This is a genomic window from Bifidobacterium choloepi (assembly GCF_010667615.1).
Classification (GTDB): Bacteria; Actinomycetota; Actinomycetes; order Actinomycetales; family Bifidobacteriaceae; genus Bifidobacterium; species Bifidobacterium choloepi.
In genome coordinates this window covers 1-114204 of sequence record NZ_VYSG01000001.1, presented here as the reverse complement: position 1 = coordinate 114204, position 114204 = coordinate 1, and the positions used below count along the sequence as shown (strand labels likewise).

The 114204-nt window shown below is 65.1% G+C and carries 102 protein-coding genes, 10 tRNA genes and 1 pseudogene (1 of these 113 only partly in view); 27 read left to right on the top strand and 86 right to left on the bottom strand.

Features of this window, described 5'->3' with window-relative positions:
* The 5 genes and pseudogenes from whiA to F6S87_RS00540 form a co-directional block, all read left to right on the top strand.
* Window positions 1-896: pseudogene (gene whiA / locus F6S87_RS00560) on the top strand (DNA-binding protein WhiA) (its annotated part extends 37 nt beyond the left edge of the window); the annotation flags it as partial.
* Between the two features lie 377 nt (window positions 897-1273).
* On the top strand, window positions 1274-2479 hold the full coding sequence (locus tag F6S87_RS00555) for a phosphoglycerate kinase (protein ID WP_163226744.1): 1206 nt from the start codon (window positions 1274-1276) through the stop codon (window positions 2477-2479).
* Window positions 2480-2632: 153 nt separating this feature from the next.
* Entirely contained in the window at window positions 2633-3448 is an 816-nt protein-coding gene (gene tpiA / locus F6S87_RS00550) for a triose-phosphate isomerase (RefSeq protein WP_163226743.1), read from the top strand.
* Between the two features lie 119 nt (window positions 3449-3567).
* Window positions 3568-3816: a preprotein translocase subunit SecG gene (gene secG, locus F6S87_RS00545; protein ID WP_163227505.1), complete on the top strand. Its 249-nt coding sequence runs from the start codon at window positions 3568-3570 to the stop codon at window positions 3814-3816.
* Between the two features lie 274 nt (window positions 3817-4090).
* Complete coding sequence (locus tag F6S87_RS00540) at window positions 4091-4747, top strand: hypothetical protein (RefSeq protein WP_163226742.1); 657 nt, start codon at window positions 4091-4093, stop codon at window positions 4745-4747.
* A 23-nt stretch (window positions 4748-4770) separates the two neighbouring features.
* Here F6S87_RS00540 and F6S87_RS00535 read toward each other — a convergent pair whose 3' ends face one another.
* Complete coding sequence (locus F6S87_RS00535; RefSeq protein ID WP_163226741.1) at window positions 4771-4974, bottom strand: hypothetical protein; 204 nt, start codon at window positions 4972-4974, stop codon at window positions 4771-4773.
* 217 nt (window positions 4975-5191) lie between these two features.
* Here F6S87_RS00535 and F6S87_RS00530 point away from each other — a divergent pair, with 217 nt between their 5' ends.
* Window positions 5192-5335, top strand: coding sequence for a hypothetical protein (locus tag F6S87_RS00530; protein ID WP_163226740.1), 144 nt, complete (start codon window positions 5192-5194; stop codon window positions 5333-5335).
* A gap of 37 nt (window positions 5336-5372) precedes the next feature.
* Here the strand turns inward: F6S87_RS00530 and F6S87_RS00525 are convergent, their stop codons facing one another.
* Entirely contained in the window at window positions 5373-6686 is a 1314-nt protein-coding gene (locus tag F6S87_RS00525) for a hypothetical protein (RefSeq protein WP_163226739.1), read from the bottom strand.
* 263 nt (window positions 6687-6949) lie between these two features.
* Here F6S87_RS00525 and F6S87_RS00520 point away from each other — a divergent pair, with 263 nt between their 5' ends.
* The 3 genes from F6S87_RS00520 to F6S87_RS00510 all read left to right on the top strand — a co-directional run bounded on the left by F6S87_RS00520 (window position 6950) and on the right by F6S87_RS00510 (window position 10388).
* Window positions 6950-7798 carry an HAD family hydrolase gene (locus tag F6S87_RS00520; protein WP_163226738.1) on the top strand — a complete coding sequence of 283 codons (849 nt, stop codon included), beginning with the start codon at window positions 6950-6952 and terminating at the stop codon, window positions 7796-7798.
* A gap of 317 nt (window positions 7799-8115) precedes the next feature.
* Complete coding sequence (locus F6S87_RS00515) at window positions 8116-9813, top strand: aminotransferase class I/II-fold pyridoxal phosphate-dependent enzyme (protein ID WP_163226737.1); 1698 nt, start codon at window positions 8116-8118, stop codon at window positions 9811-9813.
* Window positions 9814-9983: 170 nt separating this feature from the next.
* A complete protein-coding gene (locus F6S87_RS00510) occupies window positions 9984-10388 on the top strand; it encodes a fluoride efflux transporter FluC (protein WP_163226736.1) in 405 nt (134 codons plus the stop codon).
* A 17-nt stretch (window positions 10389-10405) separates the two neighbouring features.
* Here F6S87_RS00510 and F6S87_RS00505 read toward each other — a convergent pair whose 3' ends face one another.
* Window positions 10406-10573 carry a hypothetical protein gene (locus F6S87_RS00505; protein ID WP_163226735.1) on the bottom strand — a complete coding sequence of 56 codons (168 nt, stop codon included), beginning with the start codon at window positions 10571-10573 and terminating at the stop codon, window positions 10406-10408.
* A gap of 268 nt (window positions 10574-10841) precedes the next feature.
* Between F6S87_RS00505 and F6S87_RS00500 the strand changes: the two genes are divergently transcribed.
* Window positions 10842-11702 carry an aldo/keto reductase gene (locus tag F6S87_RS00500; RefSeq protein WP_163226734.1) on the top strand — a complete coding sequence of 287 codons (861 nt, stop codon included), beginning with the start codon at window positions 10842-10844 and terminating at the stop codon, window positions 11700-11702.
* 659 nt (window positions 11703-12361) lie between these two features.
* On the opposite strand, the gene F6S87_RS00495 is transcribed toward F6S87_RS00500, so the two are convergent.
* The 6 genes from F6S87_RS00495 to F6S87_RS00470 all read right to left on the bottom strand — a co-directional run bounded on the left by F6S87_RS00495 (window position 12362) and on the right by F6S87_RS00470 (window position 20510).
* Window positions 12362-13078, bottom strand: a complete 717-nt coding sequence (locus F6S87_RS00495) for an HAD hydrolase-like protein (RefSeq protein WP_163226733.1) — start codon at window positions 13076-13078, stop codon at window positions 12362-12364.
* 203 nt (window positions 13079-13281) lie between these two features.
* A complete protein-coding gene (locus F6S87_RS00490) occupies window positions 13282-13629 on the bottom strand; it encodes an RNA polymerase-binding protein RbpA (protein ID WP_163226732.1) in 348 nt (115 codons plus the stop codon).
* A 109-nt stretch (window positions 13630-13738) separates the two neighbouring features.
* Complete coding sequence (locus F6S87_RS00485) at window positions 13739-16378, bottom strand: DEAD/DEAH box helicase (protein WP_163226731.1); 2640 nt, start codon at window positions 16376-16378, stop codon at window positions 13739-13741.
* Window positions 16379-16470: 92 nt separating this feature from the next.
* Window positions 16471-16791 carry a hypothetical protein gene (locus F6S87_RS00480; RefSeq protein WP_163226730.1) on the bottom strand — a complete coding sequence of 107 codons (321 nt, stop codon included), beginning with the start codon at window positions 16789-16791 and terminating at the stop codon, window positions 16471-16473.
* Between the two features lie 24 nt (window positions 16792-16815).
* The gene (locus F6S87_RS00475) at window positions 16816-18753 is read right to left on the bottom strand and encodes a helix-turn-helix transcriptional regulator (RefSeq protein ID WP_163226729.1); all 1938 of its coding nucleotides are present in this window, start codon (window positions 18751-18753) and stop codon (window positions 16816-16818) included.
* A gap of 308 nt (window positions 18754-19061) precedes the next feature.
* On the bottom strand, window positions 19062-20510 hold the full coding sequence (locus F6S87_RS00470) for a UTP--glucose-1-phosphate uridylyltransferase (RefSeq protein ID WP_163226728.1): 1449 nt from the start codon (window positions 20508-20510) through the stop codon (window positions 19062-19064).
* Window positions 20511-20790: 280 nt separating this feature from the next.
* Between F6S87_RS00470 and F6S87_RS00465 the strand changes: the two genes are divergently transcribed.
* Together F6S87_RS00465 and F6S87_RS00460 are read left to right on the top strand one after the other, a co-directional pair.
* Window positions 20791-20976, top strand: a complete 186-nt coding sequence (locus tag F6S87_RS00465; protein ID WP_163226727.1) for a hypothetical protein — start codon at window positions 20791-20793, stop codon at window positions 20974-20976.
* A gap of 109 nt (window positions 20977-21085) precedes the next feature.
* Window positions 21086-22039: a hypothetical protein gene (locus F6S87_RS00460; RefSeq protein ID WP_163226726.1), complete on the top strand. Its 954-nt coding sequence runs from the start codon at window positions 21086-21088 to the stop codon at window positions 22037-22039.
* 16 nt (window positions 22040-22055) lie between these two features.
* Here F6S87_RS00460 and F6S87_RS00455 read toward each other — a convergent pair whose 3' ends face one another.
* A complete protein-coding gene (locus F6S87_RS00455; RefSeq protein WP_163226725.1) occupies window positions 22056-23225 on the bottom strand; it encodes a hypothetical protein in 1170 nt (389 codons plus the stop codon).
* 380 nt (window positions 23226-23605) lie between these two features.
* Between F6S87_RS00455 and F6S87_RS00450 the strand changes: the two genes are divergently transcribed.
* Window positions 23606-23682: transfer RNA gene (locus F6S87_RS00450), tRNA-Pro, on the top strand.
* Window positions 23683-23790: 108 nt separating this feature from the next.
* Here the strand turns inward: F6S87_RS00450 and F6S87_RS00445 are convergent.
* The 3 genes from F6S87_RS00445 to F6S87_RS00435 form a co-directional block, all read right to left on the bottom strand.
* Window positions 23791-24564: a class I SAM-dependent methyltransferase gene (locus F6S87_RS00445; protein WP_163226724.1), complete on the bottom strand. Its 774-nt coding sequence runs from the start codon at window positions 24562-24564 to the stop codon at window positions 23791-23793.
* A 189-nt stretch (window positions 24565-24753) separates the two neighbouring features.
* Complete coding sequence (gene der / locus F6S87_RS00440) at window positions 24754-26886, bottom strand: bifunctional cytidylate kinase/GTPase Der (protein WP_163226723.1); 2133 nt, start codon at window positions 26884-26886, stop codon at window positions 24754-24756.
* On the bottom strand, window positions 26883-27659 hold the full coding sequence (locus F6S87_RS00435; protein WP_163226722.1) for a pseudouridine synthase: 777 nt from the start codon (window positions 27657-27659) through the stop codon (window positions 26883-26885). Before F6S87_RS00435 ends, der begins: the two co-directional genes overlap by 4 nt.
* Window positions 27660-27909: 250 nt before the next feature.
* Here F6S87_RS00435 and F6S87_RS00430 point away from each other — a divergent pair, with 250 nt between their 5' ends.
* Entirely contained in the window at window positions 27910-28893 is a 984-nt protein-coding gene (locus F6S87_RS00430) for an MIP/aquaporin family protein (protein WP_163226721.1), read from the top strand.
* Here F6S87_RS00430 and F6S87_RS00425 read toward each other — a convergent pair.
* The 21 genes from F6S87_RS00425 to F6S87_RS00325 form a co-directional block, all read right to left on the bottom strand.
* Window positions 28858-29145 (bottom strand): DUF3017 domain-containing protein, encoded by a 288-nt coding sequence (locus tag F6S87_RS00425; protein ID WP_163226720.1) that lies wholly within the window; start codon window positions 29143-29145, stop codon window positions 28858-28860. The genes F6S87_RS00430 and F6S87_RS00425 overlap by 36 nt on opposite strands.
* A gap of 131 nt (window positions 29146-29276) precedes the next feature.
* Window positions 29277-30926: a bifunctional phosphoribosylaminoimidazolecarboxamide formyltransferase/IMP cyclohydrolase gene (gene purH / locus F6S87_RS00420; RefSeq protein ID WP_163226719.1), complete on the bottom strand. Its 1650-nt coding sequence runs from the start codon at window positions 30924-30926 to the stop codon at window positions 29277-29279.
* Window positions 30877-32514, bottom strand: coding sequence for a cell division protein PerM (locus tag F6S87_RS00415; RefSeq protein ID WP_163226718.1), 1638 nt, complete (start codon window positions 32512-32514; stop codon window positions 30877-30879). Before F6S87_RS00415 ends, purH begins: the two co-directional genes overlap by 50 nt.
* A 48-nt stretch (window positions 32515-32562) precedes the next feature.
* On the bottom strand, window positions 32563-33477 hold the full coding sequence (sucD, locus tag F6S87_RS00410) for a succinate--CoA ligase subunit alpha (protein WP_163226717.1): 915 nt from the start codon (window positions 33475-33477) through the stop codon (window positions 32563-32565).
* A complete protein-coding gene (gene sucC, locus F6S87_RS00405) occupies window positions 33474-34703 on the bottom strand; it encodes an ADP-forming succinate--CoA ligase subunit beta (RefSeq protein ID WP_163226716.1) in 1230 nt (409 codons plus the stop codon). The genes sucD and sucC overlap by 4 nt, the downstream gene beginning before the upstream one ends.
* A gap of 102 nt (window positions 34704-34805) precedes the next feature.
* Complete coding sequence (locus tag F6S87_RS00400) at window positions 34806-35387, bottom strand: adenine phosphoribosyltransferase (RefSeq protein WP_163226715.1); 582 nt, start codon at window positions 35385-35387, stop codon at window positions 34806-34808.
* A gap of 331 nt (window positions 35388-35718) precedes the next feature.
* The gene (yajC, locus tag F6S87_RS00395) at window positions 35719-36228 is read right to left on the bottom strand and encodes a preprotein translocase subunit YajC (protein WP_163226714.1); all 510 of its coding nucleotides are present in this window, start codon (window positions 36226-36228) and stop codon (window positions 35719-35721) included.
* A gap of 202 nt (window positions 36229-36430) precedes the next feature.
* On the bottom strand, window positions 36431-37492 hold the full coding sequence (ruvB, locus tag F6S87_RS00390; protein WP_163226713.1) for a Holliday junction branch migration DNA helicase RuvB: 1062 nt from the start codon (window positions 37490-37492) through the stop codon (window positions 36431-36433).
* Window positions 37493-37580: 88 nt separating this feature from the next.
* Window positions 37581-38216, bottom strand: a complete 636-nt coding sequence (gene ruvA / locus F6S87_RS00385) for a Holliday junction branch migration protein RuvA (RefSeq protein WP_163226712.1) — start codon at window positions 38214-38216, stop codon at window positions 37581-37583.
* A gap of 89 nt (window positions 38217-38305) precedes the next feature.
* On the bottom strand, window positions 38306-38887 hold the full coding sequence (ruvC, locus tag F6S87_RS00380) for a crossover junction endodeoxyribonuclease RuvC (RefSeq protein ID WP_163226711.1): 582 nt from the start codon (window positions 38885-38887) through the stop codon (window positions 38306-38308).
* A 41-nt stretch (window positions 38888-38928) separates the two neighbouring features.
* Window positions 38929-39684, bottom strand: coding sequence for a YebC/PmpR family DNA-binding transcriptional regulator (locus F6S87_RS00375; protein WP_163226710.1), 756 nt, complete (start codon window positions 39682-39684; stop codon window positions 38929-38931).
* A gap of 113 nt (window positions 39685-39797) precedes the next feature.
* Entirely contained in the window at window positions 39798-40916 is a 1119-nt protein-coding gene (locus F6S87_RS00370) for a glycosyltransferase family 4 protein (RefSeq protein ID WP_331270755.1), read from the bottom strand.
* A gap of 164 nt (window positions 40917-41080) precedes the next feature.
* Window positions 41081-42133 (bottom strand): phosphatidylinositol mannoside acyltransferase, encoded by a 1053-nt coding sequence (locus tag F6S87_RS00365; protein WP_163226709.1) that lies wholly within the window; start codon window positions 42131-42133, stop codon window positions 41081-41083.
* Window positions 42133-42810, bottom strand: a complete 678-nt coding sequence (gene pgsA, locus F6S87_RS00360) for a phosphatidylinositol phosphate synthase (RefSeq protein WP_163226708.1) — start codon at window positions 42808-42810, stop codon at window positions 42133-42135. The genes F6S87_RS00365 and pgsA overlap by 1 nt, the downstream gene beginning before the upstream one ends.
* Before the next feature lie 135 nt (window positions 42811-42945).
* The gene (locus F6S87_RS00355; RefSeq protein WP_163226707.1) at window positions 42946-43557 is read right to left on the bottom strand and encodes an HIT family protein; all 612 of its coding nucleotides are present in this window, start codon (window positions 43555-43557) and stop codon (window positions 42946-42948) included.
* Window positions 43558-43688: 131 nt separating this feature from the next.
* Window positions 43689-45761 (bottom strand): threonine--tRNA ligase, encoded by a 2073-nt coding sequence (gene thrS, locus F6S87_RS00350; protein ID WP_163226706.1) that lies wholly within the window; start codon window positions 45759-45761, stop codon window positions 43689-43691.
* Between the two features lie 225 nt (window positions 45762-45986).
* Window positions 45987-46059, bottom strand: a tRNA-Gly gene (locus F6S87_RS00345).
* A 31-nt stretch (window positions 46060-46090) separates the two neighbouring features.
* Window positions 46091-46163: transfer RNA gene (locus tag F6S87_RS00340), tRNA-Val, on the bottom strand.
* 39 nt (window positions 46164-46202) lie between these two features.
* A tRNA-Val gene (locus tag F6S87_RS00335) sits at window positions 46203-46274 on the bottom strand.
* Window positions 46275-46320: 46 nt separating this feature from the next.
* Window positions 46321-46391: transfer RNA gene (locus F6S87_RS00330), tRNA-Cys, on the bottom strand.
* 31 nt (window positions 46392-46422) lie between these two features.
* Window positions 46423-46495: transfer RNA gene (locus F6S87_RS00325), tRNA-Gly, on the bottom strand.
* A 341-nt stretch (window positions 46496-46836) separates the two neighbouring features.
* On the opposite strand from F6S87_RS00325, the gene F6S87_RS00320 reads away from it, so the two are divergent.
* On the top strand, window positions 46837-47676 hold the full coding sequence (locus F6S87_RS00320) for a PAC2 family protein (protein WP_163226705.1): 840 nt from the start codon (window positions 46837-46839) through the stop codon (window positions 47674-47676).
* 113 nt (window positions 47677-47789) lie between these two features.
* Here the strand turns inward: F6S87_RS00320 and F6S87_RS00315 are convergent, their stop codons facing one another.
* Window positions 47790-48677: an undecaprenyl-diphosphate phosphatase gene (locus F6S87_RS00315; protein WP_163226704.1), complete on the bottom strand. Its 888-nt coding sequence runs from the start codon at window positions 48675-48677 to the stop codon at window positions 47790-47792.
* 206 nt (window positions 48678-48883) lie between these two features.
* Between F6S87_RS00315 and F6S87_RS00310 the strand changes: the two genes are divergently transcribed.
* On the top strand, window positions 48884-49681 hold the full coding sequence (locus F6S87_RS00310) for a fructosamine kinase family protein (RefSeq protein ID WP_163226703.1): 798 nt from the start codon (window positions 48884-48886) through the stop codon (window positions 49679-49681).
* On the opposite strand, the gene dnaJ is transcribed toward F6S87_RS00310, so the two are convergent.
* Together dnaJ and hrcA are read right to left on the bottom strand one after the other, a co-directional pair.
* The gene (gene dnaJ / locus F6S87_RS00305; protein WP_163226702.1) at window positions 49674-50819 is read right to left on the bottom strand and encodes a molecular chaperone DnaJ; all 1146 of its coding nucleotides are present in this window, start codon (window positions 50817-50819) and stop codon (window positions 49674-49676) included. The genes F6S87_RS00310 and dnaJ overlap by 8 nt on opposite strands.
* Before the next feature lie 84 nt (window positions 50820-50903).
* Window positions 50904-52049, bottom strand: a complete 1146-nt coding sequence (gene hrcA / locus F6S87_RS00300) for a heat-inducible transcriptional repressor HrcA (RefSeq protein WP_163226701.1) — start codon at window positions 52047-52049, stop codon at window positions 50904-50906.
* Window positions 52050-52315: 266 nt separating this feature from the next.
* Here hrcA and tkt point away from each other — a divergent pair, with 266 nt between their 5' ends.
* Window positions 52316-54412: a transketolase gene (gene tkt / locus F6S87_RS00295; RefSeq protein WP_163226700.1), complete on the top strand. Its 2097-nt coding sequence runs from the start codon at window positions 52316-52318 to the stop codon at window positions 54410-54412.
* Window positions 54413-54663: 251 nt separating this feature from the next.
* The gene (tal, locus tag F6S87_RS00290; RefSeq protein WP_163226699.1) at window positions 54664-55770 is read left to right on the top strand and encodes a transaldolase; all 1107 of its coding nucleotides are present in this window, start codon (window positions 54664-54666) and stop codon (window positions 55768-55770) included.
* Between the two features lie 136 nt (window positions 55771-55906).
* On the opposite strand, the gene F6S87_RS00285 is transcribed toward tal, so the two are convergent.
* From F6S87_RS00285 to F6S87_RS08905, 14 genes are all read right to left on the bottom strand, one after another.
* The gene (locus tag F6S87_RS00285) at window positions 55907-56278 is read right to left on the bottom strand and encodes a hypothetical protein (RefSeq protein ID WP_163226698.1); all 372 of its coding nucleotides are present in this window, start codon (window positions 56276-56278) and stop codon (window positions 55907-55909) included.
* A gap of 23 nt (window positions 56279-56301) precedes the next feature.
* Window positions 56302-56940 (bottom strand): MerR family transcriptional regulator, encoded by a 639-nt coding sequence (locus F6S87_RS00280; RefSeq protein ID WP_163226697.1) that lies wholly within the window; start codon window positions 56938-56940, stop codon window positions 56302-56304.
* Between the two features lie 31 nt (window positions 56941-56971).
* The gene (locus F6S87_RS00275) at window positions 56972-57409 is read right to left on the bottom strand and encodes an FHA domain-containing protein (protein ID WP_163226696.1); all 438 of its coding nucleotides are present in this window, start codon (window positions 57407-57409) and stop codon (window positions 56972-56974) included.
* A 5-nt stretch (window positions 57410-57414) separates the two neighbouring features.
* The gene (locus F6S87_RS00270; protein ID WP_231129348.1) at window positions 57415-58293 is read right to left on the bottom strand and encodes a DUF881 domain-containing protein; all 879 of its coding nucleotides are present in this window, start codon (window positions 58291-58293) and stop codon (window positions 57415-57417) included.
* A gap of 302 nt (window positions 58294-58595) precedes the next feature.
* Window positions 58596-58928 carry a small basic family protein gene (locus F6S87_RS00265; protein ID WP_163226694.1) on the bottom strand — a complete coding sequence of 111 codons (333 nt, stop codon included), beginning with the start codon at window positions 58926-58928 and terminating at the stop codon, window positions 58596-58598.
* Complete coding sequence (locus tag F6S87_RS00260; RefSeq protein ID WP_331270738.1) at window positions 58928-59866, bottom strand: DUF881 domain-containing protein; 939 nt, start codon at window positions 59864-59866, stop codon at window positions 58928-58930. The genes F6S87_RS00265 and F6S87_RS00260 overlap by 1 nt, the downstream gene beginning before the upstream one ends.
* Window positions 59867-59911: 45 nt before the next feature.
* The gene (locus tag F6S87_RS00255) at window positions 59912-60541 is read right to left on the bottom strand and encodes a CDP-alcohol phosphatidyltransferase family protein (protein ID WP_163226693.1); all 630 of its coding nucleotides are present in this window, start codon (window positions 60539-60541) and stop codon (window positions 59912-59914) included.
* Between the two features lie 103 nt (window positions 60542-60644).
* Window positions 60645-61496 (bottom strand): ATP phosphoribosyltransferase, encoded by an 852-nt coding sequence (hisG, locus tag F6S87_RS00250; RefSeq protein ID WP_163226692.1) that lies wholly within the window; start codon window positions 61494-61496, stop codon window positions 60645-60647.
* Window positions 61497-61587: 91 nt separating this feature from the next.
* Entirely contained in the window at window positions 61588-61851 is a 264-nt protein-coding gene (locus tag F6S87_RS00245; protein ID WP_163226691.1) for a phosphoribosyl-ATP diphosphatase, read from the bottom strand.
* A 59-nt stretch (window positions 61852-61910) separates the two neighbouring features.
* The gene (gene rpe / locus F6S87_RS00240; RefSeq protein ID WP_163226690.1) at window positions 61911-62576 is read right to left on the bottom strand and encodes a ribulose-phosphate 3-epimerase; all 666 of its coding nucleotides are present in this window, start codon (window positions 62574-62576) and stop codon (window positions 61911-61913) included.
* A 34-nt stretch (window positions 62577-62610) separates the two neighbouring features.
* Window positions 62611-63612, bottom strand: a complete 1002-nt coding sequence (gene lgt, locus F6S87_RS00235) for a prolipoprotein diacylglyceryl transferase (RefSeq protein ID WP_163226689.1) — start codon at window positions 63610-63612, stop codon at window positions 62611-62613.
* 62 nt (window positions 63613-63674) lie between these two features.
* On the bottom strand, window positions 63675-65030 hold the full coding sequence (locus tag F6S87_RS00230) for an ABC transporter substrate-binding protein (protein WP_163226688.1): 1356 nt from the start codon (window positions 65028-65030) through the stop codon (window positions 63675-63677).
* Window positions 65031-65143: 113 nt separating this feature from the next.
* Complete coding sequence (locus tag F6S87_RS08910) at window positions 65144-66271, bottom strand: alpha-amylase family glycosyl hydrolase (protein ID WP_407925096.1); 1128 nt, start codon at window positions 66269-66271, stop codon at window positions 65144-65146.
* Window positions 66213-66980: an alpha-amylase family glycosyl hydrolase gene (locus F6S87_RS08905; protein ID WP_407925095.1), complete on the bottom strand. Its 768-nt coding sequence runs from the start codon at window positions 66978-66980 to the stop codon at window positions 66213-66215. Before F6S87_RS08905 ends, F6S87_RS08910 begins: the two co-directional genes overlap by 59 nt.
* A gap of 219 nt (window positions 66981-67199) precedes the next feature.
* Here F6S87_RS08905 and F6S87_RS08845 point away from each other — a divergent pair, with 219 nt between their 5' ends.
* Window positions 67200-68276: a LacI family DNA-binding transcriptional regulator gene (locus F6S87_RS08845; protein ID WP_163226687.1), complete on the top strand. Its 1077-nt coding sequence runs from the start codon at window positions 67200-67202 to the stop codon at window positions 68274-68276.
* A 169-nt stretch (window positions 68277-68445) separates the two neighbouring features.
* On the opposite strand, the gene trpA is transcribed toward F6S87_RS08845, so the two are convergent.
* Both trpA and F6S87_RS00210 read right to left on the bottom strand, forming a co-directional pair.
* A complete protein-coding gene (gene trpA, locus F6S87_RS00215) occupies window positions 68446-69318 on the bottom strand; it encodes a tryptophan synthase subunit alpha (RefSeq protein WP_163226686.1) in 873 nt (290 codons plus the stop codon).
* 45 nt (window positions 69319-69363) lie between these two features.
* Complete coding sequence (locus tag F6S87_RS00210; RefSeq protein WP_163226685.1) at window positions 69364-71451, bottom strand: bifunctional indole-3-glycerol phosphate synthase/tryptophan synthase subunit beta; 2088 nt, start codon at window positions 71449-71451, stop codon at window positions 69364-69366.
* A 283-nt stretch (window positions 71452-71734) separates the two neighbouring features.
* On the opposite strand from F6S87_RS00210, the gene F6S87_RS00205 reads away from it, so the two are divergent.
* From F6S87_RS00205 to F6S87_RS00195, 3 genes are read left to right on the top strand one after another with little or no spacing between them, the layout of a single operon-like run.
* Window positions 71735-72121, top strand: a complete 387-nt coding sequence (locus F6S87_RS00205) for a GntR family transcriptional regulator (protein WP_163226684.1) — start codon at window positions 71735-71737, stop codon at window positions 72119-72121.
* Complete coding sequence (locus tag F6S87_RS00200) at window positions 72121-72993, top strand: ABC transporter ATP-binding protein (RefSeq protein WP_163226683.1); 873 nt, start codon at window positions 72121-72123, stop codon at window positions 72991-72993. The genes F6S87_RS00205 and F6S87_RS00200 overlap by 1 nt, the downstream gene beginning before the upstream one ends.
* Window positions 72994-73677, top strand: a complete 684-nt coding sequence (locus F6S87_RS00195; RefSeq protein ID WP_163226682.1) for an ABC-2 transporter permease — start codon at window positions 72994-72996, stop codon at window positions 73675-73677.
* A gap of 160 nt (window positions 73678-73837) precedes the next feature.
* On the opposite strand, the gene F6S87_RS00190 is transcribed toward F6S87_RS00195, so the two are convergent.
* The 16 genes from F6S87_RS00190 to F6S87_RS00115 form a co-directional block, all read right to left on the bottom strand.
* A complete protein-coding gene (locus tag F6S87_RS00190; RefSeq protein WP_163226681.1) occupies window positions 73838-74863 on the bottom strand; it encodes an adenosine deaminase in 1026 nt (341 codons plus the stop codon).
* A gap of 222 nt (window positions 74864-75085) precedes the next feature.
* On the bottom strand, window positions 75086-75385 hold the full coding sequence (locus F6S87_RS00185) for a hypothetical protein (protein WP_163226651.1): 300 nt from the start codon (window positions 75383-75385) through the stop codon (window positions 75086-75088).
* 108 nt (window positions 75386-75493) lie between these two features.
* The gene (locus F6S87_RS08555; RefSeq protein WP_196779050.1) at window positions 75494-75856 is read right to left on the bottom strand and encodes a hypothetical protein; all 363 of its coding nucleotides are present in this window, start codon (window positions 75854-75856) and stop codon (window positions 75494-75496) included.
* Between the two features lie 148 nt (window positions 75857-76004).
* The gene (gene trpE, locus F6S87_RS00175) at window positions 76005-77561 is read right to left on the bottom strand and encodes an anthranilate synthase component I (RefSeq protein WP_163227502.1); all 1557 of its coding nucleotides are present in this window, start codon (window positions 77559-77561) and stop codon (window positions 76005-76007) included.
* Window positions 77562-77599: 38 nt separating this feature from the next.
* Window positions 77600-78022 carry a phosphoribosyl-AMP cyclohydrolase gene (gene hisI / locus F6S87_RS00170; protein WP_163226680.1) on the bottom strand — a complete coding sequence of 141 codons (423 nt, stop codon included), beginning with the start codon at window positions 78020-78022 and terminating at the stop codon, window positions 77600-77602.
* Between the two features lie 63 nt (window positions 78023-78085).
* A complete protein-coding gene (gene hisF, locus F6S87_RS00165) occupies window positions 78086-78856 on the bottom strand; it encodes an imidazole glycerol phosphate synthase subunit HisF (RefSeq protein ID WP_163226679.1) in 771 nt (256 codons plus the stop codon).
* A gap of 107 nt (window positions 78857-78963) precedes the next feature.
* Window positions 78964-80121, bottom strand: coding sequence for a 23S rRNA (adenine(2503)-C(2))-methyltransferase RlmN (rlmN, locus tag F6S87_RS00160; protein WP_163226678.1), 1158 nt, complete (start codon window positions 80119-80121; stop codon window positions 78964-78966).
* 101 nt (window positions 80122-80222) lie between these two features.
* Window positions 80223-81194 carry a phosphatidate cytidylyltransferase gene (locus F6S87_RS00155; protein WP_163226677.1) on the bottom strand — a complete coding sequence of 324 codons (972 nt, stop codon included), beginning with the start codon at window positions 81192-81194 and terminating at the stop codon, window positions 80223-80225.
* 136 nt (window positions 81195-81330) lie between these two features.
* Window positions 81331-81885, bottom strand: a complete 555-nt coding sequence (frr, locus tag F6S87_RS00150) for a ribosome recycling factor (protein WP_163226676.1) — start codon at window positions 81883-81885, stop codon at window positions 81331-81333.
* An 83-nt stretch (window positions 81886-81968) separates the two neighbouring features.
* Entirely contained in the window at window positions 81969-82715 is a 747-nt protein-coding gene (pyrH, locus tag F6S87_RS00145) for a UMP kinase (RefSeq protein ID WP_163226675.1), read from the bottom strand.
* Between the two features lie 229 nt (window positions 82716-82944).
* On the bottom strand, window positions 82945-83799 hold the full coding sequence (gene tsf / locus F6S87_RS00140) for a translation elongation factor Ts (RefSeq protein ID WP_163226674.1): 855 nt from the start codon (window positions 83797-83799) through the stop codon (window positions 82945-82947).
* Window positions 83800-84016: 217 nt separating this feature from the next.
* A complete protein-coding gene (gene rpsB / locus F6S87_RS00135; protein WP_163226673.1) occupies window positions 84017-84859 on the bottom strand; it encodes a 30S ribosomal protein S2 in 843 nt (280 codons plus the stop codon).
* A 256-nt stretch (window positions 84860-85115) separates the two neighbouring features.
* On the bottom strand, window positions 85116-85601 hold the full coding sequence (gene def, locus F6S87_RS00130; protein WP_163226672.1) for a peptide deformylase: 486 nt from the start codon (window positions 85599-85601) through the stop codon (window positions 85116-85118).
* Between the two features lie 101 nt (window positions 85602-85702).
* Window positions 85703-87838 carry an AMP-dependent synthetase/ligase gene (locus F6S87_RS00125; RefSeq protein WP_163226671.1) on the bottom strand — a complete coding sequence of 712 codons (2136 nt, stop codon included), beginning with the start codon at window positions 87836-87838 and terminating at the stop codon, window positions 85703-85705.
* A 67-nt stretch (window positions 87839-87905) separates the two neighbouring features.
* Entirely contained in the window at window positions 87906-88424 is a 519-nt protein-coding gene (locus F6S87_RS00120; RefSeq protein WP_163226670.1) for a hypothetical protein, read from the bottom strand.
* 171 nt (window positions 88425-88595) lie between these two features.
* A complete protein-coding gene (locus tag F6S87_RS00115) occupies window positions 88596-89723 on the bottom strand; it encodes a GuaB3 family IMP dehydrogenase-related protein (protein WP_163226669.1) in 1128 nt (375 codons plus the stop codon).
* Between the two features lie 223 nt (window positions 89724-89946).
* Between F6S87_RS00115 and F6S87_RS00110 the strand changes: the two genes are divergently transcribed.
* Both F6S87_RS00110 and F6S87_RS00105 read left to right on the top strand, forming a co-directional pair.
* A complete protein-coding gene (locus F6S87_RS00110; RefSeq protein WP_163226668.1) occupies window positions 89947-91164 on the top strand; it encodes an NADP-dependent isocitrate dehydrogenase in 1218 nt (405 codons plus the stop codon).
* Window positions 91165-91338: 174 nt separating this feature from the next.
* A complete protein-coding gene (locus F6S87_RS00105) occupies window positions 91339-93027 on the top strand; it encodes a substrate-binding domain-containing protein (protein WP_163226667.1) in 1689 nt (562 codons plus the stop codon).
* 69 nt (window positions 93028-93096) lie between these two features.
* On the opposite strand, the gene F6S87_RS00100 is transcribed toward F6S87_RS00105, so the two are convergent.
* From F6S87_RS00100 to F6S87_RS00080, 5 genes are all read right to left on the bottom strand, one after another.
* Window positions 93097-93666: a M23 family metallopeptidase gene (locus tag F6S87_RS00100; protein WP_163226666.1), complete on the bottom strand. Its 570-nt coding sequence runs from the start codon at window positions 93664-93666 to the stop codon at window positions 93097-93099.
* Window positions 93667-93706: 40 nt separating this feature from the next.
* Window positions 93707-94084, bottom strand: coding sequence for a transcriptional regulator (locus F6S87_RS00095; protein ID WP_163226665.1), 378 nt, complete (start codon window positions 94082-94084; stop codon window positions 93707-93709).
* On the bottom strand, window positions 94081-98904 hold the full coding sequence (locus F6S87_RS00090; RefSeq protein WP_163226664.1) for a VaFE repeat-containing surface-anchored protein: 4824 nt from the start codon (window positions 98902-98904) through the stop codon (window positions 94081-94083). The genes F6S87_RS00095 and F6S87_RS00090 overlap by 4 nt, the downstream gene beginning before the upstream one ends.
* Before the next feature lie 259 nt (window positions 98905-99163).
* Window positions 99164-99511, bottom strand: coding sequence for a helix-turn-helix domain-containing protein (locus F6S87_RS00085; RefSeq protein WP_163226663.1), 348 nt, complete (start codon window positions 99509-99511; stop codon window positions 99164-99166).
* A 213-nt stretch (window positions 99512-99724) separates the two neighbouring features.
* Window positions 99725-99797, bottom strand: a tRNA-Asn gene (locus F6S87_RS00080).
* A 249-nt stretch (window positions 99798-100046) separates the two neighbouring features.
* On the opposite strand from F6S87_RS00080, the gene F6S87_RS00075 reads away from it, so the two are divergent.
* Complete coding sequence (locus F6S87_RS00075) at window positions 100047-100961, top strand: Fic family protein (RefSeq protein WP_163226662.1); 915 nt, start codon at window positions 100047-100049, stop codon at window positions 100959-100961.
* 131 nt (window positions 100962-101092) lie between these two features.
* Here F6S87_RS00075 and F6S87_RS00070 read toward each other — a convergent pair.
* The 6 genes from F6S87_RS00070 to holA all read right to left on the bottom strand — a co-directional run bounded on the left by F6S87_RS00070 (window position 101093) and on the right by holA (window position 105480).
* Window positions 101093-101165, bottom strand: a tRNA-Asn gene (locus tag F6S87_RS00070).
* A 113-nt stretch (window positions 101166-101278) separates the two neighbouring features.
* Window positions 101279-102325, bottom strand: coding sequence for a tRNA (adenosine(37)-N6)-threonylcarbamoyltransferase complex transferase subunit TsaD (gene tsaD, locus F6S87_RS00065; protein ID WP_163226661.1), 1047 nt, complete (start codon window positions 102323-102325; stop codon window positions 101279-101281).
* Window positions 102326-102388: 63 nt separating this feature from the next.
* Window positions 102389-102931 carry a ribosomal protein S18-alanine N-acetyltransferase gene (gene rimI / locus F6S87_RS00060; protein ID WP_331270737.1) on the bottom strand — a complete coding sequence of 181 codons (543 nt, stop codon included), beginning with the start codon at window positions 102929-102931 and terminating at the stop codon, window positions 102389-102391.
* On the bottom strand, window positions 102928-103767 hold the full coding sequence (tsaB, locus tag F6S87_RS00055) for a tRNA (adenosine(37)-N6)-threonylcarbamoyltransferase complex dimerization subunit type 1 TsaB (RefSeq protein WP_163226660.1): 840 nt from the start codon (window positions 103765-103767) through the stop codon (window positions 102928-102930). The genes rimI and tsaB overlap by 4 nt, the downstream gene beginning before the upstream one ends.
* Before the next feature lie 99 nt (window positions 103768-103866).
* Window positions 103867-104439: a tRNA (adenosine(37)-N6)-threonylcarbamoyltransferase complex ATPase subunit type 1 TsaE gene (gene tsaE, locus F6S87_RS00050; RefSeq protein WP_163226659.1), complete on the bottom strand. Its 573-nt coding sequence runs from the start codon at window positions 104437-104439 to the stop codon at window positions 103867-103869.
* A 69-nt stretch (window positions 104440-104508) separates the two neighbouring features.
* Entirely contained in the window at window positions 104509-105480 is a 972-nt protein-coding gene (holA, locus tag F6S87_RS00045; protein WP_163226658.1) for a DNA polymerase III subunit delta, read from the bottom strand.
* 167 nt (window positions 105481-105647) lie between these two features.
* On the opposite strand from holA, the gene F6S87_RS00040 reads away from it, so the two are divergent.
* A complete protein-coding gene (locus F6S87_RS00040) occupies window positions 105648-106358 on the top strand; it encodes a ComEA family DNA-binding protein (RefSeq protein ID WP_163226657.1) in 711 nt (236 codons plus the stop codon).
* A gap of 361 nt (window positions 106359-106719) precedes the next feature.
* Entirely contained in the window at window positions 106720-108108 is a 1389-nt protein-coding gene (locus tag F6S87_RS08810) for a ComEC/Rec2 family competence protein (RefSeq protein ID WP_163226656.1), read from the top strand.
* An 81-nt stretch (window positions 108109-108189) separates the two neighbouring features.
* Here F6S87_RS08810 and leuS read toward each other — a convergent pair whose 3' ends face one another.
* The 6 genes from leuS to F6S87_RS00005 form a co-directional block, all read right to left on the bottom strand.
* Window positions 108190-111165 (bottom strand): leucine--tRNA ligase, encoded by a 2976-nt coding sequence (gene leuS / locus F6S87_RS00030; RefSeq protein ID WP_163226655.1) that lies wholly within the window; start codon window positions 111163-111165, stop codon window positions 108190-108192.
* Between the two features lie 133 nt (window positions 111166-111298).
* Entirely contained in the window at window positions 111299-112192 is an 894-nt protein-coding gene (locus F6S87_RS00025) for a transporter substrate-binding domain-containing protein (protein ID WP_163226654.1), read from the bottom strand.
* Window positions 112193-112235: 43 nt separating this feature from the next.
* Window positions 112236-113186, bottom strand: a complete 951-nt coding sequence (locus tag F6S87_RS00020; RefSeq protein ID WP_163226653.1) for a magnesium transporter CorA family protein — start codon at window positions 113184-113186, stop codon at window positions 112236-112238.
* 232 nt (window positions 113187-113418) lie between these two features.
* Window positions 113419-113817: a pyridoxamine 5'-phosphate oxidase family protein gene (locus F6S87_RS00015; protein WP_163226652.1), complete on the bottom strand. Its 399-nt coding sequence runs from the start codon at window positions 113815-113817 to the stop codon at window positions 113419-113421.
* Window positions 113818-113993: 176 nt separating this feature from the next.
* Window positions 113994-114066: transfer RNA gene (locus tag F6S87_RS00010), tRNA-Ala, on the bottom strand.
* Between the two features lie 62 nt (window positions 114067-114128).
* Window positions 114129-114201: transfer RNA gene (locus F6S87_RS00005), tRNA-Ala, on the bottom strand.
* Window positions 114202-114204 lie beyond the last annotated feature (3 nt).

Here is a 114204-nt window from a genome sequence, read left to right as displayed (position 1 = left end):
GAATCACCGGGGAGATGCCGGCTGCCAGGCAGGCACAGGCGACGGCGATGATCCGCTTTGGCGGTGGGCTGAAACTCATTCAGCGACAGATCGTCGTCCAGGCGGTATTCGATTCCTACGAGGCGGCCCAGTGGCTCCAGTCCGCCATCAAGACGCTGTATGGCCACGACGCGGCCATGAACGAGATCGAGCGTCCGACGCCGTCCGGCGGCGTCATCAAGCGCTACGTCGTGCATGTGGAGCGCGGCGGCGCCGCGCTGGCGCTGCAGACTGGCCTGCTCGACCGGCGCAAGCACGTCGTCCTCGGCCTGCCGCAGGACATCGTCAGCGGCAACATCGCCCAGGTCAAGGCCGCATGGCGCGGCGCGTTCCTGGCGCACGGCAGCCTGTCCGACCCGGGCAAGGCCAGCTACTTGGAAATCGTCTGTCCGACGCGCGAGGCCGCCGTCTCGCTGACGCAGGCCGCCCGCCGACTCGGCATCAGCGCCAAGCCGCGCCAGCTGCGCAGCTCCGAGCGCGTGACGCTCAAGGATCCGGACGCCATCGAACGCATGCTGCTGCTGATGGGCGCCCCGAACGCGGCCCGCGAATGGACCGGCAAGCGTTCCGACGGCGAGGCCCGCGGCAAGGCCAACCGTCTCGCGAACTTCGACGACGCGAACATGCGCCGCTCCGCCAAGGCCGCCGCCGAGGCCGGCAAGAAGGTGCGCCACGCCTTCGAGGTGCTCGGCGACGAGATTCCGGAGAACCTGCGCGCCGCCGGCCAGCTGCGCCTCGACCATCCGGACGCCAGCCTCGAGCAGCTCGGCCGCCTCGCCGACCCGCCGATCACGAAGGACGCCGTCGCCGGCCGCATCCGCCGCCTGCTGCAGCTCGCCGACAAGACCGAGCGCGCCAACGGCGCCCACGCCGCCACGTCACCGGCCACCGAGGCGCCGACCGAACCGGTCTCCGAAGCCGACATTCCCGACATCCTGCCGGAAAAGCCGCTGCCGCAGCTGGACAACATGGACCGCGCCGACGGCGAAACGCCGGCCCTGCGCTAGGACCTCGCGCCGGGCACGCCGCAATCTGTTACGGAACACCGCTTCGTTCTCGGGCGAATGCGGTGTTCCGTGCTTTTCGGGCTGTATAGTCCAGTGCTGTAAGGTAGGTACTGTGTGCCGTGCATTGCATGGCAATTGCGCTGCACAGCCGAAATTTCCACACACCGCCCCGCCACGGCGCATGTCCGGCATGGACCGCGGCCCGGGCTTTGGAAAGGAACAACTACATGAAGACACTCAAGGATCTGGGAGATCTCAAGGGCAAGCGCGTGCTTGTCCGCGCCGATTTCAACGTCCCGCTGGACGGCACCGTCATCACGGACGATGGCCGCATCAAGGCCGCCCTGCCGACGATCGAGGAGCTGCGCAAGGACGGCGCCAAGGTCATCCTGATGGCCCACCTCGGCCGTCCGAAGGGCAAGGTCGTCCCGGAGCTGTCGCTCGCGCCGGTCGCCAAGCGCCTGTCCGAGCTGCTCGGCACCGACGTCGTGCTCGCCGAGGACACCTACGGTCCGGACGCCCAGGCCAAGGTCGCCGCGATGAACGACGGCGACGTGGTCCTGCTGCAGAACGTCCGCTTCAACCCGGAAGAGACCAGCAAGGACGAGGCCGAGCGTGCCGAGTACGCGAAGAAGATCGCCGCCCTCGGCGACGTCTTCGTCTCCGACGGCTTCGGCGTCGTGCACCGCGCCCAGGGCTCCAACTACGACGTGGCCAAGGACCTGCCGGCCGCAGCCGGCCTGCTCGTCGAGAAGGAAGTCACCGCGCTGTCGAAGGCGACCGAGAACCCGGAGCGCCCGCTGACCGTCGTGCTCGGCGGCTCGAAGGTCTCCGACAAGCTCGGCGTCATCGAGAACCTGCTGACCAAGGCCGACCGCCTCGTCATCGGCGGCGGCATGGTCTTCACGTTCCTGAAGGCCCAGGGCTACGAGGTCGGCACGTCGCTGCTCGAGGAAGACCAGATCGACAAGGTCAAGGGCTACATCGAGACGGCCAAGGCCAACAACGTCGAGCTCGTGCTGCCGGTCGACATCGTCGTCAACAAGGGCTTCCCGGCGGGCGACACTCCGATCGATCCGCAGGTCGTGCCGGCGGACCAGATTCCGTCCGACATGATGGGCCTTGACATCGGTCCGAAGTCCTGCGACCTGTTCCACGACAAGATCGTCGATTCGAAGACGGTTGTCTGGAACGGCCCGATGGGCGTGTTCGAGATTCCGCAGTTCGCCGAGGGCACCCGCGCGGTCGCCCAGGCGCTCGTCGACGCGACGAAGGCCGGCGCCTTCACGATCGTCGGCGGCGGCGATTCGGCCTCCGCTGTCCGCAACCTCGGTTTCCCGGAGGACGGCTTCTCGCACATCTCCACCGGTGGCGGCGCCTCGCTCGAGTTCCTCGAGGGCAAGGCCCTGCCGGGCCTGACGGTGCTCGAGTAAGCAGCCGTCGGCTAGCCGGCGTTCGTGCCGGCAGCGGCTTGACGTGAACGATTCTTCCCGACGGAGGAATCGTTCACGATCCTGCCGAAATCATTGCCGGCGACGTGCCCCGAGGCATGTCGCCGGCGCATTCGTTGAAGGGGAGTGGCATCCATGGCGCAGCCAAACCGGCGGATTCCGATGGTCGCGGGCAACTGGAAGATGAATTTCGACCATATCGAGGCAACGGCGTTCGTGCAGAAGTTCGCCTGGAATCTCAAGGACTGCCACTTCGACTACAGGAAGTGCGAAGTCGCGCTGTTTCCATCCTTTACGTCGCTGCGTAGCGTGCAGGTGCTCGTCCAGGCCGACCGGCTCAAGATCAACTACGGCGCGCAGAGCGTGTCCGTGACGTCGCAGGGCGCGTTCACCGGCGACGTCTCCGCCGACATGATCGCCGCGCTGGGCTGCAAGTATGTCATCGTCGGCCACTCCGAACGCCGCAAGTACCATCCGGAAGACGACGCCAACATTGTCGACCAGGTCCGCGCCGTGCTGGCGGACGGCATGCAGCCGATCCTGTGCGTCGGCGAAAGCTACGAGGAGCGCCGCCAGGGCATCGAGCTCGACTTCGCCGTCGGTCAGGTCCATGACGTCACGAGGGACTTGTCCGACGAGGAGGCGGCGAGGATGATCGTCGCCTACGAACCGGTCTGGGCGATCGGCACCGGCATGGTCGCCACGCCGCAGTCCGCCCAGGACGCCGCCCATGCCATCCGCGACGACCTGACCGCGACATTCGGTCCCGAGGTGGGGGAGAAGGTGCGTATCCTCTACGGCGGCTCGGTCACGTCGAAGAACGCCGTCGAGCTCATCGGCGAACCGGACGTCGACGGCTTCCTGATCGGCGGTGCCGCCCTCGACGTCAACGAGCTCACCCGCATCTGCCGCGAGACCCTGGCGACCACCGCGCAGATGGCGAGAGCATGAAAATACCGTTGATCTGAACAGATTTTTGTCGCTTCTTTACAAGAATGGCCGGAATTTCTACCAACCATGCGCTATTGTTGGAGCAGACATTTCAAACTGGAGGTTCCCCTGTGAGCGCTATTGGTGTAGTTAAACTCATTCTCGAGATCGTGCTCGTCGTCCTCAGCCTGCTGCTCACGCTGCTGATCCTGATGCACAAGGGCAAGGGCGGTGGCCTGTCCGACATGTTCGGCGGCGGCCTGACCCAGAACGCGGGCTCCTCGGGCGTGGCCGAGAAGAACCTGAACCGCTGGACGGTGATCATCGCCCTCATCTGGGTCGCCATCATCATCACCCTCGGCCTGTTCGCCAAGTTCAATCTCTCCTGAGCACACAACCAACGCCGACAAAGAACCCGGGATCATGGAAGATCCCGGGTTCTTGCGTTTCATCGCGCCCATTTTCCGGTGTCACGGGGTCCGTGCTCCTTGACTCGGGCTTGTGACATCGGCAGTTTGACGCCGGTTCGCGAGTCGATGCCGATGTTGACACCGTCGACGATGGTCGTGGACAATGGAACGCATAGGTGACCGAACCGGTGAGACATGATGGTTTCGGTCCGGGTTACCGTCAACGACGACGGCATGACAAAGCGGGGGAGCCATGGGCCAGACTGCCATCGATTATGCGCTGCCGACTGCGGGCAGCCCAGGCCGGACCATCGCGATCGCGATCGAGACGACCGGCGACGATCCCTTCACGAACACGATCCGCCGGCTCGGCGTCGTCAACGGCGCCGCCCGGACCATCGTCGGGTCGCTGGCGATGCCGACCACCGAGGATCTCGGCACGCTGCGCTCCGCCGTCGAGCATGCCGGAGAGATCATCGTGTTCGACGCCGCCTTCGTGTTGCCGTTCCTTGGCCGCGTTGGCATTGCCGTGCCGCGCGACCGTGTCCGGGACGTCATGACCGAATACGTCGACGCGAATAGTTCCGTGGAATATGCGGACCTGTCCGCCATCGCGCGGGACCACCATCTGACGTTCAATCCGGCAGACGCGCTCCAGTGCGCGGCAGCCGCGTTGATTCTCCATCTGATGCACGCCGGCGACGTCGTCATGCCCGACGGTTGCACAATGCGCATCGACGACATGATTGTCGACGGCAATCCCGCGTCGGGCAAGGTGATCGGCACCATTCCGGGTTCTCCGGAGACAATCGTTGAAGTGCCGCGGGAATCGTGGGCCGACCGGCACAGTTTCATGCTCACGCTGCTCGGCTGGCTCGGCATCTGGCGTCTCTGGCAGGGAGGTCGCTAACTTCCGGGGAGAACAGGGAGTAGTCAGTCCAGATCGTCACGCATGCGGGCGGCTTCGCCGGAGAGACCATGCAGCATGGAGGAGAAATCATGCTTGACATCGTCCACCGACGTGTGATCCAGCTTGTCCTCGACGGCATCGAGAACAGCTTCGGGGGCGCCGGATTCCGGTTCGTCGTCGTCATCGTTGACGTGGCCGCGACTGGTTGATGCGGAAGAATCGTTCATGATGGTGCTCCTTGCCGTTGACGTCATTCTAGACAGTGGGCGTCATTCCCGGCGAGCGGAATTCTCCGACAGTTCAACGGACCGGGAGGAGAGCATGGAACCTGCTTGCTCCGGCGCAGACGTCGGACGTCGTGAAAGTCCGGTCATCATCTGCCAGTTTTCACCCCTCCGGGGGTACTCTGTCCAGTGAGAGAAACTCGCATCTGAGGAGACTGTCTTGGGAATGTTGATTGCCGTCGTTTTCGGCACTGTTGTCGCTCCTGTCGCGCTGTACGGCGTCATCCGGTTTGCGCTGAAATTCCTGGCCGGCGAGTGGGAGCCGCGTTCGAGGCGCACCGGGGCAGAGGACGTCGCCGACTAGTCTGCATGTCATTCCTCCCGCCCCCCCCCGGCGAAGATTACCGGACAGACTTGTCGCTCTTCGTCGTGTAGTTCGGGATGTGCGTGCCAATGTTGCCGATGATCAGCCGCCGGCGCTCGTAGTCCCAGGCGTAGTTGATCCTCAGGGACGACTCGTCGTTCTTCGTGCCGGTCTTCAAGTGCGGGGTAATGTCGAACTCGCGTCCGTCGACACGGATGCGACGCTTGCGGACGAGTTCCGGATCGCGGTTGGTCAGTCGGCCCTCACAGAGCGTCACTTCGAATCCGGACTTCCTACCGGGATGGTCGAGGAACAACTGTTCGATGTTGCCGACCGGTTCGCCTGCCGTCGTCGACATGTAGATTTCGTGGAGCGGCTCGCACATCATCAACAGGCCGCGCCACAGTGTCTTCGGATTGGTACGGCAGTCGCGGATGCTGTCCCAGCCACGGTCGGCAATGAACATCCGGTCGCGGTACACCTCGCCGAAGAACTCGACGATCTGCCGATCGACTTCGCCATAGCCGCCATTCTTCTTCGCGATGAGGAAGTCGGGCAGCTTGCCGCAGGCAAACTCGCGCAGCACAGCACGCCTGGCTTCGTCCATACACCCCATGTCACGCTGGCCGAGCGCCCGACGCAGCCGCTTGTTTTCGTCGCGCAGCGACATCACGCATTCGTTCAGTTCCCGGTTGCGTTCCTGCAGCACCGTTTGCTGCGCGTCATGTTCATCGTTGAGCTGCTGACTCGCCTGGAAATCGGCGGTCATCTGGGCGAGGTGCTCGGCGAGCTGTCCCATCGTCTCGAGCATCGACTCGCGTTCCAGCCGTCGCGCGTCTCGTTCGTCGCCACTCGCCGCGGAGACCGAATCGTTCGAATGACTTATCCTCCGGAAAGCAGATGAATCGTTCGACGGCCGACGGTGACGTCCATGACCGGCTACCGGAACAGTTTCCTGCGACAATTCGGATAATTCGAACGATTCAACCGATTCAGACAATGCTGACTGTTCGACCGCCTCGACGATGAGTTCAATGATCGGATCGGTAATGCCGCAATGGCGTCCGTAATACCCGACGTCCTGGCGCAACCGGCGCACTTCCGCCGGCGTGAACATGGCGAACGGCACCTCGAGATTCCAAACGGCGACGGTGCCGTCCGGCGGTGGCGGCCCATCGAACATGGCGCGTCGCACGCGGCGGTCCTCGGCGGCCGACGACGGCGCAATGATGTCGAGGCGATCCCGGACACGATGCTTGAGATCGACAATGTTGACGACAGGACGGGCACGGCGAACATCCCAGCCGACATAGAACGTCGGACGGACACCAATATGGTCGATGGAATCCAAAGACCTCCTCCTTTCCCCGAACCGTTCCCAACGGTCCTGCGACTGGCAGGCCACATGCTGCCGACGACGAAGACGGAAAAAATGAATCAACTTCGCTGTTGAGGTTCCAAGTCTACTGGAGAACAGGAGGGGAGAGGTGAATATCTCGGAGAAGCTGCTTCGTCCGACGATAATCTAGGCTTTTTCCTACGATGACAGGTATGGCCGGTTGCCGCCGGCTGGTGTTCCATTCATCGTTGCCGATTCGTCCGGAGGATACCGTCATGACCGTTGTTCCCGATTCGCCGCTGGTCTTCGCCGATCTCGACGGGACATTGCTCCATGACGCCGAAGTGTTCGAGGACAGGTTCCTGTCGAACAAGTCCATCGAGGCCGTGGACCGGCTGCACGACAAGAAGGTGCCGTTTGTCGTCGCGACGGCGCGACCGGTCAGCACCGGTCTCGAGTTCGCGCGCAAGCTGCGCGCCGACGCCGTCATCTACCTGAACGGCGCGTTGATCGACTGGGATCCAGCCCATTCGACGTTCGAGACGCTGACCGGACAGAAGAAGCCGACTAGCGACCTGGGGGAGCGGGCGATGACGGTCATCGGTTTCTCGTCGAAGCGAGCATGCGAGCTGTGTCTCGACCTGCTGTCCGCCGTTCCGGACCTCCATCTGGCCATCGTCATGAGCGACGTGCGCTACGCCAACTTCAACATCGGCAAGATCTGGGCGACGCAGACGTGGACGCCGACCGACTTCCGCGACGTGCCCGCCGGAACCGCCGACAAGGTCATCGCTTTCCCGACGCCGGAGCAGGCCAGGCAGCTCGCCGGCCTGATTCCGTCGGACTTCGACGTCCATATTTCCGAGGGCTGGATGTGGATGATCATGAATCCGCTGGCGAACAAGGAACATGCCACCGAGCTCATCGCCGACCGCTGGAACGTCGACATCGCCAACGCCGTCTCGTTTGGCGACGATCTCATCGATATCAACATGATGAAGCTGACCGGCACCGGTGTGGCCGTCGCTAACGCCAATCCGGAAGTCCTGAAGATCGCCGACGACATCTGCCCGGCCAACGACGAGGACGGTGTCGCCACGTGGCTGAGCGAGAACATGCTCTGACGCTGATTCCGCGCAACGACTTGGCCGGGAGAATCGTTCCCTGCCAACTTGTTTCTAGCGTAAAATAGTTCAATTTAACACTGTAAAATAGTTCATTTTTTAATCCTGAACAATGCAGAGTGCAGAACTGATCGCTTTTTATTGTTTACACGGTGAATCATTATTCATTTACGGTATAAATTATCTCTCAGGCGCAGCATTGAACTTGCTGATTGAACACATGCGCGGCTTGTGTTAGGGTGAGGAAAGTTCAATTCTTCCGACGAACTGAACTCGCATGATTCATCCATGCGCACACCGCGATGGCAAGGAGCACAATGCCGGATTTTTCTGAACGATTGAACCGGGCCATGCACGACCGTGGTCTCAAGCAGGTCGACTTGCTGCAGCTCGCCGAAGCCGGGGGAGTCAAGCTCGGCAAGAGCCAGCTGTCCCAATATCTCAACGGCAAGTTCGAGCCGCGACGCGCAATGGTGCATGACCTCGAACTGCTGCTGGGCGTCTCGCTTGCCGAGCCGCAATCCGACGATGCCACGGTGGCTTCAGCAACAACGAGCGACGATTCGCATGACGCGCCATGCGGCGTGACCGAATCCGTCGACGACGAGTATCGAGTGCCGTTGCCCGACGGCGTCCAGACCGAAACGCGCGAGAATATTGAACACGAACTGGAAGAGTTCAATATTGAACTCCATGACGAAGTTGAACCAGACGAAACTGAACTCTCGTCTGAACCTGAACTTACTATCAAATCTGAACTTGAACCCGATTTCACCGAATTGACTGAGAAAGGTCCCGGCATGCGTACGTTCAGCAAGTCCCACAAGCTCGACAATGTTCTCTACGACGTCCGCGGACCCGTCGTGCAGCAGGCAGCCGAAATGGAACGGGCCGGCACCCACGTCCTCAAGCTCAATATCGGCAACCCGGCACCGTTCGGCTTCCGTACGCCGGACGAAATCGTCTACGACATGGCCCATGCGCTGCCGCACACCGAAGGCTACTCCGAGTCGAAGGGCCTGTTCTCGGCGCGCAAGGCGATCATGCAATATGCCCAGCTCAAGCACCTGCCGAACGTCACGATCGACGACATCTACACCGGCAACGGCGTCAGCGAGCTGATCAACCTGAGCATGTCGGCGCTGCTCGACAACGGCGACGAAGTACTGCTGCCGAGCCCCGACTATCCGCTGTGGACCGCGTGCGTGACACTGGCCGGCGGCCAGCCCGTCCACTATGTCTGCGACGAGCAGAGCGACTGGTATCCGGACGTCGAGGACATGCGCTCGAAGATCACCGACAAGACGAAGGCGATCGTCATCATCAATCCGAACAATCCGACCGGCGCGCTCTATCCGCGCGAAGTGCTCCAGCAGATTGTCGACCTGGCCCGCGAACACCAGCTGATGATCTTCTCCGACGAGATCTACGACCGCCTCGTCATGGATGGCCTCGAGCACGTCTCGATCGCGTCGATGGCGCCGGACCTGTTCTGCGTGACGTTCTCGGGGCTGTCCAAGTCGCACATGATCGCCGGCTACCGCATCGGATGGATGATCCTGTCCGGCAACAAGCGCATCGGTGCAGACTACATCGAGGGCCTCAACATGCTCACCAACATGCGCATCTGCTCGAACGTGCCGGCGCAGTCGATTGTCCAGACGGCGCTCGGCGGCCACCAGAGCGTCAACGACTACATCGTGCCCGGCGGTCGCATCTACGAGCAGCGCGAGTATGTCTACGAGGCGCTGAATTCGATCCCCGGCATCACGGCCGTCAAGCCGAAGGCCGCGTTCTACATCTTCCCGAAGATCGATGTCAAGCGCTTCCATATCACCGACGACGTGCAGTTCGCCCTCGACCTGCTCAACAACGAGAAGCTGCTCATCGTGCAGGGCAGCGGCTTCAACTGGCACCAGCCCGACCACTTCCGCGTCGTCTACCTGCCGCGCGTGGAGGTGCTGAAGGACGCCGTTGGCAAGCTGACGAACTTCTTCTCCTACTACCGCCAGTAAGTCCATCGTTCTCGTGCATCGAATCCGCCGTTCCGGCCGGTGCCGCCCGCGTGAAGATGCACCCCGAACGTCGGGTTTCCCGGCGCCGTGTTGTCCAATGCGGCTCGTGGAAGGAAGCCGCCGGCAATGGCTAGAGGCTCCGTCAAGGCGACTCGCTAGGTTGGGGCACCATGTGGCTCAACATTCTCGCGGTCGCCGGCGGAGCCTTCTGCGGCGGCATCCTGCACGACATCAGTTCAAACCATTTCAACCCGAAACGGCAAACGGGCTGGCGCATGCCCTACGGCACATTGCTCGTCAACCTGGCCGGATCCTTCGTGCTCGGCCTGATGCTCGGGTGGATGCAGGCCGGCGCCGTGCCGGTTGGCGTCAAGGGACTGCTCGTCACCGGTTTCTGCGGCGGCCTGACGACATTCTCGACATTCGCCGGCGACGCCTTCTCGTCGCTGCAGACGCAGCCGGCCGTCGCGATCCTGATCATGCTCGGCAACCTGCTGTTCGGCATGCTCGCGTTCGTCGTCGCCGTCAAGATTGTCCTGGGAAGGGAATTTGGAAGGCTGTACATAGGGGAGTAGTGCGAAGGCAGCTCACGCTATTTCCTCACGCCCGACGTGAACTGGGTCATCAGGCGCGCCAGTGCCGTCGTGTCCATGGCCTTTCTGCCGGCATTGTCGTTCATCAGCCAGTGATGGATCATGCCGAAACAGCCGGTACTGGCATAGACGAACTTGAACTGCGTTTCCTGATCGGCGGATGACATCCTGCCGCCCGTCCAACCCCCTGTATTACACGGCGACTACACAAGGCACGGCCAAGCCGGAAGCCAAGGGCAGCAAGCCGTCCGATAACCCGGGGGAGGACACCGCAACGGTCTAGGTATTCCGGGGCCGCCGCGATTCCCTTCATCACCGAAGGCAAATTGCCTCCGCAAAAGCATGCATGGTCCATGCCCAAGCCGACTACAATGCCAAAGTACATGGCGCCGCAACACGAGTACGACGCGAACCAAGGCAGAAAGCAGGTTGGGTATGGACTATACGACATTGGCCAATGGCGTGAAAATGCCGATGCTGGGCTACGGCGTCTATCAGATTCCGCCGGAAGAGACCACGAGGTGCGTCCTCGACGCGCTGGAAGTCGGTTATCGCTCCATTGACACCGCACAGGCGTATTTCAACGAGGCCGAGGTCGGCAAGGCAATCGAGGAAAGCAAGGTCGACCGCGGCGACATCTTCCTGACGACGAAGGTCTGGATCAACAATGCCGGCTACGACAAGGCGAGGGAATCGATCCTCAAGTCGATGGACAAGCTCAGGACCGACTACCTCGACCTGTGCCTGATCCACCAGCCGTTCTCCGACTACTACGGCACCTGGCACGCGATGGAGGACCTGTACGGGGAAGGCCGCATCCGCGCGATTGGCGTGTCCAACTTCGAACCGGACCGGCTCGTCGACATGTGCGGATTCAACCGGATCAAGCCAATGGTCAACCAGGTCGAGATCAATCCGCTGTGTCAGCAGACCGAAGCCGTTAAGTGGATGGAGAAGTACGGCGTGCAGCCGGAAGCATGGGCGCCGTTCGGCGAAGGCCAGGACGGCCTGTTTACGAATCCGGAGCTCGCCGAAATCGGCCGCGAATACGGCAAGACGCCGGCGCAGGTGATGTTGCGCTGGGAAATCCAGCGCGGAATCGTCACTATTCCGAAGTCGACGCACATCGAGCGGATGGCCGAAAACTTCAACGTCTTCGACTTCAAGCTCAGTGATGGCGACATGGGCCGTATCGCCTCGATGAACCTCGACAAGAGCCTGTTCCTCGATCACGAGGATCCGCGTTCCGTGGAGACGTTCATCCAGCTGACGACCGAGCAGAAGGACCTGTTCTAGGTTTCCGCAGGCGACGCGGATGGATGGTGGGGGAGTGTGACTCCCCCTGTCCATCCATCCGCGTTCTGTATTTCCGGCAACTTGTCACAGTAATTTCCCGACGAAGGGAAACATTTTTCGTCGATGATCGACAATTTCCGCAATCTGACCATTAATTTCAGAGCCAGACTTTTATTTATTTCCATGATATTTTACAAGAGATAATTGATTGGGTATAATTTAAAATAATTTATTTCGAGAATTTTATTTTGGAAGAGAATATAGCAGAAGACTATTTCTTTTTCTCTCGTGTTTATTTTTATTGTCCAAGTCGTCAGTGAATTACAAGTCGGTAAAGAAATATAGAGAGAGTTCCTGAGTAATAATTGCAGGCATATTGAGTTCGTCAGAAACGATTCTGCTGGACGGGACCATATTCGGAAGCGAATCATCGGCCAGTTGTCGACGACGTTTCGTTTGTCGACACGAGAGCAGCGGGAAGCGCGGATGGATCACCGGTCGCGAAGCGGAAAGGAATCGTCCGGAGGGGAGCTGTCCGGATATCTAATCTGACATAACGTACATTATCGGATAATGTTGTGCACAAGAAAACCGGAACGATTGTCGCCGACTTCATGTCAGCTTCATCGCCCCGGTTGATTCGTTGCAGTTAATTCGTTTCAGTTGTCGAAGTATTCCTCGACGGCTCCGGACAGTTCGTCGACATGGTCGATGACGCGATAGCAACCGTGCGCTTTCAGTTCGCCGGGCTCGGCATAGCCCCAGCCGCAGCCCAGGCAGTCGAGGCCGCATTCCTTTGCACCGTCGGCGTCGGTCCAGCGGTCGCCGACCATCAGTGCCCGGTCGCCGGCCTGTTCGTCGAAACCGATGTGTTCGAACGCGTATTCGATGACCTGGCCCTTCTCGATGCGCGAGAAATCACGCGAAGCACCGTAGATGCCATCGACCATCTTGTCGATGCCGAAATGTTCGCAGACCGGGATGGCCTGGAATTCCGGCTTGCAGGTGGCGACGGCGAGGTAATAGCCGGCGGCGCGCAGCTTCGCGAGCTGTTCGGGAATGCCCGGATACACGGTGTTGTACAGGCACCCCGGCACTTTCTGGCCCGGATGGTTCGGATCGTCGAAATAGTCTTCCTCGCCGTAGTAATGACGGTAGACGCGGACCGCCTCCTCGAGCTTGTCACCGGTCAGGTGGTTGCGCTTGAGCGATTCGCGAATGGACGGGCCGATGAACCGATGGAGTTCGGCGTCGTCGGGCACCGGTTCGCCGACGGCCTGAAACGCCTTGATGACACAGGCGATGATGCCCGGATCGGATTTCGTCAACGTTCCGTCGAGATCGAGCAGGACGACTTTCTGCGGATGCTGGGCCATGGATGCCTCTCCCCTATACCTTGTCTTTGTCTTTCGTCAAACTACTTCCGCCGGATCCGCCGTGTCCGGTATCCGTCCGGAAGGAACCGTCACCCACTATAGCTCGAGGGGGTTGCCGGCTCGGCCGAACAAGACAATCCCGCGACGGAATCGCTTCCGTCGCGGGATTGTCGTCATGGTCTATCGTCTGGATTGCGCGGTCGTCACTCGTAATCGGGGAACCAGCCGTCGCGGTGCATCTGCAGGCGCTTTTCCAGCAGTTCGGACAGTTCCTGTTCGGTACGGCGTTCGAGCAGCATGTCCCAGTGGGTACGGGTCGGCTTCGTGATTTCGTCGGCCTCGGTCGCGTCGGCGTCTTCCTGGTGCGCGACGGCGCCGCAGCGGCATTCCCACTCGGCCGGCGGTTCGGCTCCCTCCGCAAACGGCAGGATGGTGCGGTGACCCTTCGGGCAGACGTATGCCACCTCGACTCGCGCCGCGAAGTCGACGTTGTCGTCGGACTCCAGTGACTTCGCACCGATGCTCATGCCGCGCAGACTGCGTTCAGCCATTCTTCCTCCTCGAGTTTCCTAACGCTACAAACTTACTGAACAGTTCGGACGTGCAGGTTATTCCGGAGTGCTGCTCCCCCGGACCGCCGCCGGCGCGTCGGTGGAACCGTCAGTCGACTCCGGAGTAGGCGACGATGCCGCGGTTGACGCGGTCGAATGCCTCGCGGGCCGCGTCGGCCAGGCGGTCGCCGTCCGGTCCGAGGTAGTCGCGGGCGACCGAGATCTGCTGGAGCATGTCGGCGAGGCGCTTGGCGTTGCGGACGAAGTCGCCGCCGGTCAGTTCGCTGTCGTCGAGGACGTCGGCCAGCGAGTCGCCGTCAGTCCATTCGTAGATGATGTCGAGAATGCCGAAGTCGAGGTCCGGAATGTCCTCGATGTCCATGCCGGCTTCTTCGCAGCGGTACGAAACTCGCACATCGACGGCCTCGAGCTCGATGGCCGCCGTCGCCGCGTTGCCGTCCGGGCCGCCCGGATAGTAGCGTGGCTCGCTGCTGGCGCCGCGACGGGCTTCGTAGATCAGCGACGACAGGACGCCGGCGAGTTCGGCCGAATTGAGATTCTCGAACACGCCGCCGGTGATGGCCTCGGCGAGCGTCAAGTCGCGTTCGGAGTACAGGCGCCGCAGCAACTGTCCCTTTTCGGTCAGCGTGTAGTCGAGTGCGCCGCTGCGCGACGTCGTGCGTTCGAGATAGCCGAGCGTCTCGAGGATGCCGCAGATGCGGTCGAACTGGCGTGCGACGGAACCGGTGCGCGTCTCGTAGCGGTTTTCCATGCGTTCGAGCTCGCGCGTTTCGCGCGCCCAGCGATGGCCCCACTTGAGGTGCTGCTGCAGGTCCGGGCAGGCGTGGCACGGATGGTCGGCTTCCCGTTCCTTGAGTTCGGCGATGCGACGGTCGAGGTCGTGGTAAGCGGCCTTGCGCTCCTTGTCGTTGGCGAATGGCGTGTGCTTGAGACGGCGCCGCTCGTTCTTCTGCAGGTCGGACAGCTGCATGCGGATGCGCATCAGGCCGGCGAAGTCGCCTTCGTCGCAGCGCATGGCGTCCTCGTAGCCGGCGATCGACTTTTTCAGCGCCTCGATGTTGGCTTCCAGCTTCCAGGCGGATTCGTTCGCCTCCCATTGGGCAAACGAATGGTCGAGCGTCGTGCGCGCCGTTTCGTAGTCGCTCGAGTTGAGCAGGTTGACGGCCATGTTGAACGTCGGCTTGAAGCTCGAGTGCAGCGGATAGACGCGCTTGCTGGACAGCGCGGCCGCCGTCGCCGGCTTGAAGTCGCGATGGTCGACGACGATGGCGTTGCCGATCGTGTCGATGCCGCGGCGTCCGGCACGGCCGGTCAGCTGCGTGAACTCGCCGGGCGTCAGCTGGACGATGCCGGTGCCGTCGTACTTGTTGAGTTTCTCGACGACGACGGAGCGGGCGGGCATGTTGATGCCGAGGGCCAGCGTCTCGGTGGCGAAGACGACCTTGACCAGGCCCTCCTCGAACAGGCGCTCGACGATCTGGCGGAACAACGCGATCATGCCGGCGTGGTGGGCGGCGAAGCCTTCCTCGAGGGCGTAGCGGAACTTCGCGAATTCCAGCGTCTTCAGGTCCTCGCGGGTCAGCTGGCCCTGGATCATCTCGTCGACGATCTGGCGGATGCGCGCCACTTCCTCGTCGGTGGTCAGTTCGAGTCCGGCGTTGAGGCACTGCTCGACGGCCTCGTCGCAACCGTTGCGGGAGAAGATGAAGTAAATGGCCGGCAGCATGTGCAGGAAGTCGAGTTCGTCAACGACGGCCCAGCGCTTCGGCATGTAGCGCGAATCGTTGCGACGCCGGTCGCGACCGCGGCCCGCTCCCCCGCCGCCGCGGCGTCCGCGTCCGCGGCGCGCCGACTTGTCGTGTTCGTCGGCACCGCGACGTTGCTCGGCCGCCTGGTCGAGCTGGTCGAGACGGTTGACGAGGGCGCCGTTGATCTTCGTCGTCTGGTCGCCTTCTCCGTCGCGCCGATACAGGTCGAACAGTTCGGGTTCGGTACGGGCGTCCTGCTGGACCATGATGTACTGGTCGAGCGGCACCGGACGGTGTTCGGAGACGACGAGCTTCGTCTCGCCGCGCACCGACGTGATCCACTTCGCGAAGTCCTCGACGTTCGACACCGTCGCGGACAGTCCGACGATCCTGACGGACTTCGGCAGGTGGATGATGACTTCCTCCCACACCGGTCCGCGGAACTTGTCGGCGAGGTAGTGGACTTCGTCGAGGACGACGTAGCGCAACGCCTGCAGCGTCGTCGACTGTTCGTAGAGCATGTTGCGCAGGACTTCCGTCGTCATCACGATGATGTCCGCCTCGGAATTGATCGACGTGTCGCCGGTGAGCAGGCCGACCTTGTCCGGACCGTACACGGCGACGAGATCGTGGTATTTCTGGTTGCTCAGCGCCTTGATCGGCGTCGTGTAGAACGCCTTGGCGTTCTGCTGTTGGGCGAGGAAGACGGCGAAGTCGGCGACGACGGTCTTGCCGGCGCCGGTGGGTGCGGCGACGAGCACGTTCTGGCCGTCCTCGAGCGCCTCGTTGGCTTCCATCTGGAAGTCGTCGAGTTCGAACGGCATCTTGTCGGCGAACTTGCCGGCGATCGACGCGCGCCGGCGCCTGACGTCCTGGAACGTCCGGTAGCGTTCGGCCGGGCTCGGCTCGCGTTCTTCCCGCTCCTCGGGCTCGACGTCGCCGTTGCGGTTCGACTTGCTGTGATGACGGTGCTTGGCCATGGATGATCGACCTCGGAATTCGTTAATTGGTTCGGACAGCATTCGGCGGAGGAATCGTGCCTGCCTGCAACGATTCCTCCGCCGTCATGATGTTAGTCGTTGAAATGCAGCCACCGCTGCCAGGTGGCCATGTGGCGCTCGCGGCGCGCCTGGCGCTGTTCGATGATCTCGGCGTGGGCGTCGCTATACCGTTCGGTGGCGACCGACAGCGGCTGCGTGAAGATCGGCGCCTCCGGTGCCGTTGCCACGGCGTCCGGATCCACGCCCATCTGCGAGACCCGGTCCGACACCTTGCCGCCGACGGCGGAGAGCTTGTGCATGGCGCCGAGCGCATGCCTGACGACGTAGACGACGCCGATGACCAGCATGACGATCAGGAACGCGACCAGTATCCACCAAATCCAACCCGGCATGGTTGCCACCTCCTGTGATTCGTCCTAGTGACGCTGGCGCTCGGTTTCCCTGTCCCCCACGCTCAGTTCGCGCTGGGCGCGCGCCACTATCATTGTACGGAGCGTTTCGGGCGCGACGGCCAGAATATGCCGAGCGTGAGCAATGCAGAACGCCACGAACCACGAATCCGACTGGACGGTGACGTGCACCTTGACGCCGTCGCCGCACGGTTCGACCGAGGCGTCGGTCAGCGTGCGGATGAACTTGAGGTGCGGCTGGTCGGTGATGAAGATGGCCGGCGTGCCGTTGTCGACGCTCCACTTGCGCAGGTCGGAGACCGGCACGTCCGGGATCGCGATGTCGCCGGTCGGGTCGACGATCTCGGCGTGCTCGATGCGCGAGATGCGCAGGATCTGCCAGATGCGCGGCTTGCCGGTCGCCTTGTTGATCGTCTCGTCCTTGGCGACGAGCAGCTTCTTGTTGTCCGGGACGACGTCCTCGACGTCGGTCCAGACGGCCGCGTAGTAGAGGCCCTCGTCGGCGTAGATCTTGCCCGGCGCGACGATGCGGCGATGCATGCGGCCGGAACCGTCGGTGTATTCCATGTCGAGCAGCTTCTTGTTGTCGATGGCCGACTTGACCGTCGAGAAGGCGTGCGGCTCGACTTCGTAGCCCGTCAGGCTCACCCAGGGCGTGGCGCCCGGCGCGACGTGCGACCTGAGCCGTTCGTGCAGGTCGCGTGCCTGGTCACGCTGTTCGGGCGGCAGCAGGCGCGAATGCGCCAGGTAGTTGACCGAGGCGGTGAGCATGCTCATGTACTGCGGCGAGATGCCGGCGAGGCGCTCGAGGCCGAGCGAGTTCGTCGCCGAGACGATGCCCTCGGCGTCGAGCAGCGACCAGTCGATGTCGAAGAACTGGGAACCGGCCATTTCACCGTCGTCGGAGACGGTCGTCAGCGTGTTGATGTCCTTGTGGATCGTCGTGACGAATTTCTTGAGCTCGTCCTCGTTCTTCGGCTTGCCGATGAAGCGGACGGCGAGTTCCTGCAGCGAGTATTCCTCGCCGAGATGGGCGGACAGGAACAGCATCAGGCGCAGGCGCCGGTCGACTTCGCTGCCGGTCTGGAAGGCGCCCTTCTTGCCGTGGGCCTTGGCGCTGTCCTCCTCGTCTTCCTCGTCGTCGCCGGTGGCCGAGCTGATCGCCTCCGGGCTGACGGCGCTGGCCGACGAGGACAGTTCGGCCGACGTGTCGGCAAGCTGGAACTCGGTGGCCGCGACGAGACGGCGACGGTAGGCGTCGATCGCCTCCTGCGGGCTGACGATGACGGCGCCGGGATGCTCGAGGACGAACATCGCCAGGTCGTCGGAATCGCTATAGGCGACGTTGATGTGCTCGCCGTCGACGTCGATCGTCGCGGCGAAGCGGCGCGAATCGACCTCGCGCACGAGGTTTTCCGGAATATGCTGCGTGCCCAGGCCCGGCGCGATCGAGTCGAGGCCGAGGCCCGGCATCGGCGTCTGCGGCACGCGCGGCGCCGTGCGCGAGGCGTGCTGTTGCTGCTGGCTCTGGTCGGGCGCCGACGAGATCGACATTGAGCGGGCCAGGTAGTTCGCGGCGGCGAGGACCGGCATGTCCTCGGGCATGAAGCGCAGGCGGATGCGCGGCTCGTCGCCGAGCTGGAGCCGGTAGGAGGCGAAGTCCTGGCCCTCGGACTTCGACGAGTATTCGGGCTGGCGGGACTCGATGGCGATGCCCATCGCCGCGAGCTTGGCGCGGTCGCGCTGGAATTGCTTGGCGAAGGCCGCCTTGGCGGCCTGGTCGGCGAGTTCGCCGTAGGAATCGGCATACGCCTTCACGCGTTGCGCGATTTGACGGGAGGTGAGCCATTGGGGGAAAGCGGACGACAACACTGCGAGAACGTCCAGTTCGTGCTTGCCCCACTTGTCCGAGAAGCGGCGCCTTCCATTACTGCCTTCAGCCATCAAGTCCTACCGTATCGTTAAGGTTTGTTGTAAGTGTGCACGGATTGCGACTGCGTCCGCGCCTGATTATCTATGATAGAGCTTTTTTTCGGCGTCCTCGTCAGAATCGCCAAAATTTCTTGTGCTATTTTGTGTTTTCGGTCGTGTCATCGCCGTTTTTGCGCATTCAGCCGGCAGCCAACAGTCCACCCCCGATGCACATGCTTCCCGTCGCGAGTCTCCGTACCGCCGCACGCATGCATGACCGTGGCCGGCCGTCTTCGACACGGCCGGCCACGGAAATCATGACGCGGAATCGACGCCGGTCGTCACTTGCCGACGATGTTGTGGAACGTCCATTCGTCGGGTTCGACGCCCTGCGGACCGACATACTCGCCGTTCGGCACGTAGTTGGGCCGTCCCGAATCGGACAGCACGGCATCGCCGTAGAAGCTGACGTTGCGGCCGAACGTCCAGTCGCCCTCGATCGTCACCGAGTTGGCGGCGGCCAGCGACGGCACCGAGTACGGGAACCGTTCGTCGAAGTCGTGGATGTTCTTGTAGTAGCGCGGATCGAGCTTGACGTCAGGGAACAGGTAGTTGCCGTCCTCCATCTCGTAGGAGTCGGTCAGGTGGAACCGGTCGGAACGCATGATGAACAGGTCGTCGGTCGTCTTGACCGGCAGGAAGCGCATGCGGTCGACCTCCACGCAGATCGCGCCGTCGAACAGGCCGACGGCGGCGCCCATTGCCGTCTCGAGCTGGATGACCTTCGTCGAGTCCGGATTGGTCGGATCGACGGTCTTCGCGTTGCGGATGACCGGCAGCGGCAGCACGCCGTCGTACTTCTCGAGCAATTCCCTGAGCGCGTCGATGCGCACCCAGATGCTGTTCGTGTTGAAATACGGATGCTTGTGGATGTCCATCGCGTCGGCCTTGTCATCGGGATGGACCTGCGTCATCTCGCGCAGCATCAGGCGTCCGGTGCGCTTGTCGCGCACGATGTGGCCGCCCTTGCGGTCGGCCGGCGTGCGGCGCGCCACCTCGATCATGATCGGGGCGCCGGTGTTCTCGAAATGCTGGGCCAGCGTGCGCGACGGACGCGCGCCGAGATTGTCCGAATTCGAAATGAACAGGTACTGGAATCCGCGTCGCTCGAGGATGTCCAGCAAGCCGGACTCCCAGATCGTCGCGTACAGGTCGCCGTGGCCCGGCGGGCACCATTCGAGGCTGGGATCGGCCGGATAGTCGACGGGCAGCCCGCTGTCCGCCTCGATCTTCGGCTCCTGGTGCTGGATGATCTCGGTCGGCACGCCTTCCTGATGGAAGTACGGATTGTGGTCGACGACCTTCATCGTGTCCTTCGACGTGCGGAACGAATTCATCAGCGTCAGCGGCAGCTCGATGCCGAGCCGCGTCCTCGCCGTGACGACCTGGCCGAGGATGATGTCGATGAAGCGCATCGGCTTGGCCTTGTGACGGCGCACCGCCAGCAACGACTTCGCGCAGTCGAGGCCCATCGACGTGCCGAGGCCGCCATTGAGCTTCAGGAACGCCGTCTTCGCGAACGCGTCGATCGCCTTGTCGTGGTTGATCGTCTCGTAGACATCGTGGAAGCTGGGTATGCGGACCAGCGGATCCACGTCCTCCTCGCGGATCCAGCTCGTGTCGTCGCCGTTGCTCCACACATTGTAGAGACGTTCGAACTGCGAGATCGCCGTGCTGCTCATGCCGTGCTCACGCATCTTCTGCGCGGAGTGCTCAAACACGTCTGCCATGTCCGGGGTACCCTTTCCAAGTCGTGTAACGGTGTCCAGTGTAGCGGCGTTTTCCGGATACCGCACCTTTTTCGTGATTTTTCAGAGAAATGCGGACTATTTTTCCATCTTTTTTCTCTTCAATTCAATCGTTATTTTCATGCGGCGTTCCGGCGACGACCGTCGTCGATGACATTGTCCGCGACGCCGGACATTCCAACGATAGCGGGCATTATCGCAACCGAACATCGGAAAGGTATGCATTTGAGCCCTCGGCATAACGCGACTAGAATGAACCGCCATGAAGAACGTCAAGAAAAAGTGGTTCATTGTCGTCGCCGTCGTGCTGGTCGTCATCGCGCTCGCCCTCAAGATTGCGGGCTTCTCGCCATGGGTATGCGCACCTCTTATCCTGGTTGCCGCCATCGTGGGGGTCATCGGCATCTTCCGGGAAGAGCCGGAGGAAAAGGAACAGCCCGGCATGTGACATGGTCGCCAGCGCGCCGCCGTCTTCGCAGGAATCGTATTTTCGCGGGAATCGTTCATGTTTGCACGATTCCCGCCACGGGACGTCTTCCGCACGATAAGCTAGCGTCATGCTCGACGAATTGACAACGCGCGACGAGGCGCAAGCCGCGGCCGAGGCACAGGACGCGGTGCTGCAGCGATCCGAACTCGATTTCCGTGGCGCGGCAAGCGAGGCCGAATCGTTCGCGGAACGAATTGGGGCGACCGTCGCCGGTTTCGAGGGAACCGAACGCTACGGCAGCCAGCAACGCGACGTCATCGTGTCCACCCGACAGGCCGCGGCGGCGCTAATACTCGAGCAGGCTGGCGAACTGCAACAGCTGCTGGACGCCGCCACGGGCCAGTACCGGCGATTCATGACCGACTGGCGGCTGGCGCTGGCGGCACGGAAAAAATCGCGCCGGGCTGCCGGCAATGCCGAACTCGCGCTGCTGGCCAACCAGACCTATCCCGCCCCTCCCTCACGCCAGGACATTGCCGGACGTCGACGGTTGCTGCGAAGTAACGAGCGCGAGGCAATTCGCCGCGACCTCGACGAATTCCGCAAGGCACGAGAGCGGGCACGCTATCGTCTCGGCACCGTTCGCACGGCACTGCGTTCGGCGAAGCGCTCGGCCGCCATGTTCACGAGGAAGGCCGACCAGGCCGAACGCGGCTCCTACGTCAGCAGTTTCATCGGCAACGACGCCGTGCGCATCACGCTCTACCAGCACCAGATCGCCTGCAAGGGCGAACGACATCCGCTGGTCATGGTCAACGCGTCGATCATGAACGGCACCGAAATGCAGTCGCGCGTCACGCTCACCCGTCTCCTGCTGCTCGGCATCTTCGCGTTCGCGTTCAAGAAACGCAAGGGCGGCGAGAAATACGTCGTCATCGAGGGGCCCGACTTCGCGTGGATGACCGAAGTGCATCCGAAAAGCCTCAAGCCGGCCATCCGCTTTGTCAACGCCGTCAACAACCAGGCTCGTCGCGAGACCTGTGCCTACGTGGCGGAGCATCCGGAGTCTTTGGACAGCTAGGAAGTGTCTAGGCCCATCATTCATCATTACCTTCGAAGAGACATTCCATGGCTACATCGCGAATAATTCGCGGAACAACGAGATCATGCAAGCGCGCCACTTCCAAGGCATACTCGATGGCATGCGTGGGTCCGACCGCCTCCAGATCACGTAGATTCTCCAATTCCGGCATAAGTTGCCGGTGATGGAAAAGAGCAATGAAATACGGGACCAAATCTCCCCGATCTGGATGCGCAGGGTAAGGACCAAGGTTTCCATTGAACAGCACGTCAGGCCAGCTCCGACCGGTGGCGACGAATTCGAAATAGGAATTCGGCAATTCCCGGATCGCCAATACGGCACCCGTCAAATGCGCGCAAATCTCGAAGGGCTTGTCCGGATGAGCACACTCGCGTTCTTGCAGACATTCGCAACCCATGCTCACGAGTGTTCCATCCTTGATGCACAATGCGGTGACGTATTCACGACGCTCGAACTGGTCCCGGACGCGAGCCATATACGTGCCGAATGGCAGTTGACCGCGTTCTCCGACACATCCGCTCGCTTGCCGTCCCAGCATCTCGTCTTGTCGACCAGATGGCAGCAGTTCGGGGCCGGTATTGTCCACCCACCACTTCCAAGCGACTTCGGCTTTCTGCATCACGGGCGACCTAAGGTCACCATATGCCAGCGCGTCCAGCGTCCGACCAACCGGTATTTGTTCGGCGAGATAGCGCAATTGGTTACCGGCACTCAGCGCGCGCAGCAATCCGATGTCGCGGCATTGTCTGAACGTCTCCGGTTTCGGCAAGCCTCGGTTGTCTCCCTGGACCATATGCCATGCGGCAACTGGCCTGACACGTCGACTCTCGTCATATAACACTAGATAAGTGCCGTCGAATACGGCATGCCACCACTGGGGAACCGAAGGCGAGGGACTGTCGAAGACCGTCTCACTGACTTGCGCAAGCGTGGGCCACTCGTCAGGGATGTCCCAATCATCGTCACCGTCATCGGTCGGGGAAGAGTTGAACTGTTCGAACTGATCGAATACCAGCCCATAGAAACTATCGGCAAGAACGACGCCGACATGATCGGCATAAGCATCATCGGAATTACCGTCGGCAAACAGCCGGTCGGGCAGGCAAGCCACACGGACCGGTTCAAGGTAACGGGAAAAGAGACCGGACTGCGGATCTTCCATCATGAATCCGCAACAATAGTGGGGACAGAACCAGAAATTTCTTGCTCCATGCTCATATTGGGCCTCGTCAATCGTTACCTCGCCAGCCGTCCTGACTAGGGTGTTCGGCAAGAAGTCAAATGACACGCTGCTGGGAATCACAGTGTCATGAATGCAGCCTCCGCAACGGCAACCAAGATGCCCCATTTTTATGTCCTCTCGTCGTTGAGCGCTACGCCCCAGCACCGGTGGAGTCGTCGGAATTATTTCCGTAGCGCAAGCGTACCAGCCAGCGCAAGACCGCGCGCCTTCCTCTCATGCATCTTCAACACCCCGGCGCTCGTGCCGATTTGCATAAACGACTCACCGATGGTAAGTTTTCTCTTCGGTGATTCTTCACCGTCCGGACCATAGCGCAGTTTGGTAGCGCACTTGACTGGGGGTCAAGGGGTCGCGGGTTCAAATCCCGCTGGTCCGACCAAGCGAAACGGTCCTGTCGACGGGTTCTTCCCGGCGACAGGACCGTTCTTGTTGTCAGCAACGATTCATCCGCGCCATGCGGTCGCAGGGCAACGAACAGAATTCGTCATCATGCGGCGACGTGCCCCAGGTACAGTTCGCTGTTCATCTGCAGCGTCACGTGGCCGTCGCGGGCGAACGAGTGGAAGATATCGCGGATGGCGGCGGTATAGGTCTCGAACGTCCCGTCCTGTGGCGATGGCGCCCAGGAGGACGACTGGCAGCGTGTGACGAAGGATTCCTCGTCGTAGCGCTGGGCGTTTGGAAACTCGAAGTGCTCGAACGGGCCGCCGAAATAGGTGCCGATTTCGCCGGCGTCGGCGATCAGGTCGGCCATCTCCCCCGGGAAATCCTCGTTGACCTCGGCCATTGCGGCACGCACGCGATGCCAGACCTCGTCGTTGCGGTTGTGGGTATTCCAGACCAGCGCGGCGTACGAACGGTCGCTTTCCTTCAATACGCGCAGGCTTTCCTTGCGGAAGCCGTCGACGTCGAACCAGTGGAACGCCTGCGCCGCGCAGATCAGGTCGGCGCAATGGTCCGGCAGGCCGGTGTGGACGTCGGTGCCGTCGACGACGGTCAGTGTCGGATAGTGATCGCGCAGCCGCTCGCCGATCGCGCGCATGTCCGGATTCGGCTCGACGGCCGTCACCCGGCCGCTGATGCCCAGCAGGCCGACCGTAAACTTGCCGGTACCGGCGCCGACCTCGACGATCGGCGACGTCGCGTCCAATCCGCACTGCGCCTTCAGCGTCTCGAACAGCGCCGGCGCGTATCCCGGACGCGAGCTGTCGTACAGCGCGGCCTTGCCATTGAATCCTCCGATGCCATGATCCTGCGTCATGAGCGGCCTTCCTTCCGTAAGTGGTGAATGGTTGCCATTCACTGTAGGAGATTCGGCGGTGTCCGGCGCCGACTTCTTCTGCTCGCTGAGGACATGGCCGGCCGCGACGGCGTGAGGAATGGCGACAAAAAAGCCTTCCTGCCGGCCCCGGATGGGCTGGAGGAAGGCCATGTCGCGTTGCGGCGAATGCTACTTGCGCTTCTTCTTCTCGCGGATGTTCACGCTGATCTGGATCGGCGTGCCCTCGAAGCCGAATTCCTCGCGCAGCTGGCGCTCGAGGTAGCGGCGGTAGCCGTGCTCGAGGAAGCCGGTCGCGAAGATCACGAAGCGGGGCGGCCTCGTCGAGGCCTGCGTGGCGAACAGGATCCTCGGCTGCTTGCCGCCGCGCAGCGGATGCGGGTGGGCGGCCTGGATCTTGCCGAGGAACGCGTTGAGCTTGCCGGTCGGAATGCGCTTGTCCCAGGACTCGAGGGCCGTGTGCATGGCACGGGTCAGGCGGTTCGTGTGCCAGCCGGTCTTCGCGGACAGGTTGACGCGCTGGGCCCACGGCACGCGGTCGAATTCGGTCTTCCACAGGCGCTCCATGCGCTGGCGGTCGAATTCGTCCATGAGATCCCACTTGTTGAACACGAGCACGACGGCGCGGCCGGCGTCGACGGCCGAGCTCATGACCTTGAGGTCCTGGTCGGAGATCGGCTCGGAGGCGTCGAACAGCACGAGCGCGAGCTCGGCGCGTTCGATGGCGGCCTGCGTGCGCAGCGACGAATAGTATTCGGCGCCGGACAGCTTGTGCAGGCGGCGCTTGATGCCGGCCGTGTCGATGAACAGCCAGTCCTCGCCGTCCAGGTGGACGATCTCGTCGACCGGATCGCGCGTGGTGCCGGCCAGGTCGTTGACGACTGCGCGTTCGGAGTGCGACAGCTGGTTGAGCAGCGACGACTTGCCGACGTTCGGACGGCCGACGAGCGCAACGCGGCGCAGGTTGCCGGGGGTCAGGAAACCGGACGTGCGTTCGGCCTGCTCGAGCTTGTCGAGGGCGACGTCGAGCAGGTCGCCCACTCCCCTGCCGTGCATGGCGGACACCGGGTACGGTTCGCCCAGGCCGAGCTTCCAGAATTCGGCGGCCATGTATTCGGACACCTGGTCGTCGATCTTGTTGACGGCGACGGTCACCGGCTTGCCGGACGAGCGCAGCATCTTGACGATCCGCTCGTCGGTCGCCGTCAGGCCGACCTGTCCGTCGACGACGAAGACGACGGCGTCGGCGAGCTGGACGGCGATCTGCGCCTGCGAGGCGATGGCCGAGTCGATGCCCTCGACGTCGGCTTCCCAGCCGCCGGTGTCGACGAGCTTGAAGTCGGTGCCGCGCCATTCGGCGTCGTAGCTGACTCGGTCGCGCGTGACGCCCGGCGTGTCCTCGACGACGGCGGCGCGGCGGCCGAGGATGCGGTTGACGAGCGTCGACTTGCCGACGTTCGGCCGTCCGACGACGGCGAGCACGCCGACTTCCTTCGCGGCGTTGTCGTCGCGGCGGTCGGCGAACGACGAGCCGTCGATCAGGCCCTCGTCGCCCTCGTCGAGCTCGTAGCCCTCGAGGTTGGCGACGTAACGTTCGTACTCCTGTTCCTCGATGGCGTCCTCTACGATGCCGACGAGCACGTCGCACGTCTCCTCGAACGTCAGGTCGGAGTTGTCGACGGTCGTCACGCCGTCGGAAGCCTCCATGAACGACGTCACCTTCGAGTCCATCCTGTCGCGGGCGGCGACGTTGTCGGCGCCGACGCCGTTGCCGGCCGACTGGCCATTGCGGCGAGCCTGGCGCACTTCCTCGCGGGCCGTCAGCAGGATGCGCACTTCGGCGTCGGGAGCGACGACCGTCGTGATGTCGCGTCCCTCGGCGACGATGCCCTTGCCGCCGGAGAACGATTCGTCCACGGCCTCGGCGGCGATGTAGGCGCGCTGTGCCGCGATCAGCACGTGGCGCACCGGGATGATGTTGGACACCTTCGAGACGTGCGACGAGACGTCGGCGGACCGGATGGCCTGCGAGATGTCCTCGCCGTCGGCGAAGACGCGCGGATCGTCCGGGTCGACGGAGATGTCGAAGTGACCGTCGGTGAAGAATGCGCCGACGGTCTCGGTGACTTCCTGCTCGCTGATGTCCTCGGCGTCCAGGTCGATGCCCCGGTTCATGCACCACCAGGCGCAGGCGCGGTACATGGCGCCGGTGTCCAGGTAGGCGAATCCGAAGTACTTGGCCAGCGCCTTGGCCGTCGACGACTTGCCGACGCCGGCGGGGCCGTCCATTGCCACGCGGATCACAGGCCCACCGCCTTCTGCAGCGAACGGACCTCGGTCTGCGAGAGCACGCGGTAGGAGCCGGGCTTCAGGTCGCCGAGCTTGATCGGGCCGATCTGCGTGCGCACCAGGCGGCGCACCGGAAAGCCGATCGAGCCGAAGATGCGGCGCACGATGCGGTTCTTGCCGGAGTGGAGCACCACCCTGACGATCGTCTGGTCGCGGCCGGAATCGAGGATCGTGCACTTGTCGAGCTTGATCCAGCCGTCGTCGAGCTGCACACCGGTCCTGACGAGGCGGTGGCAGACATTGCCGGACAGGTGGCCCTCGAGCGTGGCGATGTAGGTCTTCTCGACCTCGTACTTCGGATGCATGACGTGCTGGCTCAGCTCGCCGTCGTTCGTCATCAGGATGAGGCCCTCGGAATCGTAGTCGAGGCGCCCCATGTGGAAGATGCGGTCGTACTTGTCGCCGACGATGTCGGCCAGCGTGTAGCGTCCCTTCGGGTCTTCCATCGCGCTGAGGACCTTCTTCGGCTTGTTGAGGGCCAGCGTGACGTGATGGGTGTTGAGGTTGACGCGCGAACCGTCCACCCGGATGCGCTGCTTCTTCGGATCGACGCGCGTGCCGAGCGTCGTGACCAGTTCGCCGTCGACCTCGACGCGGCCTTCGGTGATCATTTCCTCGCACTTGCGGCGCGAACCGAACCCGGCCTGCGCCAGCAGCTTCTGCAGGCGGATCCCCTCGTTCGTGTTGTCTTCGTGCGCCTTCTTGGCGTGACTGTATGCGTGTGGCATCGTTCTCCCAACGTGACCGTTGTATACATGTATGCGATGGCCGCGCGGCGGGTAGCTGTCCCGAGCCGGTGCGACCGTGTGTTTCGACGTTTGCCCAATTCACAGGAAACGGCAAAGTCAACGTCTAGTATTGTACAACGGTGCCGTGCATTATGCCATGGCCAACGGGCGGATGCACTTCCGCCGCACGCTCCGGTCCGGCGTCTCCAGGGATTCCGCGACCGGCATGAGAAATCGAAGGAAAGTCCAAATGACTGCAGTTGACAATGATATCGTCGTCGAGCAGCAGGCCGCGCCCCGGGAGAAGCACGGCCTGTGGGCCCGCGTGCTCTCCGAATTCGCGGGCAGCCTGCTGATCTGCCTCGCGATCTACCTGATGTGCTCGTTCGGCACGGTGTTCTACAGCACGAACATGGCGTTCATCGCGCTCGGCACCGGCGTCGTCTACGCGACGATGACGGCGATCTTCGGCAAGATCTCCGGCGCCCAGTTCAATCCGGCCATCACGGTGGCCGCGATGCTGACGTCGAAGACGCGCGTCCTCGACGGCATCCTGTACATCGTCGCCCAGCTCGTCGGCTGCATCTGCGCCGGCGGCCTGTTCAAGCTGATCATCCCGACGTCGTCGTCGATCACGGCCGGCCAGTGGTTCAACCTGGCCGTCAACGGTTTCGACCAGGGTTCGGTGCTGTACACGTCGCTGAGCTCGCTGGGCCTGACGTTCAACGTCACCGTCGCCATCGTCGTCGAGCTCGCCGCCTCGATCATCGTCGTGGCCGCCGCCATGCAGACGATGAAGCGCGACGGCAAGCCGGAGAAGCAGCACACGCTCGTCATGGGCCTGGCCTATGCCACCGGCGTGGCGATGGCATTCCCGGTCACCGGCGCCTCGATCAACCCGATCCGCGCCACCGGCATCGCGATCTTCGGCCAGAACGAGGGCCTGACGCAGGAACCGCTGCAGCAGCTGTGGGTCTTCTGGGTGTGCTCCATCCTCGGCGCGGCCATCGTCGCGCTCGTCATCATCGTCGCCCAGCTCATCTCGGCGCACGCCGATTCCGACGTCCTCGTCGAGACCGATCCGGCGGCCGCCGCGATGGAAGACGCCGAGGATGCCGAAGGCGGCGCCTACCTCGAGCAGTCCAACAGCGACACGACGTTCGAGGACCAGCCGCTGACCGGAGCCGAGGCGAATGCGCTAGAAGCTCAGGAGTCGAATGGAGAGGAAGAGTAGCATCACGCCGATGCCGAATCCGATTCCGATGATCGAATCGAACGCCACGGAACGCACCTTCCACGGACTGCGCTCGCGCATGACGAGGCGGACGACGCCCGTGGCGATGGCCGCCACCGCGATGATCGCGGTGGCGGCCATTTCATGTCCGAGGATGGCGGCCACCGCGCACAGCACGACGCATGCCGCCACGGCCCATTCGAACCACGGCTTGCCTTCTCGGTCCTCGGAGACATACGGATGGTTGCTCATGGAATTACCTCGGATAGGGTCGGCGACGTCGTAACGGAGTTCCACTATACACGCGCCGGTCCTCCGCAGACGGCAATGCCCGCGAAACCAATGCGGTTTCGCGGGCATTGCCGTCTGCGGTCCGTGAACGGTCAGTGGAAGAAGTGGCGGGTGCCCGTCACGTACATCGTCACGTTGGCCTTGCGGGCCGCCTCGAAGACTTCCTCGTCGCGGATGGAGCCGCCGGGCTGGACGATGGCCCTGACGCCGGCGTCGATGAGGATTTCCGCGCCGTCGGCGAACGGGAAGAACGCGTCGGACGCCGCGACGGCGCCGTTCGTGCGGTTCCTGCCGTCGTCGAGCGTGTTGGCGCGCTCGACGGCGAGGTTGGCGGAGTCCACGCGGTTGACCTGGCCCATGCCGATGCCGACCGTCGCCTCGTCCTTCGCGATGAGGATGGCGTTCGACTTGACGCAGCGGCAGGCGCGCCATGCGAACTCGAGGTCCTTGAGCGTGGCGTCGTCCGCGGCGTCGCCGGAGACGAGCTTCCAGGCGTCTGGACGGTCGCCTACGGCGTCGATCAGGTCCGTGGACTGGACGAGCAGGCCGCCGTCGATCTGGCGGAACTGGAACTTCGAGGTCGGCGGCTCGGCGACCTTGAGGATGCGCAGGTTCTTTTTCTTCGCCTGCAGCAGCGCCAGCGCTTCCGGCTCGTAGTCGGGGGCGACGATGACCTCGGTGAAGATCGGGCGCACGTTTTCGGCCATCTCGAGCGTGACGGTCGCGTTGGCGGCGATGACGCCGCCGTAGGCGCTCATCGGGTCGCAGGCGTGGGCCTTGAGGTGCGCCTCGGCGACGGTCTCGCCGATGGCCAGGCCGCACGGATTGTTGTGCTTGACGACGGCGACGGCGATTTGCGGGGCGAAGTCCCAGACGGCGCGCCAGGCGGCGTCGGCGTCAACGTAGTTGTTGTAGCTCATCGGCTTGCCGCCGAGCTGCTCGGCATGGGCGAAGCCGCGGGTGTTGAGCGGATCGGTGTACAGTGCGGCGAGCTGGTGCGGGTTCTCGCCGTAGCGCAGGATGTGTTCGCGGTTCCAGGTGCGCGTGTACGCGGCGGGGAACTGTTCTTCCTTCCTTGCCTCGACGGCGTACGGCTGGTCATCGCCGGCCAGGGCGCGCTGCGAATCGGCGATCGAGGCCGGCTTCGTCCAGTGCCTCGTCGTCCATTCGGCGATCGTCGCGTCGTAGGCGCCGGTGTGGGCGAAGGCCTTGCCGGCCAGCCAGCGGCGTTCCTCGAGCGAGAAGCCCTCGCCATTGGCGACGCGTTCGGCGACGAGCGCGTAGTCGGCCGGATCGGTGACGACGGCGACGGTGGCGGAGTTCTTCGCGGCGCCGCGGACCATCGACGGGCCGCCGATGTCGATCTTCTCGACGATGTCGGCTTCGCCGGCGCCGGAGCGCACGGTGTCGGCGAACGGATAGAGGTTGACGACGACGAGGTCGAAGGGCCTGATGCCGAACGATTCGAGCTGGGCGGCGTGGTCCGGGTTCGTCATGTCGGCGAGGATGCCGGCGTGGATGTGCGGGTCGAGCGTCTTGACGCGGCCGTCGAGGCATTCGGGGAAGCCGGTCACCTCGCTGACTTCGGTCACGTCGACGCCGAGTTCGGCCAGCCTGGCCGCCGTCGAGCCGGTCGAGACGACTTCGGTGCCGGCGTTCCTGAACGCCTCGGCAAGGACCTCGATGCCCTCCTTATGATAGATCGATACCAGTGCCCGTCGTAGTGGTCGGTTCGTGGTCACCCTGGTTCTCCTTCGCGTTGCGGGTGGAGTTCACGCGGCGAGGCGCCTTGTTCTCTCCCCCGGTGTGATCGTTGGGCTTGGCCGGGTCCGACTTGATCGCGCGGTCGGACTTGGCCATGCGGGGACGCCGTGGCGAGGCCGCGGTTTCGACTGTAGCGGAAGAATCGTTCCCGGTCTTGCGGTTGCTTACCGTTCGGTTCTTCCGGGTCGTTTCCCCGGCATCGCCGGCGGCGACCGGCGCGGCATTGGAAGCGGCCGCCCGCCGGCTGGCAAGCGCCCAGCGCACGGCGAAGACGGCGGCGGTGACGACGAGCGCGGCGAGCCACGCTCCGAACAGTCCCATGGCCGTCGGCCTGGCGACGGCCTGCGTGGAGGCGAGGACGTCGACGCCGACGTCCTTGAGCCTGCCTTCACCGAGCGAGCCGTTCGACAGCAGGAACATCAGGCTCGACAGCAGCGAGACGACGACGGCGGCGATACAGAACGCGCCGGCCGGATAGGCGAAACTGACAAGCATCGTCTTCGGGTCGGGATCCTGGTCGCGGCCCCTGAGCCGGATCGGGAAGCCGCGACGCCACAGCAGCGCGACGACGGCGACGACGGCGCTGACGACGAGCGGAATGGTCATGACGACGTTGATGACGGCGAGGCTGTCGACGGCGGCCGGAAACAGGCCGAAGACCGGCAGGCTCGGCAAGTCGCTGCCCGAGCCGCTCCACAGCGTGAAGCTGGCGAGCGAGCCGATCGAGAATCCGGCGCCGAAGAGCCACGACAGCGCCCAGGCGACGAGGTTCGGCAGCCAGGCCAGCGACATGACGACGATGAGGACGCGCGACCATGTCTTGACACCGAGCAGGTCGAACAGCGTGCCGACGGCGCCGTGGTCGAGGACGATCCACGCGACGAGCGTGCCAAGTCCGACCAGCGCATAGATGCCGAGCAGCAGGACGCCGAGGAACAGTCCGGAGAGCACGGTGTGCCGCACCGGTTCGGACACATGGGAATGCAGGTAGCCGACGGCGCGCAGCCGCAGCGCCGACGACGGCAGCGAGCCCCAGAGAAATCCGATCGTGAAGACGAGCGCCGACTTGAGGGCGACGATCCAGCCGTCGTCGTACAGGCCGACCGTCAGCCCCCTCGTGCACAGCAGCGACATCGCGACCCACAGCACGGTGCCGGACACCCATGCCTGCGGTTTCGCGCACAGGCGCGCCGTGAACGTGCGCACGAGCAGGATGAGCAGGAATGTCAGCGACAGCGGCACGATGCCGACGACGATGCCGGCGGCGTGGAAGGAGACGCCCTGTGCCAGCAGCACGAGCGCCTTGGCCAGCGGGAAGGCGTACATGGACATGCTGGCGCCGCCTTCCTCCATCGCGAAGACGAGCAGCGCCAGAGCCATGAAGAAGCCGGTCGCCAGCGCGAACAGCAGCATCGGGGCGGCCGCGACGACCAGGCCGCGGATCCACGGTCGCAGCGTCCGCGCCACCGTGACGTGCGGCAGGCGGACGGCTCCGGAGCCGCCTACGGGGTGGCCGGACCGTTCATGGCGTTCACTGCGTTCCTTGCGTTCGTTGCCGTTGTTCAACGTTCCGGTGCACTCCGTTTCCGTGGCGTGATGGTGATGCGGTGCCGCTCACAGGTCGGCGAGCAGTCCGCGCATGATGTCGGCGGCGGCCTTCGGGCTCTTGCCGACCGGAATGCCGGCGGCTTCGAGGGCTTCCTTCTTGTCCTGGGCCGTGCCCTTGCCGCCGGAGACGATGGCGCCGGCGTGACCCATCTGCTTGCCTTCGGGGGCCGTGAAGCCGGCGATGTAGGCGACGACGGGCTTGGTCATGTGCGCGGCGGCCCACTGCGCGGCGTCCTGCTCGGCGTTGCCACCGATCTCGCCGATCATGACGACGGCCTTCGTGTCGTCGTCGGCCTCGAACGCCTCGAGGGCTTCCTGCAGCGTGGTGCCGACGATCGGGTCGCCGCCGGCGCCGAGGCAGGCCGTGAAGCCGATATCGGACAGCTCCTCCATCATCTGGTAGGTCAGCGTGCCGGACTTCGAGACGAGGCCGAGCGGGCCGCGGGAGACGATGCCGTCGGGAATGATGCCGAGGTTGACGCCGTGGCTGTCCTCGCCGGACGGCAGCGTCATCAGGCCGGGACAGTTCGGTCCGACGATCCGCACGCCGTTCTCGAGCGCGAGCTCGACGAAGTAGGCGCTGTCGGCGACCGGGATGCCCTCGGTGATGACGACGACGACCGGCATCTTGGCCTCGACGGCCTCGACGACCGCGCCCTTCGCGAATTTCGGCGGGACGAAGACGACCGACGCCTGCGCGCCGGTGGCGTCCTTCGCTTCCTGGACGGTGGCGAAGACCGGAATCTCGACGGTGTTGCCGTCGGCGTCCTCGAACGGGACGGTCGTGCCGGCCTTGCGCGGGTTGACGCCGCCGACGATGTTCGTGCGGGCCTTGAGCATGCGGGCCGTGTGGGTCATGCCCTGGTGTCCGGTCATGCCCTGGACGATGACCGGGGCGTCGTCCTCGATGAATGCGGTCATTGCTCGTCCTCCTCACGACGGGCCGCGCTGGCGGCATTGGCTGCGATGGCGTCCGCGGCGTATTGCGCTGCGAGGGAGGCGGCGTCCTCCATCGTGCGGGCGACGTGGATATTGTCCAGCGACGCCTTCTCGAGCGTGGCGAGGCCCTCGGCCGCGGCGTTACCGTCGAAGCGGATGACGATCGGCTTGTCGACGCCGAGCGCGGCGACGGCCTCCAGGACGCCCTCGGCGACGGTCTGGCAGGACGTGATGCCGCCATAGACGTTGATGAGCACCGATTCGACCTTCGGGTCGCGCAGCACGAGTTCGAGGCTCTTCGCCATGACGGAGGCCGACGCGCCGCCGCCGATGTCGAGGAAGTTGGCGGCCTTGACGCCGCTGCCCTGGTCCTCGCCGGCGTAGGCGACGGCGTCCAGCGAGCTCATGACGAGTCCCGCGCCATTGCCGATGACGCCGACTTCGCCGTCCAGGTGAACGTAGTGCAGCCCGTTGTCCTTCGCCTCGCGCTCGAGGGCGTCGGCGACGACCGGATCGCGGAACCTGGCCCAGCCGTCGTGGCGGAACGCGGCGTTGTCGTCGAGCGAGATCTTCGCGTCCAGCGCGACGAGTTCCTTGCTGTCCTCGTCGTCGGGGTCGCCGACCTTCGCGAGCGGGTTGATCTCGACAAGCGTGGCGTCGTTGTCCTTGAAGCACCGCCACATCTTCAGCAGGATCCGGGCGGCCTGGTCGACGTCGGCGTGGTAGAAGCCGATGCTCTCGGCCATCTGCGTGGCGGCCTCGAGGTCGAAGTCCTCGAGCGCGTCGATGTGCAGGCGCCGGACCGATTCGGGGTGCTCGCGGGCGATTTCCTCGACCTCGGTGCCGCCGTTGGCGGTCGCGAGCACGTCGAAGTCGCGCGACGAGCGGTCGACGGAAATGGAGACATAGTATTCGTGCAGGACGTTCTTGGCCTCGGCGAGCAGCACGCCGTTGACGCGGTGACCGTGAATGGTCATCGGCATGATGTCGCGCGCCATGGCGACGGCATCGTCGAGGTCGGCGGCGAGCTTGACGGCACCGGCCTGTCCACGATGGCCGATCTTGGCCTGGCCCTTGACGACGAGCGGAAACCCGATTGTCTCCGCGGCGTCGGCGACGTGTTCGACGGAACCGGCATAGACGGCCCGCGGCGTCGGGATGCCCTGCTCCTCGAGCAGTTCCCTCGCCTGATATTCGTAAAGATCCATGGACTTCTCTCTAGGACTCGTGCGGTGGGTTCACCTGTCCATCGTAGCCAACTTGTCGGCGTAGGGGGCGTCGTGTCCCATTCCCGGCATGGCCGCGGATGCTCAGGCCGGCATGCGCAGCAGCGAGCTGGTCGGATAGTCGCCGAGCTCGGCGATGCCGTCGAGGCCTTCCAGCTCCATCACGAAGCTGAAGCCGGCGACGGTGCCGCCGCACGCGGTGACGAGCTGGCGGGCGGCCTTGGCCGAACCGCCGGTGGCGATCAGGTCGTCGACGATCAGTACGCGTTCGCCCGGCTTGATGGCGTCGGACTCGACCTCGATGGTCGCCTCGCCGTATTCGAGACTGTAGCTTTCGCTGACCGTTTCCGGCGGCAGCTTGCCGGCCTTGCGCACGGCGACGAAGCCCTTGCCCAGATGGGCCGCGAGGGCGGGACCGAACAGGAAGCCGCGGGCCTCGAGACCGGCGACGGCGTCGATGTCGTCGGCCGGAACCGGCAGGGCCGCCTCGAGTGCACGCATGAGGATCTGCAGCGCGCGGGCGTCTGCGAACACCGGCATGAAATCACGGAAGAGAATGCCCTCCTTCGGGAAATTCGGCACAGACCGAATCAATGAAACGAGGTATTGCGCATCTTCCTCGCCGACCTTGAGAATGTCGGCCAGCGTGATGTCCGTGTTTGCCATGAGTGTCCTTCGTAGAGGTTCCGGCGGCGGGTGGAACCGGTTGCACCGGAAAGGTCCGGACCGTGCGGGCGGCGCCTTCGGAGCCGGCCGCCTGTCCGGCGTGCAGTATCTTGTCCTAATAAGTTGTCATGCAGACGGAAGGCGGCGACGCGGTGCCCCCGGACGCCGGATCCCCCATGCACGTGAGGAATCATACCATTCGACCCGTATGTACTCGCGCCGCGGACGCCCCGGGGATGTCGTTTCTTTCCGACGGCACAAAAGCCGTCCGACGCGAAACGGGCCCCCTTCGTCATGAAGGGGGCCCGTCCGGAATGGAAGCCGCCGTCCGTCACTTGGCGGAATCGGTCTTCTCGTCTTCCTCGGCGTAGGTGAGTTCGGCCTGTTCCTCGCCGTCCTCGACCGTGGCGGCCTCGGTCTCGACCGTCTCGGTGTCCTCGGTGGCGTCGGCCGGCTGCTGGGCGTCGGCGGCCTGGTCGGTTCCGGCGACCGTCGTGTCGACGACGTCGCCCTCGATCTGCTCCGGCTCGGTCGGCAGCGGGTTGCCGTTCTCGTCGACTTCGGAATCGTCGACGTAGGCCGGGCGGATGTATTCCTTGTTGATGGCCTTGAACGCGAAGCGCAGGTAGGAGCCCTCGGAATCGATGACGATCTCCTCGTACTTCTGGTCGACGGAGACGACCTTGCCGATGACGCCGCCGATCGTGATGACCTCGGTGCCCGGCTGCAGGCTGTTACGGAAGTCCTGGACCTGCTGATTCTGCTGCTTGGCCTTGCGCGACTGGAAGAACAGCATGCCGATCATGAAGACCAGGAGGATGATCAGAAATATATAGTCCATGGAAAATGGCTCCTTCGCATGTCGAACGGGCTGGACCGATCCGACTTCTCGGTATTCGATGTGTCTGACGGGGTTGGCCTGTCCGGACAGCGGTACCGGCGAGGACAGGCACTGGCGTCAACTCTCTTTCGTGCCGGCCTATTCCCGCCGCATTGCCATCGGAGCGCAAGGCCGGTCCGTCCACTCTAGTGCGAATTGGCGACTAGGACAACGCGCCGGCGCCGTCGGGAGGGGTCAGGCCGAGATGGTCCCATGCCTTGCGGGTGGCGACACGGCCGCGCGGCGTGCGGACCATGAAGCCCTCGCGCACGAGATACGGCTCGCAGACCGTCTCGACGGTTTCGGATTCCTCGCCGACCATCGCGGCCAGGTTGTTGACGCCGACCGGGCCACCGTTGAAGTTCGTGACGATCGCGTTGAGCACGGCGATGTCGAGACGGTCGAGGCCTTCCGTGTCGATCTGGTAGAGCGCCAGCGCCTCGACGACATCGTCCGGTTCCACGGTGTCCAGTTCGTGGACGACGGCCCAGTCGCGCACGCGGCGCAGCAGGCGGTTGGCGATGCGCGGCGTGCCACGCGAACGGCGCGCCAGCTGGGCGGCCGACCCGTCGTCGAGCGGCAGGCCGAGCACGGCCGCCGATCTCGTGATGAGCTTTTCGAGCTCGTCATGGGGGTAGAAGTCGAGATGGGCGGTGAAGCCGAACCGCGCGCGCAGCGGCGACGGCAGCATGCCCTCGCGCGTCGTCGCGCCGATGACGGTGAAGCGCGGCAGCGTCAGCGGAATGGACGAGGCGCCCGGCCCCTTGCCGACCATGACGTCGACGCGGAAGTCCTCCATCGCGATGTACAGCAGTTCCTCGGCGGCGCGTGGCAGGCGGTGGATCTCGTCGATGAACAGCACCTCGCCGGCCTCGAGCGAGCTCAGGATCGAGGCGAGGTCGCCGGCGTGCTGGATGGCCGGGCCGGACGTCACGCGGATCGGCACGCCGAGTTCGTTGGCGACAATCATCGCCAACGTCGTCTTGCCCAGTCCCGGAGGGCCCGCGAGCAGGATGTGGTCGGGCGGCACGTCGCGCTTGCGCGCGGCGTCCAGGAACAGCTGCAGCTGTGCCTTGAGCAGCGGCTGCCCTATGAAGCCGTCGAGTACGTGCGGCCTGAGTTCCTCGTCGCTGACCGGCTCGTTGCCGACCGGCGACGAGGAGACCATCCTGAGCGACTCCTCGTTCGCGCCCGCGTTGACGCCGTCGTACATCTCGTCCATCATCCTCGTCGTTTCCGTCCCTTCGCCCGGAGCAGTTCCGGACCGTTTGCGATAGTCCCCGGCGCTTGTTGCCGGCGTTGTCCCGGGCGGCTCACTGGCCGCGGTCCAGCGACGTCAGCGCCAGCCTGAGCACGTGCGGCACTTCGTCGTCGGCCAGCGGCACGGCGATGCCGTTGGCCTCGATGACGCCGTCGACGGCCGCCGTGGCATCCTGCTGGCGCCATCCGAGCGACATCAGGCCCTCGACGACCTGCAGGCGACCGGTGTCCTCGGGCGCCCTCGCCGGCGCCGCGGCCGGAATCTTGCCGTCGTCCCGGCCAAGCTCAGCGAGGTCGATCGAGCCCTTGAGCTCGAGGATGATCTTCTGGGCGCCCTTCTTGCCCAGGCCCGGCGCCTTGGCCAGCGCCGTCGCGTCGCCGTCGGCGATGGCGCGCGACAGCCGGTCCGGAGCGAGCGTGGACAACAGGCTCAGCGCCACTTTCGGGCCGATGCCGCTGACTTTCTGCAGCTGCAGGAACATCCGCTTCGACGAGGCGGACAGGAATCCGAACAGCGTGACGGCGTCCTGCGAGATGGCCAGCGACGTGTACACCTTCACGTCGGCACCGGCGTGCAGGTTCGCCAGGTCGGCCGCCGGCATGCGCACTTCATAGCCGACGCCGGCGACGTCGACGATGGCGCAGGCGGCATCGACGGAATCCACCGTGCCGCGCAGCATTCCAATCATGATTGTCCTTTCGTCCGTCCCCGGCGGTCATTGTCCTGCCACCATCTTACCCGAACATCTGTTCGAGTCAATCCGGTGATTCGGCGCCGTTACATCGCCCGGCCCTGCGTGCGGCCCCGGGACGCCTTCTGCGCCGCCTTGGCCCACTGGCGCTGCGCCGCCGTCAGGTGTTCCTCGCGTTCGCCACCCTGGATGGCGCCGGCCGGACGCAGCGCATGGCAGATCGCGATGGCCAGCGCGTCGGCCGCGTCGGCCGGCTTCGGCAGCGTGTTGAGGTTGAGGATGCGGGCGACCATGCGTTCCATCTGGATCTTCTCGGCCTTGCCGTTGCCGGTGATCGCCATCTTCGACTCGGTCGGCGTGTGCAGCGCGACCGGAATGTTGCGCTGGGCCGCCGCCAGCATCGCCATGCCGGCCGCCTGGGCAGTGCCGAGCACCGTGTTGCGGTTCTCCTGCGCGAAGACACGCTCGATCGAGACGACGTCGGGCGCGAATTCGTCGAGCTTGGCGGCCAGCCCGTCGTAAATCGTCAGCAGTCGCCGGTCCTGCGGCGACTTGGGATCCGACCTGACGACGTCGACGTGGATAAACGAAAGCCGGCGGTATGCGCCGGCTTCGATCACGCCGACTCCGCACCTGGTCAGGCCGGGGTCAACGCCAAGGATGATCATGCGTACAGCAATGCCTCCGTCGATTTTCCGCTACCGGAAAATCACTCGGCGTCCAGCTGGGCCATGACCTCGTCGGAGGCGGTCCAGTTGCTGTAGATGTTCTGCACGTCGTCGAGGTCGTCAAGGTTGTCGATGAGCCTGGAGACCTTCTGGGCATCCTCGAGCGAAAGCTCGACCTCGGTCTTCGGCATCATGACGAGATCGGCGGATTCGTAGTCGACGCCGCTGTCCTGCAGCGCCTTGCGCACGTCGATGAGATCGGACGGGCCGGTGATGACCGAGTAGAATTCGCCGTTGTCGACGACGTCCTCGGCACCGGCCTCGGCGGCCTTCTCGAACAGGTCGTCGTAATCGACGCCCTCGCTCGCGACCTCGATGTCGCCCTTGCGCTCGAAGTTGAAGGAGACCGAACCCGTGGTGGCCAGCGAGCCGTTGCCCTTGGTCAGCGTCGAACGCACTTCGGCGGCGGCGCGGTTGCGGTTGTCGGTCAGGCACTCGATGATGAGGCCGACGCCGGCCGGAGCGTAGCCCTCGTAGACGATGTCCTCGTAGTTGGCGCCGCCCTCTTCCTCGCCGGAGCCACGCTTGACGGCGCGCTTGATGTTGTCAGCCGGCATCGAGGCCTTCTTGGCCTTGTAGATGGCGTCGAACAGCGCCGGGTTGCCGTCCGGATCACCGCCGCCCTGACGGGCCGCGATCTCGATGTTCTTGATCAGCTTGGCGAACAGCTTGCCGCGCTTCGCGTCGATCGCGGCCTTCTTGTGCTTGGTAGTGGCCCACTTGGAATGACCTGACATAATGCTCCTACGGGAGAGACGGATAGATACTAAACGAATTGATTCTAAGGCGGTTCACCGACATAGGGGCCGGTTTCGTCGTCCCGGCGCACAGGCCGGGCACCGTGTGCCGCCTACGACAGCGCCCTGGCGTACACCTCGAGCACGCGGTCGACGACAGTCGACCAGTCGAAGTCGGCAGACCGTTCGAAGCCGGCCTGGGCCAGCGCCTCGCGCCGGACGGAATCGTCCAGCAAGTTGACGGTCGTGACGGCGCAGTCGGCGGCGTCGGCGGTCTTGAACAGCGCCGCGCACTCGCCGTCCTTCGTGACGTCGACGAACGCCGGCAGGTCGGAGGCGACGACGGCGCAGCCCGCGGCCATCGCCTCGGCGAGCACGATGCCGAAGCTTTCGCCGCCGGTCTGCGGGGCGACGTAGAGCGTCAGCGAACGGTAGAACGACGCCTTGTCCTCGTCGGAAATGCGGCCAAGGAATTCGAAGTGCGATTCGAGCAGCCCGGACGGATCGAGCGCACGCAGCATCTTCCTGCCGTCCTCCTCGCCGTCACCGGCGACGAGGAATCGCGCGGCCGGAAACCGCTTGAGGATGCTCGGCGCGGCCGCGGCGAAGACGGCGAAGCCCTTGCGCTCCTCCCCCATGCGGCCGAGGAACCCGATCGTCGGCGCGTCGGCGGTGCCGGCCCAGCGGGGATCGACGGCGGCGTCGGCGAAGAACGACCGGTCGATGCCGTTCGGGATCGTCGTCCTCGGCATGTCGTCGGGCAGGAAATGGTCGGCGGTCCTGCCCGCGGCCGGCGAGACGTAGATGGCTTCCCGCAGCGGGGAAAGATACTTGAGCAGGTAGTTCTGGAAGAGCTTGAGCGCACGCGGATACGGCTCGATCGACGCATGGAACGTCGCGACCATCGGCGGCGCATCCTTCATCGCCAGCGGCTTGTGCGACAGCGACGGCGTTTCCGGCTCGTGCAGGTGCAGGATGTCGAAATGGCCCTGGCGCACCCAGCGGCGCGTGCGGTGGCCGGCCGTCAGGAAGTAGCTCAGGTGCGCCCACGAACCGTTGTAGGGAATGGCGAACGACGAATCGTTCGTCTGCACCCACAGCGGCATGTCGTTCGTGCGACGCCCCGGGGCGAACACCGAGACGTGGTAGCCGCGCTTGAGCAGTTCCATTGCGAAGTCGCGGATGTGGTTCTGCACGCCGCCCGGCGTCTCGAACGAGTAGGGACTGACGATGCCGACGTTGAGCGGGGCATCCTCCGCCTGCTCGTTGTGATGCTTGAATTTCTGCGGCCCGCGGACGCTGGCGGAGCCGCTCCCCCGGCGGCGTTCGCGCAGCCTCTCCCGCAGGGATCCGGCTCCGTTATTCGAAAAACTCACCGGACCATTGTGACGAATTGTCACGACTTTCGGGGGCAGGCGTGCGTCCGGGCGGCGTCGCCGGCACGATCCGCGCGCAGCGTCGCCGTCACCCAGTCCGGCACGTTGCGCAGCCTGTCGAGGTCGAGGTCGGGCAGGAAGAACGGCTGGAGCATGTGCCAGTCTTCGGGATGTGCGGCGATCCCCGCCGCCCAGATGTCCACCCACGCCTGCGTCAGCGCGGCGATGGCCTCCTCGCGGGGCATGCCGAGATACGGCGCCACGTCGATCGGCCCGGACACCTCGCAGACATAGCCGTACGGCGTGCCGGCCTCCCGGCGGCGCTTGCCGGACAGGCGCTCGCGGTGCATGTTGACGACGTAGAGCGGCTTGCCGGCGTCGATGGCGAGCGTGGCCGGTCCCCGCGCCACGCGGATGACCGAGCCGAACGCCCGGACAAATTCGCCGTTGCGCCCCAGGTCGCGGTCGGCGAGCAGCGGCACGATGACATGCGGCCCGCGCAATACCGCCTCGAGCCTGGACGTCAGTTTCGGCGTGCCGGTCAGCAGGATGCGCATGCCGAGCGATTCGCGGATGCCGACAAACGTCTTGAGCAGGTCCGGATCGGCGAGTTTCTCGGCGACGGTGACGACCGGCGCGACATCGAACTTCGCCCAGAATCCGGCATAGTCCCAGTTGCCCTGGTGGCCCATCGCGATCGGGGCCGAGCCGTCACGGCCGCCCTGCGCCGGCGTGCCGGTCAGTTCGACGAGCGAATCGAGTCCGTCGCCGGCGCCGCGAATGCGGGCGCGCAGCTGCCGTTCGGTGCGGCCGCCGACCGTCATCGCCTCGGAGAAGTACGTGAAATAGGAGCGCATGCCGCGGCGCGACAGGCGGCGCAGTTCGCGCCGGTCGACCGGCGCGCCGTCGTTGGCCCACGACGTCACGTGGACGAGATTGCGTTCGAGCTGGCGCACGGACCCGGCATGCGTGGCCCAGGCGGCGTCGGCGGCGGCGAGGAACAGGCCGCGCACCACCCGCTCGGGAATGGCGCGGGCATGCTTCGCGACGAAGGCGAGCAGCTGGTCGAACATCAGCCGCGGTCCTCCGGATCGTTGGCCGTGTGGTCGGCGTCCATCGCGTGCTTCGTCTCGAAGATGCGCTGGAAGACGGTGATCGTGCCGAAGACGGCGAGCAGGACCATCGTGATCATCAGCCAGATGGCCATGCCGGTCAGGCCGGTGAGCGCCATGCCGATCAGGATCAGGCACAGGCGGTCGGAACGCGTGGCGATGCCACCCTTGGCCTCGTAGCCGACCGATTCGGCGCGGGCGCGCACGTACGGCGTGACGAACGACGTCATCATCGAGTACAGCGCGCAGCCGAGGCCGACGTGCAGCACGGTGGTCGAGGAGACGATCGGGTGGCCGAGGTCCGGATGCTGCAGCTGCAGGTAGAAGTAGATCATGACGCCGGCGAGGACGCCCCAGTCGGCGACGCGGTCGAGCGAGGAATCGAGGAAGGCGCCGAATTTCGTGCCGCCGGTCGTCAGCTTGGCGACGGAACCGTCGAGCGAGTCGAAGCAGACGAGCACGGTCAGCGCGACGGCGCCCCAGAACAGCCAGCCGGTGATGCCGGCGGCGATGCCGACGAGCGTGGTGCCGATCGCGCCGATGATCGTGATCATGTCGGCGGTCAGTCCGATCTTCACCAGTCCCCGGGCGATCGGTTCGATGGCGCGCTTGAAGGGGGGACGGAGCTTTTCCAGCATGAGAGTTCCTTTGGATTCGGGTGATGGCCGGCAGGGGCCACACGGCACGGACATCTCCGGTATTGTACGCGCACCCGCCTATGAACGGCATGGCACGGCGGGCATGCGCGGGCGACACCGGAGGGATGCGCGCGCCTACAGGTCGATCGAGACGGTGCCGCGCAGCGGCAGGCCGAAGGACGGCGCCAGCTTCTCGAATTCGGCGGCATAGGCGCGTCGCTGGTCGTCGAGCAGGATCGGCATCGCGCGGGTCTGGGCGACGATCGGCATGAAGTTCGAGTCGCCGTTCCAGCGCGGGACGATGTGCTGGTGCAGGTGGGTGGCCACGCCGGCGCCGCCGGCCTCGCCCTGGTTGATGCCGATGTTGTAGCCGTCGGGATGCGAGACGTGCCCCATGACGGCCATCGCCAGCGTCGTCGCCTTCTCGAATTCGAACAGTTCGGAATCGTCGAGTTCGGTGATCAGGCCGACATGGCGGTACGGGCAGACCATCATGTGGCCGACATTGTACGGATAGAGGTTCATGATCGCGAAGACGTAGGTGCCGCGCCACGCGACCAGGCCCTCGGCGTCGTCCTTCTTCGGGCCGGCGCAGAACGGGCACTCCTTCGCCTTCGGCTTGTCGACGTGGCCTTCGGTGTCCCGCAACACGTAGCTCATCCGCTGCGGCGCCCACAGGCGCTCGACGGTGTCCTCCGGCGGCGGGAAATTACCCGGATCCTCGACGACGACGTGTTCATCGGCCATGATGTTGTCTTCCTTTCGTTTCGTTCCCCACCAGCATATCCTTCCGGCGCCCGGCCGGACCGGATAGCGAAAGGCCGCGGCGCGATGCCGCGGCCTTGTCCATGGAACTCCATGGGATTACGGGTGGTCCGTCACTCGGCGACGATGTCCTCGACGAGCTCGACGGCCGCTTCCGGGGCGACGGCGGCCTTGAAGTCGTCGGCGCTGTTGACCTGGACGCGGCGCCCGATGGCCGTCAGGATCCATTCGCGGGCCTGGTCGACCGGCACGCCGTTCAGCTGGCTGCCGTCGCGGAAACGGAAGCTGATCGCGTTGTTCGACGTGTCTTCCTCGCCGGCGATGAGGATGAACGGCACCTTCGACTTCGAGGCGTTGCGGATCTTCTTGCCGAAACGGTCATCGGACAGGTCGATCTCGCAACGGACCGTCTCCTCCTCGAGGGAGGCGATGAACTGCTGCAGGTGCGGCGCGAATTCGTCGGCGACCGGCACGCCGAGGACCTGCACCGGGGCCAGCCACGCCGGGAACGCGCCGGCGTAGTGCTCGAGCAGGATGGCGAAGAAGCGCTCGATCGAGCCGAACAGCGCGCGGTGGATCATGACCGGACGCTGGTGCGTGCCGTCGGCGGCGACGTACTCGAGGCCGAAGCGCTCCGGCAGGTTGAAGTCGAGCTGGATCGTCGAGACCTGCCAGGTACGGCCGATCGCGTCGCGTGCCTGCACCGAGATCTTCGGGCCGTAGAACGCGGCGCCGCCCGGATCGTCGACGAGCTCGAGGCCGGAGTCGCGGGCGACCTCGGCGAGCGTGTTCGTCGCTTCCTCCCAGATCTCGTCGGAGCCGACGAACTTGTGCTCGTCCTTCGTGGACAGCTCGAGGTAGAAGTCCTCGAGGCCGAAGTCCTTGAGCAGGCCCAGCACGAAGTTGAGCAGCTTCTTGAGCTCGTCCTTCATCTGCTCGCGCGTGCAGTAGATGTGCGAATCGTCCTGGGTCAGGCCACGCACGCGGGTCAGGCCGTGGACGACGCCGGACTTCTCGTAGCGGTAGACGGTGCCGAACTCGAAGAGGCGCAGCGGCAGTTCGCGGTAGGAGCGCTGGCGCGACTTGAAGATGAGGTTGTGCATCGGGCAGTTCATCGGCTTGAGGTAGTAGTCAAAGCCCTGCTTGACGATGTTGCCGTCCTCGTCCTTCTCCTCGTCGAGGTGCATCGGCGGGTACATCGCGTCCTTGTACCACTGCAGGTGGCCGGAGATGTTGTACAGGCCGCCCTTGGTGATGTGCGGGGTCTGCACGAAGCTGTAGTGGTTCTTGCGGTGCATCTCGCGGGAGTAGTCCTCCATCGCGTTGATGACGGCGGCGCCCTTCGGGTGGAAGACGGCGAGGCCCGGCCCGATTTCGTCCGGGAACGAGAACAGGTCCATTTCCTGGCCGAGCTTGCGGTGATCGCGCTTGGCGGCTTCCTCCATGCGCACGCGGTAGTCCTTGAGCTCCTCCTTCGTCGGGAAGGCCACGCCGTAGATGCGCTGGAGCATCGGGTTGGCGGCGTCGCCCTTCCAGTAGGCGGCGGCGGCGCGCTCGAGCTTGAACGCCTTGATGAAGCGCGTGTTCGGCAGGTGCGGTCCGCGGCACAGGTCGGTCCACACGACGTTGCCATCGCGGTCGACGTTGTCGTACATGCTCAGCTCGCGGTGGCTGATGTCGCTGGCCGCCTCGGTGTCGATGGCGGCTTCCTTGTCCTGGATCAGCTCGATCTTGTACGGCTGGTCGGCCTCTTCGGCGAGGGCCTCCTCCTCGGTGACCACGCGGCGGCGGAACGACTGCGAGGACTTGATGATGCGCTGCATGCGCTTCTCGATGTCCTTGAGATCTTCCGGCGTGAACGGCTCGTCGACGTCGAAGTCGTAGTAGAAGCCGTTCTCGATGACCGGGCCGACGCCGAGCTTGGCGTCCGGCTTGAGTTCCTGGACGGCCTGGGCCATGACGTGCGTGGCGGAGTGGCGCATGATCGCGATGCCGTCGGGAGAATCGAGCGCGATGGGCTCGACGACGTCGCCGTCGGACAGCGGAGTGTAGAGGTCGCGGGGTTCGCCGTTGAGCTTCACTGCGATGATGTTCTTGTCGTCGTCGAAGAGCTGGACGCCGGTGTAGTCTGCCGCCACCTCCTTCGCTTCGCCGTCGAGAATGATGGAGATGGTCTGTTCAGCCATGGAATGTCCTTTGCTATCGGTGCCCGCGTTACCAATGTGCAGGCCTGGACGTGTGTTGAGAACGGGCAACAGCCTAGACGCGGCTCGCGACAGCGCGTGTCGGCTGTGTCGCGACAATCGGCAGGTGAATTATTCGAACGATTCATCCGAAAAAAATCGCGCGAAATTACAGAAATAAAAATAAAGAAAAAGGAAAATAATTAGAAAATTTAAAAGAAGAAAAAGAGCGGACAACGGGACTCGGACCCGCGGTCTCGACCTTGGCAAGGTCGCGCTTTACCAACTAAGCTATGTCCGCAAAACTTCACCGACAACGTCGATGCAGTCAGTGGGTGTTATAGGAATCGAACCTATGACCCCTTCCGTGTGAAGGAAGTGCGCTAGCCGCTGCGCCAAACACCCGGTCTGTCACAGTCCATCGCGAATGCGACGGACCAGCCGTGGGCGATACAAGATTCGAACTTGTGACCCCTTCCGTGTCAGGGAAGTGCGCTACCTCTGCGCCAACCGCCCGGTTGTCATTCCGCAGTTCCGGATTGCCGGAATTCCGCGTCATGCGAGGTGGGTACGAGAGTCGAACTCGTCTATACGGCTTTGCAGGCCGCTGCCTAACCGCTTGGCTAACCCACCGGTTCAGGTTGCAACTCTCGTTGGACCTTAGAGCGGACAACGGGACTCGGACCCGCGGTCTCGACCTTGGCAAGGTCGCGCTTTACCAACTAAGCTATGTCCGCATGTTTTGCACTCCGCAAGGCATTTGCCGCTCGCTGAGCACGAGTCACTACTATATCTGGCATTCGGTAAAACGCAAGCCGCGGCGTGTCGCACCGGATCGCCGCCGGCCGTCCGCGGCGCCCTCCGTTTTCGGCAAAGAACCTTGTCGCAAAACCGAGAGAATCATGAAAGAACGGCGAAAGAACGGCGATTTACCGTGCAAAGAGTGTTTATTGTTTAGTCAAATAGACTTTTTTCGTCCTCGGCGACTCATTTTCTTCGTTCCGACAGCGAATTTATTTGCTTCTCTGGTGGCGAATCTTTTCGTGTCCGCAGGGGTGCCGGCGGTACAGTGGAAACCATGTACGAACAAGCCTCAAAGCACAGGACGGTATTGCTTGCCGCCTTCGACGGCTGGAACGACGCATGCCAGTGCGCAACCGACGTCATCCACCATCTCGTGCAGCGGTTCCCCTCGACCGAGGTGGGCCATATCAATCGCGACGGATTCTACGACTATCAGGTCGCCCGCCCCATCCAGTGTTCGATCCAGGGATACCGGCGCATCCTGTGGCCGCAAACCACGTTCTACGACATTGCCGTCAGCGACCGGCTCCACATCCTCGCCGAACTCGGTCCGGAGCCCAACTACGGCTGGATGGAATACTGCCGCGAATCGCTGAGGATCGCGCAGGAATACGAGGTGTCGCATGTCTACACGATCGGCTCGATGTTCGCCGATGTGCCCCATACGCGGCCATTGCCCGTCGAGACGACGATCGAGGGCGTCAGGGACGACGTCGACTGCGAATACAACGGACCGATCGGCATTCCGCACGTGCTGGACGCCGCCGCCATCGAGGACGGCTACCCGACGACGACGATGTGGGTGTCCGTTCCCAAGTATCTCGGCAACGATCCGTGCCCCCAGGGCACGCTGCAGCTGCTCGACGAGCTGTCCGGACTGCTCGGCGTGGACCTCGACGCCGACGAGCTCAAGCGTCCGGCCGAGCAGTGGGGTTCCCGCGCATCCGTGACCACGCGCAACAATCCCGATCTCGCCGGCTTCGTCGAGCAGCTCGAACGCGAGCACGACATGCGCGTCAAGGCACGCGCCCTCGCCTCCTCCGGCTCCCCCGCCGTCGAGCAGCTCGTCAGCGAGGCCGAGGCCTTCCTGCGCGACCTGCCGGCCGGCGACTGAACGCTCCGCCGGCCCTCGCCGGCAACCAAGGCTTGTCGACCACACGCAAATGTGCCCCGCATCCTTTCCGGATGCGGGGCACATTTGCGATATCGGTCAGAAGCCGTCGGCTGTCAGGCGTTGCCGGAGACGACGATGCCCTCGAGCGGAGCGAGCACGCCGCACAGCAGCAGGATGGCGACGATGACGGCGAGGGCGATGCGGTAGATCGCGAACGCCTTGTACGAGAACGTCGAGACGAACTTCAGGAAACCGATGATGACGACGTAGCCGACGAGGAAGGCGACGATCGTCGCGGCGATCGTGGCCCCCCAGCCCGGGAACATCGCTTCGGTGTTCGCGTTCTTGATGGCCTTGATGGCCTCGAGAATGCCGGAGCCGAAGACGGCGGGGATGGCCATCAGGAAGCTGACGCGGACGGCGGCCTCGCGCGTATAGCCCATCGCGCGGCCGAACGTGATCGTGCCGCCGGAGCGGGAGACACCCGGGATCAGCGCAAGCATCTGGCCGATGCCGAAGACCAGCGCGTCGCGCCATGTCATGTCGTCGATGCGCTTGATCTGGCGGGCGCGCGCGTCGACGATCCACAGCAGGATGCCGAAGACGAACAAGACGGTGACGGTGATCCACAGGTTGCGCAGCGTCGTCTCGATGGCGTCCTGGAACAGCACGCCGGCGATGAGGATCGGAATCGTGCCGACAATGATGTACCATCCGAGCCGCGCGTCCTTGTTGCCCTCGCCGAGCCGGTGCCGCCAGTCGGACCCGTTGCGGCCGAAGAGGCAGGCGAACCAGTTCACCAGGATGTCCTTGATTTCATGCCGGAAATACAGGATGACGGCGAGTTCGGTGCCGAGCTGGATGATGGCCGTGAACGCCGCGCCCGGATCGGACCCGAGCATCAGGTCGCCGATGATGCGGATATGGGCGCTCGACGACACAGGCAGGTATTCGGTCAGGGCCTGTACCAACCCGAGGAAAATGGCCTGGAAAAAGTTCATGGTTCCCCATTTGCGATTCTGGAGGTAGTTGTGATCTGGAAAAACTACCCGTGCACTAATGTCGCCTCAAGACTAGTACCGGCGGCGTATTTTCGCGCCCGTCGCGTCCACGGGAGTCCCGGATGCGCACCGTGGAGACGATGGCGGACGGCGTATGCTGGGATATGCACACGATGGCACAATTCCATATATATAAGGAGCGGAGCATGGCAAGCGCTACCTATCGCAAGAGCAGGGCATTCGCGCCCAGGGGATTCTTCGAATGCGAGGGCAGGGGGCTCGAATGGCTGGCTGCCGCCGAGACCGACGGCGGCCCGCGCGTCGTGAAGGTCTTCGGCTGGGGCGACAACTATCTCGACATCGAACGGATCTCGCCGGCGTCACCGAATCCGACGGCGGCCTTCGCGTTCGGCGCGGCGCTCGCGCGCATGCACGACGCCGGCGCCGACTATTTCGGCGCCCCGCCGGCCGGTTACGACGGCACCTGCTATTTCGGTCCGCTGCAGGATCCGGTGCCGATGGACACCGGCACGTGGCTCGATCCGGCGACCTACTACGCCGAGGGACGCCTGCGCCCGATGGTCGAGCTCGGCATCGCCCGCGGCGAACTGAACGACAACGACATGGCGCTGACCGAGGACGTCATCGCGGCATTGCCCGAGCTGCTCGGCCGGGCCGCCGCCGACCGGCCGGCACGCGTCCACGGCGACCTGTGGAGCGGCAACGTCATGTGGACGGCCGACCACGGCGGCACCGAGGCGGTGCTTATCGATCCGGCCGCCCACGGCGGCCATCGCGAGGAAGACCTCGCGATGCTGCGCCTGTTCGGCATGGCCTACATGAGCGACATCAATGCCGGCTACCAGTCGGTCCACCCGCTCAAGGCCGGATGGGAGGACCGCATCACGCTCTGGCAGCTCTACCCGATCGCCGGACACTGCGTCTTCTTCGGCGGCGGCTATGTCAGCCAGTACCGGAGCATGTGCCGCTCGCTGCTCAGCTGAACGCGTCCTTGAGCTTGTCGAAGAAGCCCTTCCTCGACGGCGTTGTCGGCCTCGACGACTGGCTGACGGCACCGGCGGAGGAATCGTGCGACTCGGCGAATTCCTCGATCAGCTGGCGTTCCGAGTCGGACAGCTTCGTCGGGATGTCGACGCCGATGTGCGCGACGAGATTGCCGCGCTCGTCGGCGTCGCGCATGTGGGTGACACCGAGGCCCTTGAGCACGACGGTCTGGTCGGGCTGGCATCCGGCCGGAACGGTCAGTGTCTCGGTGCCGTCGAACGTCTCGATGTCGAGATCGTGGCCGAGGACGGCCCAGCTCATCGGCACGCGGATCCAGCAGTGCAGGTCGTCGCCGTCGCGGGTGAACTGCTTGTCGGGACGGATGCGCACGTCGACGTAGAGGTCGCCGGCGGGACCGCCGCACTCGCCAACCTCGCCCTGGTGGGCCAGCCGCAGGCGCGTGTTGTCGGCGATGCCGGCCGGAACGGTGACGCCGACGTCGCGGCGCGTGCGCACGCGGCCGTGACCGTGACATTCGGTGCACGGATTGTCGATGACGGTGCCGTGGCCCTCGCAAGTCTCGCACGGCGCCGGCGTCATCATCTGGCCCAGCATCGTGCGCACGATCTTCTGGACATGGCCGGAACCGTGGCACTGCGGACAGGTCGTCGGCTGCGATCCGTCGGCGGAGCCGGAGCCGCCGCACGTCTGGCACACGCCAAACGTGTCGACGGTAACGTCGGCGGTGCCGCCGAAGACGGCGGTCTTCAGGTCGATCGTCGCCGAGGCCAGCGAATCGCGGCCAGGCTGGGTGCGCGGCAGCGGACCGGGGCCGCCGGCTGCGCCCCCGAACGCCGAGCCGAAGAACGAGAAGATGTCGCCCATGTCGCCGAATCCGGCGCCGCCGAAGGGGTTGCCGCCGCCGGGAGCGTTCGGGTCGACGCCCTGGTCGTACATGCGGCGCTTGTCCGGGTCGGACAGCACTTCGTATGCCGTGTTGACTTCCTTGAACTTCTCCTCGAATTCGGGACCGGCGATGTCCGGATGGTACTTCCGGCTCATCTTGCGGTATGCCTTCTTGATGTCCTCTTCGCTGGCGGAGCGTTCGACGCCCAGGACTTCGTAGTAGTCAGCCAATTGCCGTTCTTTCTCCTTGGTTTCGTGTCATTGTGCCATGAGGCCGGGTCAGGATGGCGCTCGCCGTCGCGATGCCGGCGGCGTTCAGTTCCGGGGTTGCGGGTCGTCGCCGTCGGTGCCGGCATCGTCGGTGCAGGACTGCCGGTCGTCGTCGTCCGCCGACGCGCCCGGCGACAGGAAGTCGGTCAGGTAGCGGGCGACGGCGCGCACGGCGGCCATCGTGGCGGCATAGTCCATGTGAGTGGGGCCGATCGATCCGACGAAGGCGACTGGTGACGATTCGTCCGCCGCATCGCCGTCGCCCTCGCCGTCGGTGCCGGCCGAGCCGTAGCCGCTTGTCACGACGGAGGCGTGCATCAGGCCGGGCGTCTGCGTTTCCGAGCCGATCGCCACGCCGATGCCGCGCGGATTCTCAGTCTCGCTCAGCGTCGTCATCAGGCGCATGAGGACGACCTGTTCCTCGAGCGCGTCGAAGAGCGGCGCCAGGTCGCGCCCCTGTTCGGCGTGCTGGGCCAGGTGCGACGCGCCGGAGACATAGAGGTCGGACGCGTGCTCCTCGTCGGCCATCGACGACAGGCCGTCGGCGACGGTGCGCAGCAGCGCGTCCACGCGCACGGACATCCTGCATTCGCGCATGGTCCTGATCGCGTCGGCGGCGTGGCGCAGCGTCAGGCCGTCGCAACGCGCGGCCACGGCGTTGCCAAGACGACGCAGCTCGTCGGCGTCGGGAATCATCGGCACGTTGACGAGCTGCTGGACCACGCGGCCGGTGTCGGTGATGACGATTGTCAGCAGCGTCGTCATCGACACCGGGATCAGCTCGATGTGCCGCACCGTCGATTTCGTCAGGGACGGCGACGCGACGACGGCCACCTGCCCGGTGATCGAGGCGAGCAGCCGGGCCGCGCGCTGCAGCGTGTCCTCGAGGCTCGCCGAGCCCTCGAGGAAATTGCGGATGCCGCGGCGCTGCGCCGGCGACAGCGGCACGACGGTCGCCAGCTTGTCGACGAAATAGCGGTATCCCTTCTCGGTCGGAATGCGTCCGGCCGACGTGTGCGGCTGGATCAGGTAGCCCTCGTCCTCCAGGACGGCCATGTCGTTGCGAATCGTCGCGGAGCTGACGCCGAGATCGTGCCCGCGCGTCAGCGACGTCGAGCCAACCGGCTCGTGCGACCGGATATAGTCCTCGACGACGGCACGCAGGACGAGCATGCGTCGCGACTGCTTCATGTGCGGGCCTCCTCCACTTGCCGAACCGCGCCGGAGCCGGGCAAGGACCGGACGACGGTATCATCATCTGTTTTAGCACTCAACGACCGAGAGTGCTAATTCCTGCGTGCCGTCCGCGCGTGCGCCGTCGATCCGCCGCGGGTTGTCCGTTGTCTTTCGTCGGCTTTGGCCGTTACTATGTGGAACTGCAATGTGAGGACGTCCGCCGTTCCGGCCAGACGCCGGTCGCGGGGACGTCCGAAGTATTGGAAGGAAAGTAAACAGATATGACCGATAACACCTGGTCTGAACTGGACGAGCGCGCCATCAAGATGGCCAAGGCCCTGTCCGCCGACGCCGTGCAGAAGGCCGGCCATGGCCACCCCGGCTCCCCGATCTCGCTGGCGCCGATCGCCTACACCCTCTACCAGCGCTTCATCAAGCACGACCCGGCCGATCCGAACTGGGCCGGTCGCGACCGCTTCATCCTCTCGGGCGGACACGCTTCGCTCACCCAGTACGTCGAACTGTACATGGCCGGCTATGGCCTGACGCTCGACGACCTCAAGTACTTCCGCGGCGGCAAGGACACCCGCACCCCGGGCCATCCGGAAGTCGGCCTGACCCCGGGCATCGAGATGACGACCGGCCCGCTGGGCCAGGGCCTCGCCTCCGCCGTCGGTTTCGCCTACGGCCAGCGCTTCGAGCGCGGCCTGCTGGATCCGGACGCCGCCGAGGGCACCTCCCCGTTCGATCACAAGGTCTGGGTCATCTGCGGCGAGGGCGACGTCGAGGAAGGCGTCTCCTCCGAGGCCGGTTCGCTGGCGGGCAACCAGAACCTGGGCAACCTGTTCGTCATCTTCGACGCCAACCACATCCAGATCGAGGGCGAGACGAAGATCGCCTTCGCCGAGGACATCCTCAAGCGTTACGAGGCCTACGGCTGGTACACCGACGAGATCTCCTTCATCCAGCCCGACGGCTCCTACAAGGAGGACATCGAGGGCCTGTCCAAGGTCATCGAAAAGGCCGAGCAGGTCACCGACAAGCCGCACTTCATCAAGGTGGACACGCTGATCGCGTGGCCGACCCCGGGCAAGACGAACGATCCGTCCTCGCACGGTTCCGCCCTCGGCGACGAGGCCGTCGCCGGCCTGAAGAAGGCCCTGGGCCTCGATCCGGAAGCCACCTTCCAGGTCGACGAGGAAGCCCTCGCCCACGCCCGCAAGGTCGCCGAGCGCGGCCTCAAGGCGCACGAGGAATGGGACGTCGCCTTCGCCAAGTGGGCCGAGGCCAATCCGGACAAGGCCGCCCTGTACGCCCGCATCAAGGACGGCAAGCTGCCCGAGGACTTCGACAAGGCCATCGACGAGCTCGAGGCCGGCTTCAAGGTCGGCGACAAGGTCGCCACCCGCAAGGCCTCCGGCGCCGCGCTCAACGCGATCGCCCCGGTCATGCCGGAACTGTGGGGCGGCTCCGCCGACCTCGGTGGTTCCAACAACACCAACCTCAAGGGCGCCAAGTCGTTCGCCCCGGCCGAGTACGCCACCACGCAGTGGCCGAACGTCTCTCCGTACGGCCGCCAGCTGCACTTCGGCGTGCGCGAGTTCGCCGCCGGCGCCATCACGAACGGCATCCTGCTGGGCTCCGACACCCGTCCGTTCTCCGGCACGTTCTTCCAGTTCGCCGACTACATGCGCGCCGCCTGCCGCCTGGCCGCGCTGATGGAGATCCCGAACCTCTACGTCTGGACGCACGACTCCGTCGCGCTGGGCGAGGACGGTCCGACCCACCAGCCGATCGAGCAGCTGTCCGCCTTCCGCGCCATCCCGCAGTTCGAGGTCGTCCGTCCGGCCGACCAGTGGGAGACCGCCGAGGCCTACCGCTACTTCTTCGAGAAGGAGAACACCTACCCGACCGCGATGATCCTGACGCGCCAGGGCGTGCCGACGCTCGCCGAGACCGCCGAGAAGGCGAAGGACGGCGTGCGCAAGGGCGCCTACGTCCTCGTCGACACCGAAGGCGATCCGGACGTCATCATCATGGCTTCGGGTTCCGAGGTCCAGTGGGCCGTCGAAGCCGCGAAGACGCTCGCCGGCGAGGGCATCAAGGCCCGCGTCATCTCGATGGTCTCGATGGAATGGTTCGAGGAGCAGGACGAGGACTACAAGGAAGCCATCCTGCCGAGCCACATCAAGGCCCGCGTCTCCGTCGAGGCCGGCCTGGCGATGTCCTGGTACAAGTACCTCGGCACCTACGGCAAGGCCGTCTCGATCGAGCAGTTCGGCCTGCAGGGCGACGGCGCCCAGAACATGATCGACCTCGGCATCACCGCCGAGCACGTCGTCGAGGCCGCCAAGGCATCGATCGAAGCCACGCACTGAGCCGCGACCGGGCCCGGTGCCCGGCCGTGACTTGGCCCAAGGAAGAAAGGGGAACTTCCGTCCGGCTTGTCCGGACATGGCGGTTTCCCTTTCTTTCCGCGTATCCCTTCGACAAAACGAACGCGATCACTCAAAAACCGGAAGAATCGTGACAAAAACTGTCGATGATCCTTCCGAAAACCGCACACACTGTCCAACATGTTCGGTAAACAGGTGTGTGATTGATCCAATTGGAATCAAGGAGAAAAACAATGACTGAAGCTACTCAGCGCGTTTCCGAGAACGGCGTCTCCATCTGGCTGGACGACCTGTCCCGCACCCGCATCGAGTCCGGCAACCTGCAGGAACTCATCGCCAACGACAACGTCGTCGGCGTCACCACCAACCCGTCCATCTTCCAGAAGGCCCTGAGCCAGGTCGGTCCGTACGACGCCCAGCTCAAGGAGCTCGGCAAGGTCGACGTCGAGACCGCCATCCGCGAGCTCACCACCACCGATGTCCGCAACGCCACCGACATCTTCCGTCAGGTCGCCGAGGACTCCGACTTCGTCAACGGCCGCGTGTCCATCGAGGTGGATCCGCGTCTTGCCCACGAGACCGAGGCCACCGAGAAGCAGGCCGTCGAGCTCTGGGAGAAGGTCAACCGTCCGAACGCCATGATCAAGATTCCGGCGACGCTGGAAGGCCTGCCGGCCATCACCGAGACGCTCGCCAAGGGCATCTCCGTCAACGTCACGCTGATCTTCTCGCTCGAGCGCTACGAGCAGGTCATCGACGCCTACATCGCCGGCATGGCCAAGGCCGCTGAGAACGGCCACGACCTGTCCAAGATGGCCTCGGTCGCCTCCTTCTTCGTCTCCCGCGTGGACACCGCCGTCGACAAGCTGCTCGAGGCCATCGGCACGCCGGAAGCCAAGGAAATGGAAGGCAAGGCCGCCGTCGCCAACGCGCGCCTGGCTTACGAGCTGTTCCAGAACAAGTTCGCCAACGATCCGCGCTGGCCGGCCCTGGCCGCCAAGGGCGCCAAGGTCCAGCGTCCGCTGTGGGCCTCCACCGGCACCAAGAACCCGGCCTACTCCGACACGAAGTACGTCGACGAGCTCGTCGCCGCCGATGTCGTCAACACGATGCCGGAGAAGACGCTGATGGCCCTCGCCGATCACGGCGACGGCAAGGTCACCATCACCGAGGGCTCCTTCGCCGAGGCCCACGACACGATGAACGTCCTCGCCGAGATGGGCATCGACTTCAAGGAAGTCACCGACACCCTCGAAGCCGACGGCGTCGCCGCCTTCATCAAGTCCTGGGATACCGTCATCGCCGACGTCCAGTCCGCGATCGATCGCGTGAACGCCTGAGACCTGCCTAGGTAAATAAGCAATAAGGAAGGGGAAGCACCGCAAGGTGCTTCCCCTTCCTTATTGCTTTTGCTCTTCCGTCCTGCCCTTGCCGCGTTCCGGCTGTTCCACACAGTGGCGACAAGCGGGCAGCGGACTACTCCCCCAGCGCGTTGGCCTTCTTCAGCGTGTCCTCGACCTGGCTCTTCATCGCGCGACGCGCCTGCAGGTACATCAGCACGAGTTCGGCGAGGATGACGGCAATCGCGACGATGGCGCTCGGCCATCCGAGCTTCCCGTACAGCGCCAGCGTGGACGGCTTGAGGCTGTCGCGTTCGGACAGGAAGATCGGATACGGCGCGGCCACCATGACAAGCGTCACGAAATGCATGCCGACAACCGACCAGCTCACCGGATGCACGGGCTTGTCGCGGTCGTTGAAGTAATGGCTTCGCAGCACGCAGATCGCGATGACGAGCAGCGAGCAGGCGACTCCGATTATCCACAGGATCGCCGGTAATGCGCTCATGGTTCCCCTTTCAGGATTGTGCTTCAGGATTGCCGTGGACGGGTCGACTGGACAGTGGCGCGCGCCAGGCGCCGGTGTTCGAGCTTGCGGGCCATCCTGGCCGTCGCGATTTCCTCGATCGATGGCACGCCGCCGCCATGGACGACAGCCATGTCGCCGTCGGCGAGTTCGGTATAGTCCTCGTCTTCCAGTTCGGCGGTGACGCGCTTGAAGATCGTGCCGACCGAAATGCCGAACACGGCACGGCCGGATCCCAGCAGCGCGGCGATCTGCTCGCTCTTCGAGCAGTCGTGCACGCGGGTGCCATCGCACATGATTGTCGTGTGCTCGAGCGCCGCGACCGATTTCGTCATCAGGTACTCGATGGCGTTCGTCACGTTCTGCAGGTTGACGCCGACGTCGAGCAGCTGCTTCGAGACGGCGAGAATGACGATGTCCTTGAACGAATACAGGCGACGGGAACCGGAGCCGTGCGACGGCGTGATCGACGGCTCGACGATGCCCTTGCGCGCCCAGTAGTCAAGCTGGCGGTAGGTGATGCCTGCGATCTTCGAGGCGACGGTGCCGCGGTATCCGCGCGTGTATTCGGGATCCACCGGCGCATCGAACAGTTCCCCCTGCACGAGTCCGGATTCCCGTCCTCCTATCGCCACCGCCGCCATGCTGGTCCAGTTCCCGTTTCGCGTGCCGGGGTCAGTGCTTGACCGCGGCGTTGGTGAAGAAGACGAGGCGGAACTTGCCGATCATGATCTCGTCGCCGTCCTTGAGCACGGCGTTGTCGACGCGCTGGCGGTTGACATAGGTGCCATTGAGGCTGCCGGCGTCGATGACGGCATAGGTGCCGCTGAAGCGACGGAAGACGGCGTGCTGGCGGGACACGGTGGAATCGTCGAGCAGGATGTCGGCGCGCGGGTCGCGGCCGACGGTCACCTCGTCCTCGTCGAGCAGGTAGCGCGAACCGGACACGGCACCGCGCGTGGAAATCAGCAGCGCCGTATTGTCCGACAGCCGCGAGATCGTCTCGAGATCCTCCTGCGTAAGGGGACGGTCGCCGGTCGCGGTGACGGGGATATGGATGGCGGGAAGGCCGATAATGGTGGTCTCGCCCGCGGTAGGAATCGGATCAGTCATATTCGCTATTCTACAATCTTTGCGTACTTATAGTCGGTGGCTTCCTGTACTTCCGTGATTTTCACGGTCGATGGAACCTCTATCGTTACAGTAGCACCAAACTTGACGGAGAGTTGCGAGCCTACGCCGCCGGCCATGTTGACGGCGTTCTCGAGGTTGTCCTTGTCGCCGATCGCCTTGACGGTGTACGGCGCGCTCAGCGTAACGCCGTCGCATTCGAGGCCGCCGTCGGCGTCCTCGGTGACATACGACGACGTGACGATCCTGACGGTGTTCAGCGCGATGACCTCGGCGCCCGCATTGCGCAGCTCCTCGATCAGGTTGAACATCGTGGCGGCGTCGATGTCCTTCGTCGTGCCCTGGGAAATATGGACGATGATGCCCTCGCCCTGCGCCGGCAGCCTGCCGGAGATGATGCCGCTGGCCTCCTCGTTCTCCTGAGCGATCTTCTCGGCCTCGGCTTCCTGGTCGGCGGCCTCCTGCAGCTTGGTCAGCTGGCTCGACAGCTCGTTCTTGCGTTCCTCGAGCGCCGTGACCTGCGAGCTGGTCTCGCTGAGCAACCTGGTCAGCTCGGTTTCCGACATCGTCTCGTAGGACAGGTCGGAGCTGTTGAGCTGGATGACGTAGCCGTACGCCAGCAGCGCGCACAGCACGGCGACGAGTATCGACGACATCAGCTTCGCCTTGAGGGACCGTCCGCGCACCGACAGCAGCGCCGGCTTGGCGCCGTTGGCCTTCGCGCGTCCCCATTGGCGCGACTTGCCGCGGCGCTTGCCGGACTGTCGCCGGTTCTTGTGGACGACGGGAAACGCGCCGGTCGCCGTCTTGTCGTTCTTGCGGTCGCGGGCGCGCTGCTCGGCGTTGACGACCGGAATGACGGGCAGGTTCTCGCTCGTCGGCGCCGTGTCGTCGCCGGACCCGCCGGCATGCGTCTCGGCGACATGGTGGACGAACGGGCCGTGGCCGCCCTTCGCGGCGTGATTGGCGTCGCGCTGCTCGGCAGGCTTCTCGTGCTCGCCGTGGTGGAACGGGTGGTCGAGATGCAGGTCGCGGGGCCTGGGTGGCCGCAGCGGATCGTTCGGATTGTAGGAGTAGCCGGCGTTGTCGGGCGAATCGTCGCCGGTCTGGCCGGCGCCGCGGGGATCGCGAAAATCGTCGTTGAGGAAATCTGCCATCGATTCTCCCCTCAGCCCTTGAAGATGAAGCGACGGATCGTCGAGACGTTCGAGAAGATGCGGATGCCGAGCACGACGATGACGGCCGTCGACAGCTGCGAGCCGACGCCGAGCTGGTTGCCGAGCAACACGAGCAGCGTCGCCGTGATGACGTTCGAGAAGAACGAGATGACGAACACCTTGTCCGAGAAGCTGCGCTCGAAGTAGGCGCGGGCCGCGCCGACCAGGGCGTCGAGCGCGGCGACGACCATGATCGGCAGGTACGGCTGCAGCACGACCGGGATGTCGGGCTGGACGAAGACGCCGATGACGACGCCGATGATCAAACCGAGTACTGCTGCCATCATTCTTCCTTTTCTGCGTACGAGAGCGTGATGTCGGTGGCGCCCGCAAGCTTCATCGAGTTCGATTTCGTCAGCTGGAGCGTCACTCCGAGCTTGGCGTAGGAGTCGTAGAGCGACTTGAGATTCGTCTCCCCCATGAAGTCGGCGAGGCTGTTCTTGTCACCGATCGCCTGGATCTTGTAGGGGCTCTCGACCGGCGTGGTGCCGACGAGGATCTGCGAGCCGGCCGTCCTGATCGACGTGTCCTGACCGATGCGCACGCCGTTGACGGCGACGGCTTCGGCGCCGGCCTGCCACGTCAGCATGACGAGTTGCTGCAGGTCGAGGTCGGAAATGACGGTCGTCACGGTGCCGTCGCTGTCGACGGGATCGGCCAGCGACAGCGAGATGCCGGGACCCTCGACGGCAAGCAGGCCGGACATCATCCGGTCCTCGCGGACCGTGTCGATGGCCGTCGTGTCCTGCTTGGTGTCCTTCTGCGCCTTGATCTGCTGCTCAAGCTTCGAGATCGACGATTGCAGGTCGCTTTCCGCATGCTCGGCGTCCGACAGCTGCGAGGCGAGCGTCGCGCGGATTTCCTTGCGCGGGTCCGACTGCAGCAACCGCACGAACAGGCACGAGACGAAGCCGACGGCAATGCAGATGACGAAGACGACGATGCGCGTGGCCCAGAAGACGGCCTTCGAATCCGGCTTCGTGTTCAGGCGCGAATCGGTGTACAGCACGTCGAGCGGACGGTTCGTCAGGTCGTCGATGAGCTGCATGGAGTCGTCGACGCCACGCCGCGGACGCCGGCTCGCGCGGTCCCCGGCCGACGGCGACTGCACGTGGCTGCCCTCGACGGCGAAGGCGCCGCGCGAGAATACGGCGCGCCGGCGGACGGGCTTGTCCGTCTGCGACACCGGATAGACCGGCGGCATGCTGTCTTCGTCGTGCACTGGAATGTCAACGCCCTTCTGCGTAGGTCCGGTCGTGGAATGCCGTCAGCGTCCGTCCTGCTCCGGCAGGTCGGAACGGTCGCGCAGCAGCGGAATGCCCTGCTTGAGGTAAATGGCGCCGGCGAGCCAGTACAGGGCGATGCCCCAGATGGCGGCCGCCACCGCGAACAGGTGCAGCAGCTGGCATGCCGGCAGCGCCGGCCGGATGTCGGCGACCATGAGGCCGACGATCGAGATCATCAGCACGGCGGTGCCGGCCTTGCCGACGAAATGGACCGGCAGCGGACCGTAGTTGTGCTGGGCGAGCATCAGGATGAAGATGCCCATCGTGATGTCGCGGGCGGCGACGAACGCGAGCATCCACCACGGGATGATATGCGAAATGCTCAGCGCGAGCACCGAGCAGAAAATCAGCAGGCGGTCGGCGAGCGGATCGAGAATCTGGCCGATCTTCGAGACCTGGTTGAACTTGCGGGCGATGAGGCCGTCGAGGCCGTCGGAACCGGCAGAGATGGCGAGAAGTACCAGCGAGGCGACCATCATGTGACGGGTGACCAGATAGGCGATGATCGGGATGGAAATGATCCTGAATGCGCTGATGAGGTTCGGAACGGTGAAGATCAGGTCACGCGGTTCCGGACTGTATTTCTTCTCTACAACCATATGATTCGTCATTACCGGATTTCGTCAAGCCTTCGCATTGGATAGGGTTCTGGTGTGATTATAGAAGCACGGCCACCCGCCTGACAACATCCTGAAGGATGACCGTGCATATTCACTACATGCGCGTGGCGGTGATGGCCGTGACGATGATGCCGCGGGCACCCACTTCGTAGAGCGCGTCCATGAGCTGGTTGACCTGCGCTTTCGGCACCATGACGCGAACGGCGGACCAGTCGCCCTCGTGCAGCGGCGAGATCGTCGGGGACTCGAAGCCCGGCGTGATCTCGACGGCGGCCGAGATGTGGTCGGTCGGGATGTCGAAGTCCATCAGCACGTAGCGTTTCGCGGTGAGCACACCCTGCAGGCGCCTGGACAGCCGCTGCAGGCGCTCGTCGTCCTCGGCGACGCGGGGGCTGCGAATGAGGACGGCCTCGGAATGGACGATCGGATCGCCGAAGACGCGCAATCCGGCGTTGCGCAGTGTCGTGCCGGTCGAGACGACGTCGGCGATGAGATCGGCGACACCGAGCTGGACGCTGGATTCGACGGCGCCGTCGAGGTGGATCGTCTCGGCATCGATGCCGTGCTCGGCCAGGTAGTCCTGCACGAGCTTGTCGAACGACGTGGCCACGCGCTTGCCGTCGACGTCGGCCAGCGTGCGGATGTCGGATTCGTTCGGCGCGGCGAAGCGGAATGTCGAGCCACCGAAGCCGAGGGCCATGTGTTCCTTCGCGTCGGTGCCGGAGTTGAGCAGCAGGTCGTGGCCGGTCACGCCGACGTCGATCGTGCCACGGCCGACGTAGACGGCGATGTCGAGCGGACGCAGGTAGAACAGCTCGACGTCGTTTTCGGGGTCCTGCACGACGAGCTGGCGCGGATTGCTGCGCAGCTTGTAACCGGCTTCGTCGAGCATGGTCCATGCCGGTTCGGACAGCATGCCCTTGTTGGGCACGGCGATGCGGAGCATAGTGGTCTCCTTCGGGATCTGGGAACTGGGGACGGTATAAAGACGGCCGCCGGCGCGGACCGGCGACCGAAAAGGCCCTGGACGGGCCGGATCAGAGGTTCTTGTAGATGTCGTCGAGCGTGATGCCGCGGTCGATCATCATGACCTGCAGGTGGTAGATCAGCTGGCTCATTTCCTCGGCGGTGCGCTCGGCGCCTTCGTACTCGGCGGCGATCCACGTCTCGCTCGCCTCCTCGACGATCTTCTTGCCGATGAAATGGGTGCCCTTGTCCAGCTCGTCGACGGTCAGCGAACCGGCCGGCCTCGTGGCGGCCTTCGTGCGCAGTTCCTCGAACAGCGATTCAAACGTCTTCATGGGTCGTGTCCTTCATTGTCGTTAACGATCGTCGCCGCGCCTGCCGGCGGCGACGGCGGTCAGTCGCGGTAGGCGGCCGCGGCGGCGTCGCGGATCTCGTTGATCGCGTCGCCGGGGTTCTCGGCGCCATAGACGGCGGAACCGGCCACGAGGATGTTGGCGCCGGCTTCGGCGACGATCGGCGCGGTCTTGACACCGACGCCGCCGTCGACCTGGATGTTGGTCTTCAGGCCACGGCGCGTGATCTCGTCGCGCAGGCGACGGACCTTGCCCATCTGGTTGGCCAGGAACTTCTGGCCACCGAAGCCGGGCTCGACGGTCATGACGAGAATCGTGTCGAACTCGTCGAGAATGTCGAAGATCGGCTCGACCGGCTCGGCCGGACGGACGGCGAAGCAGGCCTCGCAGCCCATGTCGTGCAGCTGGCGGGCCAGGCGCACCGGAGCGTGCGTGGCGCCCATGTGGAACGTGACGGAATCGGCGCCCAGCTCGGCGTAGCCCGGGGCCCAGCGGTCCGGATCGTCGATCATCAGGTGCACGTCGACCTTGAGGTCGGTGACCTCGCAGATGCGCTTGACGACGGGCTCGCCGATCGTCAGGTTCGGAACGAAGTGATGATCCATCACGTCGACATGGACAAGATCCGCGTTCTCGATGCGCTTGAGGTCGCGCTCGAGGTTGCAGAAATCGGCGGACAGGATGCTAGGTGCGATTTCAATCTTCATGCGGCCCATTCTATGGACCGCAAGGGACGAACGCCTACTCGGGCTTCTTATCGTGGGCACCGTCCATGCCGGCATCGGGGTCGTCGGAGAACTGGACTTTTTCGTTCCTCGGCTCGCGCCTGTCCTTCTTCGCGTTCTCCTCGGCGAGCTGGCGGCGCTCCAGCTCGGTGACGGCGCGCAGTTTCTCCGACAGCACGTCGGTGAACGGGCACAGTCTCTGGATGACGATGAACGCGACGGCGGCGAGGATGAAGACGATGATCGAGACCCATTCGTTGACGCGCAGGCCGAGGATTTCGTGGGAGAAGTCGATCCTGAGCATCTCGATCCACGAGCGGCCGAGCGTGTACCACATCACGTAGAGGGCGAACAGCGAACCCGCCTTGAGCTTGTTGACGGTCTTGCGGCCGATCCAGACGATCAGCGCGGCGCCGATCAGGTTCCAGATCATTTCGTACAGGAACGTCGGGTGGAACAGCGTGCCGGTCGGGCAGGTCGAACCGTCGTAGCAGCTCTCGGCGTTGCCGATCGCCGAGCCGGTCATGTTGAGCTTGAGACCCCACGGCAGCGTGGTCGGCTTGCCGTAGAGTTCCTGGTTGAACCAGTTGCCGAGGCGTCCGATGGCCTGCGCCACAAGCAGGCCCGGGGCGATCGCGTCCGCCATCAGCGCCATCGGGTAGTGCCTGTGCCTGCACCAGGCCCATGCGCCAAGCGCGCCGAACAGGATGGCGCCCCAGATGCCGAGGCCACCGTGCCAGATGCGGAAGATTTCCCAGAAGTCGCCGTTGGCGCCGAAGAACTTCTCCGGCGTGGTGACGACGTGGTACAGGCGCGCGCCGACGATGCCGGACGGCACGGCAACCAGCGTGGTGTCGAGGATCTGGTCGAACGTGCCGCCCAGTTTCTTCCAGCGCACGGTCAGGATCCAGACACACGCGACAATGCCGAGCAGCATCGTCAGCGCGTAGATGTGGATGGTGAACGGGCCGAGCTGGAACTGCGATATCGTCGGCGACGGAATGTAGGCGAGTGTCATAGTTTCAAGATGGTAGCCGACCGGACCGATTTGGTCCCGTCGGCACCCATCTGTCAGACATGTCAGGCAAAGGACTTCGCTTCCGGCAGCGCGTCCAGTGCCTCGCCGTTGGTCTGCCATTCGGTGGCCCAACCGTCGACATAGGCTTCGTCGACCTGCTTCCAGTCGCCGGTTCCCTGCGAATATTCAATGAGTGCGCTGGCGAGGTCATCCTGCCACTGCTGGTCGGGGATGGTGAAGCTGCGCACTTCGGTGACGCCATTCTTGCCATAGGCGCTGGCGCTGACAACGAGCGGATTGTCAGGCTGCTCATCGGCGCCGAACGTGGTGTAGGGCGCAGCGAACCCCATATCCTTGGCGATGATGGCCTTGGCGTCCTCATCTGTGACGAGCCAGTTGATGAAGTCCAGCGTGGCTTGGCGGTCCTTGTCGGAGGCATAGGCGTTGACGGCCCAGCTGGCGTCGTAGATGCCGACGGGACCATACTCCTCTTCACCTTCGATACCCATATAGTACGGCAGCATCATAAGGTCATCATCATCGACGTCGTTACCCTTGATCTGGGAATAGGCCCATGTGCCGTTCGGATAGAACGCCACCTTAGCCTGTGCGAATTCGCTGGTGACCTCGTCGTAGTTCTTGGTCGAGACCATGCTGGAGGCGGTGGGGTTATGGTCCAGCTGCAGGTCGAAGAGATCCTTGTAATTGGACAGGTAGGTGCCGCTCAGGGTATCGCTGAACGTGGTGTCGAGGTCGCGGTACTCGTAGAACAGGGGAAGCCGGGACATGTGTGCGGTAAACCGGTAGGTACCGGAGGATTCCAGGCCGGGTGTGGCGAAGACGCCGTCGAGCCCGAGGTCGTCCTTATGCTCGTCCATGGATTCGACGACGTTCTTGAGTGTCTGGTAGTCGGTGATGTCGTCCGCGCTGTCGATGACGGCATAGTCCTGGTCCGCGTAGCGCTCGAGGATGGCCCGGTTGGCGATGATCCCGTACCATTCGGCGGCGTACGGCAACGTATAGGAATCTTCCCCTATGCTGTAGGAATTTTCCTTGCCTGCTTCGGTGAGGTTCGCGTACGCTTCGCTGTCCTGGATGGGCTCGAGGAAATCGCTGAACGTGCTGAAGGTGTCGTACCCGGTGATACTGACCATGGTAGGGGCGTTGCTTTTGCCGAGCTCGGTGCGCAGCGTGGTGTTGTAGTCGCCGGAGGTGGCGGTGAGGATGTCGACCTTGACGCCGGTCTGCTGGGTGTAGAGAGAAGCAAGCTGTTCCCACTGGTCGACGACTTCGGCCTTGCCGTTGAGGTAGTAGACGTGGCCTTCGGCGTCATCGCTGCCGCAGGCGGCGACTGCGGGAAGGGCTATGGCTACGCCGAGTACGGCGGCAAGGGCACGGGTGAAGGTGCGGCGGTGCATGGTGGTGCGGTCCTTTCCTATTGGGTGTTGGGTGCGGTGGGATTTGGATGTGACGGGAATAGCGGGTGGGAAATACCAAGGACGGAAGTAACGGTCAGTATCCGTCGAGGGTTCTAGGCATTAGGAAGGAGCCAAACGGTCGTGTCCGCGGGGAGGGTACCCTCTTCCGTCAAGGGAGCGGACGTAAGCACGATCTCGCCTGCGGGCAAGGTGACCGGTGTCTGGCCGAAATTGGTCATGCTCGTCCACCCGTTCGATCTGGTGAACGCAATGACGCCACCCTCTTGTCCTTCGGCGCCGTCCGCCTGGCCGCTCCTACCGTTGAGTGCATGCCATGCAAGGCTGAGGTCGTCGGGATTGAGACGACGGCGGAGGGCCAGCGCCCTTCGGTAGAGGTTGAGCATGGAACTACTGTCTTTGTCCTGGACGTCGACGGCGAAGTCGGCGAACCAGTACGGTTGCGGCAGATGGGGCGCGGCGCCGGGTTCGTCGCCTTGCGACATCGCAGAGAAGCCGAAGGCGCTCGTCTTTTCGTCCCGGACGTCGGAACGCCATGGGAGGGGGACGCGGCATCCATCGCGACCCTTTTCGCTGTAGGGCCCTTTGCTGAACTGCGCGGTGGGGTCTTCGAGCTGGTCCCATGGTATGTCAGCTACTTCGGGCAGTCCCAGTTCCTCGCCTTGGTAGAGGTAGACCGACCCGGGCAACGCGAGTTCCATGAGGAAAGCGGCGCGGGAGCGGCGTTGCCCGAGGGCGCGGTCTTCATGGTAAGCATGGCCGTCGTGGAGCAGCCAGTCCTTGGCGAGCTGGTGATGATCCGCGGACGATATCTGCGGCAGTCCATAGCGACTGGCATGGCGGACGACGTCGTGGTTGCTCATGACCCAGGTGGTGCTGGATCCGGAGCGTTCCGCGGCCTCGAGACCAGCATGGATGGCCTGCAACATGTCGTGGTAGGTCCAGCTGGCCTTGGCGAATTCGAAGTTGAATACCTGACCAAGTTCATCGGGCGAAGCATAGAGATACTGGCGCGCCGGGTTCACCCATGCCTCGGCGACGGCAAAGGCCGGCGGATCTGCTTCATTGAGCACGCGACGCCATTCCCGGTAGATGTCGTGGACGGCGTTGCGGTCGTAGAGCGGATAGCTGCCGTCATCGGGCAGTTCGCCATCGACGTGCACGTCATAGTCGTCGAGGTCGGGCCTGTCCAGATCCTTGGCGAGGCCGTGGGCGACGTCCACGCGGAATCCGTCGGCGCCGTGCGCCATCCAGAACCGCAGGGTCTTGAGGGAGTAGTAGCCGCGCAGATTTTCGGGCAGGGCGCGCCATCCAGAACCGCAGGGTCTTGAGATAGTCTTCGTGCACTTCGGGGTTGTCCCAGTTGAGGTCGGGTTGTTGCGGCGTGAACATGTGGAGGTACCACTGGCCGTCGTCCACGCGCGTCCACGCCGGACCGCCGAAGGACGCCATCCAGTTGGTGGGTGGCAGTTCACCGCCCTCTCCCCTGCCGTCGCGGAAAATGTAGCGGTTGCGTGCAGCGGAACCCGGTGCGGAGGCCAAGGCTTCGAGGAACCAGCGGTGGCGGTTGGAGCTGTGGTTGGGAACGATGTCGACGATCACACGGATGCCGCGGTCGTGGGCTTCGGCTGCGAGTCGGTCGAAATCCTCCATGGTGCCGAGGCGGGGATCTACGGCGCGCGGGTCATCGACGTCGTAGCCGCCGTCGGCGAGCTGGGAGGGATAGAACGGACTAAGCCAGATAGCGTCTATACCGAGGCTCTGCAGGTAGTCAAGGCGGCTGCGCACACCGTTGAGGTCGCCCAGTCCGCTACCCGTGCTGTCTGCGAAGGAACGGGGATAGATCTGGTAGACGGAGGCCTGCAACCACCAGGGCGAAGTCTGCACGGCCGATTCGGTGGTGGACGAAGACAAAGTCGAAGGTGCTGTCATGGTTATGTGTCCTCTCCTTGTTATGTAAGCGCTTACATTTTACGGCGCAACAAAACATGCGGCATAAATTAGGGATTATCGAGCTATTCGCGCCTCACGGCCATCGACAAGGCTGCGTTTCTTGCACTTGAAATGATAGCGCTTTCATTTCTGGTTCGCAAAAGCGGAAGAGGTATGGCGTGTCTTCAGTATTTCCAATTCTTTCGATAAGATGAAAGCGTGAACAACGAGAATCGCGAATCAGCATCGTCATCCCATGTCACCATCGCCGACGTCGCCCGGGAAGCGGGCGTTTCCCAGGCGACGGTCTCGCGCACACTGCATGGTTCGTCAAAAGTCACCGCTGCCACACGCCAACGGGTACTACAGGCGGCGGAATCGCTCCACTTCACCCTCTCCCAGAACGCTTCATCGCTGGCCAGCGGACGCACCAACCGCATTCTGTTTCTCTGCTCAGGACCGCTGGGCAGCTGGTTCAACGCCGGAGTGCTCCAGGGCGCCTACGAAGTATTCCAGCCCGAGCGGTACGACATCACGCCCGCAAGCGTCACGGGGCGCCATGAGCTAGACAACTATGTCGCGTCGCTGCCCACCATGCGCAATGCCGACGCCGCCATCATTTCCTCATTCCAGATGACGGAGCCGCTGGAAGACCAGCTCAGCGCCGTCTCCATGCCGACCGTCGGTGTAGACATTCCCGGCCATACGCGCGGATTCGACGCCTCGGTGGGTATCGACAACCTCACCGGCATGGACCGTGCCGTCCGGCTGTTGCGAGCTCTCGGCCACGACCGCATCGCCTTTGTCTGCGACCGCACCGAGGAGGACATGGTCTACAACGCCACGGAACGACGCCAGGCCTTTCTGCAGTCGGCGGAGACCTGCGGATATAGCACCGACGACGCGACCATCATCACTGCCAACGACGTCAATCCCCGGCCCATCGCCGAGCTCGCCGCGCATTTGGCCGTCCAGCTGTTGGCCTCACCGGTGAGGCCAACAGCCGTGTGCGTCGAAACGGATTTGCTGGCCATAGCCCTGATCAAGGAGCTAAGTCGCCAGCATATCCGGGTACCGGAGGACCTGTCGGTCATCGGCTTCGACGACGCGGCCATTGCCGACGCCGCGGAGCTGACGACCATCCGTCAGGATCCGGTGCAATTGGGACGAGACGCCGCTACGATGGTGCTGTCGCTCCTCCAGGGCCACACACTCGAAAAACCCCACATCCTCATGGAGCCCATCGTCGTATTGCGCAACACCACGGCACGCTACGGCCACGGCGACCAAGACTAACACCCGAATGCAAGAAGGTAACAAAGGTCGTACTCAACGGTTTTCACGGTGAAGCCCTGTTGTCCTGTTGCGTTCCTGCGCTGACAGCGCAGGAACGCAACAGGACACAAACAAACCCAACGACCACCCATACTAGCGATTTTAGGTAGAGCCGAGTATGACTGCTAGTTTATTTGCGGGCGTTGTGGATGCCTTCGGCCAGGGCGGTCGCGCGCTCGGCGAGGAGCGTCAGGCCGGCGCCCGGATCGGCCAGCGCATGGCCGTGCTCGTCCAGCATGGTGTGGACCAGCGCGGAGCCGACGATGACGCCGTCCGCGTACTGGCCGACAGTGCGGCCCTGTTCCGGCGTGGAGACACCGATGCCCACACACACGTTCTCGGCACCGGCAGCGCGGGTGCGGGCGACGAGCTGCTCCGGGGAGCTGGACAGCGTGGCCTGCTCACCGGTGACGCCCATGCGGGAGGCGGCGTAGACGAAGCCGCGGGCGTTCTTCGCGACGATCTTGAGGCGTTCGTCGGAGGAATCCGGCGAGACCAGGAAGATGCGGTCGAGTCCGTGGCGGTCGGAGGCTTCAATCCACTCCCCCGCCTCATCCGGAATGAGATCCGGCGTGATGAGGCCGGCGCCGCCCGCGTTGGCGAAGTCGGCGGCGAAGCGCTCGACGCCGTAATGATAGATCAGGTTCCAGTAGCTCATGATGAGCGGGACGCCTCCGGCGTTGGCGACCGTCTCGACGGCCTTGAACACGCCGGCGATCTTCTCGCCATTGTTCAGGGCGATCTGGGAGGCGGCCTGGATGACCGGTCCGTCCATGACGGGATCGGAGTACGGCAAGCCGATCTCGACGATGTCCACGCCGTTGTCGACGAGCGTCTTGAACGCGGTCAGCGAGACTTCCGGATTCGGGAAGCCGTACGGCAGATAGCCGATGAACGCCGGCTTGTCGTCGGCCTTGAATTCGGCGAAGAGCTGCCGGCACGGGCTGGGCTTGTGGGAGATGCCGAGCGGCTGTCCGGACGGCGTGGTGGTTGCATGGGTCATGGTTTTGTTTACTTCCTGCATGATTGGTTGCACGATCCTTCCGTCTCAGGCCGTCTGCGAGCCGCTGGCGCCGTTGGCTTCGAGGGCCTTGGCCTGGTCGTCGGTGAGGTAGCCGAACCACTTGCCGGCGGTGTTCATGTCCTTGTCGCCGCGGCCGGAGATGTTGATGATCATGACCGGATGCTCGTAACCCTTCTCCTTCAGATCGCGGGCGGCCTTGTAGGCGCCGGCGACGGCGTGGGAGCTTTCGATGGCCGGGATGATGCCCTCGGTCTCGCACAGGTCCTTGAAGCCTTCCATGGCCTCCTCGTCGGTGGCCCACGAATAGTTGACGCGGCCGATGTCCTTGAGCCACGCGTGCTCGGGACCGACGGAGGCGTAGTCGAGGCCGGCGGAGATGGAGTAAGTATCCAGCGTCTGGCCCTCACTATTCTCGAGCAGGTAGCTCTTGGCGCCCTGGAACATGCCGAGCTCGCCGGTGCCCGGCGCGAAGCGGATGGCATGGCGGCCGGATTCGGGGCCGTTGCCGCCCGCTTCGAAGCCGTAGAGATTGACGCGATCATCGTCGAGGAACGCGTTCATGATGCCGATGGCGTTCGAGCCGCCACCCACGCAGGCGCAGATGGCGTCCGGATGGTCGATGCCGTACCAGTCTTGCAGCTGTTCCCTGGCTTCCTCGCCGATGATCTTCTGGAAATCGCGGACCATAGCCGGGAACGGATGTGGCCCGGCGACGGTGCCGAGCAGGTAGTGGGTATCCTCGACGTTGGTCACCCAGTCGCGCAGCGCCTCGTTGATGGCGTCCTTCAGGATGCGGTCGCCGAGGGTGACCTCGACAACTTCGGCCCCGAGCATGCGCATGCGGGCGACGTTGAGAGCCTGGCGACGGGCGTCCACCTGACCCATGTAGATGCGACACTTGAGGCCCATCATCGCGCAGACGGTGGCGGTGGCCACGCCATGCTGGCCGGCGCCGGTCTCGGCGATGACACGCGTCTTGCCCATGCGCTTGACGAGCAGGGCCTGGCCGATGGCGTTGTTGATCTTGTGGGCGCCAGTGTGGTTGAGGTCCTCGCGCTTCAGGAAGACGTGGGCGTCCAGGCCGGTCTTTTCCTTCAGGCGTTCGGCGAAGCGTGGCGCTTCGGTCAGTGGCGAGGGACGTCCCACATACTGCTGGTTGAGCCGCTTCAATTCCTTCTGGAATTCCGGATCCACCTTGGCCTCGTTGTAGACACGTTCGAGCTCGTCGAGGGCCGTGATCAGCGCCTCGGGCACGTAGCGGCCGCCAAACTGGCCGAAATACGGGCCTTCATGTTCCGCCAATGGGGTTTCTTCGGATGCTTTCACCTTTGCTCCTGCCTTCACCAGTCGTTCGACGGCCAGGACGTGATCGTCGGCCGTCGCCACTCCTTCGCCCACGAGCACGGCATCCGCGCCGGCGCGGGCATAGTCCTCGACTTCGACGCTGCCGAACACGCCGGATTCCGCCACCCGAATGACGTTTTCCGGCAGGTTGTCGGCCAGCTCCGAGTACTTGGACACGTCCACTTTCAGGTTCTTGAGGTTGCGCGCGTTGATGCCGATGACGTCGGCACCGGCCTTGATGGCGCGTTCGATTTCCTCGCGCGTGTGCGTCTCGACGAGCGCGGTCATGCCAAGCTCGTTCGTCAGGTCCAACAAGTGCTGCAGGTTGTCGTCGTCGAGCGCGGCAACGATCAGCAGCACGAGATCGGCGCCGTGGGCGCGAGCCTCCCAGACCTGATAGTCGTTGACAATGAAGTCCTTGCGCAACACCGGAATGTCGACGGCGGCACGGACGCGGTCCAGGTCGTCGAGGCTGCCGAGGAACTTGCGGCCCTCGGTGAGCACGGAAATGGCGCTGGCGCCGCCCTGTTCGTATTCGCGGGCCAGCGCGGCCGGATCGTCGATGTCGGCCAGAAAACCCTTGGACGGGGATGCGCGCTTGATTTCGGCAATCACCGGGATGCCGTCGGCGCGCCTGAGCCATCGCTTGGCGTCCAGCGGGGCCGGCATCGTTGCCGCACGCGCCTTGAGTTCGTCAAGCGTGATCTCCTGCTCGCGGGACCGCTGGTCTTCGACCGCTCCCGCCACCAACTCATCCAAAACCGACATGAATCTCCTTCAAGCCGCATCGGTTGCCGCCCTGCGGCGGCCTTGTCCTGTATGTCACTGCCGTCATTGCGAACACGACGCCATGGCGCCGGCCGTTCGGCGGCATTGGAAGTCACTGTAATGGATTTCCGCCAGACCGCCACTCCCGCGTTTCATCTGTCGGCAACTTTTTCGTCACGACACACGCAAATCGACAACTGTTTCACACTGTTATATGCTGTTTGTTATCGGAAATAAACAGCATATAACATCATGAAACAGATTTGTCCCGAAAGGAGGAATCGTGCACATCACCATACAGAGCTCGTCGATGACACCGATCTACGAACAGATTGTCGACCAGGTCAGGCTGCAGATCACGCAGGGCACGCTGGCGGCCGAGTCGCCCCTGCCCAGCGTACGGGCGTGCGCGCGCGAATGCAGGATTTCGGCGCTGACCGTCAAGAAGGCCTATGACAAGCTCGAAGAGGAAGGACTGGTGACAACGGTGCCCGGCAAGGGCACGTTCGTCGCCGACATCTCCCCCAACATCGTGGAAGAAGAGCTGCGACGCGAGGCGGAAGAATCGTTCGCCGAAGCCATTCGCAAGGCACGGCGTACCGGCATGACCGACGCCGACATCTGCGAACTCGTGGCCCTGCTGCTCGACGACGAAACGGAGGCGGCGTAATGATTACGCTCGACCATGTCACCAAGAACTACGGCCACTTCGCGCTCGACGTGACGATGACCGTGCCCGAAGGTACCATCACGGCGATGGTCGGACCGAACGGCTCCGGCAAGAGCACGACGTTCAGGATCATCCTCGGCCTTGTCGCGCCCGACAGCGGCACGGCGACGGTGCTCGGCGAGCCGGCCGGATTGCTTGACGAGACGACGAAGCGGCGTATCGGCGCCGCATTCAGCGATTCGAACTACCCCGACAATCTCAATGTCCGGCAAGTGGCGACGATGCTCGCCGGATTCTATCCCGCATTCAATGCCGACCTGTTCTTCTCGCTCGCCAATCGCATGGCGCTGCCAGACAAGAAGAAAATCAAGGATTTCTCGACGGGCATGGCCGCCAAGCTCAAGGTGGTCGCGGCCGTTTCCCATCATCCGCAGTTGCTCGTCCTCGACGAGCCAACGGCGGGGCTGGATGTCCTCGCCCGCGATGCCATTCTCGACCTGCTGCGCGAGTTCATGGAGACACCTGGCCACAGCATCCTGGTGAGTTCGCACAATTCGCGGGATATCGCCAGCCTGTGCGACGACCTGTATCTCATCGACGACGGCGCGATTCGCCTGCACGAAACGATCGACGCCATCGGCAGCGACTACGGCGTCATCCAGGCCACCCGGTCCGAAGCCGCCACGCTGGACGATGAATACCTGCTGGCGAGGGTGCCGACGCTGGACGGTTTCCGTATCCTCACGTCGCAACGGCAATACTATGCCGAGAACTGGCCGGCGCTGCCCATCGACAAGGCCGACATCGACGACGTCGTGGCACTGATGGCGCGTTCGGAACGTCATGTCGCCGACAGTCAACCGAACAGCTGAATGGACAAGGAGAACACCGTCATGAAGGGATTGCTGATCAAGGACCTGCTGTGGTGGCGGACGAACGTCGCCCAGATCGCCGTGCTGGCCGCGCTGGTGGTCTGCTATTCGTGCAGCGACGCGCGAATCTTCGGCTATCTGTTTACCTGCCTGATCACCGTGGCCGTCTTCATCGGCACGGCAACCGCCGATGTGGAGGGAAACAGCGCCAGGCAGACCTTTACGATGCCGTTTACCCGACGGCAGTTCGTCGCCGAGAAATACCTGACATGCCTGGCCATGCCGGCACTGGTCGGTGCCGTGTTGTTCACGCTGGCGGCCGTACTGCCGGCGGCGCCGTGGCTCGACGGTGCAACGGCGCAGACGGGTGAGAACTGGTCCCAGGCCACCTTGTTCTTTCTCGTCGCGCTGGCCGGCATTGTCCTGATGACGGCCGTCGGGCTGCCGCTCGGCATCCGATTCGGCCAAGGCGGACGATACATTATGGCCACCGTATTCGCGCTGGCCTTCCTCGCCGCTTGGGCCGTCATCGAGACTACCGGAGATTCGTTTGCCGGCGAATTGGCCGGCCTTGTCCGACGCCAGTCCGCACTGTCGGGCGTGCTGTGTGCCGTCGTGCTGCTGGCGTTGCTGACGGGTTCCTACGCGCTGTCGCTGCACTGGATAAAGAGGGTGGAATTCTAGCTGGATGACATCTGCTACTACTGTCTTCCTTCCTGCCCTCTCCTCACCCTCTCTACAGAATGTCCCCCTCCGGATGTCACGAACCCTGGCTTCGAGCCAGGGTTCGTGACATCCGGAGGGGGACATGCCCGACAGCGGCCGCTGGGCGGGGGACGGGCAGCTAGCCGAGGTGCTCGGTCTTCCAGTCCTCGAGTTCGGCGAACAGGGCGGCGCGCTCCTCCTCAGTGATGAAGGAGACGGCCAGCGAGTTGCCGGCGAGCCGGGCGAGGTCGTCGAGCTTCAGGCCCAGTCCGGTGACGAGGATGTCGTAGTTCGCGGCGATGTAGCCGCCGAAGTAGGCCGGATCGTCGGAGTTGATCGTGACGGCCATGTCGTTGTTCATGAACTCGAGAATTGGCAGGTCGGACGGCTTGTCGACGACGTTGAGGCGGAGGTTCGACAGCGGGCAGCTGGTCAGGCCGATGCCCTCGGCGGCCAATCGCTCCATCATCGCCGGCGAGTCGGCGGCGTGCGTGCCGTGGTCGATGCGCTCGACGTGCAGCAGGTCGAGCGCCTCCTCGATGTACCCTACCGGGCCCTCCTCGCCGGCGTGGGCGACGCGGTGCCAGCCGAGTTCCTTCGCCTTCCTGTAGACGTCCTCGAACAGGTGCGGCGGGAAGCCTACCTCGGCGGAGTCGAGGCCGATGCCGAGGATGTCGTTCGCATACGGGGCGGCGACGTCGATGAGCTCGTCGGCCGAGGCGACCGATTCGTCGCGCACGACGGACATGATGAGGCCGACGGTGACGCCGTAGCGTTCGCGGCCGATCCTCGCGCCTTCCTTGAGGCCGTTCAGGACCGTTTCGAACGCCGTGCCGTTCTTCATGTGCACCTGCGGGTCGAAGAAGATCTCGGCGTGACGCACACCGTCTTCGGCGGCATGGCGCAGGTTGGCCAGCATGAGGTCGCGGAAGTCGTCTTCGGTCTTGAGGACGGCCATCAGCTGGTAATACAGGTTCAGGAACGACTGCAGGTCCTCGAATTCGTACTGCTTCGCGAGGTCGTCGACGTTCGTCCACGGCAGCTCGACGCCGTTGCGGGCCGCGAGTTCCAGCGCCAGTGCCGGCTCCAGCGTTCCCTCGATATGCAGGTGCAGCTCGGCCTTCGGCAGCGTGCGGATGGCGGCGGCGATTGCGGAATCAACCATTGATTGCTCACTTTCTCGTGTCGGCGGCGGCCCCGGGGCCGGACGCCGAAGCGTTTCGCTAGATGATAGTCCCAAAAGCGGCGCAACCATTCCCCGGCGTGTTGTGAACACTGCCGGTCTCCTCGCGCGGGACTTGCGCTTTCGGACATGCGACGGGGTCCCGGCCGGATCGCGATGTCCGGCCGGGACCCCGGTCATGATGGCTGGTCGTCGTGACGACGCTCAGCAGCCGCACTTCTTGCAGGCGGCCTTCGCGTCGGCCTCGTCGGCCTTCGTCTCGTCCTCGGCGATGCGGGTGGCCTCGCGATCCTCGCGGCGCTCCTCGCGGGCGGCCTTGTTTTCCTCATGATGCTCGGTGAAGCCGTGGCGCGCGTCGTCGGCCTTGTCGAGGTCCTTGTTTTCCTTCTCGAATTCCTTCTCGAGGCGCTCGGCGCGGTTCTCGGCGCGATCTTCCTCGCGCTCGGCCTTGTGCTCCTCGTGACGGGCTTCCATGTTGTCGAAATGTTCCCTGAGATCTGCCATTGTTCGCTCCTTCTGCTGACGAGTTGGCTTGACTGCGCACGGTCCGGACGCTCCGACGGGGACGGGAGAATCGTGCAAAATTCCAGGACGGTCCGGAACGGCCCGGCGCTACTTGTGCAGCTGCGAGGAGACCTGGTCCTTGAGATCGTTGACCTTGTCGGCCGCTTCCTTCGTCGCGGCGTCGGCCTTGTCCTTGAGATCCTTGCCGGCGGCGTTCGCCTTGTCGACGAAGTCCTTGCCGGCGACGGTGGCCTTGTCCTTCAGGTCGTTGGCCTTGTCGGCGGCCTTGTCCCTGAGTTCCTCGGCCTTCGCCTCGGCCTCCTTGCCCCTGGCCTCGGCCTTGAGCTTGAGTTCGTTGGCCTTGTCCTGGACTTTCCTGAGGCGCTCGTCCTCGTGCAGTTCCTTGAGGCCGTCGACCTTTTCCTCGGCCTTGTCCTTGAGTTCTTCGACCTTGTCCATGAAACCGGTCATGAGTCGCTCCTTTCCGCGTTCCTCGAATTGGTTCCATTGAAACGCAGAAGGGGGTACGACGACAGTCGGTTTTCCAGTTGGAATAATTGTTCCGCGATATGCAAAAGCGGCGGGAAACCCGCCGCTTTCTCCCGCCATGCCGTATTCGTCAGACCGTCTTCAGCTGTGCGGCGACCTGGATGGCCTCCACGCTGGCCGCGGCCTTGTTGCGGGTCTCCTGCCATTCGCTGGCCGGGACCGAGTCGAGCACGAGGCCGGCTCCGGCCTGCACGCTTGCCTCGTGGTCGCGGATGAAGGCAGTGCGTATGGCGATGGCCATGTCCATGTTGCCGGAGAAGTCGAAATAGCCGACGGTGCCGCCGTAGATGCCACGGTCGGCCGGCTCGAGTTCGTCGATGATCTCGACGGCGCGCGGCTTCGGGGCGCCCGAAAGCGTGCCTGCCGGGAAGGCGGACGTGAACACGTCGAACGTCGTCAGCTTCGGGTCGACCTGGCCGGTGACGGTCGAGCAGATGTGCATGATGTGGCTGAATCGCTTGATGTCCTTGAACGAGACGACCTCGACCGACTCGGGCACGCAGACGCGCGACAGGTCGTTGCGTGACAGGTCGACGAGCATGACGTGCTCGCTGTTTTCCTTCGGGTCGGCCAGCAGTTCGGCGGCGAGCCGCTCGTCCTCCTCGACAGTGGCGCCGCGCGGACGCGATCCGGCGATCGGGAACGTCATCGCGTGGCCGTTGTCGACCTTGATCAGCGTTTCCGGCGACGAGCCGACAATGCTGAAATCGCGGCCCCCGGCGTCGGTCAGCGTCATGAAGTACATGTACGGGCTCGGGTTGAGCGTGCGCAGCACGCGGTAGACGTCGAATGGTTCGGCCGGCGAGTCGATGTCGAGGCGCTGGGAGATGACGACCTGGAACACGTCGCCGTCGACGATGTGCCGGCGCGACTGTTCCACTGCCTGTTCGTAGACGGCCTTGGCGGTACGGAAACGCAGTTCGGGCTGCGGGACGCCGTGATCGAGGACGCTGACGCGAGCCTCGCCGTCGACGGGCGTGGCGGCGCGTCGCTGCATCGAGTCGAGCCGGGCGATGGCGTCGCGGTAGGCGTCGTCCTCGCGCGTCGGCCTGTCGTCGACGTTGACGGCGTTGGCGACGAGCCACACCGATCCGGACACGTGGTCGACGACGGCGACGTCGGTCGCCAGCGCCAGCGCCAGTTCGGGCTGGCCGGTCTCGTCGGGCGCCGTCGCGCGCAGCGTCGGCTCCCAGTGGCGGATGGCGTCCCAGCCGACGGAGCCGACGAGGCCGGAGGTCATGTTCGGCAAGCCGTCGACGTGCGGTGCCCTCAGGACACGGAGCGTTTCGCGGGCGACGTCGATGACATCGCCTTCCGTCGGTACTCCCGCGGGCACCTTGCCCATCCAGTCGGCTTGCCCGTCCTTCGAGCGCAGCTGGGCCATCGAGTCGACGCCGATGAAGCTGTAGCGACTCCACGAACCGCCGTATTCGGCTGATTCGAGGATGAACGTGCCGGACCGTCCGCCGGCGAGCCGTTCGTAGAAGCCAACGGGTGTCAGCGAGTCGGCGAGCAGCCGGCGCACCGTCGGGATGATCCGGTAGCCCTGTTCGGCCAGCGCGTGGAATTCTTCCCGGCTCGGCCAGGTTTCGCCCCAGTCGAGGCGTTCGACGCTGCAGTTGGCAATGCTGGACGTGGTCATGGGTGTCCGCTCCTTCCGGGGATTCAGTCGAGGTCCATGCGGTCGGTGACGCACGCGGGCCGGTTGCCGACAATGACGGGCAGCTGGCCGCCCTCGTCGAAGCATGAGTGCTTGCCGGTGTGGCAGGCCGCGCCGACCTGGTCGACCTCGACGAGGATGGCGTCGCCGTCGCAGTCGAGCGCGAACGACTTGACGAACTGGGCGTGACCGGACGTGTCGCCCTTGCGCCAGTACTCCTGGCGGGACCGCGACCAGAACGTCACGCGGCCCGTCGTCAGCGTGCGGCGCACGGCCTCGTCGTCCATGTAGCCGACCATGAGCACTTCGTGCGTGTCGTACTGCTGGATGACGGCGGCGACGAGGCCCTTGTCGTCGCGCTTGAGCCTCGCAGCGATGCGGGGGTCGAGTTCGGTGGTGTTGTCGTAGTCGGTGATTGTCTCGTTCATTGGTTGCGTATTCCTGCCGGTGTTGGATTCCGTGATGATTGCCGGGCGTCGATGCCCGTCCTGCTAGCGCACGTCGTAGCCGGCGGCGCGGATGGCGTCCTTGACTTCGCCGATCGTGACCTTGCCGTAGTGGAAGATCGACGCGGCGAGGACGGCGTCGGCGCCGGCGGCAATGGCCGGCGGGAAATCGTCGGCCTTGCCGGCGCCGCCGGACGCGATGATCGGAATGGAGACTTCGGAGCGCACGGCCCGGATCATCTCGAGGTCGAAGCCGTCCTGCGTGCCGTCGGCGTCCATCGAGTTGAGCAGGATTTCGCCGGCGCCGAGTTCCTCGGCCCGCTTCACCCACCACAGCGCGTCGATGCCGGTCGACTTGCGTCCGCCCATCGTCGTCACCTCGAAGCCGGATTCGGTGTGTCGTTCACCCCGCTCGCGCCGGGCGTCGACGGACAGCACGAGCACCTGGCTGCCGAAGCGGTCGGCAATGCGCGAGATCAGCGCCGGATCGTTGATGGCGGCCGTGTTGACGCCGACCTTGTCGGCGCCGCAGCGCAGCAGCGAATCGACGTCCTCGGGTGTGCGCACGCCGCCGCCGACCGTCAGCGGAATGAAGATCTGCTCGGCGGTGCGGGAGACGACGTCGACCATCGTCTGCCGGTGCGAGCTCGACGCCGTCACGTCGAGGAACGTCAGTTCGTCGGCGCCCTGCCGGTAGTATTCGGCGGCGAGCTCGACCGGATCGCCGGCGTCGCGCAGGTTCTCGAAATGGACTCCCTTGACCACCCGTCCGGCATCGACGTCCAGACAGGGAATGACACGGACGGCCAACGACATCAGCTCTCTCCTCCTCGTGCTCGGCTATGCGGTATTCAACGATTCATGCTACCGGATGCCGTGCTGCGAAGGGGCGTGCGTTTCATGCGGACGGGGGCGCCCCTCCCCTAGCGCTGCTTGGCGGCGAGCTGGCCACAGGCGCCGTCGATGTCCTGGCCACGGGTGTCCCTGAGCGTGGCGGTGATGCCGGCGCGATGCAGGATGTCGAGGAAGGCCGCCTCGTCCTCGGGCTTCGAGGCCGTCCACTTCGAGCCCTCGATCGGATTGAGCGGGATCGGATTGACGTGCACCCAGTTGTCGCCGTAGTGGTTGAGCCGCTTTGCCAGTAGCCGGGCGTGTTCGGGCTGGTCATTGATGCCGCGCATCAGCGCGTACTCGATGCTGACGCGGCGCTTCGTCGCCCGGTAGTAGTCGTGGGCGGCGTCGAGGACCTGCGTGACGTTGAAGCGGCGGTTCATCGGCACGAGTTCGTCACGCAGCTCGTCGCTCGGCGCGTGCAGCGAGACGGCGAGGCGCACCGGGATGCCCTCGGCGGCGAGCTTCCTGATGCCCGGAACGACGCCGACGGTGGAGACGGTGATGTTGCGCGCCGAGATGCCGAAGCCGTTCGGCGATTCGGCCGAGATCTGGCGGACGGCGGAGACAATCGACTTGTAGTTGCCCATCGGCTCGCCCATGCCCATGAAGACGACGTTGCTCAGGCGTCCGGGGCCGCCGGCCACCTCGCCGCGCTCCATCATGCGGGCCGCGACGCGGACTTGCTCGAGGATCTCGCCGGTCGACATGTTGCGCGTCAGTCCCAGCTGGCCGGTGGCGCAGAACGGGCATCCCATGCCGCAGCCGACCTGGCTCGAGATGCACAGCGTCGTGCGCGTCGGGTAGCGCATGAGCACGGACTCGATCTTCGAGCCGTCGAACAGTTCCCACAGCGTCTTGACGGTCTGGCCGTCGTCGGCGACCTGGCGGGTGACCTCGTGGATGAGTTCGGGGAAGAACGCCCCGGCGGCCTGTTCGCGCTTCGCGGCCGGGAAGTCGGTGAATTCGGCGGCGTCGGTGTCGAAGTGGCCGTAGTAGTGTCTGGCGAGCTGGTTGACGCGGAACTTCGGCAGGCCGAGTTCGGAGGCCTTCGCGATGCGCTCGTCGGCCGTCATGTCGGCGAAGTGGACCGGCGGCTTGCCGCGCCTCGCATGGTCCCTGGCGAGCACGTCGCGGAACCTGCCCTTCGTACCGCCTTCGGTGATGCCGGTTTCCGGTTCGACTGCCATCTGAAACTCCCGAGAAGAAAACGAAGGAACGATTCCTCCACACGGAGGAATCGTTCCATGATAATCAATGAAATGCAGTAGCCCAGTGTACCGGCGACGGCTTACATTCCGCACACGTACAGCAGGCCGCAGACGAACGGCGCGCACATCAGGATGGAGTCGACGCGGTCGAGGACACCGCCGTGGCCCTTGAGCATGTGGCCCATGTCCTTGATGCCGATGTCGCGCTTGAGCATCGAGGCGCACAGGTCGCCGAACGTGCCGACGACGCCGATCAGGACGCCCTCGACGATCGGCACCCACCAGCGCGTGGCCCACATGGCGCCGTCGTACGTGCAGGCGAAGACGATGAACGCGCCGGCCATCGCGAACAGGATGGAGCCGAGCAGGCCCTCGACCGACTTCTTCGGCGAGATGCGCGGCGAGAGCTTGTGCTTGCCGAACCAGGCGCCGAACACGAGGCCGCCGGTGTCCGACAGCGCCGGCATGAAGACGACGACGATGGCGTGCGAGACATAGTGGTCGTTGAACGTCAGCGAAATCAGGATCGTCGAGCCGAGGACGGCGATGTACAGCAGCGTGAACAGCGCGACGGCGACCTGCGTGAGGTTGGGATGCTCGGGCACGGCCAGCTCCGAGGCCATCCGGCCGTCCTGCAGCATCTTGCGGGACGCCGCGCGTTCGGCGCCGCCGCCCAGCGAGACCTGCAGCGACGAGACGAACATGACGACGACCGCCGACGCCAGCGTGCACACGCCGAGCGCGACGAGATGGTCAGCGCTGTAGAACGACGCGGCGAGCGTCAGCGTGCAGCAGATCCACAGCGTGACGATCGGGATCTTCAGGCCGATGACGGCGAGGTCGACGCGCAGCTCCCACAGCGCGAGGACCATGAAGACGACGACGAGCAGCGCGAACAGGTCGGCGCTGACGAACAGGCACGCGAGGATGACGACGACGAGCAGCGCCGCCGTGGCGATGGCCTGTGGCATGTTGCGACCGGTTTTCTGGTTGATCCTGTCGAGTTTTTCCTTGTCGCGTTCCCTGTCGCGCGTACTGCGTGAGCTGCCCATTGAAGTCCCGTGCTCCCTTGCTATCGTGTGTTGTTGCCGTTCGCCGCCGGGCGAAAAAAGGGGACGGCGACAGTCAGCGCGCCCCGCCTTCCCGTGGGGAAGCGGGGCGCACGGACCGGTTGCCGTCCGGAAGTCGTCAGACTTCCATGATTTCCTTCTGCTTGGCTTCCAGCAGGCGATCGAGCTCGTCGGTCGTCGCCTTCGTCACCTTGTCGAGGTCCTTGAGCAGGCGGTCGCCCTCGTCCTCGCCCATGTCGCCGTCCTTGACGGCCTTGTCGATCGTCTCCTTCGTCTTGCGGCGGATGTTGCGGACGGCGACCTTGCCGTCTTCGGCCTTCGACTTGGCGAGCTTGACGTACTCCTTGCGGCGTTCCTCGGTGAGCTCCGGCATCGTCAGGTGGATGACGTTGCCGTCGCGGCGCGGCGAGGCGCCAAGATCCGAGTCGCGCAGCGCCTTCTCGACGGCGTTGGCCTGCGACGGGTCGAACGGCGTGACGGACAGCGTGCGCGGCTCCGGCACGCCGATCGTCGCGACGGCCTTGAGCGGCGTCGGGGCGCCGTAGTACTCGACGACGATGCCGTTGAGCAGCGCCGGGTTCGCGCGGCCGGTGCGGATGCCGGAGAAGTTTTCCTTCGTGGATTCCACCGACTTGGCCATCTGGGCCTTCGCGGTATCGATCAGGTTTGCCATTGGTAACTCCTTTTTGCAGACCGGCCCTTCCCGGTCAAGTTCGTGGACCGTCGCCGGGGCGGCGACGGCAGGTCGTCCGGCGCTCAGGCCAGCGACGATTCCTCGTTGGACACCAGTGTACCGATTTCCTCGCCGAGCAGCGCCTTCGTGACGTTGCCTTCGCCCTCGAGGCCGAACACGCGGATGCGCTGGTCGTTGTCGCGGGCCATCGCCATCGCGGAGGCGTCCATGACGGCGAGGTTGTCGACGAGGGCGCGGTCGTAGGTCAGCGTCGCGAAGCGCTTGGCGTCCGGATCCTTGCGCGGGTCGGACGTGTAGACGCCGTCGACGCCGTTCTTGCCCATGAGCACCTCGTCGCAGTGGATTTCCAGCGAACGCTGGATCGAGACGGTGTCGGTGGAGAAGTACGGCATGCCGGCGCCGGCGCCGAAGATGACGACGCGTCCCTTTTCGAGGTGGCGGATGGCCTTGAGCGGAATGTACGGCTCGGCGACCTGGCCCATCGTGATGGCGGTCTGCACGCGCGTGGCCTGGCCGGCCTGCTCGAGGAAGTCCTGCAGCGCCAGGCAGTTCATGACGGTGCCGAGCATGCCCATGTAGTCGCCGCGCGAGCGGTCGATGCCGGCCTGCTGCAGTTCGGCGCCACGGAAGAAGTTGCCGCCGCCGGTGACGATCGCGACCTCGACGCCGCGGTCGACGGCCGCGACGATCTCGCCGGCGATGCGACGCACGACGGAGGGATCCACGCCGAGCTTGCCGCCGCCGAACGCCTCGCCCGACAGCTTCAGCAGCACCCGTCGCGGCTTGGCCGCTGTGTTCTCGTTGCCCATATGATTGACGCCTTTCCAACCTCGGAAGCATTCGAATGTACCGTCCCCTACCCTAACCGGGCTTCCCGACAGGCGCAATGGCGAGTTTGCGGCGCAATGGCGGCGCAAATGCAAAAAGGCGACGGCCGATTTCCCGCGGGAAATCGGCCGTCGCCGGTGTTGCAATCTTGTGTTTTCGGCCAGTGGCCGGTCATTGCCGGCCGTCAGGGCCGACAATGGAGACCAGGACTCAGTTCTCGTCGCCCTTGCCGACTTCGAGGCGGGCGAAGGCGAGGGCCTTGCCGCCGACTTCCTTGAACAGGTCGCCGATCGTCTTGGACGGATCCTTGACGTAGGCCTGCTCGAGCAGCACGTTCTCCTTGAAGAATGCGTTGAGACGGCCCTCGACGATCTTCGGGACGATCTTCTCCGGCTTGCCTTCGGCCAGCGACTTCTCGGTGGCCACGCGGCGCTCGGACTCGACGACGTCGGCCGGGACATCCTCGCGGGTCAGCCACTTGGCGCCCATCGCGGAGATCTGCAGCGCGGCCTCGTGGGCGACGGCGGCACCGGCTTCGTCGGTGGCGATCATCGCGACGATGCTCGGCGGCATCTCGACGGACTTCTTGTGGGCGTAGATCTCGACGTGCGGACCGGAAATCTTCGCGACCTGACCGATCTTGACGTGCTCGCCGAACAGCGCGGCGGCTTCCTCGATCTCGACCTTGACGGTTTCGCCGTTGGCGGCCGGGGCCGCGAGGACCTCGTCGACGGTGGCGGCGTCGGCCTTGACGGCGTCGGCCAGGACGGTGTCGGCGAACTCGACGAACTTCGGGGTCTTGGCGACGAAGTCGGTCTCGGAGTTGAGCTCGACGGCGTAGCCGGTGGCGGTGCCGTCGGCGACGACGACGGTGGAGGCGATGGTGCCTTCCTGGGCCTTGCGGCCTTCGCGCTTGCCGGCGGCCTGAATGCCCTTGGCACGGATGATTTCCTTGGCGCGGGCGACGTCGCCGTCGGCCTCGGTGAGCGCCTTCTTGACGTCCATCATGCCGGCGCCGGTCTCCTCGCGGACCTGCTTGATCAAAGCTGCGGTGATTGCTGCCATTGATTTCTCCTCGTAAATTCCTGTGGTCGGTGCGGCTCGTCTTCGCACGCTGCCCTCCCCAACTTGACTGGCGGTCCCGGTATTCCGGGCCGTGCGGGCGGCGGCGAATCGATACCGAATATTCACATCGGCCTGTCCGGCAGTCCGCCGGACGTGGCGGGCATCATCCCCGGGACGACACTCGCCACGGCGTGGACGGACATGGCGGACGGTGAACTCAGGCCTGGGCCTCGGCTTCGGCCACGGCGGTCTCCGCCTCGGCGACGGCGGCCTCGGTCTGGGCGACGGCGGCCTCGGCTTCGGCGCCTTCGGTCAGCAGTTCCTTCTCCCAGGCGGCCATCGGCTGCTCGCCCTCGGCCTTGGTCTTGCCGGAGCGCTCCAGCAGGCCGTCGGCGACGGCGTCGGCCATCAGGCTCGTCAGCAGCTCGATGCCGCGGATGGCGTCATCGTTGGCCGGGATCGGGTACTCGACGGATTCCGGATCGGTGTTGGTGTCGACGATGGCGACGACCGGGATGCCGAGCTTGTGGGCTTCGGAGACGGCCAGGGCTTCCTTGTTGATGTCGACGACGAACATGGCGGACGGCGTGCGGCCCATGTTGCGGATGCCGCCGAGCTGGCGCTCCAGCTTGTCCTTCTCGCGTTCGAGGAGCAGCAGCTCCTTCTTCGTCAGGCCGGAACCGTGGACGTCGGTGAAGTCCATTTCCTCGAGTTCCTTGAGACGGTTCACGCGCTTGGAGACGGTGTTGAAGTTGGTCAGCATGCCGCCGAGCCAGCGCTCGGAGACGTACGGCATGTTCACGCGGGTGGCCTGGGTGCTGACGGCTTCCTGGGCCTGCTTCTTCGTGCCGACGAACAGGACGGTGCCGTTGTGGGCGACGGTGGTCTTGATGAAGTCGTAGGCGACGTCGATCATGTCGAGCGACTTGAACAGGTTGATGATGTGGATGCCGTTGCGCTGGGTGAGGATGTACTGCTTCATCTTCGGGTTCCAGCGGCGGGTCTGGTGGCCAAAGTGCAGGCCGGCCTTCAGCATTTCGCTCATCGTGATCTGAGCCATGGTATGACTACCTTTCATTGTCGGTTCTTGCCTGGTCATGCGGTCCCGCGTGCAGAGCGTCCGGACTGGTGTCCGGTTGCTCCGACCGACACGGGCCGTCGCGAACATGACGCGAATTTGTTGCGTGCCGGTTGACAATAGTTGGATGGTTCTTCCCGCACGCGACTGCGGAAATCGCCGGATGGCACACAAGCCGCAATGATAGCACGGGGCCCGCACCACGGTCGTGGTGCGGGCCCCGTCACGGCGATTCGGATCAGCGCTGGTGTTCGCGCATGTATTTCAGCGCGGCGCGACGTTCCTCCTTCTCGAGACGGTCGAGGTAGACGTGGCCGTCGAGGTGGTCGGTTTCGTGCTGCAGCATGCGGCCCATGATGCCGGTGCCCTCGACGACGATCTCGTTGCCGTCGAGGTCGATGCCGCGCACGCGGGCGTAGTCGGCGCGACGCGTCTTGTACCACAGGCCCGGCACGGACAGGCAGCCCTCGTCGCCATACTGTTCGCCGCTGGTCTCCTCGAGCACCGGGTTGATGACGTAGCCGAGCTTGCCGTCGATGTTGTACGAGAAGACACGCAGATTGACGCCGATCTGGTTGGCAGACAGGCCGGCGCGCCCCGGATCGTCCACGGTGTCCAGCAGGTCCTGGACCAGGCGGCGGGTCGCCGGCGTGATCTCCTTCACCGGTTCGCACGGGGTGCGCAGCACTGGATCAGGAACGATGCGGATTTCTCGGATAGCCACGGGCCAACTCCTCTTCGACGGACAGACAAATACGTCATCATTGTAGTCCGGGGGCCGCCATGGCGACGACGATCCCGACGCGCGGGCGCCGTCGCCGTCGCTCAGTGGCGGGAGACGCCGTCGCCGGCGGCACCGTCCTCCGGCCCGGCGGCGCCATCCGCGGACGAATCGTCCGCGCTGACGGAGGCGTCGGCCGAGGCGGACACGTCGGCGGCGGTGTCGAACGGCTCGCCGTCCTTGCCGCGGACGATCCGCCCCTTGACGATGTCGTAGGCGTGGGTGACGTTCTCCGACAGGTTCTCGGAATAGTCGCCGACCTTCTCGCGGACGTTTTCCTGGACGTGCTTCATCGTCTCGGAAGCCTGGCGGGCCGATTCGGTGGCCTTGTCGAGGATCTGGACGGATACCGGCAGCGGCTTGTTGCTCGGCACCGGCGCGTACAGCTCGCCCTCGATGATCTCGGCATACTTCGACAGCACCTTCGGGCGCACGACCTTCATCGAGGCCGTCATCGTGCCTTCCTCCTGGGAGAAGTCGCGCGGCAGGATGATGAACTTCCTGACCGACTCGGCACGGGACACGTTGCTGTTGGCCTTGTCGACGTACTGCTGGACGAGCGCGTGGGCGGCGGCCGAGTTCGCGATGTCGTCGAGCGACATCGACATGTCGAGTCCCTGCGCGTCCATCCACGAGCGCGTCATGTCCTCGTCGAGCGTGACGAGCGCGCCGATGAACGGCTTGTTGTCGCCGACGACGACGGTGTGCGCGAGGATGGGGCACGTGTTGATGATGTTCTCGAGCGGCGTCGGCGTGACGTTCTTGCCGCCGGCCGTGATGATGAGGTCCTTCTTGCGGCCGGTGATCGTCACGAAGCCCTCGTCGTCGATCTCGCCGAGGTCGCCGGTGTGCAGCCATCCGCTCGGTTCGAGCACGTCGGCCGTCATTTCGGGGTTCTCGAAGTAGCCGAGGAAGACATTGGGGCCCTTGACGAGCAGTTCGCCGTCGTCGGCCGTGCTCACGGCCATGCCGGGGCCGGGGCGCCCGACGGAGCCCGGACGGTTGGCCTTCTGCCAGTTGACGACCATTGGGGCGGCCGTCTCGGTCATGCCATAGCCCTGGATGAACGTGATGTCGTCCATGCCGTTGAAGAAGTGGACGAGGTCGGTGTTGATCGGCGCGCCGCCACAGGCCAGGAACCGCAGGTTCGGTCCGAGCGCGGAGCGGATGGAGGCGCCGACGGTGCCCATGTAGAACGAATGCTTCATCTTCTGCGAGGCGGTCGGGCGCTCGTGAGCGTTCATCATCTTCGACCAGTTCACGAAGTGGTCGAACGCGTTCGCGAAGACGCGGCCCTTCATGCCGGCGCCGGCCTTCTGCGAGGCGGCGTTGTAGACCTTCTCGAACACGCGGGGCACGCCGAGCAGGTAGGTGGGCTTGAAGCTGCGCAGGTCGGCGAGCAGGTGCCTGGCGTCGGGTACGTAGCCGATGACGCCGTGGCCGCCGATCGCGACGTACTGGATGTAGCGGGCGAAGCAGTGGGCCAGCGGCAGGAACAGCAGCAGGCGGTTCGGGTTGTAGAGCATGTCCGGCAGGATTTCGTAGCCGTTGAGGACGATGTGCGTGAAGTTGCGGTTCGACAGCATCGCGCCCTTCGGACGTCCCGTCGAGCCGGACGTGTAGACAATCGTCAGCAGGTCGTCGGCCTTGACGCGGCCGATCGCCTCGTCGAGGTCGTCGTCGGAGACCGATTCGCCGAAGCCGATCAGCGCGTCCATCGCGTCGGCCTCGAAGTTGAAGACGTACCTGAGGCGGTCGTCGTTGCCGGCGATGCGCTCGAGGACCTGCACGTGATCCTCGTCGCCGCCGAACGCGATGACCGGTCCGACCTCGTCGACGATGGCGGCGGCCTGCTTCTCGGAATCGGTCTCGTAGACCGGCACGAGCACGGCGCCGATGGCGGCGCAGGCGAAGTCGACGACGCCCCATTCATAGCAGGTGGCCGAGTAGACGACGACCATGCTGCCCTGCTTCGCGCCGAGCGCCATCAGGCCCTTGGCGACCGAGCGGACCTCGGCGAACATCTCGCCGGCCGTCACGTCGTTCCACTGGCGCCGGTCGTCGAGGAACTGGGCGATGATGTCGTCGGGATCGGCGATGGCGCGCCGGGCAAGCAACGAGTAGACAGTGTCCTCGTCGGTCGTCTTGTACATCGTTTTCAATCCATATTCGCGAAGCATGCCTCCCACTATAGCCGGACGAGGGCACCCCCGTTCCCGCCGATGCCTGCCAGCGTACAGCGACGCCCTAGCCGGGCTGGCCGATGTCGGCGACGACGCAGATCCATTGCGTGCCCTGCCTGCTGAACGCGAGATTGATCCAGAACTCTGCGCCCGCGACGCGGACCAGCGATGTCATCTCGACCTTGTTCTCGTTGAGGACCATGCCGTCGACCAGTCTCGGCTCGACGGGCGGGAAGATCCGGCTGCGCATCATCAGCGCCAGGCTGCAGTCCGGCGCCTTGGCGACGAGACGCAGCAGCAGGCGCAGCCGGTCGACGCATTCGCGGGTACTGGCCGCCTCGAGGACTTTCGGGTCCATCCGGAGCCTCAGCACGTCCATCATCATGACGATGTACTGGCAACCGTGCCGTGCCATCTGCCTGCACAGGTCGGGCGACAGCGACAGGCTGTAGCAGGACTGGAAATGATAGGAGATGTCGCCAGTGGCGGATTTCAGGACGCCGTCGACCGATCCGAGGCGTCGCCGGTCGGGCGGCATCGGTTGCGGGGCGCGGGTCTGGCTGGGCGGCGTCGGCGTCGTCATCGTGGCGGTTTCCTTCCATGCGGTGTCTGCGGTGACGGCCCCACCGTAGACGTCTTCCGCCGCCCTGTCAGCACTTCGGCCCGAAAAAGTGGAAAAGTGGAGAAACATCGGCGTTTCTCCACTGTTCATGTGGATGAATGTTGTGGACGGATGCCGCCGTCGCGGAAGGAACTACCCGCGGCGCGAGGCCGGCGTGACGACGACGCCGCACTTCTGGAAGCTCTTGACGTCCACGTAGCCCGTCGAGGCCATCGCGCGGCGCAGCGCGCCGATGAAGTTCATCGTGCCGTCGGCGCGGTGGCTCGGACCGTACAGGATCTCCTCGAGCGTGCCGACGGTGCCGACTTCGCTGCGCCGTCCGCGCGGCAGCGTCGCGTGACGGGCCTCTGCGCCCCAGTGCATGCCCTCGCCGGGCGCCTCGACGGCGCGGGCGAGCGGCGTGCCGAGCATGACGGCGTCGGCACCCATCGCGAGGGCCTTGACGAAGTCGCCGGAATAGCCGGTGCCGCCGTCGGCGATGACCTGCACGTAGCGGCCGCCGGATTCGTCCATGTAGTCGCGGCGTGCCTCGGCGACGTCGGAAATGGCCGTGGCGAGCGGCACGTGGACACCGATCGTGCTGCGGTCCGCGGACACGGCACCGCCGCCGAAGCCGACGAGGACGCCGGCCGCGCCGGAACGCATGAGATGGAGGGCTGCCGTGTAGTTCGAGGCGCCGCCGACGATGACGGGCACGTCGAGATCGTAGATGAGCTGCTTCAGGTTGAGCGGTTCGTGATCCTGCGAGACGTGTTCGGCCGAGACGGCGGTGCCGCGGATGACGAACAGGTCCACGCCGGCCTCGAGCACGGCCGGCAGGAATTCCTCGGTGCACTGCGGCGACAGCGCGCCGGCGACCGTGACGCCGGCCTCGCGGATCTCGTGCAGCCTGGCCTTGATGAGGTCGGCCTTGATCGGTTCGGCGTAGGCCCGCTGCAGGAACGCCGTCGCCTCGGACGCCGGCTTGCCGGCGATCTCGTGCAGGATCGGCGTCGGGTCCTCGTAGCGCGTCCACAGGCCCTCGAGGTCGAGGACGCCGACGGTGCCGAGCCGGCCGAGTTCGATCGCCGTCTTCGGCGAGACGACCGAGTCCATCGGCGCCGCGATGACCGGCATCTCGAATTCGTAGGCGTCCACCTGCCAGTTCGTCGAGACATCCTGCGGATCGCGGGTCCTGCGGGAGGGAACAATAGAGATGTCGTCCAAGCCGTACGACATGCGGCCTTTCTTGCCAAGGCCGATTTCAATTTCCTGAGCCATGGCTTCAGGCTAACGACTGGCGGTGACAGTGTGCGACCCCCGTGGCCGTCCCGCGACCGCCACTCATGCGGGCCGTGCGTCCCTCCGCGCGAATCGTGACCGCCCGCGGCGACGGCGCCCCCGAAAAATGGACATCGACGACGCTCCGTAATCTTTTTCCACTATGAAGAAGTGACTGGAAGCACTTCCGGCACATCCATCTCACTTCATCAGGAGGGCACGAATGGCCAAAATCAAGGTCGAAGGCACCGTGGTCGAGCTCGACGGCGACGAAATGACGCGCGTCATCTGGAAGGACATCAAGGACCGGCTCATCCTGCCGTACCTCGACGTCAACCTCGACTACTACGACCTGGGCATCGAGAACCGCGACGCGACCGACGACCAGGTCACTGTCGACGCGGCCGAGGCCATCAAGCGCGAGCATGTCGGCGTCAAGTGCGCGACGATCACGCCGGACGAGGCCCGCGTGGAGGAATTCGGCCTCAAGAAGATGTGGAAGTCGCCGAACGGCACGATCCGCAACATCCTCGGCGGCACGATCTTCCGCGAGCCGATCGTCATCTCGAACATTCCACGGCTCGTGCCCGGCTGGACCCAGCCGATCGTCGTCGCCCGCCACGCCTTCGGCGACCAGTACAAGGCCACCGACTTCAAGGTGCCGGGCGAAGGCCGGCTCACCGTCACGTTCACGCCGGCCGACGGCGGCGAGCCGATCGAGCACGTCGTCTTCGACTACCCCGGCACCGGCGTGGCCCAGGTCCAGTACAACCTCGACGACTCGATCCGCGGCTTCGCCCGCGCCTGCTTCAACTACGGCCTGATGCGCGGCTATCCGGTCTACCTGTCGACGAAGAACACAATCCTCAAGGCCTACGACGGCCGGTTCAAGGACATCTTTGCCGAGGTCTTCGAGACCGAGTACAAGGACAGGTTCGCCCAGGAGGGCCTGACCTACGAGCACCGCCTCATCGACGACATGGTCGCCAGCTCGCTCAAGTGGCACGGCGGCTACGTGTGGGCCTGCAAGAACTACGACGGCGACGTCCAGTCGGACACCGTCGCCCAGGGCTTCGGCTCGCTCGGCCTGATGACGTCGGTGCTGATGACGCCGGACGGCCAGACCGTCGAGGCCGAGGCGGCCCACGGCACCGTCACCCGCCACTACCGCCGCTGGCAGAAAGGCGAGAAGACGTCGACGAACCCGATCGCCTCGATCTACGCGTGGACCGGCGGTCTCAAGCACCGCGCCAGGCTCGACGGCACCCCGGAAGTCGCCCGGTTCGCCGAGACGCTCGAGCAGACGATCATCTCGACCGTCGAGGGCGGCCAGATGACGAAGGACCTCGCGCTGCTGATCGGACCGGACCACCCGTGGCTGGACACCGCGCAGTTCATGGACGCGCTCGACGGGAACCTGCAACGCGCACTCGCCGAGTGACGCACGCGCCGGGCGACCGGCGCGCCGTTCCGACGCGACTGTCACGCGATACCGGCGAAGGCCGGAGGGCCGTCCGCTCCCCGCACGGAGCGGACGGCCCTCCGGCTTTCTAAGCCCTTCCCTACAATATGGATGACGCTAATTCGATGCATGAAGGGTGAAGAAGGCTTGACGATGGCTCTCGAACGATTCCGTACCGCAACCCGCCTGGCAGCCGGAGCGCTGGCCCTGTCGCTGCTTGCCACGGCGGCCGCCTGCTCGTCCGGCACCGGCTCGTCATCGCAGGCGTCGACCTCGTCGTCGTCGACGCAAACGGCCGGCAAGGTCGCCGTCTTCACGCCGTCGGACAGCGTGACGCTGTCGACAGGCGTGCCGCTCAACCGTTGGGACGAGTGGGTGCCGAAGCTCACCGAGGACCTCGAGGCGAACGGCTTCGCCAAGGACGACATCTCGACGACGACGAGCTCGTCGATCGAGGACCAGAGCCAGCAGATCCAGGACTACGTCGTCGACCATGTCAACTCGACGAAGGATGAGGACTATGCCGACGCCGACGACGAGGCCGGAGCCGTCACGCTCGTCGTCGCACCCGTCGTCGACGCCGACGAGACGTCGAAGTACTACGGCGACTTCGCCACGCAGCCGGTCTCGACTGCCGACGAGGACGACTCGTCGTCATCGTCATCGTCGTCATCGTCATCGTCAGCCTCGACGTCGTCGTCCTCCTCGGCTTCGGCTTCCTCTTCGTCGACGTCGTCGTCGGAAGAATCGTCCTCCTCGTCCGACCAGTCAGCCGACGATTCCGCGTCCGCTTCCGCCGACGCGACGCTCACGTCGTCGATGAAGCGGCTCGTCTCCGCGCTGACGTTGGCGAAGAACGCCGGCATCCACGTCGTGCTCGTCTCGGACACGCTTGACGGCTTCGCGCCGGACGCCTATGTCCAGATGTCGACGGCGTCCCTCATCGGCGAATTGCAGGCGCAGAAACTCGCCGACAAGCTCCAGCTCGACAAGGCGACGGCGGACGATCCGAAGACGATCGAGGTACTGCTGCCGTACACCGCCGGCTCCGACGGCGACGCCGGCGACGACGCCGCGTTCGCGAAGGACCTGTTCGCCGGCGTCTGGAGCGTGCTCGGCCCGTACTTCCAGTCCGGCCAGGCCGTCAGCGCGTCCGGCACGCTGACGAAGACGACGACGGCCGACGACTGGAAGAACGTCGCCTTCGACGCGCAGAAGAGCGACCAGGTCGCCGACGAGCTCAGGTCCCGTCTCGAGTCGAAAGACAAGGACGGCGACTCGTCGACGGTGGCCATCGACGGCATCGTCGCGATGAATGACTTCGTCGCCTCGGCCGTCGTCGACGAACTGACGAAGCTCGGCTACACCGGCTCCGCCGCCGACATCAACCCGTCGATCTCGATTTCCGGCATCATCGACTCGCTCAGCGGCAAGAAGGACGTCGAGCGCGAGGCGGTGCCGTCGCCGTCGTCCTCGTCGTCGGCGACGGCGGACGGCGACTCCTCGTCCTCGTCCGCGTCGACCGACGACTCGTCGCAGTGGCCGATCGTCACCGGCTACGGCGCCTATGTCTCCGACATCCCGAACATCGTCGACGGCAAGCAGTGGATGACCGGCCTCGAGAACCGCGACGCCATCGCCGCCGACACCGCGCAGATCTGCCTGTCGCTCAACCAGCAGACGGCACTCTCGAGCCTCGGACTCGACTCGCTGAAGAACACGACGGTGAGCGGTTCGCTCGTGCCGACGCTCGCCGTGCCACTCGTCGCCGTCAGCGCCGGCAACCTCAAGACGGCGCTCATCGACCCGGGGTACATTTCGCTGGCCGACGCCGGCCTGTGACGCCGTCTCCGGCTCTCCCGGCATCGTCTCCGCGCCCCGCCGCCACCGTGCGGCGGGGCGCCTTGTCGTTCAGGCGACCGGCTTGAGCACGATGCGCCTCGATTCCAGCAGCGTTTCCGGATCGAGATACTCGTCGTCGGCGTTCCGCACGCCCCAGTGCACGCAATGGTCGTCGCAATGGTCGGACGATCCTTCCGCCACGGCGAAGGCCGCGCCGCGGACGACAGCCGCGCCGGTCGCCACGGTCGCGACGGCCGGCTCGAACGACAGCTTGAGGCCGTCTTCGGTAACGATCGTGACGACGTTCTTGCCGGCGACGCCGCCGGCAAATGACACGGTGCCGTCTTCCGGGGCGACCAGCACCGTGTCGCCGTCCGTCACCGCGATGTCGACACCGCGGTGACCGCTCCCCCATGCGCTGGCCGGCTGCGCGAACGCGCGTTCGACGACACCACCGGACACCGGCATGACCATCGCCGCCGTGCAGGACACGTCGCCGGCGAACACCGTGGCGTCCGGCGCCGTCGCCGTCCACATCGCGGCGACGGCGAGCGCCATCGTTGCCAGGGAGGCGATGGCGCGGCGTTGTTGTTCGTCGTCTTCGTGGCGTCGCCGTGGTTTTCGGGGTTGTCTTGTCATCGCGGAACCGTTCCTTCCTGTCGGTGCGCGGTGGCGTGTGTCATTCGAGTTCGTCGAGTACGTCGTCGATGAGCGTGCGTCCCGCGGGGTGGTTTTCCTTGAGGCGTGGGAATCGTCGGGTGGCGTTGGCGGGCGATGCGCCGGCGGCCCGTGCCACGTTGGATTTGCTTGCGCCGTGCTGGAGGGCTTTTTCGGCGAGGCGGTCGACGAGGGAGTCGGTGACTTGCCGGAGTTGTTCGGCTACCCATAGCTGGGCGAGGTCCTGGCTTAGGCCGTATTCGTCCATGATTTCGGCGGATGCTTCCTGGACGGCGGCCCATAGCACCATGAACGGCTTGCGGTAGTGGTCGATGCGTTCGGCGGTTGGTTCGGCGTCGAGGATTGCGAGGGCGTGGCGGTTGAGGGTGTGTTCGCTCATGGGGCCGAGCTTACGCTTTGCCGGGAATGGGCCGGTTTTTTCCGGTGGGTGGCGCGTTGGCTTGCGAGCGCGGCGGCGATGGCGGTGAGTATTGCCATGGTGGCGAGGATGGTGGTGATGTTGTTGCCGGTGTTGGCGAGGGTTTGGCTGGTTTGGGTGGTTGTTGTGGTGGTTGTGGGTGTGGTGGTGGCTGGTTCCTGGTCGGCTGGTTGCTCCGTGGGTGTTGTGGTGATGGTGACTGTCTGGTTGTTGTCGGTGATGTCGGCGTGGGTGGCGACGGTTTGTTGGGTGGTGGTGTCGGGGTTGGAGGTCAGGGTTTCGTAGGCGACGAGGACGGTGTCGGCGAGTGTGTTGGCGGGCATGGTGAATTGGAAGGTGACTTCCTGGGTGCCGTCGGTGGTGTTGGGGACGAATGTTGTCGAGGCGGTGATGGCGTTGCCGTCGGTGTCTGTGAGTGTGCCCTGGTCGTGGCCGGTGGCGTCGCGGACGTGGAGGGTGCCGTCGAGGCGGTAGGTGGTGTTGGGTGCGAGGTGGTGGTATTCGACGGTGTCGATGAGGGTGATGGTGGCGTGGTCGGTGCCGGTGGTGTCTGGTTGGATGTCGTGGGTGTTGCGTGTTCCTGTCAGGGTGGTGTGGATGTTGGCGATGGTGACGGCCTGGTTGTCGTCGGCGATGTTGGCGTGGATGGCGAGGACGGTGTTGTTCCTGGTCAGGGTTTCGTAGGCGACGATGGTGGTGCCGGCGTATGGGGTTGAGTCGAATGGGATTTCGATGGTGATGGTTCCGTTCTCCTGGTCGGGGGTGAAGGTGGTCTGGATGGTGATCGGGTTGCCGTCGGTGTCGGTGACGGGGCCGTTGTCGTCTCCGTTGTCGGCGCGGATGTGGAGTGTGGCGGTGATGGTGTATTCGTGTCCGGGGACGAGGTTGGCGTAGGAGACGGTGTCGTTGAGGGTGGTGGTGCCTGCGCCCATTTGCTTGTCGTCGTCGAACAGGTCGGTGGCGACGGTGTGGATGTCCGGGAAGTGGATGTCCTGGTTGTCGTCGGCGATGTTGGCGTGGATGGCGTAGACGGTGTTGTTTTTGGTCAGGGTTTCGTAGGCGACGACGGTGTGGCCGGCGAGGTCTGGGTCGGGGGTGAATTGGAAGCCGATGTCGATGGTGCCGTCGGTGGCGGCGGGGACGAAGGTGACGGTGGTGGTGACTTCGTTGCCGTCGATGTCGGTGACTGGTCCCTGGTCGGTGTTGTCGTCGGCACGTTGGTGGAGGGTGCCGGTGAGGGTGTAGGTCTTGCCGGCCTGGAGGTTGGCGTATTCGACGGTGTCGACGATGGCGATGCTGCTGGCGGTGGCGTTGGCTTCGTCGTCGATGTCGCCGGTGGCGGTGGTGGCGATGGCGGGGAACGCGACTTGCTGGTCGGTGTCGTCGGGGTCGTGGTGTTGGGCGACGATGGTGCCGTTGGCGTCGGTCAGGGTTTCGTAGCAGACGACGGTGTGGCCGGCGAGCGCGGTGGCGTCGTCGATGACGAGGGACAGTTTCGCCTGGGCGCTGTTGGTCGACTTGACGGTGATGGTGGTGGCGGCGGTGGCGACGGGGTTGGGGTCGGGGGTGCCGTTGTCGATGATGTGGAGTTCGCCGGAGAGCGTGTACTGGCCGGCGGGGATGCCGTAGTAGTCGACGACATCGACGAGCTTGACGGTGCCGGTGGCGGGTGCGGTCTTGTCGCCGGGGTTGCCGTCGTCGTCGAAGGGGTCGGCGCCGTTGCCGTAGTAGGCGAGGCGGGTGGCGATGCCGAGGCGGTCGTTGTCGATGGTGCCGTAGTCGAGGTCGATGCCGTTGGCGTCGTGGTTGACGGTGCCGTCGGCGTTCTTCGTGTATTCGCGTGCGACGAGCGTGGTGACGACCATGCGTCGGCCGTCGTTGGCGCCGGGCGTGGCGAGTTCGGTGAGGGTGTAGTCGTCGTATGGCAGGGCGCGCAGCAGGTTGTCGACGGCGGCGGCGTGGACGGTGCCGTTGGCGTCGGTCACGTCGTAGGTGGTGGCGGATGTCCATTGGACGGTGGCGTTGGCGGTGTCGGGGCCGATGCCGGTGAACCAGGTGCCGGCGGTCGGGTCGAGCCTGTCGGCGTCGACGACGACGTATTCGCCGTCGACGATGGCGACGGCGCCGTTGGTGTTGATGGCGTCGGGGTCGTTGGCGTTGGTGTTGTCGGTGCGGACCCGGCAGCCGGTGGTGGAGGTGCCGTTGTCGTTGAAGACGGCTTCGCAGCTCTTGGTGTGGATTTCGCCGTTGGTGTCGGTGACGAGGACGTGGGTTTCGCCGGTGGTGTTCGACGTGAGGAGCCAGGCGATGTTGCCCATGGGGTCCATTGTTTCGCCGTCTTTCTTGGCGAAGTGGAAGTCGACGCGCTGGACCTGGTTGGCGGGCAGCGTGCCGGCGTCCGTGTCGGCGAGCGTGGCGTACCGGTTGGGGGCGGCGTTGGCCGGATAGGTGCCGGTGGTGGCGTCTCCGCCGTCGTGGCCGACGGTGAACGTGCGCGACCATGCTCGCGAGTCGGCGTCGCGCAGGTAGCCGTCGGACGCGGCGGCTTCGCGGACTTCGTAGGTGCCGTAGGGCAGTTCGTCGATGGCGGTGCGGGCGACGTAGCCCGTCTGGCCGGTGTCCTGTCCGTCTTCGTCCAGCAGGGATTGCCAGGCGGCGGCGATCGTCGTGACGATGTCGCCGGGTTCGTAGTCGACGCCGTTGACGACGACGCTGCCGGCGCTGCGGTTGACGATCTCGAAGACGGTGCCGTCCAGCGTGGCCGCGCCGAGCGCGACGGGCAGGCCGGTTTCGCGGTCGGTCTTGACGAGCTGGATGCCGCCACGCTGCACGTCGTTCGTGTTCGCGCCATAGCCGGCGACGGTGCCGCCGGTGACGGTCACGCCGTGCTGCGTGACGGTAAACATGACTTCCTGGCCGTCGCGGGCGATCGTGAACGATTCCTCGAAGCCGGCGAGATGGTAACCGGTCGACGACGACGATTCGCGGATCAGGTAGGAGCCGTACGGCAATGCGCGCGCCTCGGTGGCGGCAACGTATTCGCCGTCGACGAGACCGGTGACGATCGTGGCGACGACGGCGCCGGGCTCGTAGTCGACACCGTTCACGGTGGCGTGCCGGGCGTTGTCGTTGACGATTTCGTATTCGACGCCGTCGAGTGTCGCGTCGCCCTGCGGCGTCGACGTCTTCGTGTCGTCGTCGGTCTTGACGACGCGAACGGAGCCGCGTGCCTCGTCGTCCGGGAAGACGACGGTCGTGGCCGGATCTCCGGTGACGGTGGCGTCGTCATGCCACGCGTCCAGCGTGGTCTTGACGACGGTGACGTGGTCGCCGGCGTCGGTCAGCGTGAACAGGCTGCCCTGATTGCCGGATCCGGCGACGACGGCCCAGTCGGGCGCATCGGTCTCGGTGACCTCGACGGTGCCGAGCGGCAGGACACGGTTGCCCGATTCGTCCGTGAACGGCCAGGAACCCTCGACGGGATCGGCGGCGGCATAGTCGACGACGCCGTCCGCGTCGGTTTCCCACACGGCGGACGCGGCCGGCGTCAGCCCGGCCAGGTCCGCTGCGGTGGCCGCCACGGTCGGATACCAGTCGAGACGGAACCGGACGCCGGCGAGCGACGTGATGCCCGCATGCGTCTCTCCGGCCGCCGACTGGCTGGCCAGCGCCTTCTGGACACGGATCGTGCCCGTGTCCGCGAGCGCGTGTTCGGCCTGGTCGCCGTCCAAGTCGAATGTCTGGATGCCGGCGCCGGCCGTCACGCCGATCGTCATGACGCTGTCGTTGAGCAGGTATCCGCTGGCGGGCGCCTTCGTTTCCTTCACGTAGTAGTCGCCCGGCGGCAGGGTCAGTGTCGTCGTGGACATGCCGGCCGCGTCGGTGACGAGCGTGCCGACCGGCATGTCCAGGGCGTCGTCGGCGTACACGGTGTATTCGGCGCCTTCCATCGAATAGGCGTCGTTGCCGTCCGTGTAGGCGGTGTCGGCGGAATGCTTGGCCAGGGCGATGTCGCGGCTCGACGTGACGTACAGCATCCGCTGGTAGGTGCCGGACGTCGCCGTGTACGCCCATGCCCGGTACGTCGTCTGCGTCTTGTTGGCTTCGCCGTCGGCGGCGAGACGCTGCGCGAGCTCGAGCATCGTCATCGTGTCCGGATTGGACGAGTCGTGCACGGTGCCGTGCGGATAGAACGCGACGGACGACAGGTGCGTCGAGTCGCCGTACACGGCGCCGGTGGACGCGAAGTACAGGACGCCGTCACGGGCGACGACGTCGCCGGCCTGCAGCCACAGGGCGATCTGCGTGATGGCCCTGGCGTCGCCGGTGTCCATGTCGTAGTCGTAGACGCGGCTGACGGTCGGATACCCGTTCGCGGCGATCCAGCCGACCGCGCCGGTCAGCGGCGAATCGGCCGTCAGCGCGTACCTGACGTAGGTCGGGGTCGCGTTGACCTGTTCGCGCGACGAATTCCCGTCGACCCAGGTTGCGCCGTAGTCGCCCGGAGCGTCGAGGTCCGCGTCGAGGCAGTAGGCGACGTTGTCGTCCCAGTCGAGCATGACGCTGCCGTCCGACGAGGCGGTGAACCCGTAGCTGACATGCGGGGAGCCGCCAGTGCCGACGAGGTTCATGTTGCGGAATCCCGTCGTGAAGTACATCGTGTCGGGATACGGGTTCGTGGTCGCCGTGGCCGGCATGACGCCCGCGGCCAGTCCTGCCGCGACAGTCACCGTCGCCGTCAAAGTCGCCAGCGTCCTCCTGGCGATGTCTGCAAGTCGCATCGTGACGATCCTTTCGGGTTTGATGGGCATTCCGGCGACCCTGCGCACGCGCTCCGTTGCGCGTCCGCGACGCCGCCCGGCCGGGTATCCCGGACACGTCCACGATGCTCCCGTCTCCCCCGCCGGACCAACCCGGCGGACCTCCGGTGGACGAATGCGCCGGTTTCCACCGTGGCCTCCCCCGCCCGGCATGCCACCAGAACCAGAAAGCCCTCCTTGCCGGCATTGTCGGCAAGAAGGGCCTGGAATAACAGCGGGATCAGGCGGCCTCGTCCTCGTCGTCGTAGACGATCGGCGTGCCGGCGAGCTCGAAGACACGTTCGGCGACGGCGCGTTCGTAGGAGGCCGGCATCGCGGCGGGTTCGCGGTTCTGCTCGGCACGCGGCACGTGGATGACGTCGACGTCCTGCGACGCCTTCGCCCACACTTCCCGGTCGAATTCGCGCTTGAGTCCCAGCAGGTCGTCGCCGTAGCGTTCGGACACGACGCGTTTCGATTCCCACCGCTGGACCGTGTATTCGGCAACGCCCCAACGTTTCGACAGCCACTTCGTCGTCAGCCCCATCGATTCCCTGAGGGCCTTGAATTCCGCCGAGCTCAATGTCATCGGATGTCCTTCCGCTGGTTCCTGCCGTGCACCGTGGTGCCGGGGACCGTCACGCTACGGCATCCCGTTCGACATCAAGTACTGGACAGCATCCTAATTCGCGGACGGATCTCCCCCGTCCGCTTCTCACTGTCGGAGAAACGCATGCCGTGATGCCGTCATGGACCCGGATACGAAAAATCCCCGTCGCCATGACGGGGATTCCTCTGAAAGCTCCTGCGGCTGGGCTTGAACCAGCGACCGTCCGATTAACAGTCGGATGCTCTGCCAACTGAGCTACGCAGGAATGTTGGCATTGCTTGGATTGCTCCGCGCAACGAGATGAAAATATACGCCGCAACCCCATTTCGGGCAAGTCGCGGCGTGTCGCAACGGGGGCACGGAAGCGTTGTGGCGCATGGATCGTCGCACGGTACGGCCTCGACAGTGGCGGACACGACGACGTTTGGTAGACTGGGACGCACCGGCGCGACGGGGCGCCGGACAGGCAGGACGTCGCCACTGCGCGGCGGCCGCGACGGTTGGGAGCATGGCGATGGGCGGAGTCGACACACACGGCGGCGAACGACTGGCGGACAGGCTGCGGCGCGAACGCGACGGCCACGTGAGGCATTCACTGCTGTACTGGACGCAGGTCCTGTTCTCGTTCCATTCGAATCACATGGAGGGATCGTCCCTGTCGCTCGAGCAGACCGCGCAGCTCTACGAAGGCGGCCTGTCGCTGGCGGGAGCCGAAGGCGAACGATTCATCCTCGACGACATGCTCACCGTATCCAATCACTTCCGCGCTGTCGACTACCTGCTGACCCGCGTCGACGATCCCGTCGACCGCAAGATGGTCACCGACCTGCATTCGATCCTGATGAACGGCACGGCCGACCAGTGGCGCGACTGGATGAACGTCGGCGGCTACAAGCGTCGCGGCAACGAGATTCGGCGCATCGACGGCGCGACGATCCACACGGCGCGTCCCGAGGACGTGCCTGCGCTGATGGACCGGTTCTTCGCGGCCTGTGCCGCGATGACGCCCGATTCGCCATCCCTCGCTCTCGCGCACTGGATGTTCGAGAAGATCCATCCGTTGTCGGACGGCAACGGCCGCGTCGGCCGGCTGCTGCTGTTCAAGGAGTGCCTGCGCCTGGGTACCGTTCCCCCGCTGTTCCGCGCCGACTACGGTGCCGACTACCTGCGCGCCCTCGACGCGTTTCCGCAGGCGCCGGACATGCTCGTGCGCCTGATGCGGCAGGAACGCCGCTACTATCTCGACCGGTTTGTCGGCCGGCTTGCCGCCGGACAGGTCGCCTCCGGCTGGGACGACACGGCCGACGGCGACGTGTCGGGCGACGATTCCCGGCTGCGCGACGCCGTCCGCTTCGACCATGACGTCGACTCCGCTTCGCGCGCCTACACGCAGATGTATCCGGACCTGTTGCACATCGACTTCGACTGAGCGACGCCGCAATCGGCGCCGCTTCCAATCCGGCACCATCTCCCCCGCCGCTCGGCATTACCGCCGACACGGCCCCGGATATCAAAAAACCGTTGACTTTCGTCAACGGTTCTGAACACTTCTTCCTTGAGCTCCTGCGGCTGGGCTTGAACCAGCGACCGTCCGATTAACAGTCGGATGCTCTGCCAACTGAGCTACGCAGGAATGTTGGCATTGCTCGGATTGCTCCGCGCAACGAGATGAAAATATACGCCGGAACGCCACTTCGGGCAAGTCGCGGCGTGTCGTGCCGTGCCGGCGAAAGTTCCGGCAGGCCGTCAGTCCATGACGATCCTGTCCATCGGCATTGCCGAGTCGATCGGGAAGTTCGGCGACGACGGGGCCACGCCGGCCTCGACGAGGTTGACGCCGAGCATCGCGACCATCGCGCCGTTGTCGGTGCACAGCTTGAGCTGCGGAATGCGCACGTCGACGCCGTGTTCGGCGCCGGCCTCGAGCAGCTTGGCGCGCAGTTGCGAGTTGGCGGAGAAACCGCCGCCGACGATCAGCGTCTTCGAGCCGAACTGCTCGCAGCCGGCCATTGCCTTGCGGGCGAGCACCGAGGCGACCGAGTCGGCCAGCGACGCGCACACGTCGTCGACGGGAACGGGGCGGCCCTGCGCCTGCTGCTGTTCCACCCAGCGGGCGACGGCCGTCTTGACGCCGGAGAAGCTGAAGTCGTAGGGATGCTGGCGACCGGCGTTGCCCTGGGTCAGGCCCTGCGGCACGCGGATGGCGTGCGGGTCGCCGAGTTGCGCGTGACGGTCGATGTGCGGGCCGCCGGGGTACGGGAAGCCGAGCAGCCGGGCGACCTTGTCGAAGCATTCGCCGGCGGCGTCGTCGAGCGTCGTGCCGACGACGTCGACGTGGCGGGCGACGTCCTGGACGTGCAGCAGCGACGTGTGGCCGCCGGAGACGATCAGCGCGAGCGTGTCCTCGGGGAACGGGCCGAACTGCAGCTGCGTGACGGCGATGTGGCCGATGACGTGGTTGATGCCGTACAGCGGCTTGTTCGCGGCCCATGCCAGTGCCTTGGCACCGGACACGCCGACGGCGAGGCAGCCGGCCAGGCCGGGGCCCGCGGACACGGCGATCGCGTCGACGTCGCCGAGTTCCAGGCCGGCGTCGGCCAGCGCCTGGTTGACGACGGGCATGAACGCCTCGGCGTGGGCGCGCGAGGCGATCTCGGGGATGACTCCGCCGTAGCGGGCGTGCTCGTCCATCGACGACGCCACCACGTTGCCCAGCAGGTTGCGTCCCTGGACGACGGCGGCCGCCGTCTCGTCGCAGGTGGATTCAATGCCCAGTACAATCGGTTCGCTCATGCCTCGTGTCTTTCCATCGTGCCGCCGGCTCCCTGCCGTGCGGCTACCCGTCCCGTGCGCGGATTATTCCGCGGTGCTGCCGGTAAAGCCCACTGTCCGCGGGCGAAGTTCCACACTCATCGTATACGCATCGATGCCCTCGGGCTGGTAGTAGCGTTTCCGCAGGCCCAGCCGTTCGAATCCGCGCGACCGGTACAGGCCGATGGCCGGATCGTTGTCGACGCGCACCTCGAGCAGCATGCGGGCGGCGCCCCGGCGCCGGGCGTCGTCGAGCAGCGCGTCGAGCAGCCGGGACGCGATGCCCCGGCGCTGCCGGTCCCGGGCCACGCCGATCGTCATGAGTTCGGCGTCGTCGCCGTCGTACCAGAAGCCGGCGTAGCCGACGATCATGTCGCCGTCCACGGCACTGTTGCCGTCCGCGGCTCCGTCGTCGTCACCGCGGTCGACGGCGAGCAGGTAGGTGCGGGCCGGGGCGTCCAGTTCCTGCCGCACGGCGTTCTCGCTCCATGCTCCCCTGCCGAACAGGTCGGATTCGAGGGCGGCGAGCCGGCGCACGGCGACGTCGCGGTCGATGTCGGCGAGGTCGACGAGTTCGATGTCGCTCACCTGGCCTGCCCGTTGTCGGAGGAGGCCGGCGCGGTGACCGGCTTGAGCGGCTTGGGCACGGACACGTCGGGGCGGCGCAGGTAGAGCGGTTCGAGGCTTTCGGGCTGCATGTGCGCGTCGGGATCGCGTTCGGCGACGGCGGCGAACATGCCGAGGCCGGCGCGGCCGCAGTCGAGCAGCGAATGGTCGACGACGGAACCCGGATGGTCGAGCGCCTTCCACGCGTCGGCGTACTTGCCGGCGCCGTGGCCGGCGACGTCGACGACGACGTCGAGGCCCGGATGGGCCTGCATGTAGTCGGCGACGGCCTTGTTGACGCGCACGGCGATGTTGTCCGGATAGTCGATGTCCATGTCGACGAGGATCGTGTCCGAGCCTTCCTGCTCGTACAGGTCGGCGATCAGCGTGAAGTAGAGCTGCTTGCGGCGCGCGTCGTTGACGGCGAGCGTGACGTAGTGGACGTTGTCGCCGTCGCGGGCGACGGGCACGTCGGCGAGGAAGTCGACGCCGGCCAGGCGTTCGTCGCCGGCGTGGGCGGCCTTCATCATGGCGGCCTGCGGCGTGAGGATGTCCTCGCCGAGCAGTTCGGCGCCGCTGGCGGCGGCGATGGCCTTCGCGGCGACGAGGCCGGCGCGCAGGCCGGTGAACGGTGCCGGGCCGATGCCGACGACGATGCGGGTGATGTCGGACGGGGCGATGGCGCTGGCCTGCGCCGCGCGGTCGATGTCGACCTGCAGGTTCTCGACGTGGCCGCGCGAATCGTCCTCGAGGACGGGATCGTGGCCGACGAAGCCGACGGTGGAGCCGAACGACGTATCGATGACGAGCGTTTGCATGTGTCTTGTTCCTTCCAACCCTGGCCGGCGCGGGCCGCGGTGGCGGCCGGACATGGCCGCCGGCGAATGCTGTTCCTATTGTGTGGCCGCCCGGAGGCGTCAGTCGGCGAATCTAGCCACCGGCATACTTTCCCAGCGGCGTCCGATCGGCGTCAGCGTGACGATCCGCGTGCCGTCGCCGGTCAGCTCCGCGCCGGCGACGTCGCCGCCGTCCGGGCCGACGGGACGTTCGATGCGGATTTCCAGCCGTTCCTGCGCGAGCGCGGCGGCCATCTGCTCGCCCCATTCCATCAGGACGACGGTCGAGGCGCCGGGATCCTCGAGTTCCTCGTCGAGGCCGAGCGACTCGAGTTCGTCGAGCAGCCGGCCGATGCTGTCCTGGCCCGGTTCGTAGTCGATGCCGCCGAGCCGGTAGGCGTCGACGTGGACGAGGTGGGCCGGCGTGCCGTCGGCGAAGCGGCCGTCGAGTTCGCGGGCGATCGTGAACGTCGGCGAGACGATCGGGCCGTCGATGCCCAGGCCGGCGCCGAATCCCTGCGCGAACGTCGTCTTGCCGGCGCCGAGCGGTCCGGACAGCAGCAGCACGTCGCCTCCCCTGACGAGCGAGGCGACGCGGCGGCCGAGGTCGCGCATGTCGTCGCCGGTGGGAATCTCGAGCGTCGTCTGTTCCATGGTGTTCCTGCTTTCTGTTCGAATGGTGGCTGCCGGTCGCGGTCGTCGTCGCCGGTGCCGGAGGCGCCGTCAGCGCGCGGCGCCCTTCGCGGCGATCGCCTCGACGCACTGCTCGAGCGCGTAGGCCGGGTCGGCGCCGTTGGTCTTGCATTGTTCGTCGGCCCATGCCAGCAGGCACAGGCAGCGCCCCATGCCGGCGCTCGTCCATCCGCCCAGCTGGCGGCGCGCGTTCTTCAGCGCCCACGGGTTGTCGTGGATGTCGGCGGGGCTGGCCTCGCCGGATTGTAGCGCGGCGGCCTTGGCCATCGTGCGCAGCTTGGCGGCGAGCGCGCCGACGAGCGCGATCGGTTCGGCGCCCTGTTCGAGCGCGGAGCGCAGCAGCACGATGGCGTGGCCGGTGTCGCCGGCGAGCGCGGTGTCGGCTATTTCGAAGCCGGTGACCTGGGGGTTGGCGTCGAGGTATTGGTTGACGCGGTCGAGGTCGACGGGGTTGTCGTCGAAGTCGTCGCACAGCTGGCCGATCATGGCGGTGAGTTCGCCGATGCTGGTGCCGAGGACGCCGACGAGTTGCTGGGCGGCGGCGGGGGTGACGGCGCGGTGGCGGCGTTCGAATTGCTGGCGGACGTATTGGAGCTTGGCGGCGGGTTTCTTGAGGTCGGGGATGTCCTGCCTGGCGGCGCCGGCCCTGACGAGCCGGTCGAGGTTGCGCTTGCCCTTGGGGCCTGCGGCGTGGGAGACGATGACGGTGGAGGGGTCGGGTTCGTCGGCGGCGGTCTTGAGCCATGCGGCGATGGCGTCGGCGAGTTCGTCGGTGGCGTTCTGGTAGTTGTCGATGACGACGATGGCGGCGTCGGACAGCAGGGAGGGGCTGACGGCCTGGTCGAAGTCGTATTGGGTGGCTTCGGTGGCGTCGAGTTCGATGGTTTCGCGGTCGGGGCGGCGTTGTTCGGCCTGGTGGCGCAGGTCGAGGACGGCGTGGTGGTTGAGGTAGGGGTCTCCTCCGGCGACGATGGTGCATGGCGTGACGGGTCGGCTGGCCATGGCGGGTTCCTTTCGCGGTCGGGGCGGGTGGTGTCTGCTTTGGTATCTTATGCGCGGGGGCGGGCGAATGGAAATGTGCCGGCGGCGGGGCGGTGGAAAACGGCCGGGTCGTCCACAGTGCCGTGGCGGTCTTGGCGGTTGCGGCCGGGCTGTTGGATAGTGGCTGGATGGTTGATGGCGATGGTGCATGGGATGACGGGCTGCTGGATCCTCCGCGGCCGCCGGCGGACGGCTCGCGGGCGGCGGCCCGGCCGGTTGCGGCCGGTTCGTCGCGGCCGGTTTCGTCGCTGGCGGCGCTGACGGGCGTGCGGCATGGCGATGGCGGCGATGCGGCGGATGCTCCGTCGCGCAGGGAGGACGGCGGACCGCGGGTGCTGGTGTCGCCGGCGCATGCGGTGGCGGCGATGCTGGTGCTGGTGTTCGCGTTGGCGGCGTCGTTGACGCTGCTGGTGCGGCAGGCCGTGAATTTCGAGGCGGTGGCGACGTCGGCGACGGTGTCGTCCGGTTCGGCGTCGGTGTCCGCTTCCCCGTCGACGTCGTCGCCGGCGTCTTCTCCTTCCCCGTCGGCGCAGTCGACTGCGGAATCGGCTTCGGGGTCGGTCGCGGAACCGGACGGGGATGCTTCGGTGGCCGGCGAGGCGGGGAACGATTCGTCCGGTTCGGCGCAGGACGACGGCCTGATCGATCTCAACACGGCGACGGCGGCGCAGCTGGAGACGATTTCGGGCATCGGACCGGCGACGAGCGCGAAGATCCTCGAATATCGCAACACGGTGGGCCAGTTCGCGTCGGTCGACGAGCTGGTCAACATTTCCGGCATCGGCACGAAGACGCTCGAGAAGATCCGTCCGTACGTGACGGTCCGGTCGGCGGGGTGAGGCGATGACGGCGTGGGCGGACCGCGAGCGCGGCAGTCGCGACTGGAGGATGCTGGCGCCGGCGGTGGCGACGTGGTCGGCGTGCCTGGCGTCGCATGCGCTGTTCGGCACGCGGGTACTGGCGACGGCGGCGTGGATGGCCTGTGCGTGCGTGGCGGTGGCGGCCGTGGCGATACTGGCGCGGCGGTGGCGCGGCGGCCGGCGCGGCATTCGACGCGACGGGCGGTCGAGGCGGCGTGTTGTCTCATGTCGCATGCCGGGATGGCGGTCGGCGGCCTGCCTGGCGGTGGCGGCGGCGCTGGCGGGCGGCGTGGCGACGGTGGGACAGGAGGCGTTGTCGGCGGCGGATCCCGTGGTGGGCATGGTCGGGGCGGCGGTGTCGCACGGCACGGTGGACGTGCGGGTGGATTCGGTGCCGCGGGTGTCGTCGCGCTACGGGTATGACTGCTATGCGGAGGCGACGGCGCTGGCGGTGCGGACGGCGGCCGGCACGTCGGCGACGGCGCTGTCGTCGCATGCGCGGGTGCTGGTCCAGCTGGCCGGCGATTGCGCGGGTCTTCGTCGAGGGGCGGCGCTGGAAGTGTCGGCGACGGTGGTCGCGGCGCCGTACGGGACGGCCGCAGTGTGGCTGCTCGTGGACGAATCGTCGCCGGTGACAGTGCTGGCGGAGCCGGCGCCTGTCTGGCGCGCCGTCGAGACGATGCAGGCGGCGCTGTACCGGTCGGTGGCGTCGCTGGACCAGCAGGGGCGCGTGCTGGTGCCGGGCCTGACGCTGGGCGTGCTGGGCCAGGATGCGCTGGCCGGCGGCGACCGGGCGGTGGCGGTGGACGATTCGTACGCGCAGATGCTGCAGGACCAGTGCCGGGATGCGGGCATCATGCACCTGATGGCCGTCTCGGGCGGTCATTTCGCGTTGCTGGCGTCGCTTGTCGGCCTGCTGTGCCGCTGGTTGCTGCTGTCGCGCCGGTGGCGAGCGGTGCTGACGGCCGCGGCGATGCCGGTGCTGGCGGCCGTGCTGGTGCCGTCGGCGTCGGTGAGTCGCGCGCTGGCCATGGGGATGCTGGGATGCGGGTTTACGTGGACGGGGCGGCGTCGCCAGGGCGTGGTGCTGCTGTCGTGGACGGCGACCGGCATGTTGCTGGCGATGCCGTGGCATGCGCGCGACTATGCGTTCGCGCTGTCGTGCATGGCGGTGCTGGGCATCACCGTGCTCGCCTCGCCGCTGGAATCGTGGCTGTCGGCGTTCGTGCCGCGACTGCTGGCCGGCGCGTTGGCGCCGACCGTGTCGGCGCAATTGTTCACGTTGCCGATCCAGGTGATGATGACGGCGGATTTTCCGGTCTGGTCGACGGCGGCGAACCTGATGGTTGCTCCCGTCGTCGACGTCGCGACGCTCGCCGGCCTGCTGTCGCTGTTCGTCGGCTGGTGGTTGCCGGACGCCGGCGTCCTGTTCGCCCGGATCTCGTCATACGGCACGCGCGTCATCGAGATGACCGCCTCGCTCGTCGCGTCGGAAACCGTCGTGACGGTGCCGTGGATGACGGGCGTGGCCGGCGGCGTCGTCATGGCGCTCGCCGAGGTGACCGCCGCCACGACGGCGCTGTGCCTGCGACGCCTGTGGACGCTCGCCGTCCATCCCGACCCGTCGGTGCCGGGACAGCGGCTGTTCCTCTCCCCCGCCGTGCGCGCACGCCTGTGGTGGCGGGAAACGCGACGCCAGCTGCGCCGCCTGCACTGGAGCGGCCAATGAAAAAGGGCATGTCGCGATTCCGCGATCGAATCGCGGAATCGCGACATGCCCTGACAGCCTGGGTTCCAGACCGCCGAAATGTCACTCGGCGGGAACGATCGAGACGATCTTCGGCGCCTTGACGATGACCTTGCGCGGCTCCTTGCCGCCCAGGCGGGCGGCCACGGCCTCGAGGGCCATCTTCTCGAGTTCGGCCGGGTCGATGTCGGGGCTGACCTCGAGCTTGGCGCGCACCTTGCCCTTGATCTGGACGACGGCGGTGACGGTGTCCTGGCCGACGTAGCGTTCGTCGGCGACCGGCCAGGCGTGGTGGGCCAGCGACTCGTCATGGCCGAGCTTGCTCCACAGTTCCTCGCAGACATGCGGGGCGATCGGCGAGATCATCAGGATCAGCGGTTCGATCGCGGCGCGCGGCACGCGATCATAGCCGGTCAGGTGGTTGTTGAGCACGATGAGCTTGGCGATGGCCGTGTTCGGACGCATGGCCTCCATCTCGACGGTCACGTCGGCGATCGTGTTGTTGAGCAGCTTGAGCGTCTTGTCGTCGAGCGGCTCGTCGGACACGGTGACCTCGCCGGTGGTCTCGTCGACGACGTTGCGCCACAGGCGCTGCAGGAAGCGCATGCCGCCAACGACGTTGCGGGTGTTCCACGGGCGGGACTCGTCGAGCGGGCCCATGCTCATCTCGTACAGGCGGAACGTGTCCGCGCCATAGTTCTCGTACATGTAGTCCGGCGTGACAATGTTCTTCAGGCTCTTGCCCATCTTGCCGAACTCGCGGTTGACCTTCTGGCCCTGCCACGTGAACACCGGCTCGCCGGTCACCGGGTCCGGGCTCTCGATGACTTCGTCGGCCGGCACGTACTGGCCGCGGTCGTCGGTGTAGGCGTACGCCTGGATCATGCCCTGGTTGAACAGCTTGTGGAACGGCTCCGACGAATCCACGTAGCCGAGGTCGAACAGGACCTTGTGCCAGAAGCGCGAGTACAGCAGGTGCAGCACGGCGTGCTCGACGCCGCCGATGTACAGGTCCACGCCGCCGGACTTGCCGAGGGCCTTGTCGCCCTCGGGACCCATCCAGTAGTCGTACTCGTCCTTCTCCACCATGTGCTCGCCGTCGTGCGGGTCCAGGTAGCGCATGTAGTACCAGCAGGAACCGGCCCAGTTCGGCATCGTGTTCGTGTCGCGGTAGTACGTCTTCGGGCCGTCGCCGAGGTCGAGCGTGACCTTCACCCAGTCCTCGTTGCGGCTCAGCGGCGCCTCCGGGTTGGACTCGGCGTCCTCCGGGTCGAACGTCTTCGGAGAATAGTCCGGCACGTCCGGCAGGTAGACGGGCAGCTGGTCGTCGGGCAGCAGGTGCGGCACGCCATCCTCGCCGTAGACGATCGGGAACGGTTCGCCCCAGTAGCGCTGGCGGGAGAACAGCCAATCGCGCAGGCGGTAGCTCGTCGTGCCCTCGCCGACGCCGGCCTCCTCCAGCCACAGGTTCACCCTGACGATGGCGTCGTCGACGGACAGGCCGTCGAGTGACAGCGCGTCGCCACGCGCCTCAGTGCAGTCGGTCGTCGAGTTGATGACGACGCCGTCGTGCGACGTGAACGGGCCGACGCCCTCGTAGTCGGCGATCGACTCTCCGGACGAAGGAAGCGGACCGACGGTGTAGATGACCGGCAGGCCGAACTTGACGGCGAAGTCGTAGTCGCGCTGGTCACCGCCCGGCACGGCCATGATCGCGCCGGTGCCGTAGTCCATGAGGACGTAGTCGGCCGTGAACAGCGGCAGCTTCGCGCCGGTGATCGGGTTGATCGCGTACAGGCCGGTGAACAGGCCGGTCTTCTCGCGGCCCTCGTCGACGCGATCCTGCGCCGTCTTCGACTCGGCTTCGCGGCGATAGGCGGCGACGGCTTCCCTCGGCGACGCGTAGCCGCCCTTCCAGGACTCCGGCACGCCTTCTTCCCACTGGTCGGGCACGAAGGCGAGCAGCGGATGCTCCGGGGAGACGACGGCGAATGTCGTGCCGAACAGCGTGTCCGGACGCGTTGTGTAGATTTCCATGTCCTGGTCGCCGTCATCGGGCGTGACGACGCGGAAGTGGACGGAGGCGCCGTGCGATTCGCCGATCCAGTTGCGCTGCATCAGCTTGACCTTTTCCGGCCAGTCGATGTCGGCGAGGTCCTCGATCAGGCGGTGGCCGTACTGCGTGATGCGCATCGACCACTGGCGCAGCTCGCGCTGGAACACCGGGAAGTTGCCGCGTTCGGACTTGCCCTCGGCCGTGACCTCCTCGTTGGCCAGCACCGTGCCCAGGCCCGGGCACCAGTTGACCGGCGACTTGGAGATGTAGGCGAGGCGGAAGTCGTTGAGCACGTCGGCCTGCTCGGCCCCGGTCAGCGAATCCCATGCCTGGCCGTCGTGGCCCGGAATGGCGCGCTCGCCGGTGCGGAACTGCTCGACGAGTTCGGAAATCGGGCGCGCGCAGCCCATCGAGCCGCTCGGGTTTTCCCTGGTCTCGTCGTACCAGGCGTCGTAGATGCGCGAGAAGATCCACTGGGTCCAGCGCACGTATTCGGGTTCGATCGTCGCGAACGAACGGCGGTCGTCGAAGCTCAGGCCCATGCGGTGCAGCTGGCGGCGCATGTTCGCGATGTTCTGCTCGGTGGTGACGCGCGGATGCTGGCCGGTCTGCACGGCGTACTGCTCGGCCGGCAGGCCGAACGCGTCGTAGCCCATCGCGTGCAGGACGTTCTCGCCCTTCATGCGGTGGTAGCGGGAGACGACGTCGGTGGCCAGATAGCCGAGCGGGTGGCCGACGTGCAGGCCCTTGCCGGACGGGTACGGGAACATGTCCATCGCGAAGTAGGACTTGCGGCCGTCGGCATGGCGGCCCTTGCCGTCGGTCAGCGGACCGTCGACGTTGGCGGCCCAGAAGGTGCCTTCCTCGTCCCAGGTCTTCTGCCATTTTTCCTCAATGCGCTGGGCCATCGCCGCATTGTAGCGGTATGTCGGCTCGGCGGGCTCGTTGGCCTGCGCCGTCGCGCTCCTCTCAGTGTCACTCATGGGACACGATTATTATGGCCGAACTGGACACTCCCGCCCCTGCTGGGGCATGGCGTTCACGATGTAGGACACGGGGGCATCGGCGCCGGTTTTCGCCGGGCGAGCCGGCGTCCGCGACGGACGAACCGGCGGACTAGTCGCCGGAGGACGCGTCCGCGGTGGCGGTCGCGTCGCCGGCGCTCACCTGCGGAGGGTCGAGCTTCGAATCCGGCACGTAGCCGGTGAACGCCGTCATCTCGTCGACGGCGGCCTGCCAGGAACCGTCGTCGATCATCGACTTGAGCGCCGTGTCGACCTGGTCGGCGAGCTCGGTGCGGCCCTTCTTGACGGCGATGCCGTAGTTCTCGACGCCGAACGGTTTCTCGAGCACCTTCGCGTAGTCGGCGCCGGCCTGTTCGGCCAGGCCGTAGACGATCGGCGCGCCGGCGACGACGGCGTCGGCCATGCCGGTCAGCAGCGCCGAGACGCACTTGGCGTACGTCGACTCGGTCTCGATCGTCACGCCGGGCACCTCGGCCCTGAGCAGGTCGCCGGACACGGAGCCGTCGACGGCGCAGGCCGTCCTGCCGTCCATGTCGTCGAGCGAGGCGACTTGGTCGCCTGAATCGTTCCTGACGAGCAGGTCATCCTGGACGGACAGGTAGGGTCCGGCGAACGTGACGTTCTCCGACGTGGCGTCGGTGACCGGATAGGCGGCGACGGCCAGCTCGACGGTGCCGTCGGCGACGAGGCCCGGCAGCGTGGCCGGCGTGACCGACGTGTATTCGATCTGCTTTTCCGAATAGCCGAGGACCTTGCCGACGTATTCGGCGACCGTCACCTCGAAGCCCTGGTAGGTGGCGTTGTGCACCCAGCCCATGCCCGGCGCGTCCTCGGAGACGCCGACGGCGAGCACCGGCCCCTCGGCCTGTCCCTTCGTCGTTACCGAGATCGACGTGCCGCAGCCGGCGAGCGCGACGGCGACGGCGCAGGCCGCGCCGGCGGCCAGCAGGCGACGGACGGGTCGGGACTGTGGGAATGGGATCATGGACACTCCTTGACGGGGACGCGGGGCCGGTGGCCGGCGGATGTCACTTGAACAGGCGCGAACGGGTGAGGAACCAGGTCACGAGCGCGGACAGGACGAGGGCGACGACGATGATGATGAGGAACCCCCAGTGCGAGTTGGTCAGCGGCATGCCGTACATGCCGTCGTTGAAGTTCATGCCGTACATCGAGAAGATCAGCGTCGGGATGGACAGCGTGATCGAGATGATCGTGAAGATGCGCATGACGTTGCTCAGGTTGTTCGAGACGATCGAGGCGAACGCGTCGGTCATGTTCGCGAGGACGTTGCTGTAGATGTTGGCCATCTCGATGGCCTGCTTGTTCTCGGTGATGACGTCCTCGAGCAGGTCCTCGTCTTCCGGATACTGCTTGATGCGCTGCAATGTCGTCAGTTTTTCCATGACGATCTCGTTTGACTTGAGCGACGTCGTGAAGTAGACGAGTGTCTTGCTCAGTTCGAGGAGCATCAGGATTTCCTTGTTCTGCATGGCGTGGCGCAGGCGCAGTTCGAGCTTGTCGGTCTCGCGGTCGATGATGCGCAGGTAGCGCAGGTACATCGTCGCGTTGCGGTACAGGATCTGCAGGATGAAGCGGGAACGCATGAACGTGTTGAACCCGCGGATGGTGCCCTCCATGAACGGGTGGAGCACCGGAGTGTCCTGCATGCAGACGGTGATGATCATTGTCTGCGTGAGGATGATCGACAGCGGGATGGTCTCGTACCAGTCGCGGCCGGAGCGCTGCTCGACGGTCGGGATGTCGACGATGATCATCGTGTAGTCTTCCTCGACATCGACGCGGGAGCGTTCCTCGTCGTCGAGCGGCGCGCGCAGGTCGGCGAGGTCGATGCCGGTCTGCGAGGCGACGGTGGCGAGCTCGACGTCGGTGGGATCCGCGAGCGACAACCAGCAGCCGCTTTCCGGTTGACTGATCTGTTCTACCTGACCGTTGATGGTGCTGAACATGCGCAGCATGACTGTTCACCCGCCTCTCGTCCGACTACTCTTCATTCTTGCGGCCGCCCCGTCCGTCCCGGCGACGATTCGGCGCGGGATAGAACAGCCGGGGCATTGGCCCGGTGTGAACCAAGGGGACATTGTACCCACCGGTACCGGACTTCGCCACCGACAACCGGCCGGCATGGCGAAGAAAAATCCCCGTCGCGACGCGACGGGGATGGCGATGAAAACGGAGGGGCGGCGCCGGTCAGGCGATCTTCGTGCCGGCCTTCGCGCCGGCGGACAGGTCGTCGACCTCGGTGATCTCGAGGACCGGGACGACGGCCGGGATCTTCGTGCCGTTCTGTTCGGCGAGGAGGACCTGCTGGTCGTAGATCGCGTCGTCGCTGTGCAGCGAGACGTTGCCGCGGAACCGGTAGCCCTTCTTCTCGGCCGGGTTCGCGAACGCGATGACGAGCGGGCTGCCGGCCTCGAGGTTGCGGTAGTGCTGGCCGCCGGTGCGCTCGTGGTAGGCCAGGTGGTCGTCGTCGAGGACGAACAGCGACATCTTCGGGCCGAGGTCGAGCTGGCCGTCGGGACTGACCGTCGCGATCCATCCGAGATTGTCCTTGATAAACGTCTTCATGTCGTCGGTAAGCATTGCCATGTCGCGATTCCCTTCGATCGGTGGGCGGCCCGTTTCGTCGAGGCGACCCGGTGTCCTCCAGTCTACGTGAATCGCGGCGTCCGGATGTTCCCTGCGAGAGGAAGTCGCGGGCCGTTATCCGACATGTGCGCCGGATACGAAAAAACCGGTTCGCGCGGAACCGGTTTTCATTGAAGTGGAGCTAAGGAGATTCGAACTCCTGACCCTCTCCATGCCATGGAGATGCGCTACCAGCTGCGCCATAGCCCCGAATTGAATTGTAGGAGGAACTTCGCGGACCGCCGTGAGAAGCAATCCGGCGAAATTCCCGGTGGAGCTAAGGAGATTCGAACTCCTGACCCTCTCCATGCCATGGAGATGCGCTACCAGCTGCGCCATAGCCCCGAA

What these genes read in the sequence shown, in the direction of transcription:
- F6S87_RS08555 (WP_196779050.1), bottom strand. Translation starts at nt 75,856, where the DNA reads ATGACCGGTTTCATGGACAAGGTCGAAGAACTCAAGGACAAGGCCGAG.
- hisI (WP_163226680.1), bottom strand. Translation starts at nt 78,022, where the DNA reads ATGAACGAGACAATCACCGACTACGACAACACCACCGAACTCGACCCC.
- F6S87_RS00095 (WP_163226665.1), bottom strand. Translation starts at nt 94,084, where the DNA reads ATGAGCGAACACACCCTCAACCGCCACGCCCTCGCAATCCTCGACGCC.
- trpA (WP_163226686.1), bottom strand. Translation starts at nt 69,318, where the DNA reads ATGACCCATGCAACCACCACGCCGTCCGGACAGCCGCTCGGCATCTCC.
- F6S87_RS00435 (WP_163226722.1), bottom strand. Translation starts at nt 27,659, where the DNA reads ATGCCACACGCATACAGTCACGCCAAGAAGGCGCACGAAGACAACACG.
- tkt (WP_163226700.1), top strand. Translation starts at nt 52,316, where the DNA reads ATGACCGATAACACCTGGTCTGAACTGGACGAGCGCGCCATCAAGATG.
- F6S87_RS08810 (WP_163226656.1), top strand. Translation starts at nt 106,720, where the DNA reads ATGGTCGGGGCGGCGGTGTCGCACGGCACGGTGGACGTGCGGGTGGAT.
- F6S87_RS00535 (WP_163226741.1), bottom strand. Translation starts at nt 4,974, where the DNA reads ATGAACGATTCTTCCGCATCAACCAGTCGCGGCCACGTCAACGATGAC.
- F6S87_RS00245 (WP_163226691.1), bottom strand. Translation starts at nt 61,851, where the DNA reads ATGAAGACGTTTGAATCGCTGTTCGAGGAACTGCGCACGAAGGCCGCC.
- F6S87_RS00445 (WP_163226724.1), bottom strand. Translation starts at nt 24,564, where the DNA reads ATGACGCAGGATCATGGCATCGGAGGATTCAATGGCAAGGCCGCGCTG.
- hisG (WP_163226692.1), bottom strand. Translation starts at nt 61,496, where the DNA reads ATGCTCCGCATCGCCGTGCCCAACAAGGGCATGCTGTCCGAACCGGCA.
- F6S87_RS00320 (WP_163226705.1), top strand. Translation starts at nt 46,837, where the DNA reads ATGTACGAACAAGCCTCAAAGCACAGGACGGTATTGCTTGCCGCCTTC.
- F6S87_RS00520 (WP_163226738.1), top strand. Translation starts at nt 6,950, where the DNA reads ATGACCGTTGTTCCCGATTCGCCGCTGGTCTTCGCCGATCTCGACGGG.
- leuS (WP_163226655.1), bottom strand. Translation starts at nt 111,165, where the DNA reads ATGAGTGACACTGAGAGGAGCGCGACGGCGCAGGCCAACGAGCCCGCC.
- F6S87_RS00265 (WP_163226694.1), bottom strand. Translation starts at nt 58,928, where the DNA reads ATGGCAGCAGTACTCGGTTTGATCATCGGCGTCGTCATCGGCGTCTTC.
- F6S87_RS00195 (WP_163226682.1), top strand. Translation starts at nt 72,994, where the DNA reads ATGGACAAGGAGAACACCGTCATGAAGGGATTGCTGATCAAGGACCTG.
- F6S87_RS00310 (WP_163226703.1), top strand. Translation starts at nt 48,884, where the DNA reads ATGGCAAGCGCTACCTATCGCAAGAGCAGGGCATTCGCGCCCAGGGGA.
- F6S87_RS00210 (WP_163226685.1), bottom strand. Translation starts at nt 71,451, where the DNA reads ATGTCGGTTTTGGATGAGTTGGTGGCGGGAGCGGTCGAAGACCAGCGG.
- tsf (WP_163226674.1), bottom strand. Translation starts at nt 83,799, where the DNA reads ATGGCAGCAATCACCGCAGCTTTGATCAAGCAGGTCCGCGAGGAGACC.
- F6S87_RS00200 (WP_163226683.1), top strand. Translation starts at nt 72,121, where the DNA reads ATGATTACGCTCGACCATGTCACCAAGAACTACGGCCACTTCGCGCTC.
- F6S87_RS00155 (WP_163226677.1), bottom strand. Translation starts at nt 81,194, where the DNA reads ATGGGCAGCTCACGCAGTACGCGCGACAGGGAACGCGACAAGGAAAAA.
- hisF (WP_163226679.1), bottom strand. Translation starts at nt 78,856, where the DNA reads ATGTCGTTGGCCGTCCGTGTCATTCCCTGTCTGGACGTCGATGCCGGA.
- F6S87_RS00485 (WP_163226731.1), bottom strand. Translation starts at nt 16,378, where the DNA reads ATGGCCAAGCACCGTCATCACAGCAAGTCGAACCGCAACGGCGACGTC.
- F6S87_RS00075 (WP_163226662.1), top strand. Translation starts at nt 100,047, where the DNA reads ATGGGCGGAGTCGACACACACGGCGGCGAACGACTGGCGGACAGGCTG.
- F6S87_RS00090 (WP_163226664.1), bottom strand. Translation starts at nt 98,904, where the DNA reads ATGCGACTTGCAGACATCGCCAGGAGGACGCTGGCGACTTTGACGGCG.
- F6S87_RS00100 (WP_163226666.1), bottom strand. Translation starts at nt 93,666, where the DNA reads ATGACAAGACAACCCCGAAAACCACGGCGACGCCACGAAGACGACGAA.
- F6S87_RS00115 (WP_163226669.1), bottom strand. Translation starts at nt 89,723, where the DNA reads ATGGCTCAGGAAATTGAAATCGGCCTTGGCAAGAAAGGCCGCATGTCG.
- pyrH (WP_163226675.1), bottom strand. Translation starts at nt 82,715, where the DNA reads ATGGGCAACGAGAACACAGCGGCCAAGCCGCGACGGGTGCTGCTGAAG.
- F6S87_RS00365 (WP_163226709.1), bottom strand. Translation starts at nt 42,133, where the DNA reads ATGTTCGACCAGCTGCTCGCCTTCGTCGCGAAGCATGCCCGCGCCATT.
- F6S87_RS00480 (WP_163226730.1), bottom strand. Translation starts at nt 16,791, where the DNA reads ATGCCGGGTTGGATTTGGTGGATACTGGTCGCGTTCCTGATCGTCATG.
- F6S87_RS00455 (WP_163226725.1), bottom strand. Translation starts at nt 23,225, where the DNA reads ATGATGGAAGATCCGCAGTCCGGTCTCTTTTCCCGTTACCTTGAACCG.
- F6S87_RS00085 (WP_163226663.1), bottom strand. Translation starts at nt 99,511, where the DNA reads ATGACATTGAGCTCGGCGGAATTCAAGGCCCTCAGGGAATCGATGGGG.
- F6S87_RS00285 (WP_163226698.1), bottom strand. Translation starts at nt 56,278, where the DNA reads ATGAGCGCATTACCGGCGATCCTGTGGATAATCGGAGTCGCCTGCTCG.
- ruvB (WP_163226713.1), bottom strand. Translation starts at nt 37,492, where the DNA reads ATGATGGACGAGATGTACGACGGCGTCAACGCGGGCGCGAACGAGGAG.
- F6S87_RS00125 (WP_163226671.1), bottom strand. Translation starts at nt 87,838, where the DNA reads ATGCTTCGCGAATATGGATTGAAAACGATGTACAAGACGACCGACGAG.
- F6S87_RS00475 (WP_163226729.1), bottom strand. Translation starts at nt 18,753, where the DNA reads ATGGCTGAAGGCAGTAATGGAAGGCGCCGCTTCTCGGACAAGTGGGGC.
- F6S87_RS00190 (WP_163226681.1), bottom strand. Translation starts at nt 74,863, where the DNA reads ATGGTTGATTCCGCAATCGCCGCCGCCATCCGCACGCTGCCGAAGGCC.
- F6S87_RS00110 (WP_163226668.1), top strand. Translation starts at nt 89,947, where the DNA reads ATGGCCAAAATCAAGGTCGAAGGCACCGTGGTCGAGCTCGACGGCGAC.
- holA (WP_163226658.1), bottom strand. Translation starts at nt 105,480, where the DNA reads ATGGCCAGCCGACCCGTCACGCCATGCACCATCGTCGCCGGAGGAGAC.
- ruvC (WP_163226711.1), bottom strand. Translation starts at nt 38,887, where the DNA reads ATGATCATCCTTGGCGTTGACCCCGGCCTGACCAGGTGCGGAGTCGGC.
- F6S87_RS00400 (WP_163226715.1), bottom strand. Translation starts at nt 35,387, where the DNA reads ATGGCAAACACGGACATCACGCTGGCCGACATTCTCAAGGTCGGCGAG.
- rpsB (WP_163226673.1), bottom strand. Translation starts at nt 84,859, where the DNA reads ATGGCTCAGATCACGATGAGCGAAATGCTGAAGGCCGGCCTGCACTTT.
- thrS (WP_163226706.1), bottom strand. Translation starts at nt 45,761, where the DNA reads ATGGCTGAACAGACCATCTCCATCATTCTCGACGGCGAAGCGAAGGAG.
- F6S87_RS00105 (WP_163226667.1), top strand. Translation starts at nt 91,339, where the DNA reads ATGGCTCTCGAACGATTCCGTACCGCAACCCGCCTGGCAGCCGGAGCG.
- F6S87_RS00040 (WP_163226657.1), top strand. Translation starts at nt 105,648, where the DNA reads ATGGTTGATGGCGATGGTGCATGGGATGACGGGCTGCTGGATCCTCCG.
- sucC (WP_163226716.1), bottom strand. Translation starts at nt 34,703, where the DNA reads ATGGATCTTTACGAATATCAGGCGAGGGAACTGCTCGAGGAGCAGGGC.
- F6S87_RS00425 (WP_163226720.1), bottom strand. Translation starts at nt 29,145, where the DNA reads ATGAGCAACCATCCGTATGTCTCCGAGGACCGAGAAGGCAAGCCGTGG.
- F6S87_RS00375 (WP_163226710.1), bottom strand. Translation starts at nt 39,684, where the DNA reads ATGTCAGGTCATTCCAAGTGGGCCACTACCAAGCACAAGAAGGCCGCG.
- tsaD (WP_163226661.1), bottom strand. Translation starts at nt 102,325, where the DNA reads ATGAGCGAACCGATTGTACTGGGCATTGAATCCACCTGCGACGAGACG.
- rlmN (WP_163226678.1), bottom strand. Translation starts at nt 80,121, where the DNA reads ATGGCAGTCGAACCGGAAACCGGCATCACCGAAGGCGGTACGAAGGGC.
- tpiA (WP_163226743.1), top strand. Translation starts at nt 2,633, where the DNA reads ATGGCGCAGCCAAACCGGCGGATTCCGATGGTCGCGGGCAACTGGAAG.
- F6S87_RS00120 (WP_163226670.1), bottom strand. Translation starts at nt 88,424, where the DNA reads ATGACGACGCCGACGCCGCCCAGCCAGACCCGCGCCCCGCAACCGATG.
- F6S87_RS00505 (WP_163226735.1), bottom strand. Translation starts at nt 10,573, where the DNA reads ATGTCATCCGCCGATCAGGAAACGCAGTTCAAGTTCGTCTATGCCAGT.
- F6S87_RS00460 (WP_163226726.1), top strand. Translation starts at nt 21,086, where the DNA reads ATGCTCGACGAATTGACAACGCGCGACGAGGCGCAAGCCGCGGCCGAG.
- F6S87_RS00355 (WP_163226707.1), bottom strand. Translation starts at nt 43,557, where the DNA reads ATGGCCGATGAACACGTCGTCGTCGAGGATCCGGGTAATTTCCCGCCG.
- hrcA (WP_163226701.1), bottom strand. Translation starts at nt 52,049, where the DNA reads ATGAAGCAGTCGCGACGCATGCTCGTCCTGCGTGCCGTCGTCGAGGAC.
- lgt (WP_163226689.1), bottom strand. Translation starts at nt 63,612, where the DNA reads ATGACACTCGCCTACATTCCGTCGCCGACGATATCGCAGTTCCAGCTC.
- F6S87_RS00280 (WP_163226697.1), bottom strand. Translation starts at nt 56,940, where the DNA reads ATGGCGGCGGTGGCGATAGGAGGACGGGAATCCGGACTCGTGCAGGGG.
- F6S87_RS00495 (WP_163226733.1), bottom strand. Translation starts at nt 13,078, where the DNA reads ATGGCCCAGCATCCGCAGAAAGTCGTCCTGCTCGATCTCGACGGAACG.
- F6S87_RS00255 (WP_163226693.1), bottom strand. Translation starts at nt 60,541, where the DNA reads ATGACGAATCATATGGTTGTAGAGAAGAAATACAGTCCGGAACCGCGT.
- F6S87_RS00430 (WP_163226721.1), top strand. Translation starts at nt 27,910, where the DNA reads ATGACTGCAGTTGACAATGATATCGTCGTCGAGCAGCAGGCCGCGCCC.
- F6S87_RS00515 (WP_163226737.1), top strand. Translation starts at nt 8,116, where the DNA reads ATGCCGGATTTTTCTGAACGATTGAACCGGGCCATGCACGACCGTGGT.
- F6S87_RS00315 (WP_163226704.1), bottom strand. Translation starts at nt 48,677, where the DNA reads ATGAACTTTTTCCAGGCCATTTTCCTCGGGTTGGTACAGGCCCTGACC.
- F6S87_RS08905 (WP_407925095.1), bottom strand. Translation starts at nt 66,980, where the DNA reads ATGACAGCACCTTCGACTTTGTCTTCGTCCACCACCGAATCGGCCGTG.
- sucD (WP_163226717.1), bottom strand. Translation starts at nt 33,477, where the DNA reads ATGACCGCATTCATCGAGGACGACGCCCCGGTCATCGTCCAGGGCATG.
- tsaE (WP_163226659.1), bottom strand. Translation starts at nt 104,439, where the DNA reads ATGGAACAGACGACGCTCGAGATTCCCACCGGCGACGACATGCGCGAC.
- F6S87_RS00490 (WP_163226732.1), bottom strand. Translation starts at nt 13,629, where the DNA reads ATGGCTGAACGCAGTCTGCGCGGCATGAGCATCGGTGCGAAGTCACTG.
- pgsA (WP_163226708.1), bottom strand. Translation starts at nt 42,810, where the DNA reads ATGCTGGAAAAGCTCCGTCCCCCCTTCAAGCGCGCCATCGAACCGATC.
- F6S87_RS00015 (WP_163226652.1), bottom strand. Translation starts at nt 113,817, where the DNA reads ATGGCAATGCTTACCGACGACATGAAGACGTTTATCAAGGACAATCTC.
- rpe (WP_163226690.1), bottom strand. Translation starts at nt 62,576, where the DNA reads ATGAAGATTGAAATCGCACCTAGCATCCTGTCCGCCGATTTCTGCAAC.
- F6S87_RS00275 (WP_163226696.1), bottom strand. Translation starts at nt 57,409, where the DNA reads ATGACTGATCCGATTCCTACCGCGGGCGAGACCACCATTATCGGCCTT.
- F6S87_RS00540 (WP_163226742.1), top strand. Translation starts at nt 4,091, where the DNA reads ATGGGCCAGACTGCCATCGATTATGCGCTGCCGACTGCGGGCAGCCCA.
- F6S87_RS00510 (WP_163226736.1), top strand. Translation starts at nt 9,984, where the DNA reads ATGTGGCTCAACATTCTCGCGGTCGCCGGCGGAGCCTTCTGCGGCGGC.
- yajC (WP_163226714.1), bottom strand. Translation starts at nt 36,228, where the DNA reads ATGGACTATATATTTCTGATCATCCTCCTGGTCTTCATGATCGGCATG.
- F6S87_RS00500 (WP_163226734.1), top strand. Translation starts at nt 10,842, where the DNA reads ATGGACTATACGACATTGGCCAATGGCGTGAAAATGCCGATGCTGGGC.
- F6S87_RS00555 (WP_163226744.1), top strand. Translation starts at nt 1,274, where the DNA reads ATGAAGACACTCAAGGATCTGGGAGATCTCAAGGGCAAGCGCGTGCTT.
- ruvA (WP_163226712.1), bottom strand. Translation starts at nt 38,216, where the DNA reads ATGATTGGAATGCTGCGCGGCACGGTGGATTCCGTCGATGCCGCCTGC.
- F6S87_RS00020 (WP_163226653.1), bottom strand. Translation starts at nt 113,186, where the DNA reads ATGCTGCGCATGTTCAGCACCATCAACGGTCAGGTAGAACAGATCAGT.
- frr (WP_163226676.1), bottom strand. Translation starts at nt 81,885, where the DNA reads ATGGCAAACCTGATCGATACCGCGAAGGCCCAGATGGCCAAGTCGGTG.
- F6S87_RS00025 (WP_163226654.1), bottom strand. Translation starts at nt 112,192, where the DNA reads ATGATCCCATTCCCACAGTCCCGACCCGTCCGTCGCCTGCTGGCCGCC.
- tsaB (WP_163226660.1), bottom strand. Translation starts at nt 103,767, where the DNA reads ATGCAAACGCTCGTCATCGATACGTCGTTCGGCTCCACCGTCGGCTTC.
- F6S87_RS00185 (WP_163226651.1), bottom strand. Translation starts at nt 75,385, where the DNA reads ATGGCAGATCTCAGGGAACATTTCGACAACATGGAAGCCCGTCACGAG.
- F6S87_RS00230 (WP_163226688.1), bottom strand. Translation starts at nt 65,030, where the DNA reads ATGCACCGCCGCACCTTCACCCGTGCCCTTGCCGCCGTACTCGGCGTA.
- F6S87_RS00465 (WP_163226727.1), top strand. Translation starts at nt 20,791, where the DNA reads ATGAAGAACGTCAAGAAAAAGTGGTTCATTGTCGTCGCCGTCGTGCTG.
- F6S87_RS00470 (WP_163226728.1), bottom strand. Translation starts at nt 20,510, where the DNA reads ATGGCAGACGTGTTTGAGCACTCCGCGCAGAAGATGCGTGAGCACGGC.
- tal (WP_163226699.1), top strand. Translation starts at nt 54,664, where the DNA reads ATGACTGAAGCTACTCAGCGCGTTTCCGAGAACGGCGTCTCCATCTGG.